Origin of the sequence: Micromonospora sp. NPDC005254, assembly GCF_042872525.1 — a bacterium.
In the GTDB taxonomy this organism is placed as follows: Bacteria; Actinomycetota; Actinomycetes; order Mycobacteriales; family Micromonosporaceae; genus Micromonospora.
Genome location: NZ_JBIAKM010000007.1, coordinates 307,698 through 418,864, shown reverse-complemented (window position 1 = coordinate 418,864; position 111,167 = coordinate 307,698). Strand labels below are relative to the sequence as shown.

General features: G+C 73.3%; 109 protein-coding genes and 1 riboswitch (2 of these 110 cut by a window edge). Of the genes, 33 read left to right on the top strand and 76 right to left on the bottom strand.

Annotation, left to right across the window (positions count from 1 at the left end):
- Positions 1-1,049: the 5' portion of a polysaccharide biosynthesis tyrosine autokinase gene (locus tag ACFYPR_RS23315; RefSeq protein ID WP_355137154.1), read on the bottom strand. The gene continues 412 nt to the left of window position 1, outside the view; the window shows 1,049 of its 1,461 coding nt (coding positions 1-1,049); its start codon is at positions 1,047-1,049; its stop codon lies off the left edge, out of view.
- Between the two features lie 376 nt (positions 1,050-1,425).
- On the opposite strand from ACFYPR_RS23315, the gene ACFYPR_RS23310 reads away from it, so the two are divergent.
- The gene (locus tag ACFYPR_RS23310; RefSeq protein ID WP_387262474.1) at positions 1,426-1,788 is read left to right on the top strand and encodes a Na+/H+ antiporter NhaA; all 363 of its coding nucleotides are present in this window, start codon (positions 1,426-1,428) and stop codon (positions 1,786-1,788) included.
- A gap of 10 nt (positions 1,789-1,798) precedes the next feature.
- Here ACFYPR_RS23310 and ACFYPR_RS23305 read toward each other — a convergent pair whose 3' ends face one another.
- The 10 genes from ACFYPR_RS23305 to ACFYPR_RS23260 all read right to left on the bottom strand — a co-directional run bounded on the left by ACFYPR_RS23305 (position 1,799) and on the right by ACFYPR_RS23260 (position 10,024).
- Positions 1,799-1,996 (bottom strand): hypothetical protein, encoded by a 198-nt coding sequence (locus ACFYPR_RS23305; RefSeq protein ID WP_355137156.1) that lies wholly within the window; start codon positions 1,994-1,996, stop codon positions 1,799-1,801.
- Positions 1,997-2,000: 4 nt separating this feature from the next.
- Entirely contained in the window at positions 2,001-2,324 is a 324-nt protein-coding gene (locus ACFYPR_RS23300) for a hypothetical protein (RefSeq protein ID WP_387262435.1), read from the bottom strand.
- Positions 2,321-2,683 (bottom strand): DUF1622 domain-containing protein, encoded by a 363-nt coding sequence (locus ACFYPR_RS23295; protein WP_354862934.1) that lies wholly within the window; start codon positions 2,681-2,683, stop codon positions 2,321-2,323. The genes ACFYPR_RS23300 and ACFYPR_RS23295 overlap by 4 nt, the downstream gene beginning before the upstream one ends.
- 39 nt (positions 2,684-2,722) lie before the next feature.
- Positions 2,723-3,310 (bottom strand): TMEM165/GDT1 family protein, encoded by a 588-nt coding sequence (locus tag ACFYPR_RS23290; RefSeq protein ID WP_354862932.1) that lies wholly within the window; start codon positions 3,308-3,310, stop codon positions 2,723-2,725.
- Between the two features lie 250 nt (positions 3,311-3,560).
- Positions 3,561-4,526 (bottom strand): L-histidine N(alpha)-methyltransferase, encoded by a 966-nt coding sequence (gene egtD, locus ACFYPR_RS23285; protein ID WP_387262432.1) that lies wholly within the window; start codon positions 4,524-4,526, stop codon positions 3,561-3,563.
- 52 nt (positions 4,527-4,578) lie between these two features.
- Positions 4,579-5,325 carry an ergothioneine biosynthesis protein EgtC gene (egtC, locus tag ACFYPR_RS23280; protein WP_387262429.1) on the bottom strand — a complete coding sequence of 249 codons (747 nt, stop codon included), beginning with the start codon at positions 5,323-5,325 and terminating at the stop codon, positions 4,579-4,581.
- Between the two features lie 40 nt (positions 5,326-5,365).
- Positions 5,366-6,718, bottom strand: coding sequence for an ergothioneine biosynthesis protein EgtB (egtB, locus tag ACFYPR_RS23275; RefSeq protein ID WP_355069114.1), 1,353 nt, complete (start codon positions 6,716-6,718; stop codon positions 5,366-5,368).
- A 115-nt stretch (positions 6,719-6,833) separates the two neighbouring features.
- A complete protein-coding gene (gene egtA / locus ACFYPR_RS23270; RefSeq protein ID WP_354862924.1) occupies positions 6,834-8,069 on the bottom strand; it encodes an ergothioneine biosynthesis glutamate--cysteine ligase EgtA in 1,236 nt (411 codons plus the stop codon).
- Positions 8,070-8,223: 154 nt separating this feature from the next.
- Positions 8,224-9,144, bottom strand: coding sequence for a hypothetical protein (locus ACFYPR_RS23265; RefSeq protein WP_387262426.1), 921 nt, complete (start codon positions 9,142-9,144; stop codon positions 8,224-8,226).
- 16 nt (positions 9,145-9,160) lie between these two features.
- Complete coding sequence (locus tag ACFYPR_RS23260; protein ID WP_387262424.1) at positions 9,161-10,024, bottom strand: sigma-70 family RNA polymerase sigma factor; 864 nt, start codon at positions 10,022-10,024, stop codon at positions 9,161-9,163.
- Between the two features lie 525 nt (positions 10,025-10,549).
- Between ACFYPR_RS23260 and ACFYPR_RS23255 the strand changes: the two genes are divergently transcribed.
- Both ACFYPR_RS23255 and ACFYPR_RS23250 read left to right on the top strand, forming a co-directional pair.
- A complete protein-coding gene (locus ACFYPR_RS23255) occupies positions 10,550-11,926 on the top strand; it encodes a serine/threonine-protein kinase (RefSeq protein ID WP_387262421.1) in 1,377 nt (458 codons plus the stop codon).
- Positions 11,927-12,030: 104 nt separating this feature from the next.
- Positions 12,031-13,293, top strand: coding sequence for a nucleotide sugar dehydrogenase (locus tag ACFYPR_RS23250; protein ID WP_387262418.1), 1,263 nt, complete (start codon positions 12,031-12,033; stop codon positions 13,291-13,293).
- Between the two features lie 96 nt (positions 13,294-13,389).
- On the opposite strand, the gene ACFYPR_RS23245 is transcribed toward ACFYPR_RS23250, so the two are convergent.
- From ACFYPR_RS23245 to ACFYPR_RS23230, 4 genes are all read right to left on the bottom strand, one after another.
- Positions 13,390-15,876, bottom strand: coding sequence for an ABC transporter permease (locus ACFYPR_RS23245; protein ID WP_387262415.1), 2,487 nt, complete (start codon positions 15,874-15,876; stop codon positions 13,390-13,392).
- Between the two features lie 146 nt (positions 15,877-16,022).
- The gene (locus ACFYPR_RS23240; RefSeq protein WP_354858927.1) at positions 16,023-16,688 is read right to left on the bottom strand and encodes a response regulator transcription factor; all 666 of its coding nucleotides are present in this window, start codon (positions 16,686-16,688) and stop codon (positions 16,023-16,025) included.
- The gene (locus ACFYPR_RS23235) at positions 16,685-17,896 is read right to left on the bottom strand and encodes a histidine kinase (RefSeq protein ID WP_363941531.1); all 1,212 of its coding nucleotides are present in this window, start codon (positions 17,894-17,896) and stop codon (positions 16,685-16,687) included. The genes ACFYPR_RS23240 and ACFYPR_RS23235 overlap by 4 nt, the downstream gene beginning before the upstream one ends.
- Positions 17,897-17,939: 43 nt before the next feature.
- Positions 17,940-18,638, bottom strand: a complete 699-nt coding sequence (locus ACFYPR_RS23230) for a DUF305 domain-containing protein (protein WP_355068388.1) — start codon at positions 18,636-18,638, stop codon at positions 17,940-17,942.
- Between the two features lie 140 nt (positions 18,639-18,778).
- On the opposite strand from ACFYPR_RS23230, the gene ACFYPR_RS23225 reads away from it, so the two are divergent.
- Positions 18,779-20,233, top strand: coding sequence for an LVIVD repeat-containing protein (locus ACFYPR_RS23225; RefSeq protein WP_387186285.1), 1,455 nt, complete (start codon positions 18,779-18,781; stop codon positions 20,231-20,233).
- A gap of 182 nt (positions 20,234-20,415) precedes the next feature.
- A complete protein-coding gene (locus ACFYPR_RS23220; RefSeq protein WP_355068384.1) occupies positions 20,416-21,642 on the top strand; it encodes an SLC13 family permease in 1,227 nt (408 codons plus the stop codon).
- A gap of 6 nt (positions 21,643-21,648) precedes the next feature.
- Here the strand turns inward: ACFYPR_RS23220 and ACFYPR_RS23215 are convergent, their stop codons facing one another.
- The 7 genes from ACFYPR_RS23215 to ACFYPR_RS23185 all read right to left on the bottom strand — a co-directional run bounded on the left by ACFYPR_RS23215 (position 21,649) and on the right by ACFYPR_RS23185 (position 28,522).
- The gene (locus ACFYPR_RS23215; protein ID WP_355068382.1) at positions 21,649-22,128 is read right to left on the bottom strand and encodes a DUF1203 domain-containing protein; all 480 of its coding nucleotides are present in this window, start codon (positions 22,126-22,128) and stop codon (positions 21,649-21,651) included.
- 113 nt (positions 22,129-22,241) lie between these two features.
- The gene (locus ACFYPR_RS23210) at positions 22,242-23,072 is read right to left on the bottom strand and encodes a MerR family transcriptional regulator (protein ID WP_355068380.1); all 831 of its coding nucleotides are present in this window, start codon (positions 23,070-23,072) and stop codon (positions 22,242-22,244) included.
- 56 nt (positions 23,073-23,128) lie between these two features.
- On the bottom strand, positions 23,129-24,730 hold the full coding sequence (locus ACFYPR_RS23205; RefSeq protein ID WP_354858943.1) for an asparagine synthase-related protein: 1,602 nt from the start codon (positions 24,728-24,730) through the stop codon (positions 23,129-23,131).
- A gap of 4 nt (positions 24,731-24,734) precedes the next feature.
- Positions 24,735-25,703, bottom strand: coding sequence for a hypothetical protein (locus tag ACFYPR_RS23200; protein ID WP_354858945.1), 969 nt, complete (start codon positions 25,701-25,703; stop codon positions 24,735-24,737).
- 140 nt (positions 25,704-25,843) lie between these two features.
- Positions 25,844-26,635 carry an isocitrate lyase/phosphoenolpyruvate mutase family protein gene (locus ACFYPR_RS23195; protein ID WP_387262411.1) on the bottom strand — a complete coding sequence of 264 codons (792 nt, stop codon included), beginning with the start codon at positions 26,633-26,635 and terminating at the stop codon, positions 25,844-25,846.
- Positions 26,632-27,657, bottom strand: a complete 1,026-nt coding sequence (locus ACFYPR_RS23190; protein WP_387262408.1) for a cytochrome P450 — start codon at positions 27,655-27,657, stop codon at positions 26,632-26,634. The genes ACFYPR_RS23195 and ACFYPR_RS23190 overlap by 4 nt, the downstream gene beginning before the upstream one ends.
- Before the next feature lie 121 nt (positions 27,658-27,778).
- Positions 27,779-28,522: an ArsR/SmtB family transcription factor gene (locus ACFYPR_RS23185; protein ID WP_387262405.1), complete on the bottom strand. Its 744-nt coding sequence runs from the start codon at positions 28,520-28,522 to the stop codon at positions 27,779-27,781.
- 101 nt (positions 28,523-28,623) lie between these two features.
- Between ACFYPR_RS23185 and ACFYPR_RS23180 the strand changes: the two genes are divergently transcribed.
- Entirely contained in the window at positions 28,624-30,846 is a 2,223-nt protein-coding gene (locus ACFYPR_RS23180) for a family 43 glycosylhydrolase (RefSeq protein WP_387262402.1), read from the top strand.
- 104 nt (positions 30,847-30,950) lie between these two features.
- Here ACFYPR_RS23180 and ACFYPR_RS23175 read toward each other — a convergent pair whose 3' ends face one another.
- Genes ACFYPR_RS23175 through ACFYPR_RS23155 form a run of 5 tightly spaced genes read right to left on the bottom strand, consistent with a single transcriptional unit; the run spans position 30,951 to position 33,366 of the window.
- On the bottom strand, positions 30,951-31,460 hold the full coding sequence (locus ACFYPR_RS23175; RefSeq protein WP_355068370.1) for a 2'-5' RNA ligase family protein: 510 nt from the start codon (positions 31,458-31,460) through the stop codon (positions 30,951-30,953).
- A 23-nt stretch (positions 31,461-31,483) separates the two neighbouring features.
- Positions 31,484-32,140: a low temperature requirement protein A gene (locus ACFYPR_RS23170; protein WP_355068368.1), complete on the bottom strand. Its 657-nt coding sequence runs from the start codon at positions 32,138-32,140 to the stop codon at positions 31,484-31,486.
- A 52-nt stretch (positions 32,141-32,192) separates the two neighbouring features.
- Positions 32,193-32,378, bottom strand: a complete 186-nt coding sequence (locus ACFYPR_RS23165) for a DUF397 domain-containing protein (RefSeq protein WP_355068402.1) — start codon at positions 32,376-32,378, stop codon at positions 32,193-32,195.
- A 38-nt stretch (positions 32,379-32,416) separates the two neighbouring features.
- Positions 32,417-32,608, bottom strand: coding sequence for a DUF397 domain-containing protein (locus ACFYPR_RS23160; protein ID WP_355068366.1), 192 nt, complete (start codon positions 32,606-32,608; stop codon positions 32,417-32,419).
- Entirely contained in the window at positions 32,599-33,366 is a 768-nt protein-coding gene (locus tag ACFYPR_RS23155; RefSeq protein WP_354858962.1) for a DUF5753 domain-containing protein, read from the bottom strand. The genes ACFYPR_RS23160 and ACFYPR_RS23155 overlap by 10 nt, the downstream gene beginning before the upstream one ends.
- A 197-nt stretch (positions 33,367-33,563) precedes the next feature.
- On the opposite strand from ACFYPR_RS23155, the gene ACFYPR_RS23150 reads away from it, so the two are divergent.
- Complete coding sequence (locus ACFYPR_RS23150) at positions 33,564-33,860, top strand: hypothetical protein (protein ID WP_355068364.1); 297 nt, start codon at positions 33,564-33,566, stop codon at positions 33,858-33,860.
- Positions 33,861-34,154: 294 nt separating this feature from the next.
- Here the strand turns inward: ACFYPR_RS23150 and ACFYPR_RS23145 are convergent, their stop codons facing one another.
- The gene (locus tag ACFYPR_RS23145; RefSeq protein WP_355068362.1) at positions 34,155-34,760 is read right to left on the bottom strand and encodes a response regulator transcription factor; all 606 of its coding nucleotides are present in this window, start codon (positions 34,758-34,760) and stop codon (positions 34,155-34,157) included.
- Positions 34,757-35,911, bottom strand: coding sequence for a histidine kinase (locus ACFYPR_RS23140; RefSeq protein ID WP_354858970.1), 1,155 nt, complete (start codon positions 35,909-35,911; stop codon positions 34,757-34,759). The genes ACFYPR_RS23145 and ACFYPR_RS23140 overlap by 4 nt, the downstream gene beginning before the upstream one ends.
- 131 nt (positions 35,912-36,042) lie before the next feature.
- Between ACFYPR_RS23140 and ACFYPR_RS23135 the strand changes: the two genes are divergently transcribed.
- Together ACFYPR_RS23135 and ACFYPR_RS23130 are read left to right on the top strand one after the other, a co-directional pair.
- Positions 36,043-36,942 carry a hypothetical protein gene (locus tag ACFYPR_RS23135; protein WP_355068360.1) on the top strand — a complete coding sequence of 300 codons (900 nt, stop codon included), beginning with the start codon at positions 36,043-36,045 and terminating at the stop codon, positions 36,940-36,942.
- Positions 36,943-37,005: 63 nt separating this feature from the next.
- Positions 37,006-38,751: a DEAD/DEAH box helicase gene (locus ACFYPR_RS23130; protein ID WP_354858976.1), complete on the top strand. Its 1,746-nt coding sequence runs from the start codon at positions 37,006-37,008 to the stop codon at positions 38,749-38,751.
- 47 nt (positions 38,752-38,798) lie between these two features.
- On the opposite strand, the gene ACFYPR_RS23125 is transcribed toward ACFYPR_RS23130, so the two are convergent.
- The 4 genes from ACFYPR_RS23125 to ACFYPR_RS23110 all read right to left on the bottom strand — a co-directional run bounded on the left by ACFYPR_RS23125 (position 38,799) and on the right by ACFYPR_RS23110 (position 42,372).
- Complete coding sequence (locus ACFYPR_RS23125; protein WP_354858978.1) at positions 38,799-39,200, bottom strand: DoxX family protein; 402 nt, start codon at positions 39,198-39,200, stop codon at positions 38,799-38,801.
- A gap of 131 nt (positions 39,201-39,331) precedes the next feature.
- The gene (gene lon / locus ACFYPR_RS23120; protein WP_355068358.1) at positions 39,332-41,662 is read right to left on the bottom strand and encodes an endopeptidase La; all 2,331 of its coding nucleotides are present in this window, start codon (positions 41,660-41,662) and stop codon (positions 39,332-39,334) included.
- A 38-nt stretch (positions 41,663-41,700) separates the two neighbouring features.
- Entirely contained in the window at positions 41,701-41,982 is a 282-nt protein-coding gene (locus ACFYPR_RS23115; RefSeq protein WP_354858983.1) for a hypothetical protein, read from the bottom strand.
- A 72-nt stretch (positions 41,983-42,054) separates the two neighbouring features.
- Positions 42,055-42,372 (bottom strand): manganese catalase family protein, encoded by a 318-nt coding sequence (locus tag ACFYPR_RS23110; RefSeq protein ID WP_355068355.1) that lies wholly within the window; start codon positions 42,370-42,372, stop codon positions 42,055-42,057.
- Here ACFYPR_RS23110 and ACFYPR_RS23105 point away from each other — a divergent pair.
- Together ACFYPR_RS23105 and ACFYPR_RS23100 are read left to right on the top strand one after the other, a co-directional pair.
- Positions 42,371-42,517, top strand: coding sequence for a LuxR C-terminal-related transcriptional regulator (locus tag ACFYPR_RS23105; protein ID WP_354858985.1), 147 nt, complete (start codon positions 42,371-42,373; stop codon positions 42,515-42,517). The two genes, ACFYPR_RS23110 and ACFYPR_RS23105, sit on opposite strands and share 2 nt — an antisense overlap.
- A gap of 155 nt (positions 42,518-42,672) precedes the next feature.
- Complete coding sequence (locus tag ACFYPR_RS23100) at positions 42,673-43,020, top strand: Lsr2 family protein (RefSeq protein ID WP_007460530.1); 348 nt, start codon at positions 42,673-42,675, stop codon at positions 43,018-43,020.
- Between the two features lie 108 nt (positions 43,021-43,128).
- Here the strand turns inward: ACFYPR_RS23100 and ACFYPR_RS23095 are convergent, their stop codons facing one another.
- From ACFYPR_RS23095 to ACFYPR_RS23080, 4 genes are all read right to left on the bottom strand, one after another.
- Complete coding sequence (locus ACFYPR_RS23095; protein WP_354858988.1) at positions 43,129-44,448, bottom strand: hypothetical protein; 1,320 nt, start codon at positions 44,446-44,448, stop codon at positions 43,129-43,131.
- Between the two features lie 176 nt (positions 44,449-44,624).
- Positions 44,625-45,608: a hypothetical protein gene (locus ACFYPR_RS23090; RefSeq protein WP_387262396.1), complete on the bottom strand. Its 984-nt coding sequence runs from the start codon at positions 45,606-45,608 to the stop codon at positions 44,625-44,627.
- 106 nt (positions 45,609-45,714) lie between these two features.
- On the bottom strand, positions 45,715-47,091 hold the full coding sequence (locus tag ACFYPR_RS23085; protein ID WP_387262393.1) for an Ig-like domain-containing protein: 1,377 nt from the start codon (positions 47,089-47,091) through the stop codon (positions 45,715-45,717).
- Positions 47,092-47,121: 30 nt separating this feature from the next.
- Positions 47,122-47,331, bottom strand: coding sequence for a hypothetical protein (locus tag ACFYPR_RS23080; protein ID WP_387262390.1), 210 nt, complete (start codon positions 47,329-47,331; stop codon positions 47,122-47,124).
- Positions 47,332-47,581: 250 nt separating this feature from the next.
- Between ACFYPR_RS23080 and ACFYPR_RS23075 the strand changes: the two genes are divergently transcribed.
- From ACFYPR_RS23075 to ACFYPR_RS23060, 4 genes are all read left to right on the top strand, one after another.
- Complete coding sequence (locus ACFYPR_RS23075; RefSeq protein WP_387262387.1) at positions 47,582-48,664, top strand: Asp23/Gls24 family envelope stress response protein; 1,083 nt, start codon at positions 47,582-47,584, stop codon at positions 48,662-48,664.
- Positions 48,661-49,221 (top strand): hypothetical protein, encoded by a 561-nt coding sequence (locus tag ACFYPR_RS23070; protein WP_387262384.1) that lies wholly within the window; start codon positions 48,661-48,663, stop codon positions 49,219-49,221. Before ACFYPR_RS23075 ends, ACFYPR_RS23070 begins: the two co-directional genes overlap by 4 nt.
- 163 nt (positions 49,222-49,384) lie before the next feature.
- Complete coding sequence (locus ACFYPR_RS23065) at positions 49,385-49,942, top strand: hypothetical protein (protein WP_387262381.1); 558 nt, start codon at positions 49,385-49,387, stop codon at positions 49,940-49,942.
- 193 nt (positions 49,943-50,135) lie between these two features.
- A complete protein-coding gene (locus tag ACFYPR_RS23060) occupies positions 50,136-50,528 on the top strand; it encodes an FKBP-type peptidyl-prolyl cis-trans isomerase (protein ID WP_354859001.1) in 393 nt (130 codons plus the stop codon).
- A gap of 132 nt (positions 50,529-50,660) precedes the next feature.
- On the opposite strand, the gene ACFYPR_RS23055 is transcribed toward ACFYPR_RS23060, so the two are convergent.
- A complete protein-coding gene (locus ACFYPR_RS23055; RefSeq protein WP_387262377.1) occupies positions 50,661-51,083 on the bottom strand; it encodes an STAS domain-containing protein in 423 nt (140 codons plus the stop codon).
- 201 nt (positions 51,084-51,284) lie between these two features.
- On the opposite strand from ACFYPR_RS23055, the gene ACFYPR_RS23050 reads away from it, so the two are divergent.
- The gene (locus ACFYPR_RS23050; RefSeq protein ID WP_355068339.1) at positions 51,285-52,301 is read left to right on the top strand and encodes an SMP-30/gluconolactonase/LRE family protein; all 1,017 of its coding nucleotides are present in this window, start codon (positions 51,285-51,287) and stop codon (positions 52,299-52,301) included.
- A 108-nt stretch (positions 52,302-52,409) separates the two neighbouring features.
- On the opposite strand, the gene ACFYPR_RS23045 is transcribed toward ACFYPR_RS23050, so the two are convergent.
- Positions 52,410-53,669: an Ig-like domain-containing protein gene (locus ACFYPR_RS23045; RefSeq protein ID WP_387262374.1), complete on the bottom strand. Its 1,260-nt coding sequence runs from the start codon at positions 53,667-53,669 to the stop codon at positions 52,410-52,412.
- A gap of 701 nt (positions 53,670-54,370) precedes the next feature.
- Here ACFYPR_RS23045 and ACFYPR_RS23040 point away from each other — a divergent pair.
- Together ACFYPR_RS23040 and ACFYPR_RS23035 are read left to right on the top strand one after the other, a co-directional pair.
- Positions 54,371-55,345 (top strand): sugar phosphate isomerase/epimerase, encoded by a 975-nt coding sequence (locus tag ACFYPR_RS23040; protein WP_355137231.1) that lies wholly within the window; start codon positions 54,371-54,373, stop codon positions 55,343-55,345.
- Positions 55,346-55,365: 20 nt separating this feature from the next.
- Complete coding sequence (locus ACFYPR_RS23035; RefSeq protein ID WP_355068333.1) at positions 55,366-57,471, top strand: PQQ-dependent sugar dehydrogenase; 2,106 nt, start codon at positions 55,366-55,368, stop codon at positions 57,469-57,471.
- Between the two features lie 71 nt (positions 57,472-57,542).
- Here ACFYPR_RS23035 and ACFYPR_RS23030 read toward each other — a convergent pair whose 3' ends face one another.
- The 4 genes from ACFYPR_RS23030 to pdhA form a co-directional block, all read right to left on the bottom strand.
- Complete coding sequence (locus ACFYPR_RS23030) at positions 57,543-59,222, bottom strand: right-handed parallel beta-helix repeat-containing protein (RefSeq protein ID WP_387262472.1); 1,680 nt, start codon at positions 59,220-59,222, stop codon at positions 57,543-57,545.
- Positions 59,223-59,355: 133 nt separating this feature from the next.
- On the bottom strand, positions 59,356-60,756 hold the full coding sequence (locus tag ACFYPR_RS23025) for a dihydrolipoamide acetyltransferase family protein (RefSeq protein WP_387262371.1): 1,401 nt from the start codon (positions 60,754-60,756) through the stop codon (positions 59,356-59,358).
- Complete coding sequence (locus ACFYPR_RS23020; RefSeq protein ID WP_355067829.1) at positions 60,753-61,769, bottom strand: alpha-ketoacid dehydrogenase subunit beta; 1,017 nt, start codon at positions 61,767-61,769, stop codon at positions 60,753-60,755. Before ACFYPR_RS23020 ends, ACFYPR_RS23025 begins: the two co-directional genes overlap by 4 nt.
- Positions 61,766-62,932: a pyruvate dehydrogenase (acetyl-transferring) E1 component subunit alpha gene (gene pdhA / locus ACFYPR_RS23015; protein WP_387179900.1), complete on the bottom strand. Its 1,167-nt coding sequence runs from the start codon at positions 62,930-62,932 to the stop codon at positions 61,766-61,768. The genes ACFYPR_RS23020 and pdhA overlap by 4 nt, the downstream gene beginning before the upstream one ends.
- A 169-nt stretch (positions 62,933-63,101) precedes the next feature.
- On the opposite strand from pdhA, the gene ACFYPR_RS23010 reads away from it, so the two are divergent.
- Positions 63,102-63,545 (top strand): Lrp/AsnC family transcriptional regulator, encoded by a 444-nt coding sequence (locus ACFYPR_RS23010; RefSeq protein WP_234587152.1) that lies wholly within the window; start codon positions 63,102-63,104, stop codon positions 63,543-63,545.
- A gap of 15 nt (positions 63,546-63,560) precedes the next feature.
- On the opposite strand, the gene ACFYPR_RS23005 is transcribed toward ACFYPR_RS23010, so the two are convergent.
- The 4 genes from ACFYPR_RS23005 to ACFYPR_RS22990 are packed head-to-tail and all read right to left on the bottom strand — an operon-like array spanning position 63,561 to position 67,791.
- Positions 63,561-64,532, bottom strand: a complete 972-nt coding sequence (locus tag ACFYPR_RS23005) for a DNA primase small subunit domain-containing protein (protein ID WP_355137237.1) — start codon at positions 64,530-64,532, stop codon at positions 63,561-63,563.
- A gap of 37 nt (positions 64,533-64,569) precedes the next feature.
- Entirely contained in the window at positions 64,570-65,874 is a 1,305-nt protein-coding gene (locus ACFYPR_RS23000; RefSeq protein ID WP_355137239.1) for an acyltransferase, read from the bottom strand.
- A 22-nt stretch (positions 65,875-65,896) separates the two neighbouring features.
- A complete protein-coding gene (locus ACFYPR_RS22995; protein WP_355067815.1) occupies positions 65,897-66,871 on the bottom strand; it encodes an NAD(P)-dependent oxidoreductase in 975 nt (324 codons plus the stop codon).
- Between the two features lie 29 nt (positions 66,872-66,900).
- Positions 66,901-67,791 carry a glycosyltransferase family 2 protein gene (locus ACFYPR_RS22990; protein ID WP_387262368.1) on the bottom strand — a complete coding sequence of 297 codons (891 nt, stop codon included), beginning with the start codon at positions 67,789-67,791 and terminating at the stop codon, positions 66,901-66,903.
- 207 nt (positions 67,792-67,998) lie between these two features.
- On the opposite strand from ACFYPR_RS22990, the gene ACFYPR_RS22985 reads away from it, so the two are divergent.
- The 5 genes from ACFYPR_RS22985 to ACFYPR_RS22965 all read left to right on the top strand — a co-directional run bounded on the left by ACFYPR_RS22985 (position 67,999) and on the right by ACFYPR_RS22965 (position 73,490).
- Positions 67,999-69,558: a glycosyltransferase family 39 protein gene (locus ACFYPR_RS22985; RefSeq protein WP_387262365.1), complete on the top strand. Its 1,560-nt coding sequence runs from the start codon at positions 67,999-68,001 to the stop codon at positions 69,556-69,558.
- A gap of 72 nt (positions 69,559-69,630) precedes the next feature.
- Entirely contained in the window at positions 69,631-70,362 is a 732-nt protein-coding gene (locus tag ACFYPR_RS22980) for a histidine phosphatase family protein (RefSeq protein ID WP_355067811.1), read from the top strand.
- Positions 70,346-71,215, top strand: coding sequence for an NAD(P)H-hydrate dehydratase (locus tag ACFYPR_RS22975; protein ID WP_363940848.1), 870 nt, complete (start codon positions 70,346-70,348; stop codon positions 71,213-71,215). The genes ACFYPR_RS22980 and ACFYPR_RS22975 overlap by 17 nt, the downstream gene beginning before the upstream one ends.
- Before the next feature lie 91 nt (positions 71,216-71,306).
- Positions 71,307-71,807: a hemerythrin domain-containing protein gene (locus ACFYPR_RS22970; protein ID WP_354862600.1), complete on the top strand. Its 501-nt coding sequence runs from the start codon at positions 71,307-71,309 to the stop codon at positions 71,805-71,807.
- A 137-nt stretch (positions 71,808-71,944) separates the two neighbouring features.
- Positions 71,945-72,034: riboswitch (ZMP/ZTP riboswitch) on the top strand.
- Between the two features lie 19 nt (positions 72,035-72,053).
- The gene (locus ACFYPR_RS22965) at positions 72,054-73,490 is read left to right on the top strand and encodes a glycine hydroxymethyltransferase (protein WP_363941817.1); all 1,437 of its coding nucleotides are present in this window, start codon (positions 72,054-72,056) and stop codon (positions 73,488-73,490) included.
- Positions 73,491-73,633: 143 nt separating this feature from the next.
- Here the strand turns inward: ACFYPR_RS22965 and ACFYPR_RS22960 are convergent, their stop codons facing one another.
- The 6 genes from ACFYPR_RS22960 to ACFYPR_RS22935 form a co-directional block, all read right to left on the bottom strand.
- Positions 73,634-73,894 (bottom strand): hypothetical protein, encoded by a 261-nt coding sequence (locus ACFYPR_RS22960; protein ID WP_234587138.1) that lies wholly within the window; start codon positions 73,892-73,894, stop codon positions 73,634-73,636.
- Entirely contained in the window at positions 73,894-75,222 is a 1,329-nt protein-coding gene (locus ACFYPR_RS22955) for a PLP-dependent aminotransferase family protein (protein ID WP_355137245.1), read from the bottom strand. The genes ACFYPR_RS22960 and ACFYPR_RS22955 overlap by 1 nt, the downstream gene beginning before the upstream one ends.
- A gap of 3 nt (positions 75,223-75,225) precedes the next feature.
- Complete coding sequence (locus tag ACFYPR_RS22950; RefSeq protein ID WP_387262362.1) at positions 75,226-76,344, bottom strand: alpha-hydroxy acid oxidase; 1,119 nt, start codon at positions 76,342-76,344, stop codon at positions 75,226-75,228.
- The gene (locus ACFYPR_RS22945) at positions 76,337-77,353 is read right to left on the bottom strand and encodes an alpha/beta hydrolase (protein WP_387262360.1); all 1,017 of its coding nucleotides are present in this window, start codon (positions 77,351-77,353) and stop codon (positions 76,337-76,339) included. The genes ACFYPR_RS22950 and ACFYPR_RS22945 overlap by 8 nt, the downstream gene beginning before the upstream one ends.
- Before the next feature lie 9 nt (positions 77,354-77,362).
- On the bottom strand, positions 77,363-78,574 hold the full coding sequence (locus tag ACFYPR_RS22940; RefSeq protein ID WP_387262357.1) for a cytochrome P450: 1,212 nt from the start codon (positions 78,572-78,574) through the stop codon (positions 77,363-77,365).
- A gap of 67 nt (positions 78,575-78,641) precedes the next feature.
- The gene (locus ACFYPR_RS22935) at positions 78,642-79,919 is read right to left on the bottom strand and encodes an SGNH/GDSL hydrolase family protein (protein WP_387262470.1); all 1,278 of its coding nucleotides are present in this window, start codon (positions 79,917-79,919) and stop codon (positions 78,642-78,644) included.
- Between the two features lie 310 nt (positions 79,920-80,229).
- On the opposite strand from ACFYPR_RS22935, the gene ACFYPR_RS22930 reads away from it, so the two are divergent.
- The 3 genes from ACFYPR_RS22930 (at position 80,230) to ACFYPR_RS22920 (ending at position 84,173) form a co-directional block, all read left to right on the top strand.
- Positions 80,230-81,795 carry an AMP-binding protein gene (locus ACFYPR_RS22930; protein WP_387262355.1) on the top strand — a complete coding sequence of 522 codons (1,566 nt, stop codon included), beginning with the start codon at positions 80,230-80,232 and terminating at the stop codon, positions 81,793-81,795.
- Positions 81,792-83,015: an MFS transporter gene (locus ACFYPR_RS22925; RefSeq protein WP_355067801.1), complete on the top strand. Its 1,224-nt coding sequence runs from the start codon at positions 81,792-81,794 to the stop codon at positions 83,013-83,015. The genes ACFYPR_RS22930 and ACFYPR_RS22925 overlap by 4 nt, the downstream gene beginning before the upstream one ends.
- Positions 83,016-83,249: 234 nt before the next feature.
- Positions 83,250-84,173: an aminoglycoside phosphotransferase family protein gene (locus ACFYPR_RS22920; protein ID WP_387262352.1), complete on the top strand. Its 924-nt coding sequence runs from the start codon at positions 83,250-83,252 to the stop codon at positions 84,171-84,173.
- A gap of 34 nt (positions 84,174-84,207) precedes the next feature.
- On the opposite strand, the gene ACFYPR_RS22915 is transcribed toward ACFYPR_RS22920, so the two are convergent.
- A complete protein-coding gene (locus ACFYPR_RS22915; RefSeq protein WP_387262349.1) occupies positions 84,208-84,783 on the bottom strand; it encodes a hypothetical protein in 576 nt (191 codons plus the stop codon).
- A gap of 304 nt (positions 84,784-85,087) precedes the next feature.
- Between ACFYPR_RS22915 and ACFYPR_RS22910 the strand changes: the two genes are divergently transcribed.
- Positions 85,088-86,044, top strand: a complete 957-nt coding sequence (locus tag ACFYPR_RS22910; protein WP_354860697.1) for an exo-alpha-sialidase — start codon at positions 85,088-85,090, stop codon at positions 86,042-86,044.
- Between the two features lie 9 nt (positions 86,045-86,053).
- On the top strand, positions 86,054-86,725 hold the full coding sequence (locus ACFYPR_RS22905) for an SGNH/GDSL hydrolase family protein (RefSeq protein WP_355067797.1): 672 nt from the start codon (positions 86,054-86,056) through the stop codon (positions 86,723-86,725).
- 72 nt (positions 86,726-86,797) lie between these two features.
- Here ACFYPR_RS22905 and ACFYPR_RS22900 read toward each other — a convergent pair whose 3' ends face one another.
- The 12 genes from ACFYPR_RS22900 to ACFYPR_RS22845 all read right to left on the bottom strand — a co-directional run bounded on the left by ACFYPR_RS22900 (position 86,798) and on the right by ACFYPR_RS22845 (position 98,067).
- Entirely contained in the window at positions 86,798-88,156 is a 1,359-nt protein-coding gene (locus ACFYPR_RS22900) for a hypothetical protein (RefSeq protein WP_387262345.1), read from the bottom strand.
- Positions 88,156-89,121: an alpha-ketoacid dehydrogenase subunit beta gene (locus ACFYPR_RS22895; protein WP_387262342.1), complete on the bottom strand. Its 966-nt coding sequence runs from the start codon at positions 89,119-89,121 to the stop codon at positions 88,156-88,158. The genes ACFYPR_RS22900 and ACFYPR_RS22895 overlap by 1 nt, the downstream gene beginning before the upstream one ends.
- A gap of 28 nt (positions 89,122-89,149) precedes the next feature.
- Positions 89,150-90,121: a thiamine pyrophosphate-dependent dehydrogenase E1 component subunit alpha gene (locus ACFYPR_RS22890; RefSeq protein ID WP_387262340.1), complete on the bottom strand. Its 972-nt coding sequence runs from the start codon at positions 90,119-90,121 to the stop codon at positions 89,150-89,152.
- Positions 90,118-90,909: a DUF3050 domain-containing protein gene (locus tag ACFYPR_RS22885; RefSeq protein WP_355137265.1), complete on the bottom strand. Its 792-nt coding sequence runs from the start codon at positions 90,907-90,909 to the stop codon at positions 90,118-90,120. Before ACFYPR_RS22885 ends, ACFYPR_RS22890 begins: the two co-directional genes overlap by 4 nt.
- Position 90,910: 1 nt before the next feature.
- Complete coding sequence (locus ACFYPR_RS22880) at positions 90,911-91,840, bottom strand: phytanoyl-CoA dioxygenase family protein (protein ID WP_354860705.1); 930 nt, start codon at positions 91,838-91,840, stop codon at positions 90,911-90,913.
- A complete protein-coding gene (gene hppD, locus ACFYPR_RS22875) occupies positions 91,837-92,928 on the bottom strand; it encodes a 4-hydroxyphenylpyruvate dioxygenase (protein WP_355137267.1) in 1,092 nt (363 codons plus the stop codon). The genes ACFYPR_RS22880 and hppD overlap by 4 nt, the downstream gene beginning before the upstream one ends.
- Positions 92,929-92,998: 70 nt before the next feature.
- Complete coding sequence (locus ACFYPR_RS22870; RefSeq protein WP_387262336.1) at positions 92,999-94,237, bottom strand: beta-ketoacyl-[acyl-carrier-protein] synthase family protein; 1,239 nt, start codon at positions 94,235-94,237, stop codon at positions 92,999-93,001.
- A 22-nt stretch (positions 94,238-94,259) separates the two neighbouring features.
- Positions 94,260-95,876 carry a class I adenylate-forming enzyme family protein gene (locus ACFYPR_RS22865; RefSeq protein WP_387262333.1) on the bottom strand — a complete coding sequence of 539 codons (1,617 nt, stop codon included), beginning with the start codon at positions 95,874-95,876 and terminating at the stop codon, positions 94,260-94,262.
- A complete protein-coding gene (locus ACFYPR_RS22860; RefSeq protein WP_354860712.1) occupies positions 95,873-96,367 on the bottom strand; it encodes a beta-ketoacyl synthase chain length factor in 495 nt (164 codons plus the stop codon). Before ACFYPR_RS22860 ends, ACFYPR_RS22865 begins: the two co-directional genes overlap by 4 nt.
- Positions 96,368-96,465: 98 nt before the next feature.
- Complete coding sequence (locus tag ACFYPR_RS22855; protein WP_387262330.1) at positions 96,466-97,563, bottom strand: beta-ketoacyl-[acyl-carrier-protein] synthase family protein; 1,098 nt, start codon at positions 97,561-97,563, stop codon at positions 96,466-96,468.
- Positions 97,556-97,801, bottom strand: a complete 246-nt coding sequence (locus ACFYPR_RS22850; RefSeq protein WP_354862636.1) for an acyl carrier protein — start codon at positions 97,799-97,801, stop codon at positions 97,556-97,558. Before ACFYPR_RS22850 ends, ACFYPR_RS22855 begins: the two co-directional genes overlap by 8 nt.
- Positions 97,801-98,067: an acyl carrier protein gene (locus ACFYPR_RS22845; protein WP_354862635.1), complete on the bottom strand. Its 267-nt coding sequence runs from the start codon at positions 98,065-98,067 to the stop codon at positions 97,801-97,803. Before ACFYPR_RS22845 ends, ACFYPR_RS22850 begins: the two co-directional genes overlap by 1 nt.
- Before the next feature lie 30 nt (positions 98,068-98,097).
- Here ACFYPR_RS22845 and ACFYPR_RS22840 point away from each other — a divergent pair, with 30 nt between their 5' ends.
- A complete protein-coding gene (locus ACFYPR_RS22840; protein ID WP_387262467.1) occupies positions 98,098-98,820 on the top strand; it encodes a 4'-phosphopantetheinyl transferase family protein in 723 nt (240 codons plus the stop codon).
- Here ACFYPR_RS22840 and ACFYPR_RS22835 read toward each other — a convergent pair.
- A complete protein-coding gene (locus tag ACFYPR_RS22835; protein WP_387262328.1) occupies positions 98,718-100,109 on the bottom strand; it encodes a class I adenylate-forming enzyme family protein in 1,392 nt (463 codons plus the stop codon). The genes ACFYPR_RS22840 and ACFYPR_RS22835 overlap by 103 nt on opposite strands.
- A gap of 357 nt (positions 100,110-100,466) precedes the next feature.
- On the bottom strand, positions 100,467-100,913 hold the full coding sequence (locus ACFYPR_RS22830) for a hypothetical protein (protein ID WP_387262325.1): 447 nt from the start codon (positions 100,911-100,913) through the stop codon (positions 100,467-100,469).
- A 159-nt stretch (positions 100,914-101,072) separates the two neighbouring features.
- On the opposite strand from ACFYPR_RS22830, the gene ACFYPR_RS22825 reads away from it, so the two are divergent.
- Positions 101,073-101,729 (top strand): carboxymuconolactone decarboxylase family protein, encoded by a 657-nt coding sequence (locus tag ACFYPR_RS22825; RefSeq protein WP_387262323.1) that lies wholly within the window; start codon positions 101,073-101,075, stop codon positions 101,727-101,729.
- A complete protein-coding gene (locus tag ACFYPR_RS22820) occupies positions 101,726-102,118 on the top strand; it encodes a DoxX family protein (protein WP_387262321.1) in 393 nt (130 codons plus the stop codon). The genes ACFYPR_RS22825 and ACFYPR_RS22820 overlap by 4 nt, the downstream gene beginning before the upstream one ends.
- Positions 102,119-102,276: 158 nt before the next feature.
- Here ACFYPR_RS22820 and ACFYPR_RS22815 read toward each other — a convergent pair whose 3' ends face one another.
- Genes ACFYPR_RS22815 through ACFYPR_RS22780 form a run of 8 tightly spaced genes read right to left on the bottom strand, consistent with a single transcriptional unit; the run spans position 102,277 to position 110,217 of the window.
- Positions 102,277-103,527 carry a beta-ketoacyl synthase N-terminal-like domain-containing protein gene (locus tag ACFYPR_RS22815; protein WP_387179837.1) on the bottom strand — a complete coding sequence of 417 codons (1,251 nt, stop codon included), beginning with the start codon at positions 103,525-103,527 and terminating at the stop codon, positions 102,277-102,279.
- Positions 103,524-104,798, bottom strand: coding sequence for a beta-ketoacyl-[acyl-carrier-protein] synthase family protein (locus ACFYPR_RS22810; RefSeq protein WP_387179833.1), 1,275 nt, complete (start codon positions 104,796-104,798; stop codon positions 103,524-103,526). Before ACFYPR_RS22810 ends, ACFYPR_RS22815 begins: the two co-directional genes overlap by 4 nt.
- The gene (locus tag ACFYPR_RS22805) at positions 104,795-105,199 is read right to left on the bottom strand and encodes a cupin domain-containing protein (protein WP_354862623.1); all 405 of its coding nucleotides are present in this window, start codon (positions 105,197-105,199) and stop codon (positions 104,795-104,797) included. The genes ACFYPR_RS22810 and ACFYPR_RS22805 overlap by 4 nt, the downstream gene beginning before the upstream one ends.
- On the bottom strand, positions 105,192-105,974 hold the full coding sequence (locus ACFYPR_RS22800; RefSeq protein ID WP_354862621.1) for an SRPBCC family protein: 783 nt from the start codon (positions 105,972-105,974) through the stop codon (positions 105,192-105,194). The genes ACFYPR_RS22805 and ACFYPR_RS22800 overlap by 8 nt, the downstream gene beginning before the upstream one ends.
- Complete coding sequence (locus ACFYPR_RS22795) at positions 105,971-107,413, bottom strand: acetyl/propionyl/methylcrotonyl-CoA carboxylase subunit alpha (protein ID WP_387179827.1); 1,443 nt, start codon at positions 107,411-107,413, stop codon at positions 105,971-105,973. The genes ACFYPR_RS22800 and ACFYPR_RS22795 overlap by 4 nt, the downstream gene beginning before the upstream one ends.
- 19 nt (positions 107,414-107,432) lie before the next feature.
- Complete coding sequence (locus ACFYPR_RS22790) at positions 107,433-108,116, bottom strand: acetyl-CoA carboxylase biotin carboxyl carrier protein (protein ID WP_387262317.1); 684 nt, start codon at positions 108,114-108,116, stop codon at positions 107,433-107,435.
- Positions 108,113-109,882 carry an acetyl-CoA carboxylase carboxyltransferase subunit alpha gene (locus tag ACFYPR_RS22785; protein WP_363939723.1) on the bottom strand — a complete coding sequence of 590 codons (1,770 nt, stop codon included), beginning with the start codon at positions 109,880-109,882 and terminating at the stop codon, positions 108,113-108,115. The genes ACFYPR_RS22790 and ACFYPR_RS22785 overlap by 4 nt, the downstream gene beginning before the upstream one ends.
- Complete coding sequence (locus tag ACFYPR_RS22780) at positions 109,879-110,217, bottom strand: TcmI family type II polyketide cyclase (RefSeq protein WP_354862797.1); 339 nt, start codon at positions 110,215-110,217, stop codon at positions 109,879-109,881. Before ACFYPR_RS22780 ends, ACFYPR_RS22785 begins: the two co-directional genes overlap by 4 nt.
- A 446-nt stretch (positions 110,218-110,663) precedes the next feature.
- Here ACFYPR_RS22780 and ACFYPR_RS22775 point away from each other — a divergent pair, with 446 nt between their 5' ends.
- Positions 110,664-111,167 carry the 5' portion of a BTAD domain-containing putative transcriptional regulator gene (locus ACFYPR_RS22775; RefSeq protein ID WP_354862796.1) on the top strand. Its footprint extends 300 nt past the window's final position, so only the first 504 of its 804 coding nucleotides appear in the window; its start codon is at positions 110,664-110,666; its stop codon lies off the right edge, out of view.

The following is a 111,167-nucleotide window of genomic DNA, read 5'->3' as shown; positions in this document are numbered from 1 at the left end:
CTCGGGTTCGGCGGCGCGGAGCCGCTGGGCAGCACCAGCAGGGACTTGTCGCCCCAGCGCTGCACCACGTCACCGACCTGGACGTCGCCGACCAGCACGTCGGTGAGACCGACGCCCGCGTCCAGGCCCAGGTACTCGTCGACCTTCGGGCGGCGCAGGTCCGCGTCGACCAGCAGCACCCGCCAGCCCGCCTCGGCCAGGGCGATGGCCAGGTTGCAGGAGAGCGTCGTCTTACCCTCGCCCTGCAGGGCGCTGGTCACGGCGATGACCCGGGCCGGCTCGTGCACGTCCACGAAGCGCAGGTTGGTCCGCAGCTTGCGGACCGCCTCCGCGCGCGCCGACGTCGCGGCTTCGCCGACGATCAGCGGAGCGGTGCGGGCGGCGCTCTCGAACGGAATCTCACCGAGCAGTGGGCTTCCGGTGGCGCGTTGCAGGCCCGCGGCGTCGCGCAGGCGGACGTCGGCGACGCCGCGCAGGATCGCCAGGCCGACACCGAGCGCCAGACCGACCAGACCGCCGAGCGTGAGGTTGCGGACCGGCTGCGGCGAGACGGGGCTGGCGCTGACCCGTGGGCCGCTGACCACCTCGATCTTGATCGGCGCCTTGCCCTCGGGCGGCGTCTCGACCTTCTGCACGAGCTCGACGAACTTTGCCGCGAGGGTTTCGGTCACCCGCATCGCCCGCGCCTGGTCGGTGTCGGTGACGGAGGCGCGCAGCAGCACGGTGCCCGTCTCCGTGGAGGTGGTCACCCGGCGCTGCACCTCGTCCGCGGTGAGCCCGACCGGGGTCTCGGCCACCACGCTCTGCGCCAGGCGATCGCTGCTGAGCAGGTCGGCGTACGACTTGACCCGCTGCTGAAGGAACAGACCACCCTGGTAGGCGTCGCTGACGCCCTGGTTGGGGGTGGTGACGAAGAAGGTCACCGAAGCGACGTACCGGGGCTGGGCCCGTACGGTCAGAAACGCCGAGACGCCCAGGGCCACCATGACGGTGACCAGCACGACCCACCAGTGCCGACGCACGTGGCGCAATTGGCGGAGCAGGTCCATCAGGAGTGCCTCCGTGCGGGTCCGGTTACGCCAAAGAACTTCACGAAAACCCCCAAGGTCGTCTGCCAACTCGTGAAACCATTAAAGCCCCTCATAGGGCTTATGTCCGGAGTTATGCATTTTCGAGGCGAACAAGTGCGCCCACATGACCAACCCGACAAAGGGTCATTCGGCAGCGGCGACATCCGGGAAAAGTCCACGGCCGATCTCTGGCCGCCCCCGTCCCGGACGCCGAGTGATCGCCCGCACCCCACCATCGGAGGCGCACTGCTGCCCCTCGCGCTGACCTGGGCGAGGACGCCGTGGGGGTCGAGTCGTACACCCGGGGCGCCCTGGCCCGACGGCGAGCGCTGGTGCCTCGACCTGGGCCGCGCCAATCGGGGCTGCTGGCAGTCTTCGTTCTCGTGGCGGGCCTGGACCTCAAGCGCGAGTTCGTCGTCGGCGCGACCTGCGGGAGCCGCGCGGCGCGGCGCTTGCGGTGGTGGCCACCCTCGGCGGGATGGCGCTGCCCGCGCCGATCTCCGCGGCGGTGGTCCAGACAGCGGGCGGGGGGAGGTTGCGCGGTCGGGCCATCCCGATTGCCACCGACATCGCCCGCACGCTGGCCGCGCTCACGGTGGTCAGCTCACACCTGGCACCGGCCGGCAGGGGGGTCACGGACGAGCTGCCCGAACGGCGTCGGCGGTCGATCATGACCCGAACGGCGTCGGCGGTCGCCCGTGCGGGCGACCGCCGTTAGGCGTGACGCGTCAGCGGCGGCGCTCGCTGGGGCGACGCTCCTCGGTCTCGTCGGCCAGCGCGTCGGTCGTCGGCGCGGTGAGATCGTCGCCGGGCACCGCCACCTCCTCCGCGAGGTCCTGCTCGTCGGGCTTGCCGCCGGGCTGGGGCTCGGGAGCGGTGGCGCCGCCGGCGTAGCCGTACTCGTTCGGTTCGTCGTGCCGGCTCATGTGGTTATCCTCCCGCTTTTCCCTGTTTCGCTGCTACTGCCCACGGTAAGTGGTGATCGTCCTCGGCGCAGCGCGGCGGGGATTGTCGGCGCGACCACGGCGGCGCGAGACTCAACGCCGCCGCGAGCAGTTGGCGCAGCGCGACGATCGCCGCCGCGGCGGCCAGGCCACCCCACTGCGGATCATCGGCCAGGCGAAGCAGGCCGGCCGCCGTGAGCAGGTCCAACAGCACCCGGACCGCGACCCGGACGGCACCGGTGCACAGGGCCGTGACCACACCGGCGACCAGGGCCAGCGCGGTCACCACCTCGACCAGCGCACCGCTCACGGCCGCCGCTGCCCGTCGGTGACCTGCCGCTGCTCCTGCCGGATCTCCCGGCCCAGGAAGTAGTTCAGCGCCGTCCGGATCGTGGCGATCGCCGCCAGCTGGCCGATCTGGGTGAACGACGGTGACACCGCGGTGCGCAGGACGTCGGCGGCCAGCTGGAACTCCAGACCGAGGGTCAGAAACCGGCCCAGGGACAGTCGGATCGGAGTGAAGACGGCGGCGGTGCGGTGTCGCAGCCCTTCGACCGCGAACCGCACCGCCGCCCAGACGGCACCCACGAAGATCACCAGGGCCCCGGCCACCTCCACCACGGCGACCAGCACCTCGTCGCCGTGGCGCAGCAGCTCCGCCGGCTCCACCCGGAGCCGTTACCCGCCAGCGGGGCGGCTAGTCGGTGCTCAGGTCAGCTCGTTGACGGCCTCCAGGATCAGCCAGAGGCCACTGATGGCGAAGAGCACCGCGGCACCGTACCTGATGGTCTTCTCCGGCAGGCGGCGACCGAGCATCCGACCGACCAGGATGGCCAGCGCGTCCGCGGCGACCATGCCGATCGTGGAGCCGAGCCAGGTGCCGAACCAGCCGTACTTGGTGGCCAGGGTGATCGTCGCGAGCATCGTCTTGTCGCCCAGCTCGGCCAGGAAGAACGCCACCGACACCGCCACGATCGCGGTCTTGCTGGTCTTCTCGGCCTTGCGCTTCTCCTCCTCGGTGAGCGTGTCACCGCGCAGGGTCCACGCGCCGAAGCCGAGGAACGCCACACCGGCCACCAGGGAGATCCACTCGGTGGGCAGCACGGCGCCGAGGCCCGAACCGATGGCGACCGACGCCAGGTGCACCACCGCCGTGGCGACGGTGATGCCGATCAGCACCGGAATCGGTTTGAACCGCGTAGCGAACGTCAGCGCCATCAGCTGGGACTTGTCTCCCAGCTCGGCCACGAAAATGACACCGAAGCTGACGACCAGCGCGGCGAGGAATCCCTCCATGACATCCTTCCCGTTCACGCCGGGAGGAGGTACGGGGCGCCCTCGACCCGGCTGTAACAGCCTGAGTCGAAGGTCTCGCCCGCCCCGGAGACCGGGGCCGCGTGGCCGGGTGCGGAACGCACCAGTATGTCGACCACGACATTGAGGGCTACTCCCCTTCGCGCGACCAGCCTAACCGATCACCGAGCGGCTCGGACGCCGTGGGTGAACAGCCTCACCGTGCCCGGGCCGGAAGTCGTGGTGAACAGCCTCACCGCGCCCGGGCCAACGTCACCCCGAAGAGCCCGTCCGGGTCGGTCCAGAAGTTCGTCGCCGCGAAGCCCGCCTCGCGCAGCTCGGCGGCCACCCGCTCCGGGCGGAACTTCGCCGACACCTCCGTCCGCAGCTCCTCCCCTGCGGCGAACTGGACCGTCAGGTCCAGCACCCGGACCCGCATCGGGCGCGTCGCCCGCAGCCGCATCTCGATCCACTCGTGGTCGGCATCCCAGCGGGCGACGTGCTCGAACGCCTCCGGGTCGAAGTCGCCGCCCAACTCCCGGTTGATCACGTACAGCACGTTGCGGTTGAACTCGGCCGTGACCCCGGCCGCGTCGTCGTACGCGGGCACGATGATCGACGGGTCCTTCACGAGGTCGGTGCCGAGCAGCAGCCAGTCGCCGACCTCCAGCGCGGCGCGCATCGCGGCCAGGAAGTCGGCCCGCTCGGCCGGCAGCAGGTTGCCGATCGTGCCGCCCAGGAACACCACCAACCGCCGACCGCCGGTGGGCAGCCGGTCGAGTTGGCGGGTGAAGTCCCCCACGATGCCCCGGACCCGCAGCCCCGGATAGTCGGCGGCGATCTGCGCGGTCGACCCCAGCAGGGCACTGACCGACACGTCCAACGGGACGAACGTGCCCAGGCCGCCCCGACGGGTGAACGCGTCCAGCAGCAGCAGGGTCTTCTCCGACGAGCCGGAGCCCAGCTCGATCAGGGTCTTGGCACCGGTCAGCGCCGCCACGTCCGGTGCGTGCTCGGCCAGCACCGCCCGCTCCGCCCGCGTCGGGTAGTACTCGGGCAGCCGGGTGATCTCCTCGAACAGCTCGCTGCCCCGCGAGTCGTAGAACCACTTCGGCGGCAGCCACTTCGGCTCGGCGGTCAACCCGGCCCGGACGTCCTGACGCAGACCACGCTCCAGGTCCTGCGGCTCAAGGTAGATCTCCAACGGTTCCGCGGTCATCGGTCCTGCCTCTCTGCTCAGTCACACACCTCGCGTGCCCGACCGGTGCGGCTCACCGGGTCGGCAGTGGGCACATCCGCACCTCGTCCACGGTGGCCGTGACCAGGTGCCCCTCCGGCACCGGCCGCCATCCGGGGTCGTCATCGTGTGGCTCGGAGGCCAGCAGCACCGAGCCCGCCGCCGCACGCACCGACAGCGCGTGGCCGGACGTGGTGCCCACCACCCGCCGCCCGTCGGTGAGCAGCACGTTCAGCCGCGACCCCGGAGCGGCCACGGCGACCTCGGCCACCGTCCGGGCCACCGCCTCCGCCGGGTCGTCACCGGCGCGCAGCCGGTGCCGCACCAGCGCCCACAGCAGGGCCGAGTCGGTGGCCGCGTCCAGGGTCAGCAGGTCACGCACCGGCAGGCCGGCGGCGAGCGACACCATCGCGTCCGGCCAGCCCCGGACCAGACCGTTGTGGCTGAACAGCCACCGACCCTCGGCGAACGGCGCGGCGGCGCCGTCGAGCACCGCCATCCCGACGGTGGCCGAGCGGACCGCGGCCAGCACAGCGCCGGCGCGGGTCACCGCAGCCAGCTCGGCGATCGTCGGATCGCTCCAGATCGGCTGGGCACGCCGGTAACGCACCGGCTCGCCGTCGCTCGGATACCAGCCGACGCCGAACCCGTCGGCGTTGATCGTGCCGCCGCCGCGCATGTCGCGAGGCGCCCAGGACTGGCGTACGAGTGCGTGCGCCGGCTCGAAGAGCAACTCGGCCAGCGTGACCGGCGGCCCCAGATAGGCCAGGTGACGGCACATCAGCGCAATCCGGCCGCCGCAGTGCCGGCCCGGTGCGGCGTCACGGGCGCGACTCGTCCGGTGCGGCGTCCCGGGCGCAACGGAAGCCGCTGAAGATCTGCCGCCGGATCGGATAGTCCCAGTTGCGGAACGTACCCCGGCAGGCCGACCGGTCCGTGCCGAACGAGCCGCCGCGCAGCACCCGGTAGTCGTCGCCGAAGAAGACCTCCGAGTATTCGCGGTAGGGGAACGCGGTGAAGCCGGGATGCCCGCGGAAGGTGGTCGACGTCCACTCCCAGACGTCCCCGATGAGCTGGTGCACGCCCAGCGGCGACGCGCCGGCCGGGTACGCTCCCACCGGCGCCGGCCGCAGGTGACGTTGGTCGAGGTTCGCGTGCGCCTCGGTCGGGTCCCCGTCGCCCCACGGGTAGCGGCGCGACCGCCCGGTCGCCGGGTCCCACCGGGCGGCCTTCTCCCACTCCGCCTCGGTCGGCAGACGCTTACCGGCCCACGCGGCGTACGCCTGCGCCTCGTGGAAGCACACGTGCACCACCGGCTCGTCGGCGCGCACCGGATCCCACCGGCCGAAACGCCGGTACGCCCAGCCGTCGCCGTCGCGACGCCAGTGCATCGGCGCGACGAGCTGCTCCCGAACACGATGCTCCCAACCCGCCGCGCTCCACCAGCGCGGGTCGTCGTAGCCGCCGTCGGCGATGAACGCCTCGTACTCGCCGTTGGTGACCGGCGCGGCGTCGATGACGTACGCGGCCAGGTCGACGCGGTGCGCGGGACGTTCGTTGTCCAGGGCCCAGGGGTCGGTGTCGGTGCCCATCGTGAACTCCCCGGCCGGCACCAGCACCTCACCGCCGACGCGGGCGGTCGGCTCGGGTGGTGGCGGGGCGTGCAGGACCGCCGCGCCCGCGCGCAGCTGGTGGGTCGCGAGCATCGTCTCGTCGTGCTGCTGCTCGTGCTGGACGATCATGCCGAAGGCGAACCCGGCGGCGACCAACGGCCGATCGGTGAAGCTCACGGCGTCGAGCAGGTCGTGCACCTTGTCCCGGACCGTGCCCAGGTAGGCACGCGCCTCCGCCGGTGGCAGCAGCGGCAGCGCGGGCCGGTCGCGGCGGGGCTGCTTGAACGCGTCGTACAGCTCGTCGATGTCGCAGCGGACCGGCTCGCGGCCACCCACATCACGGACCAGCCAGAGTTCCTCCTGGTTGCCGACGTGCGCCAGATCCCAGACCAACGGCGACATCAACGGAGAGTGCTGGCGCATCAGGTCGGCGTCGTCGACCGCCTCGGTCAGCAGGGCGGTACGGGACCGGGCGCGCGCCAACTCCGCCGCGATCCGCCCCCGCAACCGCTCCCCCTCGGGATGGTCCGTCGTGCCCACACTCACCGTCTCGCCGTTCACCGGTCTCCCCTCCGTTCGCGACTGCGGGGCTCGCCACCCCGGCTCATTCCTCGCGCTCACCGGTCCGCCAACGTTCGCGACTGCGGGGCTCGCAACCCCGGCTCACTCCTCGCGCTCACCGGTCTCCCCTCTGTGCGGCGGCCAGCCGCCGTCGTACGCCTCGTTGGACCTCGTCGTGGGTGCCGGCCGGCAGCTCCAGCTGGGGCAGTGTGGCCAGGGCCAGGTCGAGCAGCGCGGCCGCGGCGGCGGCCAGCGTCGGGTCGGACAGGCCGTGCCGCGCGGCCGCCGACCAGCGGTGCGCCACCGGCGCGCCGATCGTGTACGCCGCGCGCACGGTGCCCGCGTCGGTGAACAGCGCGCTCAGCACCGCCAGCGGGAGACGCCAGTCCCGGTCGGGCTGGGCGTCGAGATAGCGCAGTTCCAGGTAGCCGCGCGGGCGCACGGGTGGAAAAAGGGTGCTGACGTGGTAGTCAAGATCGTCGGTGGTGGGCGGACGGGGCAGCGCGCCGTCGAGCCAGTCGGCGAAGGTGACACCCGGCGGCGGGGCCCAGTCCGGGCCGCGTCGGCGCAGGCAGAGCAGCGGCGCGGCAAGCACGTACCGGATCCAGGTGGTCGTCGGATCCTCGTCGGCGTTGCCGGGCACCCACACCGGGCGGGTGCGGGCCGGGTCGATGGCCAGCCAGGCGGCCATACGCGCGGACGCCCAACCGGTGCGCCGCCCGGCGTGCCGGCTGGCCGAGGCGAACGCCGCGAGCAACGGCGGCCCGACCGCGTGGGCCGTCGCCCAGCGCGCCGCGACCTGGTCCGGCTCGCCGATGTCGAGGCAGACCTGCAGACCGGCGGTGCTGTACATCATCGTCCGGCCGGCCGGACCCCGCCGGTCGAAGGCGCGACGCATGGCGCGGTAGCGGGGAGTGTCCACCACTGGGCGGGGCCGACGGTGCGGGTCGATTCCGCTGCGGCCGAGGGTCAGCCCGGCGGCGGCCAGCAGGCCGGTGACCTGGGCGATGTCGGCCTCGGTGGCCTGGATCAGCGCGCCGGTCGAAGAACGCGGCGGGGTGGAGATCTCCAACTGGCCGCCCGGTTCGAGGGTCACCGTGCCGCCGTGTCGCAGCGGCTCGGCGGGGCTCGTGGGGTCCAGCGTGACGGGGCTGTGGCGCCCCAGCGCCGCCCGCAGCCGCACCGGGTCGACCGGTCGGGCAGGGTCGGCGGCGTCGTGCACGGTCCATTCCAGTTCGACGCCGGTGTATGTCGGGGGGCCGGTCTTGAAGCAGATGCGCGCGAGATGTCGGCCTGCGGCCGCGGACTCACGCAGGATCGCGCTGCGATCCAGCTCGGGCGACGTCACCATTGGTGCAGCCTCCTTCGTCGTGCGCCAACTCCGGAACACTGTGCCACCGTAAACCAGGCCACCGACACTGTCGGCGGCGTCGACGGTGCCACCAACCCCTGTCTAACAGACGAATTTCCCGGTGCACGGCAGAACGAACGCGCCGGCCGGACGCTCAGTTCGCGGCCGACCCGGCCGGGTGGGAGGGCTTGGTCTTCGCCGATCCGGGCGGCGTCCCCGCCGAGGACGGTTCGGCGGGGGCAGACGACCGCGCCGGAGCCGACGGCTTCGCCTCGGGCACCAGTCGCTGGCAGTACTCCTCGACCGCGGCGACGCCACCGGCGGCCTCCACCAGCCGCTGGAAGGCCGGCGTCCGCAACTTCTTCTCCCGCTTCTCGGGCTTCCCTGCGCGCCAGGCCCGGCACAGCCCGTGCAGCTGACCGTTCGGCGCCGAACCGACGGTCGGAGTGCCGGTCGGGGACGGCGGGCCGGGCGACGCCGATCGGCTCGGCGCGGTCGGCGTGGTCGCCGCGGTCGCCGCGGGATCGCTGGCGGTCGGTGGCGCGCTGCTCGGCGCCGGCGGGACCGGGTCGGGTGCCCGGTCCAGGCCGGCCGCGGCGAACGCGGCGCCCGCGGTGGCGGTGGCGGCCAGCGCCCCGATCCAGGCCAACGCGCCGGTGGTGAGCCGACGGCTGCGTGGTCGTCGGGCCGCGGCGGGCTCCGGGGCGGCGGCCCGGGCGGCCCGGAACGCGGCCAGCGCGGCCTCCTCGCCCGCCAGCTCCCCCGGCCGGGCCGGGCCGGCGGCAGCGGCGAGCAGCCGCGCCAGCGGGTCGGCCGCCGCCTGCGAGGCGGCGGGCGCGCGGGACCGCTCGCCCGCGTCGAGGTCGAGGGCCGCGTCGACGTGAAGCGCCGCGTCGGAGTCGACGGCCGTGTCGACGTGGAGTGCCGCGTCGGAGTCGACGGCTGCGTCGAAGTCCGCAGACGTGCCAGCGCGGAGGGACGCCTCGGGGTGGGCGGCCGCGTCGATGCGGGTGGCGTCGAGCAGCCGTTCGGTCTCGGCACGGCCGGCGTGCCGGTCCGGCCGGTACGGGTTCATCCGGAATCCCCTCACGTCAGCCGTCCGCCTGCTCGGCGTGTGACGTCCGCCGGGATCGGCTGGTGCGTCCGCGAGGTGGCGGAACCGCCTCAGCGCCGACCGACGGTGCGACGCCGTCGGCGCCGAGGGCCGGCGCCGCAGTCGCGCCCGGCGCGTTCGGCACGGACACCCCGCCCGGCGCGTTCGGCACGGACACCCCGCCCGGCGCGGACACCCCGCGCGGCGCGTTCGGCACGGACACCCCGCGCGGCGCGGCAGGCGCAGGCCGCGTGGTCGGCGCGGACACCCGGCCCGGCGTGCCGGGCGCCCCGGTCGTGACGGCACCGTCGGATGGCGGTGCGGTCACCGTCTGCCGGTCCAGCAGGGTGGCCAGCCGCCGCAGCCCACGGTGGGCGGCGGTCCGGACGGCCCCGGCCCGACGCCCCAGCACCCGACCGGCCGACTCCGCGTCCAACCCGATCACGGCCCGCAACAGCACCGCCTCGGCCTCGCGCGGAGGCAGCGTGGCGATCAGCGCCAGGGCGGCCTCGGTGCTGATCGTCTCGCCGGCCCGCTCGGCGGTGTCGCCGTCGCCGGCCAACTCGGTGAGCGCCTGCACCGGGACCGGCAGCGACGGTCGTCGACGCAGCCGGCGCAGATGGTCCATGGCCCGGTTACGGGCGATGGTGACCGTCCAGGCGCGGAACTCACCGCCGGTGAAGTTGGGCAGGTCCCGGGAGATCTGCAACCACGTCTCCGACGCCACGTCTTCGGCGTCCGCCCCGACCAGGGCGGTCAGGTAGCGCAGCAGGCCCGGCTGCAGGCTGCGGTACAGGAAGCGGAAGGCGTCCTCGTCCCCGGCCTGCGCGGCGGTGACCGCCTCGGACAGCTCGCCGGTCATCCGCGGCTCACGGGTGGCTCGGGACGGCGGCCCGGCCCGACGCGCCACGCCTGCGTCCGCGCGCGAACCGTCGACCCCGCCGGCTCCCGCACGCGCACCGCCCTCCACCGAATTCGCTTCGCGCCCGCGTCCGGGCCGGCCGGGGCGTCCGCACCGGCGCGATGGCTCTCGGCTCTCGACGCACGGCCGGCCGGGCGGCCCCGAGCCGGGCTAACGGTAAAAGGGGACCATCCGAGCGACAAGTCGGGGTCGCGTCACGGAAGAGTGACAATTATCAAGCCGCCAGACCGGCGTGCCGCCGTAACAGGTGTGAACCGCAGGACGCTCCCCGGGCCGGTGGGCGGCCCGGGGCGGTGATCCGGCAAGCGTACGCCGGGATGTGTCGGGTTTTGTCACCCGCCGTCGTCGAGCCGTCACAGATCCGACCGCGTCCATAGAGGTCAGACCGGACGGACCGGCGGGTACGACCACGCGGCCGATCAACCGCAGCGCGCCGTTGCCCGCCACTCTGGGTACGGTAATGCTGTGTTGTCATCGGAGGTCGTGCTCAGCGGGCGGTACCGCCTGGACGAACGTGTCGCCACCGGCGGCATGGGCGACGTCTGGCGTGCCTCGGACCTGGTCCTCGGCCGACAGGTCGCGGTCAAGGTCCTGCTGCCGGCGCTGGTCTCCGATCCGGACTTCATCGCCCGTTTCCGGGCCGAGGCACGGATCATGGCGGCTCTGCGGCACCCCGGCATCGTGCAGGTGTACGACTGCGGCGAGGACGACCTGCCCGACGGCGGTCGGGCGGACTACCTGGTCATGGAGTTCGTCGAGGGTGAGCCGCTGTCCAAGCGGATCGAGGCGGCCGGCCGGCTCGACGTGGCCGAGACGATGTCGATCGTGGCCCAGGCGGCGCACGCGCTGAGCGCGGCGCACCGGGGCGGCATCGTGCACCGCGACGTCAAGCCCAGCAACCTGCTGGTCCAGGAGGACGGCACGGTCGTCCTCGTCGACTTCGGCGTCGCCCGTTCCACAAACGTGACCAGCATCACCAGCACCAACGCGGTGCCCGGCACCGCTCTCTACATGGCGCCCGAGCAGGCCGCCGGTCGTCCGGTCAGCGGTGCCACCGACATCTACGCGCTCGGCGCGGTCGCCTACTGCTGCCTCACCGGCGGTCCACCGTTCACCGGGGACAACCCCCTCCAGGTCGCCGTCCGGCACCTGGACGACGAGCCGCCGGAGCTGCCGCACGACATCCCGGAGGCGGTCCGCGCCCTGGTGTCGCGGGCCCTCGCCAAAGATCCGCTCGACCGCTTCAGCAGCGGCTCGGCCATGGCCGAGGCCGCCCGCACCGCGTTCACCGGCGGCGAGCCGCCGACGGCGATGGCGGCGTCGGTTCCGCTGCGCGAGGCCGGACCGGGCACCCGCACCGACGTGCCGGTCGGCGCGGCGGTGGCGAGCACGGCGGATGCCGGGCGTCAGCGACGTCGCGGGCCACTGGTCGGCGCGGCGGCCGCGATGCTGGTCGCCCTGATCAGCCTCGGGGCGGCACTGGGTGCGGCGCGCAACACCGGCGACGACGAGCCGGCCGTCAACCTGCCGACGACCTCCGTGACGCAGGGGCCGACCCAGCAGGCGGAGCTGCCGGCGGCGAACGAGCAGAGCACGGACGACCCGGAGCGCCCGAACCGGCCGACCGTCCCGGACGCGACCGCGTCGGCGTCGGTCACCGCCACGCCGAGCGTGCAGCCCTCCCAGTCGTCCAGCCCGCCGTCGGCGACGCCGAGCGCGACCACCGCGCCCCCGCCCAGCGACCCGCCGAAGACCGACCCGCCGCCGAGCAACCCGCCCCCGAGCGAGCCGGTCCCCACCACGGAGGCGCCGACCGGTCCGGGCGAACCGGCGGGCAACTGACCGGCCGTCGCACCAGCACCGATATCACCAAAACGGACTTACGTCGCCGAAGACCCCTCTAGGCTCTCCGCAGGTCATTTCCACCATCTGCCGCGGGAGCCCGGGTGAGCGCTGAGAAGCTGGTCGTGATCGGCCAGGGGTACGTCGGACTGCCGCTGGCCATGCGCGCCGTCGAGGCGGGCCTGGACGTCGTCGGCCTCGACGTCGACGCCGACCGGGTGAAGCGGCTCGCGTCCGGTGAGTCCTTCGTCGAGGACATCCCCACCGACCGGCTGGGCCGCGCGCTGGGCAGCGGTCGGTACCGCCCCAGCACGGAGTACACCGACGCCGACGGTTTCGACATCTGCGTGATCACCGTGCCCACCCCGCTGCGCGACGGCACCCCGGACCTGAGCTTCGTCGAGCAGGCCGGCGTCGGCATAGGCCCGTACGTGCGGCCGGGCTGCACGGTGATCCTGGAGTCCACCACCTATCCGGGCACCACCGAGGAGCTGCTCCGACCGCTGCTGGAGTCGGCCAGCGGGCTGACCAGCCCCGGTGACTTCCACCTCGGCTACAGCCCCGAGCGGATCGACCCGGGCAACCCGACCTGGCGACTGGAGAACACCCCGAAGGTGGTCTCCGGTGTCGACGCGGTGTCGTTGGCCCGGGTGCAGGGGTTCTACCAGCGCCTCGTGGAGCGCACCGTCGCGGTGGACTCCACGAGGGTCGCCGAGCTGACCAAGCTGATCGAGAACACGTTCCGCCAGGTCAACATCGCGCTGATCAACGAGCTGACCATGCTCTCGCACCACCTGGACATCGACGTCTGGCAGGCGATCGACGCCGCCGAGACCAAGCCGTTCGGGTTCCTGCCGTTCCGGCCCGGCCCCGGTGTCGGCGGGCACTGCCTGCCGATCGACCCGTGCTACCTGTCCTGGCAGGTCAAACGGCGCCTCGGCCGGCAGTTCCGGTTCATCGAGCTGGCCAACGACGTCAACCACGAGATGCCCGAGCACGTCGCGCAGCGGATCATGGCGGGGCTGAACCGGGCTGGCCGGGCGGTGAGCGGCGCCCGACTGCTGCTGCTCGGGCTCGCGTACAAGAAGAACACCGGCGACATGCGGGACTCCCCCGCCGTCGACGTGGCCCGCCGGTTGCAGGCCCTCGGCGCCGAGGTCTACGCGGTGGAGCCGTACGCGGAGGCCCACCACATTCCCGCCGGGGTCACCATCGTCGAGCTCACCGAGCGAGAGGTGCGGGCCGCGGACGCGGTGGTGGTCGTCACCGACCACGACAGCTTCGACTACGACCTGGTGGTCCGGCACGCCCGCTACGTCTTCGACACCCGCAACCGGTGCGTCGGCGAGATGGTCGAGCGCCTCTAGACCCGGCACCGCTGGCCGGTCCCGCCGCCGGGGAAGACGGCGGGACCGGCCGGCGGATGTCCCAGCCCGAAGGCCGCGAGGCGGAGACGGCCGAGATCACTGGTCGGCGAGCGCCTCGACGACGGGCCGCGACAGCGCCCGACGGGCCGGCAGCACCGACGCCAGCAGGGCGGCCAGCACTGCCACGCCGAGGATCAGCCCGAGCTGACCGAGCGGCAGCACCACGTGGAAGTCACCGCCGAGACGGGCCAGCAGCGCCATCGCGGCGGCGCTGACACCGGTGCCCAGCCCGATGCCGAGCACCGCGCCGACCAGCGCCATCAGGACCGCCTCCGCCGCGAGCATGGCCCGCATCCGGGCCCGGGTCAGCCCGACCGCCCGCAGCACCGCGTTCTCCCGGGTGCGCTCGACCACCGACAGGCTCAGCGTGTTCGCCACGCCGACCAGCGCGATCACCACGGCCAGGCCGAGCAGCGCGGTGACGAAGGCCAACAGCATGTCCACCGTGCCGGTGAGCATCTTCTTGTACGCGCCCTGGTCCATCAGGTTCACCGTCGGATAGCGGGCCAGCACCGCCTCGATCGCGTCGCGGGCCTCTTCGGCGCTCACGCCGCTGGCGGGGTCGATCTCGGCCAGGAAGCCCCGCTCGCGGGGAAAGAGCGCGGCGAAGTCCGCGTCGTCCACCTCGATGACGTGCCCCTCGGGCGCCGCGCTGGCGACCATGGCCGGCGCGTCGTCGGCGACCACCGCTGCCACCCGGAACGGCCGCCCCGCGATGGTGACGGCGGAGCCGACCTGCCAGCCGCGCGCCTGCGCCAACTCCCGGTGCACCAGGACCTGCCCCGGCCCGAGCCGCCCGACGTCGCCGGCCAGCACCCCGGTCAGCGTCCGCCCCACCAGCGCCGGGTGGGCGGCGCGGACCTCGATGTCGCCGGTGACGGTGCTGCGCTGCTCGTGCACCACGCCCAGCTCGGGGCGCGCGGCCAGCTCACCGGCGAGCGCGGCGGGCAGGTTCTGGCCGATGCCGCTGACCACGAAGTCCGTCCCGATCTCGGCGTCGACGCTGCGGTCGATGCCGTCCTTGGTGCTGCGCGCGCCGACCACGAACGCCGACACCAGTCCGATCCCGATCACCAGGGCGGTCGCCGTGGCGGCGATCCGGCGCGGATTGCGCACGGCGTTGGCCACCGCGAGGCCCACGGTCATGCCGAACAGCCGCCGGGCCGGCCAGCCGATCACCCGGATCAGCGCCGGGACGAGCACCGGCCCGAACAGGACGATCCCGAAGAACGCCAACACGCCGCCGACGGCCACGAGCAGCACCTGACCGGCGCTGGCGGCGCCAGCGAGGGCCGCGACGCCGGCACCGAGCACCACCGCGCCGAAGATCAGGCGCAGCCGACCGGCACCCCGACTGGGCTGCACCGCAGCGTCGGTGAGCGCGGCCACCGGGGCGACAGTGGTCCCCCGCCAGGCGGGCAGCAGGGCGGACGCCACGGTGAGCGCGGTGCCGAGCAGCAGACTGGTCAGCACGGTCGAGCCGGCGACGGTCAGCCCACCGGAGACCGGCACGTCCAGCCGGGTCATCAGCAGCCGCATACCGGCGGCGAGAGCCACCCCGAGCAGCACCCCGAGCACGGACGCGACGAAACCGACCAGCGCCGACTCCAGCAGGGCGGCCCGGAAGACCTGCCCCCGGGTCGCGCCCACCAGGCGCAGCAGCGCGGTCCGCCGGGTGCGCTGCGCCAGCACGATCGCGAAGGTGTTGGCGATCACGAAGCCGGCCACCACCACCGCGACCCCGACGAAGATGAGCAGCAGCATCATGAACTGGTTCAGGTCCCGAACCGCGTCGTCGACGGCCTCGTCGAGGATCTGCTGACGGCTCTTCACGCTGGCGTCGGCACCCCCGACGACCGCGCGCAGCCGGTCGGCCAGCACCGTCTCGGACGTTCCCGGCCGTGCCGCCACCATGATCCGGCCATAGCCGCGCGCACCGCTGACCGCGAGCGCGTCCGGGCCGACCAGGCCGATGAACGGCCCGCCGACGTCACGCACGCTGCCCGCCACATCGACGGTACCGACCAGGGTGTACGGGCGGGCCGCCCCGCCGGTGCCGCCGATCTGGACCGGGGCGCCGAGGGTGAAGCCCTCCTCGGCCACGGTGGGCGCGTCGAGCACCACCTCGCCCGCGCGGTCGGGCAGGCGGCCGGACACCACGTCGTACGAGCGCAGGGCGGCCTCGGTGGGGATGGCGGCGAGCACGGCGTAGCCCAGCACCGGCCGGCCGTCGGCGCCGAGAAGCCCTCCGGCGCCGGTCAGCTCCCCGGCCGCGGCGGCCACGCCGTCGACGGCGCGGACCCTGTCGACCAGGCTCGCCGGCAGCGCCTTGTCGCCGCTCGGGTAGACGCCGAGGTCGGTGTGCCGGTCGAAGGTCCCGGCCCGCTCGTACGCGCCGGCGCGCATCCCGTCGACGAAGATCAGCGTGCCGGCGATGAACGCGACGCCGAGCACGACGGCCAGCGCGGAGAGCAGCATGCGCAGCGCCTCGGCGCGCAGCGAGCGCAGGGTCAATCGGATCATGTGCGGGCTCCCGGTGCAGGCGCGGATCGGACCCCTCCGACGCTATGGCCGGTCCGATCCGATCGATCTCCACCTGCGCGCTCGACCCGCGTACGCCCGAGGTAGCGCTCGGCCCGCCGGCCGTACGACCCGGGTCGTACGGCGGGTCACCGGCCGGGCGTGACCAGGCCGCTCTCGTACGCCAGCACGACCGCCTGAACCCGGTCGCGCAGGTGCAGCTTCGCCAGGATCCGCCCGACGTGGGTCTTCACCGTGGCCTCGGCCACGTGCGCCTTGGCGGCGATCTCGGCGTTGGACAGGCCCTGCGCGACCAGCAGCAGCACCTCCCGCTCCCGCTCGGTGAGCTGGGCCAGCCGGGGGTCGGCGGTCGGGCCGGCGCCGAGCTGACCGGCGAAGCGGTCCAGCAGCCGCCGCGTGATCGACGGGGCGACCACCGAGTCGCCCCGCGCCACCACCCGGATCGCGTCCAGCAGCTCCTCCGGCGGGACGTTCTTGAGCAGGAAGCCGCTGGCCCCGGCCTGTAGCGCGGCGAACGCGTCCGCCTCGGTGTCGAAGGTGGTCAGCACCAGCACCCGGGGCGGGCCCGACGGCCGGTCGGCGCAGAGCCGGCGGGTCGCCTCCACCCCGTCCATGGTGGGCATCCGGATGTCCATCACCACCACGTCGGCCTCGGTGCGGGCCAGCACCCGCAGGGCGTCCGCGCCGTCGATGGCCTCCCCGACCACCTCCAGGTCGGGCTGGGAGCTCAGCACCATCCGGAACCCGGCGCGCACCAGCGCCTGGTCGTCCACGATCACCACCCGGACCGTCATGCCGCGATCACCTCCGCTGAGGGTTCCGACGGTAGCGGTAGCCGGACCTGGACCTGCCAACCCCCGGTCGGCTGGGCGCCGGCGGTGAGGCTGCCGTCGTACACCGCCACCCGCTCGCGCATGCCGAGCAGACCGTGACCGCCGGACGGCGCCGGGCTGACCACCGGGCGGCCCCGGCCGTCGTCGACGACCCGGACCACGACGGCCTCGGCGGTGTACGTCAGGGTGACGTCGACGGCGGCCCCGACGCCGGCGTGTTTGAGCGCGTTGGTCAGCGCCTCCTGCACCACGCGGTAGACGGTCAGTTCCAGACCCGGAGGCAGGGCCGGCGGCTGACCGGTGGCACCGTCGCGGATGCGCAGCCCGGCGTCGCGGAAGCGGGCCAGCAGGTCGGGCAGCTCGGCCAGGGCCAGCCGGCGGTGCTCCGGGTCGGCGGCCACCACCGACCCGCCCGCTCCGGACGGGCCCGCGTCGCGCAGGACCCCGACCAGCCGGCGCATCTCCTCCAGCGCCGAACGGCCGGTGTCGGCGACCACCTTCACGGCCGTGCGGGCCTGCTCGGGGTCACGGTCGAGCATGAACCGGGCCCCGTCCGCCTGGACGATCATCACCGCCATGCTGTGCGCCACCACGTCGTGCAACTCGCGGGCGATCCGGGTGCGCTCCTCGGCGACCGCCACCCGGGACTCGGCCTCCCGCTCGCGTTCCAGGGTGGCGGCCCGTTCCTCGAGGCTGAGCACGTAGAGGCGGCGGGTCCGCACGTTCAGCGCGACGAGCCAGACCGCGCCGGTGACCAGCGCGTACCACAGCGCGGTCACCCACCAGTCGATGACGCCGGGGGTCTGCGCGGCGGCGAGCAGCACGCCCACGGCGGCGACCGCGCCGGCCAGCACCCCGTCGCGCAGGCGCCTGCCGTACTTCACGACGCTGTAGAGCGCGATGAGGACGGCGACGTCGAAGGCGAGCGGACCCCACCGGGCGATCACCTGGACCAGGGCGAGCGCCGCCACGACGACGGTCACCGCGCCCGGGTGGGTGCGGCGGAACAGCAGCGCCACCGCCATGCCCACGCCGACGCCGGTGGCGGCCCAACCGCCGGGCTGGGCCACCGCCGAGGCGAGGCCGACGAACGCCACCACGGCGGAGACGGCCACGTCGAAGGCGACGCCGCGCAGGGGGCGGCCGAACAGCGTGCGTCTCACGGTCACCCAGCGTACGTGTCGTGGCTGGTGGCGGCCGGCCGGCAGCCGGTCAGGGCGGGGTCAGCTCGCGCAGGCGGGTGATCTCGATGGCCTGCTCGGTGGCGAGTGAGGTGGCCAGCTCGTTGAGGGTCGCATCGACGCCGACCGACAGCAGGTCGGTGGCCATGGTGACGGCGCCCTGGTGGTGGTCGGTCATCATCGCGATGAAGAGCCTGTCGAACTCGACGCCCCGGGCGGCGGTCAGCTGCCTCATCGCCTCGGGTGACTGCATTCCCCGCATGCCGGCGTGGTCGTGACCGGGCGCCGTCTCGGGCAGCCCGCGGGTGGCGAGCCAGCCGCGCAGGACCTTGATCTCCGGGCCCTGGCCGGCGCGGATCCGGTCGGCGTAGGCGCGGATCCGAGGATCGGCAGCCCGCTCCTGGGCCAGCGTGCTCATCTCCAGCGCCTGCTCGTGGTGCGGGATCATCATCTGGACGAAGACGGTGTCCAGGCCGTTGTAGCGGGGTGGGCTGTCGTCGCGCAGCTCCTGGGCGGACCGGGCGACGGCCGGCTCCCCCGGGCGGCCGGGCACGAGCACCGGCGGGGGTGGCGGACCGGTCGGGCTGGTCGTCGGTGACGGTGACGCCGAACCGCGTTCGGCGGTCGGACGGCCGGGGTCGCCGGCGGCGCGGACAGCCAGCACCGTCAGCACCACAATGATGGCCGCCGATATGACGACGGCCAGTAACCGAGCACGTCGGACGGTCATGCCACACCCCCCTCAGGTCGAGGTCGCAGCGATCCTATCCATTGACGAGTCGAGTTAGATGTGACCCAGATCACATCGATGATCTCCGTGTCTCGGTAAGGTACCGACAACGTCATCCCCCCTTTCGAAGGGCGCCGCCGATGATCAAGTTGGCCACCGCACGGCTCCGACAACTCCGCATCGTCAGCCTGGCCGCAACGGGCCTGCTGCTGACCAGCGTCGCCGTGGCGACGCCGAGCAGCGCCCAGGAGGCAGCACCGGCCGCGGCACCACAGGCCGCCGCCGCCGACATCCCGGGCGTCGACGAGATCCGCAGCAGCCCCAACCTGCGGCAGATCGCCAACATCCCCAAGCAGGCGCCGTTCGACACGACGGCCGCGCTCAACAGCGACATGGCGTTCCAGGGCAGGTACGCCTTCGCCGGCAACTACAACGGGTTCGTCGTCTACGACATCTCCCGGCCCAGCGCCCCCAAGATCACCGCTCAGGTGTCCTGCCCGGGCTCGCAGAACGACATCTCCGTCTACGGTGACCTGCTCTTCGTCTCCACCGACTCGTCGCGCAGCGACGACTCGTGCGCGAGCGTCGCCCAGCCCGCCTCCGTGAAGGAGTCGTGGGAGGGCATCAAGGTCTTCGACATCAGCGACAAGGCCAACCCGCGCTACATCAAGTCCGTGGAGACCGCCTGCGGGTCGCACACCCACACGCTGGTGCCGGGCAAGGACCGCAAGAACGTCTACCTGTACGTCTCGTCGTACAGCCCGCGGGCCGAGTTCCCCGACTGCCAGCCGCCGCACGACTCCATCTCCATCATCAAGGTGCCGGTGAAGAAGCCGACCCAGGCGGCCGTCATCTCGACGCCGAACCTCTTCCCGGACGGCGGTTTCCCGGGCAGCGAGACCGGCTCGGCGACCACCGGCTGCCACGACATCACCGCGTACCCGTCGAAGGACATCGCCGCCGGCGCCTGCATGGGTGACGGCATCCTGCTCGACATCAAGAACCGCGAAGCGCCCCGGGTGATCACCCAGGTCCGCGACACGGTCAACTTCGCCTTCTGGCACTCGGCCACCTTCAACAACGCCGGCACCAAGGTCGTCTTCACCGACGAGCTGGGCGGCGGCGGGGCGGCCACCTGCAACGAGACCGTCGGCCCCAACCGGGGGGCGGACGCCATCTACGACATCACCGGCCGCGGTGACGCTCGGACGCTGGCGTTCCGCAGCTACTACAAGATCCCCCGGACGAACGCCGAGACCGAGAACTGCGTGGCGCACAACGGCTCGCTGATCCCGGTGCTCGGGCGGGACATCATGGTGCAGGCGTGGTACCAGGGCGGCATCTCCGTCTGGGACTTCACCGACTCGCGCCACCCCAAGGAGATCGCGTACTGGGAGCGGGGCCCGCTGTCCGCCACCCAGGCCATCACGGGCGGCGCCTGGTCGACGTACTACTACAACGGCAACATCTACTCCAACGACATCCAGAAGGGCCTGGACGTCCTGGAGCTGAACGACTGGCGGACCTGGACGGCCAACCTGACCCGGTTCCAGGAGCTGAACGTGCAGACCCAGCCCGGTTACCTGAGCTGGTAGCACCGACCGCGCGACCCGGGCCCGGCCCTCTCGTCGAGGGGCCGGGCCCGGCCACGCCAGCCGCGTGGATCAGGCGCCTGCCCGGCAGGCCGGCGCCCCGATCGGGGGCAGCCCGGTGGGGCCCGTCACCTGGGCGGGGGCGGCCGGCCGGGCCGGCGGGTGATGTGCCAACGTGGTCAGCTGTGAAGTCTGCCGCCGGCGCGCCGCCCGCCCCGCCCGAGCCGACCGCGCGCTGGCGCCCCCACCCGCTCGACCTGGTGGCGGTCGTCCTCGCGGTGGCCGGTGCGGCCTGCGCGCTGAGCGGGCTGCTGCCCCGCGCCGAGACCACGGCGACCCTGCACCGCATCCTGCCGCTGCTGCTCTTCCTCGGCACCGTGATCGTGCTGGCCGAGCTGACCGCCGTGGCCGGCGTCTTCGACGTGCTGGCCAGCCGGCTGGCCATCGCCGCCCGCGGCCGCTGGGCGGCGCTGTTCCTGCTCTGCGGTGGCCTCGCCACGGTGACCACGCTCGTGCTCAACCTCGACACCACCGCCGTGCTGCTCACCCCGGTGCTGCTGGCGCTGGCGCGCACCCTGCGGGTCCCGGCCGCGCCGCTCGCGGTCACCACGGTCTGGCTGGCGAACACCGCCAGCCTGCTGCTGCCGGTGTCCAACCTGACGAACCTGCTGGCCGCCGACCGGGTCGGCCTCACACCACTGGCGTACGCCGAGCGGATGGCGCTGCCGCAGCTCGCCGCCGTGGCGGTCACGATGGTGCTGCTCTGGTACGGCTGGTGGCGGCGCGAACGGCCGGCCGGCGGACGCTTCGTCCCGCCGGAGCGGCACGTGCCGCCCGACCCGGTGCTGCACCGCACCGCGCTCGCCGGTTGCCTGCTCTTCGTCGCCGGCATCCTCGCCGGGGTGGAGATCGGGCTCGCCTCCAGCGTCGCGCTCGCGCTGGTGCTGGTGGGCTTCGTGGTCCGCTCCCCGGCGACGCTGCGCCCCGGGCTGGTGCCCGTACGGCTGCTGCTCTTCGTCGTCGGCCTGTTTTTGGTGGTGCAGACCCTCGGCCGGCACGGGCTGGACGACCTGGTGGCCGGCCTGGTCGGGGCCGACGGTGGAGCGGCCGGCGCGCTGCGTGCCGGCGGCACCGGGGCGCTGCTGGCCAACGCGGTGAACAACCTGCCGGCGTACCTGGCCGGTGAGTCGGTGCTGCCCGGCGCCGACCACACCCGCCTGCTGGCCCTGCTGATCGGCACGAACGTCGGCCCGCTGGCCGCGCCGTGGGCGTCGCTGGCCACCCTGCTGTGGTTCGAACGGTGTCGGGCGGCCGGTGTGGCGGTGCCGGTGAAGCGGTTCGTGCTGACCAGCACCCTGCTCGCCGTCGTGGGCACGCTCGCGGCGGTCGGCGCGCTGCTGCTGGTCAGCTGAGGACCGTCACCCGGCGGCCCGCTCCACCACGAACATGAAGCAGCCGTAGACCACGTTGCGGCTGTGCAGCTGGTGCACCTGCGGGTCGGCGAACAGCTCCGCGATCACCGCCTCCGGGTCCGTGCCGTCATGCAGCCGGCCGCCGCAGATCCGTCCCTGCCGGTCGTACGCCCGCAGGACCTGGGGACGTCTCCGCCAGGCCGACGGATGGCCGCCGCCGTGATCCGGACCGGAGCAGGCGGCGGCGTGCGCGAAGATCGGCCCGATCTCCCGGTATGCGACGGCGGCGATCGGCGGGGCGTAGCCGAAGAGCAGCAGCGCCTCCCCCGCCTCGGCGTCGCGCAGGCAACAGCGCAGCGGCTCCCCGCCGCCGGCCAGGCGCCCTTCGACGAGATGGCCGGCGGCGTCGCGGCCGGTCCGACGGACGAGGTCGAGCGCCGCGGCCGGCACGGCCTGGACGCGGAAGGTGGTGGTGGTGGTGGTCATGCGTCCAGCCTGGCCCGGCGGCGGCGCGGGTGCTGGCGGCGATCGGACCTGGCGCTGGGGACGGTCCGGGCTCCGGCCGCCGACGCGCCGCCGTCGGGACGGCAGCGCGACCGTCAGGCGCGGTAGACGGCGAGCTGAAGCTCGGTGACGCCCTGCTCCGGGGAGTCCTGGCAATAGTCCAGGTACACCTCACGGGCGAATCCGTCGGTGCGGTAGCCGTTCTCCTCGATCCACCGGGCAAGCACCTCGACGCTCTGCTCGACGTCGTCCATGGCGCCGTGATGGACGATCGTCGCGGCCGTGCCCACCGCGGGCAGATCACGTACCGCCAGGTCAGGACCTGCCGACACGCCGGCGCCGACGGTCACCCCGGCGTGCACGACGACCGCGTCGCCGTCGTCGTCGCCGGCGGGTTCGTACCAGGCGATGGCCGGGCCCGTCGGCGTGATCCCGGCCTCGGCCAGCCGGCGGAACAGCTCCGGGTAGAGCGGCTGGATCACCGGACCGATGTCCTGGCTCTCATAACTGGGCGCGACGGCGGTCAGCTCCGCGAGGCGAACCGGCGCGATGTCCTTGAGGACGACATCCTGGGCGGTCATTTGACCCTCCGACTCGATCATCCGGAGCCTCGCCTCGACGGCCGCGAGCCGGACGGTGTCGGCGGCCAGTTGCGCCGTCAGCTGGCCGCGACGCAACCGCAGCATGCCCCGCAGCTCGGCCACGTCGACGGCGTCGTCCAGGATCGCCCGCACCTGCTCGAGCGTGAGACCCAGGTCCTTGAGGGCGAGCACCCGGTTGAGCCGACGCAGCTGGTCCGCCCGGTAGAAGCGGTAGCCGGTGTGCGCGTCGACGCTGGCCGGGCGGAGCAGGCCGATGCTGTCGTAGTGGCGCAGCATCCGCACCGACACGCGGCCCAGTCGGGCGAAGTCTCCGATGGTGAACATGGTCCCCTCACGCTCGTCCCTGACACGGTGTCAGAGTCAAGCGTCGGGTGGGGTGCTCAGCCGACGGGTGAGCGGCGGGGCGGGCGGGGCCCGACCAGTCGGCGGACCATCGGCGCGGCGTTCCACCTCGCCGCCCCGACCAGGTCGCGGGCGTGTTCCAGGACCGTGTAGTCGGGCCGGTTCATCCCGTCGGCGATGGCCCGGTCCAGGTCGTTGCCGCAGCGGCTGAGCACGGTGTCGAAGTCACGGCGGACCGGTTCCAGCAGGTCGTAGCCGAACGACCGGTGCATCCGCGCGAACAGCGGCTTGTAGAGCCGGACCCGCTCGTGCAGCCCGGAGGAGTACGACATGGGGTTCTTCGGCCGCCGCAGGACGTAGTCGGGCAGCACGTCGGCGAACGCCCGCCGCACGATCCACTTCTCCTGGCCGTCGCGCACCTTCAGGTCCAGGGGCAGACGCATCGCCAACTCCACCACGCTGAGGTCGAGGAACGGCACCCGTGCCTCCACCGCGTGCCCCATGGCGGTCCGGTCGACCCGCTGCAACTCGGTACGGCACAGGTTACGGATGCGGTGCAGGAACAGCCGACGCGACGCGATCGGGTCGACCTGGCGGTACATCGGGTACCCGCCGAACAGCTCGTCGGAGCCGTCGCCGGTGAGCACCACCTTCACGCCGAGGTCGCGCAGCCGCCGGAAGATCGGCACCGAGACGACGGCGTTGATGATGTCGCCGTACTCGGTCAGCTCGGAGATCCGGATGGCCTCGCGGACGTCGGCCAGCCGGATGTCGCGTGGGCGCAGCTCGACCACCACGTGCGGCACGTCGAGGTCGGCGGCGAGCCGCCGGGCGTACGCCACGTCGGGGCTGTCCGGCACGCCGACCGTCACCGCCACGCAGTCCGGGTGGATGTCCCGCACCTGCCGCAGCGTCAACGAGCTGTCCAGCCCGCCGGAGAGCACCACCCCGACGGTCAGATCGGTCTCCACCCGCATCCGGATGGCGTCGGTCAGGGCAGCCCGGACGAGCAGGGTGGCCTCGTCCGGGTCGTCGATGACCGGCAGACCCGCGCCGATGGTGAGCAGGTCGACGTACGGGCGCAGCCGCACGGGCCCGTCCGGCTCGGCCCAGCCGTGGTGTCCGGGCGGCACCTCGGCGACCGGGGCGTGGTGCCCGACGAGCGCCTTCACCTCGGAGGCGAGGTGCAGGCAGCCGGGTCGCCGGGACCAGTACAGCGGTTTCACCCCGAGCGGGTCGCGGGCCAGGTACGCCCGACCGCTGGCGCGTTCGACGACCGCGAAGGCGTACTCGCCGCGCAGCCGCGTCACCGCGGATTCGCCCCACTGTTGGAACGCGGCCAGCAGCACCTCGGTGTCGCTGTCGGTGCGGAACACCTGCCCGAGCCGGGTGAGCTGCGCGCGCAACTCCCGGTGGTTGAAGATCTCGCCGTTGAAGCAGAGCAGCCAGCGCTCGTCGGTCGACGTCCAGGGCTGCACGGCCCGGTCGCGGTCGACGACGCGCAGTCGGCGGGTGCCGGCGAGCAGCCCGCGTTCCAATCGGGTCTCGGTGACCTCGCCGCGCGGGGCGAGGACGGCGAGCATCCGCCGGAAGGTCGCGGGGTCGGCCTCGGGGCCGAGGCTCAGCGCGATGCCACACACGGGCTCAGACCCCCATCTCGGCCTCGTACGCCCGGCGCAGACGACGCCGGGCGGAGGGTGCGAGACACAGGTGCCAGGCCTGTCCCTCGTCAATCACGTTCAGCTCGCCGGCGTCCTGGCGGGCCAACAGCAGCTCCGCGAGGGTGTCGCGTGCGCCGAACCGCTCGAACCAGGCCAGCTCGACGTCGGCCGAGTAGCCGAGGCAGTGCCCGCTGGGCAGCATGGCGGCGTAGCCCAGGCGACGCAGCCGGTACTGGTGCTCGGTACTGCGCACGAGGCTGGTCACCCACAGCGGCGGGGTGGCCGGCGGTGTGGCGGCGGCGAACTCCCGGCCGAGTTCGTTGAGCAGGGCCACCACCTCCCGGCGGGCCCGACGGAACAGCAGCCCGGCGGTGCGCGGGCTCGCGTCGGGTAGCAGTCGCCGACGCAGTCCGCGCGCGGCGCGGCCCAGGACGGTGGTGGGCTGCTCCTGGTACCGGAAGCGCAGCAGGTCCCGGCGGCGCAGCCACTCCAGGTCGACGAGGTCGGCGCTGCCGTTGACCTGGTCGTCGGTGACGAAGATCGGGGCGTCCTGCCACCACAGCACGTCGATGCGGGAGAGCAGGTAGATCCGGACCAGCGCGGTGAGGTCCCGCGCCGAGGTGCGTTCGTTCGGCTGGTAGCGGGCCATCTCCAGCAGCAACGTCTCACGCGCGCCGAGCAGACCCTGCGGGGTGGCGTCGAGCACGGCCGCCAGGGCCGGCTCGCGCAGCCGCTCGTCGATGAGCACCTGGCGGGCCCGGGTGCTGGTGGCGTCGGCCAGGGCGCCCACCTCGACCAGCAGGTCGGCCACCGCCGCCCGGTAGGCGGCGAGGTCGGGCGCGGCGGCGGGCAGCCGGCGGGCGGCGGCGCTGGGTGGCCGGCGGCGGGCGGGGGCGGCGGGCGACGCGGGCGGTCCGGGCTGCTGCCCCGGACTACGGCTGGGCACTCGCATGACGGGGTCCCTTTCTCCGGCCACGGCGCTGGGTAAATCACCCTGAAACACACCGTAATCATCGGGACCGGCAGAGACCGAACAATCCTCCGATTTACCCCTGAACGGACGCGACCACCACCGCCGGCCGGCGGTGCCCGTCAGTCGCCCGGCACCAGGTCCTGCACTTCGGCGTACGACGGCAGCCCCGGCGGTGCGGTGAACCCTCCGGCGCGGACGGCGTCGGCGGCGGTGACCGCGGCACCCAGCGCGGCCCGGAACAGCAGGGAGCCGGTGCTGACCCGGGCCACGCCGGCCCGGCCAAGCTCGGTCAGTCCGGGCCCGCCCGGCTGGTACAGCGCGTTGACCGGCGCGTCGAGCCGCTCGGTGAGCAGGCGCAGCGCCGCCTCGTCGACGACGCCCGGCACGAAGATGCCGTCCGCGCCGGCCGCCCGGTAGGCGCGAGCGCGGGCGAGGGCCTGCGGCAGCGGGTCGGCCACGTTCAGCCACCACGGGTCGGTGCGCGCGTTCACGAACAGGTCCGGCACCGCCGCCTTCACCGCCGCGATCTTCTCCGCGACGCACTCGGGATCGGCAAGCGTGCCGTCGGAGCGCCCGTCCTCCAGGTTGATCCCGACCACACCGAGGCCGGCCAACTCCGCCACGTACCCGGCGACCTGGGCCGGGTCGTCGCTGAACCCGGCCTCCACGTCGACGCTGAGCAGCACCGGCAACCGGGCCAGCCGGCGAGCCAGGGCCAGGGTCTCCTCGGCGGTGGCCGCCACGCCGTCGGGAAGGCCCGCGGTCGCGGCGACCCCGAGGCTGGTGGTGCCGACCGCCGGATGGCCACGCGCGGCGAGCGCCGCCGCCGAAGCGTGGTCCCAGGCGTTGGGCAACAGCAGGGGACGGCCGGTGTGGTGCAGGGCATGGAACGCGGCACGGCGCTCGATCATCGGACGCTCACCTCCACGCTGGTCGGGACGCGCAGGGTCGGGTGCGGCTCGTGGCGCAGCGGAGTCGGGGTGCGCCGACAGCGTTCCCGCAGCACATCGAGCACCCCGCCGGCCAGCGCGAGGGCATGCCGGTCACCGGGGCAGCCGCGCTCCCCCGCGCCGAAGGTGAGCAGACCGGCGCCCGGCCGGCCGGGTCGGAACGTCTCCGGCTCGGCGAACGCCCGCGGGTCACGGTTGGCCGCGTCGAAGCGCAGCAGCACCGCGCTGCCGGCCGGCAGGTCGCGTCCGCCCAGTCGTACCGCGCCGACGGTGACCCGTCGGGTGGCCCGGACCGGGGGGTCGAGGCGCAGCACCTCGGTCAGCAGGTCGGCGGTCCTCGCCGTGATCGGGACGGCCGGGCTCAGCAGGTGGTGGGCGGCGGCGCCGATCAGGCCGGCGGTCGCGTCGCACGCCTGGACCAGCAGACCGATGAGGTTCGCCCGTACCTCCAGCGGGGCCGGCGGGCAGAGCGCCAGCAGCGCCGCCACCCCTCGGTCGGCCCGCTCGGCCAGCGCCGGATCAACCCCCGGGTGGTACGCCGCGGCGACGACCGCGACCGCCGTCCCGGCGGCTGCCGGATCGACGAGACCGAGCTGGTCGGCCAGCACCCGCAGTGGCACCGGCCGGGCCAGTTCACGCATCACGTCAAGGTGGTCACCCGCCCGGTCGAGGAGGGCGACGGTCAGCCGGGCCGCCTCGTGCCGCAGCTCGTCCGGGTTCAGCTCGGCCAGCGCGGTCACCCCGATCGCGCGGCGCTCGGCGTGCCGCTGAGGCGGGCTGAACCTGCTCACCGAGGCGCGCAGCCAGGCGAGCGTGCCGGGCGGACCGCTGTCGACGGCTGGCACCCGGAACGCCGGGTCGGTCAGCGCCGCCCAAATGTCGGCGTGCCGGGTCACCCACCACCCCTTGCCCGGCTCGAAGGCGGGCGGGCCGCACGCCGGCGTTCCCGCAACGGGCGCGATGTCAGGCCAGATGTCGATCACCGCCCGACCGTAGAGCCCGAACCGTTCGCTCCCCACCGAACCGTCCCGCACCGCATCACACCGAACAGAATCGTGCGTGATCCGGGATGTCGTGCCGCGCCGGAGCGCGGCGGCCGGCGGGTCAGGCTCGGCCGCTGGACGGCGCCGGGGGCGTGCCGGGAACGAGGGTGCTGACGGGCACGCCCAGGCTCTCGGCCAGGGCTGCGCGGCCGATCGGGGTGAGGCGTACTGCCCGGCCGGCGCCCTGGGTGATCCAGCCCAGATCGGAGAACTGGCGGCAGAGTGCCGCGCCGAGCGCTCCGGCGAGGTGTGGCCGACGCTCCGTCCAGTCCAGGCAGTCGCGGACCACCGGTCGGCGGGCGGCGCGCAACACGTCCACCGGTACGCCCAACTCGCTCACCCAGGCCCACCCGTCACGCGTCAGCGCCAACCCACTGGACCGGTCCAGCCGGCCGGCGGCCAGCAGTGCGTCGTACATCAGCACGCCCAGCCGCCCGGCGAGGTGGTCGTAGCAGGTCCGGGCGTACGCCAGGGCGGCGGTGGCACGCGCCGCGCGCAGGGACGTGGTCGGCGCGGGCGGGGTCGACGCGTGCCCGGCAAGGTCCTCGATCAGCTGGGCCACCGACGGCCCGGCCAGGCGCAGGTAGCGGTGCCGGCCCTGCCGTTCCTCGACGAGCAGCCCACCCCGGACCAGGCGGGTGAGGTGGTCGCTGGCTGTCGACGGGGCGACGCCGGCACGTCGGGCCAGCTCGCCGGCCGTCCAGGCCCGGCCGTCGAGCAGCGCCACGCAGATGCCCGCTCGGGTGCCGTCGGCCAACAGGGCGGCCAGCTCGGCCATTCCCCGGCCGTCGGTGCCAGTACTCATCGACCCAGTCTAGGGAGACGCCACCGCAGACTCTTTACAACGTTGTATCCAACGTTGTAAGAACGGAGGGCACACCGCCCACTCCCCCGAGGCAGGTCCACATGCGACATCTCCGCCGCGGCGGCGCGCTCGCCGCCGTGCTCGGTCTGCTCCTGGCCGTGTCCCCGTCCACGTCGGCCGCCGGATCCGACGGCCCGTCCCGCTACCGCAATCCGATCTCCGCCGACGTCGGAGACACCTTCGCCGACCCCGTGATCGTCCGCGGCGACGACGGCTTCTGGTACGCCTACGGCACCACCGACCCGTTGCGCGAGGGCGAGGGCGTCTTCCACCGGGTGCCCACCGCCCGCTCGGCCGACCTGGTCGACTGGACGTACGTCGGTGACGCGTTCGGCCCCGACCAGCGCCCGCCCTACGCGGCGCCCGGCGCGGCGTACTGGGCGCCGGACGTCCGCCGCCTCGGCGACCGCTGGGTCATGTACGTGACGGTCACCGACACCACCGTCTCCACCGAGGGCAGCGACTACGCGATCGGGGCGGCCACCGCCCCCACCCCCGCCGGGCCGTGGACGTTCGCCGACCAGCCCGTCGTCGCCCCGCGCCCCGGCGGCGGTGGCGGCTGGCTGTGGACCATCGACCCGAGCCAGTTCACCGACGTCGACGGCCGCAGCTACCTCTACTACGGCAGCTACTACGGCGGCATCTCGGTCACCGAACTCAGCCCGGACGGCCTGCGCGCGGTCGGCGCACCGACGCTGGTGGCGATCGACAACAAGTTCGAGGGCAGCTACGTGCTGCGCCACGACGGCTGGTACTACCTGTTCGCCTCCACCGCGAACTGCTGCGCCGGCCCGGCCACCGGCTACTCCGTCCAGGTCGGACGCGCACGCAGCCCGCGCGGCCCGTTCACCGACCGCGACGGCGTCGCCCTGACCGCGTCCCGGGCCGGTGGCACGCCGGTGCTCACCCAGAACGGCAACCGCTGGATCGGCACCGGGCACAACGGGTTCCTCACCGACCTGTCCGGCCAGGACTGGATCGTCTACCACGCCATCGACCGGGCCGACCCGTACCTCGACGAGCCCTTCGGCATCAACGAGCGACCCATGCTGCTCGACCGGCTGGACTGGATCGACGGCTGGCCGACGGTCAACGCCGGCGCGGGCCCGTCCGAGGGCACCCGACCCGCACCGGTCACCACCGGCCGCGTCGACGAACGCTTCGACACCGCGAGCCTCACCGGCTGGCAGCGCGCCGGCCAGTGGCGGGTCACCGACGGCCGGCTCAGCGGCAGCGGCGCGCTCACCAGCCGTACCACAGTCGACGGGGACGTGCGCGCCGAGGCCGACCTGCGGCTCACCGGCGTGACCAGCGCCGGGGTCACCCTCGGCGATCGGGTCGAGGTCCGGGTGGACGCCGCCGCCGGCCGGCTGGTCGCCCGCGACGGCCGCCGCCAGGCCAGCGCGCCGCTGCCCGCCGGGCTCGACCTGGGTGATCGACACAACCTGGCCATCGAGGTACGCGGACAGCAGCTCACGGCCGAGCTGAGCCCTGCCCGCCTCGGTGACCAGCTCGCCGTGGTGTCCCTGCGGCTGGACCGCCCGGTCGCCGGCCGACCCGGGCTGACGGCCACCGGCGGCACGGCCGAGTTCGACAACGTCAGCGTGGCGCGGCTGTACCAGCCGGCCAGGCGGGCCGTGCCCGAGCCCCGGGTCGGTGCGCCGCTGCCGGTGTACTCCGACGAGTTCGGCGGCGGGCTCGACGACGACTGGCAGTGGGTACGCGCGGACCCGGCGGCCACCGTCGCCGACGGGGCGCTGCGCTGGCCCGTGCAGGCCGCCGACCTGACCGGCACCGGCAACACGGCCGGCGTGCTGCTGCGCGACGCTCCGCAGGGTGACTACGTCGCCGAGACGAAGGTGACGCTGGACCTGGGCGAGGAGACGGTCCGCAACTACCAGCAGGCCGGGCTGGTCGCCTACGTCGACGACGACCGGTTCGCCCGGCTGACCCAGGTGGCGATCTGGAACACCCGGCAGGTCGAGTACGGCTACGAGCTGCCCTTCGCCGGCCAGCCGGTGTACGGCGGCAGCATCGTCGGCACACCGGCCACCACCACCTGGCTACGCCTCGCACACCACGTCGACCGGGCCACCGGGGAGCACGAGTTCCGGGCCGGCTCCAGCTCAGACGGGCGTACCTGGACGTGGGGCGCGGTGTGGACGTTCCCGGCCGACACCACCCCCCGGATCGGGCTGGTCGCGCACGGCGGCGCCGAGCCGGCCGTCACCGCCGAATTCGACTACCTGCGCTTCTACCGCTGACGCGACGGCCTGGTCGGCCGCACGCGGGACAGCCGCGGCGATCGGTGGCAGTTCAGCAGTGCGACCCTCGGCGTGTCGTACTGCTCAGCTGCCACCGATCGCGCTCATCCGAGCGATGTCACCGTCCGGTCCGTACCGTCGTAGCTGCGGGCGGCGACGAACGCGCCCGTCGGGCGCTGCCCACCGGTCACGGCGCGGGCCATCCGCAGGTCCGCGTCGCGGAACCGCAGCGCCAGGCTGAGGTGCGGCACCCACGCTCCCGGGGCGTGCCAGGGGCGGTGCCCGTCGGCCTGGTCGAGGACGTCCCAGACGGCGGCGTGCAGCGCGGTCAACGCCGGCGTGGGCCGTACGAGCCAGACCAGCGGGGCGCTGCCGTCGAGGACGACGACCCGGTCGAGCGTCACCGGCACCGGCAGCGCGGCGTCGAACAACTCGGCCAGGCGGTGCTCGACACCGGGCGGGAACTCGTCCACGGCCGCCATGGTCAGATGCGGCCGGTTCGTCGGATGGATGTTGCGGGCCAGGCTGGGCAACCCGGCGGCCGCCAACCGCACCCAGACCGTCCGGATCGCGGCGTCCAACCCGGGCGAGCAGACCAATTCCACCGTACGCACGCAGACACGCTAGCCCGAACGCGTCACCGGCCCCGGCCGTACAGGTGACTGGCCCCGCCGGCGGCCGTCGGGTTGACCGCGCCCGTGAGCCGCGCTCGGATCGTCAGGTCGAACGCGGCGACGGCGGTGATGGTCGCCGCGCCCAGCAGACCCACCGCCAGTGGCGGGAGTTGTGCCGCCACCGGGCTCAGGATCAGGCAGCCCACCACGGCCGTGAGGCAGTACTTGGTCAGCTGGCCAAACACCCATGCCTCGAAGATCAGCCGCCCGACGAGGAAGAGCACCGGACCGACCAGGATCGCGACCACGTCACCGGCCGACATCTTCCCGCCGGGCGCCTTCAGCATCAACTCCCCGCCGATGCCGGTGAGCAGGATGCCCGCCACCATCAGCAGGTGGGTGTAGCCGGCCCGCAGGTTGACCCGGTACGGGTCGGCGGAATCGTTGATCTTCACGGCGAGGTTGCTCGTCGTTCGATAGAAGTAGGTCCACCAGAGGAAGACGACCGTCCAGAAGGCGAGCAGGAAGATCACGGCCTGCGCGGCGGCAACCCAGCTGGGCTCCTCGGCCAGGGTCGACGGCAGACGGCCGAGGGTGAAGATGAAGACGAGGTCGAAGAACAGTTCGACGGCGCTTGCCCGGACCGGGTTGACCAGGCCCGCCGCGACCTTCCTGGGCATCAAGCCATCATTGCATCCAATTCGGACACGAGGGCCTGACTTGTCCCATCGGTCAGCGCTGGGCCCGCGCGAAGGCCACGAAGCCCCGCCACACCTCCGGCGCGAAGGTCAACGTCCCACCGTCACGGTCCTTCGTATCCCGAACGAGAACGACCCCCGGCAGATTGTCGGCGACCTCCACGCATGAGCCGCCGTTGTTGCCGCTCTTGGTGCTCTTGCGCCACTGCGCACCGGTCAGGTCCATGATTCCGCCGTTCTGAGGCTCGACTCTGCGGACTAACGCTCTTGCCGCGCGAAGGCCACGAAGCCCCGCCACGCCTCCGGCGCGAAGGTCAACGTCCCACCGTCACGGTCCTTCGTATCCCGAACGAGAACGACCCCCGGCAGATTGTCGGCGACCTCCACGCAGGCCCCGCCGTTGTTGCCGCTCTTGGTGCTCTTACGCCACTGCGCACCGATCAGGTCCATGAGGATGCCGCTTCCCTGAGCAGGTCTAGGGACTGTCCGCGAGAGAGAGCCTCCCCACGAATGCGTTCCCATCGTCGGTCAAGGGTAGCAATTTCTGCCTGCTGCTCAGATATTTGCGCCTGCGCCTGTCCGTCGATGTGGGCGACGCGTCCGCCGCCTTCCAACTCGGCGAGGATGAACGGACCACCCAGGCCCGGGTACATGCCGACCACTGTCGGCACCACATAGACCTGCACCGACGGGAGTTGAGCGCACGCCACGAGATGCTCACACTGGTCGCGCATCAGATCCCGGTCGCCGTACGCCGACCGCCGCACAATGGCCTCGTCCAGCACTGCGATCAGAAGGGGTGGCCGGTCGCGGTGGAGGACGCCCTGTCGTCCGAGACGGGCCTGCACAAGATGATCGACGTCCTCGGTAGACAACGATTCTCCGGCCAGTGTCGCCCGTGCGTATGCCTCCGTCTGCAAGAGGCCGGGCACCCAGGCTAGCTCGTACCAGCGCAGAGCGACGGCCTCACGTTCAATGTCGGCCCATGGCCGGAACCAGGCTGGTTCGCGGCGCTTCAGGATGTCCGGCCACAGCTCGGTTACCTCTCGGCCGAGGATCGCCGCGACCTGGGCGCGGTGTCGGGTCTGCGGGATCCGTCCAGGGTTTGCCCAGCGGGCGGCGGTCTTCGGGTCGACGCCCGTTTGAGCGGCGAGGGAGTCGGCCGTCTCACCGCACTGGGTCATGGCCTCCACGACGGCGTGGTTCATCCGCTGTCCTCCCAGGATATCCCGAACGTCCTACCGCCATAGTGCAACGCAGTGTAGTTGGGCCGCAACAGTCGGCAGGGTGTTGGTGGAACGGCGCGGCCGGCAGGGACCCGAGACCCGGCGGACGCGTTCGCAACGGAGCCGTCCCTGGGGATGACGCTCAGGGGCGGCTCCCTCCACCTCGGAAGGAGCGCGACGTGTCAGAGGATGTCGCGGCGAATGCCCGCACGATCAGGGTCGGAGACGTTCTGTACCTGACCCGTGCCGCCAGTCCGCAGTTCGTCCGCCCGCTCACCCTGCGGGTCGTACGCGAGTTGACCGACCGCCACACCTATCACGGGTGGACGTGGGTCGAGGGGTACGAGCTGGGTCGCGGCGGCCTGGCCGTGGCGAAGCGGGAGGTGTTCGTCCTCCGCGACGGGCTGCGGTGGCTGTCCGTGGGGCCCGAGCGCCGCCCGGCTCGGCGGCCGGCACGGACGGGAGCGTCCGGGTGAGGCGGCGCGGTCTCCCCCACCTGCCGACCCGTCCCACCTGGCGGTGCCAGTCGTGCGGGATCGCCTGGCCCTGCTCGGCGGCGAAGCTGAGTCTCCTCGGCGAGTACCGCGAGAACCGAGCGGCCCTGCTGGTCCACCTGACAGCCCTGAGGGACGAGGCCGCCGAGCATCATTCCGGCATGTCCACGCCAGACCTCGACGATCGGTTCGTCGCCTGGGCGCGTTGCCGGTAGCCGAGCCTTTCGAAGGCCCGGTGTTGCGTGGGGTGAAGCAGAGCAAAGGGGTGACGACAGGTCAGAGCCAGCCGTTGTCCCGGGCGGTCCGCACCGCCTCGGCACGGTCGGTCGCGCCGAGCTTCTGCACGGCGGCGGAGAGATGGTTGCGCACGGTGCCGGTGGACAGGTGCACCCGGCGGGCGATCACGGCGACCGGTGCGCCGAACTCGGCCAGCCGCAGCGTCTCCAGTTCGCGGGGTGTCAGCGGGCAGGCCGGCAGCGTCAACGCGTCGGCGGCCAGGGACGGGTCGACGTACCGGCCGCCGGCATGCACCCGGCGGATCACGTCGGCGAGCGCGCCACCGGGCGAGCCCTTGGGCAGGAAGCCTCGGGCGCCGGCGGTCAGCGCCTGCCGCAGGTGACCCGGCCGGCCGTGCCCGGTGAGGACCACCACCGCACACTCGGGCCGCGCTCGGGCCAGTTCGGCGGCCACCGCGATGCCGTCCAGGCCGGGCATCTCCAGGTCCACGACGGCCACGTCCGGGCGGTGCGCGAGCGTCGCCGTGACCGCCGTCGGCCCGTCGGCGGCGTCTGCCACCACCTCGATGTCCGGCTCCAGACCGAGCAGCGCGCCGACGGCGACCCGGATCAGGTCCTCGTCGTCGGCGAGCAGGACGCGGATCACGTCACCACCGGCACGGTGGCCTCGAGCGTGAACACGGCGTCCTCCCGGCGTACCCGCAGATCGCCGCCGGCGGCGGCGAGCCGGTCGGCCAGGCCGCGCAGGCCGTGGCTGTGCGCGTCCGGGCCCCGGTCGTCGGCGCCGTCGTTGACCACAGTCATCCTGGCCACGTCGTCCTCCCGGTCGATGTGGATCCGGCACCAGTCGGCCCGGCTGTGCCGCAGCACGTTCGTGCCGGCCTCGCGCAGCACCGCCGCCAGTTCGGTGGCGGCGGACTGCGGCAGGTCCGCCGGCGGCGGCCCGACCGTGCACCGTACGCCGCAGGACCGCAGCACCCCCACGATCGCGGTGAGCTGTTCGTCGAGGTCGACGACGCGGTAGCCGTGCACGGTCTCGCGTACCTCGGTCAGCGCCGACGCGGCGAGTCGCTGCACCTCGGCGGCCTCCCGGCCGGCCCGTTGTGGGTCGACCGGGGCGAGCCGGGCGGCGAGTTCGGCCTTCAGGGCGATCACCGTGAGGCGGTGGCCCAGCACGTCGTGCACGTCGCGGGCGAAGCGCAGCCGCTCCTCGGCGGCGGCCAGCCGGGCCTGCGCCGCCTGGCCCTGCCGGGCGTCCACCAGGAGGTCCCAGAACCAGACCTGCAAGCCGTTGACTGCCGCGACGGCCACCCCGATCCCGCCGGTCACCGCCAGGTGGCGGGCGACGGAACCACCGGTCCACCCGGCGACGGCCACCGACACCAGCAGGACGGCTGCCGCCACCGCGAGCGCGGCCGGTGGCCGGACGAGCAGCGGCGCCATGCCGATCAGCGCCGCCCCGAGCCAGGCCCAGGTCGGCCAGGCGCCGGCCGCCACCGGCCCCACCAGCGGAACGGTCAGCACCGCCGCCCCGGCCAGACCCAGGTGGGCGCGGCGACGCCAGCGCCTGTCGAGCCACGGCGTCACGGCCGCGTACAGCACGGCGGTCTGGGCGATCACGAAGGCGAGAACGCCTACCGCGCCGAGCACCGCCCTGCCCGCATCGGGCTCGCGGGCCAGGCCGACCGCGGGCAGCAGAACACTCGCCCAGACGCCGGTGACGAGCGACAGCAGCGTCGCCTGGCGGGCCCGGCGCAACCGGCGGTCCGCCCGGGGAGTCCCCGCCTCGCTCAGCACGCACCGATCCTAGGACCGCCCCGCGCACGGTCCACCCCTGCGAGATGTCACGGTCGAACCGTGCGGCCCGCACGATCTTCCGATGACGGACGCATCTGCCCTTGCCGCCGCGCCGCCGGCAGGGTCGAGGCATGAACAAGACACAGATGTACGCGGACACCGCACCCGTCGTACCGTCGGCCGCGCCCGTGCCGACCGGTCAGCCGGCGCCCCCGGTCCCGGCGGCGACCGGCGGCAGGCGGGGGTGGTGGTGGCACCTCGGCGAGATGGCGATCGCGATGCTCGTCGGGATGCTGCTGCTCGGCCCGTTGTGGGACGCGGCCGGCACGCTGCTCGGGGTGAACGCGACGTTGGCTCGCCCGGAGGTGGCCGCGCTGGTGATGGCCACGAACATGACCGTCGGCATGACCGTGTGGATGCGTCACCGGGGGCACCACTGGCGTGGGGTCGGCGAGATGGCGGCCGCGATGTACGTTCCGTTCCTGCTGCTGCTCGTGCCGTTTCGGGCCGGTCTGGTGGACGGCGACGCCCTGCTGCTCGGCGGGCACCTGCTGATGGTGCCGGCCATGGTGCTGGTGGCGGTCCGCCACCGGCACCACACACCGACGGCGGTACGCCGGCACCCGGCCGTGGTGGCGCTCGCCCGTCGCTGGCCGACCGGGCTCGCGCTGCTGATGACAGTCGACATGTGGGTCGACCCGGGGGTGCTCAGCCCGTGGACGATGCTGGTGCTGCCCGGCGGCTACCTGGTGATCGGCGTGGCCCGGCGGACGCTGCGCGGGCCGGGCGTGCTCGCCACTCAACTCGCCGGTCTGGCGGCCTGGGTCGCCCTGACGCTGGTCGCCGTCGCGGCGGGCGGACGGACCGCCGCGTGGCTGGTGGCGTTCGGGTGGCTGACGCACGCAGGCTGGGACCTGGTGCACCACCGCACCGGCCGGGTGGTGCCACGCGCCTACGCCGAGTGGTGCGGGGTGCTCGACGCGGCCCTCGCGGCGGTGATGGTGCTGGCGATCCTGACCGCCGCCGGCTGACCCGGGTGCGCTCTTGTGCCGGTCGGCGCAGCGGCCCGGACGGCGGAATGAAAGGCTTGGCACATGAGTTCCGCACCTGCACAGCACGATGCACCGACTGACGCACCGACTGACGCCACCCCCGCCGGCACCGAAGAGGTGTACGCCTTCACCGAGCTGGGGCTGCGACCCGAGCTGCTGGGCGCGTTGGCCGCCCTCGGCTACGAGGAGCCGACCCCCATCCAGCGGGAGGCTATCCCACCGCTGCTGGAGGGTCGGGATCTGCTGGGTCAGGCCGCCACCGGCACCGGCAAGACGGCGGCGTTCGCGCTGCCACTGTTGAACCTCATGACGGCCCACCGCGACGGCGGGGACCCGGTGGCGCTGGTGCTGGTGCCGACGCGGGAGCTGGCGGTGCAGGTGTCCGAGGCGTTCCACCGCTACGGCAAGGACCTGGGCGCGCGAGTGCTGCCGATCTACGGTGGGCAGCCAATCGGGCGGCAGCTACGGGCCCTGGACATGGGCGTCGACGTGGTGGTGGCCACCCCGGGTCGTGCCCTCGACCACATCGCCCGGGGCACCCTGCGCCTCGGTGGCCTGGCCACCGTCGTGCTCGACGAGGCCGACGAGATGCTCGACATGGGCTTCGCCGAGGACATCGAGGCGATCCTGGAACACGCCCCCGCGCAGCGCCAGACGGTGCTGTTCTCGGCCACCATGCCGTCCCGGATCGACGGGATGGCCCGCCAGCACCTGCGCGAGCCGGTCCGCATCGAGATCGGCCGGGAGCCGACGGTGGCCGGCGAGGCGCCCCGGGTGCGGCAGAGCGCGTACATCGTGACGCGCGCGCACAAGCCGGCCGCGCTGGGCCGGGTCCTGGACGTCGAGTCGCCCACGGCGGCGATCGTGTTCTGCCGCAGCCGCGAGGAGGTGGACCGGCTGACCGAGACGATGAACGGCCGGGGCTACCGCTCCGAGGCGCTGCACGGCGGGATGAGCCAGGAGCAGCGCGACCGGGTGATGGGCCGGCTGCGGGCCGGCACCGCCGACCTGCTGGTCGCCACCGACGTGGCCGCCCGTGGGCTGGACGTCGAGCAGCTCACCCACGTGGTCAACTACGACGTGCCGTCGGCGCCGGAGTCGTACGTGCACCGGATCGGTCGGGTGGGCCGGGCCGGTCGGGAGGGCGTGGCGATCACCCTCGCCGAGCCGCGTGAGCACCGGATGCTCAAGACCATCGAGCGGGTGACCGGCCAGCGGATCACCATCGACAAGATCCCCACCGTGGCCGACATGCGGACCCGCCGGCTGGAGCTGACCCAGGCGGCGCTGCGGGAGAGCCTGCTGGAGGACGACCTGGACCCGTTCCGGGTGATCGTGGAGACGCTGACCGACGAGTTCGACCTGATGGAGGTCGCGCTCGCCGCGGTGAAACTGGCGCACGAGGTGACGTCCCCCGGCTCCGACGACGAGGAGGAGATCCCGCAGGCGCCGGTGCGCGGCCCGCGCGAGGGTCGGCCGGAGGCCGGTGGCCGGGGCGGCGACCGGCGCGGCGGGGGTCGGCCCCGCTCAGGCGGTGGCAACACCGTCCAGGTCTTCGTCGGCCTGGGCCGGCGCGCGGGCGTGCGCCCGCAGGATCTGGTCGGCGCGATCACCGGCGAGACCGGGATCCGCGGCCGGGACATCGGCTCGATCGAGATCGCCGACCGTTTCTCCCTGGTGGAGGTGCCGCAGGGGGTGGCCGACGAGGTGATCTCCGGGCTGCGCTCCAGCACCATCAAGGGCCGCAAGGCCACGGTTCGTCGCGACCGCGGCGGCGAGGGGCGCTGAGCGCGCCGCCGGCGACCGCCGGGGTACGACGGTCGCCGGCGAAAGGCTCAGAAGGAGTACGGCCCGAATCGGCCCCACGCCACCAGGGCGGCGAGGACGAGCAGCACGACGCAGGTGATCGCGCCCTGGATCTCCAGCTTGCGTCGGTCGCCGGTGCGCGTCTTCATGTCGCGCAGGTGCACCAGGATGCCGCCGACCATGACGATGACCAGCCCGACGGCGGCGAGCGGGGTGAGCACGGTGGCGATGCCGGTGAGGGCGGGCAGCACGAGCCCGATGGCGGCCAGCAGCTCGACGGCGCCGAGGGCCTTGACCTGGGTCGGCGGGACCGGGTCGACCCAGCCCATCCGGTCGCGCAGCTTCTCCTTGGGTTGGGTCAGCTTGGCCAGGCCGGCGCCGGCGAAGACGACGGCGAGCAGGATCTGGATGATCCAGAGCACCAGGTTCACGGGGTTTCCTCCGGGGGAACCGCCTCGCGGCGGAGAGGTGATTGAGGGTTCAAGCGAGACAGTAGACCCCTGTGCGCGTACATCAATGGCCCCCGCCGTCAGAAGACGGCGGGGGCCATTGGTTCGGAGCGTCAGACCTTGAAGAGCGCCGGACCGTCCAACGCCTCGACGTCGGCCGGGCGCAGCGCCAGGGCGAGCACGTCGGCCACGTCGGCCAGGGTGTGCACGGTCAGCGCCTCGCGCACCTCGGTCGGCAGGTCGTCCAGGTCCGGCTCGTTGCGCGCCGGGATGATCACCTCGGTGAGGCCGGCCCGGTGCGCGGCGAGCAGCTTCTGCTTCACCCCGCCGATCGGCAGCACCCGACCGGAGAGCGTCACCTCACCGGTCATCCCGAACTCAGGGCGGACCGGGCGGCCGGTGACCAGCGACGCCAGGGCCGTGACCATGGTGATGCCGGCGCTCGGACCGTCCTTGGGCACCGCGCCCGCCGGGAAGTGGACGTGGATCCGGCGCCCGGCCAGGACGTTCGGGTCGATGCCGAACCGCCGCCCGTTGGAGCGCAGGTAGGAGAGCGCGATGTGCGCCGACTCCTTCATCACGTCACCGAGCTGGCCGGTCAGGGTCAGCCCCGGCTCGCCCTCCATGCTCGTCGCCTCGATGAAGAGCACGTCCCCGCCGGCGCCCGTGACGGCGAGGCCGGTGGCCACGCCGGGCACCGCGGTGCGCTCGGCCGACTCCGGGGTGAACTTCGGCCGCCCCAGGTAGCCGGTGAGGTTGTCGGTGTCGACGCGTACCGGCGACGGGTCGGTCGCCAGCGTCACCGCCACCTTGCGCAGGATCTTGGCCAGCGCCCGTTCGAGCTGCCGGACGCCCGCCTCCCGGGTGTACTCCCCCGCGATCAGCGCCAACGCCTCGTCGGCGACGCTGACCTCGTCGGCGGTCAGACCGGCCCGCTCCCGCTGCCGGGGCAGCAGGTGGTCGCGGGCGATGGCGACCTTCTCGTCCTCGGTGTAGCCGTCCAGGGTGACCAGCTCCATCCGGTCCAGCAGGGGGCCGGGGATGGACTCCACCACGTTGGCGGTGGCCAGGAACAGCACGTCGGACAGGTCCAGGTCGACCTCCAGGTAGTGATCCCGGAAGGTGTGGTTCTGCGCCGGGTCGAGCACCTCCAGCAGGGCGGCGGCCGGGTCGCCGGCGTAGCCGGCGGCCAGCTTGTCCACCTCGTCGAGAAGCACGACCGGGTTCATCGAGCCGGCCTCGCGCAGCGCGCGCACGATCCGGCCGGGCAGCGCGCCCACGTAGGTACGCCGGTGACCGCGGATCTCCGCCTCGTCGCGGACGCCGCCGAGCGACACCCGGACGAAGTTGCGCCCGAGCGCCCGGGCCACGGACTCGCCGAGGCTGGTCTTGCCGACCCCGGGAGGACCGGCGAGGGCGAGCACCGCGCCGGAGCCGCGACCGCCGACCACGCCGAGGTTGCGCTCGGCCCGGCGGTTGCGCACCGCGAGGTACTCCAGGATGCGGTCCTTCACGTCGGCCAGGCCGGCGTGGTCGGCGTCGAGCACCGCCCGGGCCGCGGCCAGGTCGGTGTTGTCCTGGGTACGCGTACCCCACGGCATTTCCAGCACGGTGTCCAGCCAGGTGCGGATCCAGCCCGCCTCCGGGGAGGCGTCACTGGCCCGCTCCAGCTTGCCGACCTCGCGCATCGCCGCCTCGCGGACCTTGTCCGGCAGGTCGGCGCTCTCCACCCGGGAGCGGTAGTCGGCCGAGCCGTCGGGCTCGTCCTCGCCCAGCTCCTTGCGGATCGCGGCGAGCTGCTGGCGCAGCAGGAACTCCCGCTGCGACTTCTCCAGGCCCTCGCGGACGTCGCTGTTGATCTGCTCGGTGACCTCCTGCTCGGCCAGGTACGCCTTGACCCAGCCGACCAGCAGCTCCAGCCGGGCGGTGACGTCCGGCGCGGCGAGCAGCTCGGTCTTCTGGTCCAGCGTCAACCAGGGCGCGTAGCCGGCCGAGTCGGCCAGCTCGGACAGGTCGGTCATCCGCTCCACCGCGTCGATGACCTGCCAGGCGCCTCGCTGCTGGAGCACGGAGGTCACCAGGGCGCGGTACTCGCGGGCGAGTTCCCGGGCACGGCCGGCGGGAGCGGGTTCGTCGAGTTCGGTCGCCTCGACCCAGAGGGCCGCGCCGGGGCCGGGCACGCCGGAGCCGATCCGGGCCCGGGACAGGCCACGGACCACGGCGGCAGGCTCACCGTCGGGCAGCCGGCCGACCTTCTCGATGGTGGCGACCACGCCGACCGGGCCGTACTCGCCGTCGATACGCGGCACGGCCAGCAGCTTGCGGTCGCCGGTCGTCCGGGCCGCGTCGATGGCGGCCTGGGTGGTCGGGTCGAGGGTCACCGGGATGACCATGCCGGGCAGCAGCACGGCGTCGGTCAGGGGAAGTACCGGAAGAGTTGCCATCGAACACCTGCTATCGCGTTGAGTTGAGCGTGTCTCACTCAAGTAACAAAGCGTTCCCCTTGTTCCGAGGTGTGACCCAGACCACTGCCCGGTGCCGGCGGGCGAATCGGCAGCACCAGCTCCCGGACCGCCCGGATGCCGCCGGCCAGCGCCACGGCGACGGGAATGGCCAGGCTGGTCAACGACAGGGCGAGCACCACCCGGGCGGGCAGCCCGACACCGACGGCGAGCGCGGTCAACACCGTGCAGACCGCCAGCTTCACCCGGGTACGCGACAGCGGGACCACGGCGGTGTCCCGGACGGGCGCGACGACGGACATGCGCTTCTCCCTCTCGTTTCCTGGGTGGGCCGGTCCCGTCCCGTGCGGGGCGGGCGACCCGACGAGACGATCTCAGGTGAGCTTGCTCGTGACGGTGTCCACGGCGCTGCCGGCCATGCCCGGGTTGGTGCCGTACAGCCGCGGGTCACCGGGCGGCAGCACCGGCTCGGGGGCGTTCGCGCGCGGATTGTCGTCGTAGCGGAACTCGCCCCTGCCGTCCGGCGCGGGCCCGGACGCCCAGCGCCCCTGGGCGGCGTCGGTGCCGGAGGAGAAGCCCAGGTAGGTGTAGCCGAACTCGTCGGTGAACTCCCCGGAATCCGGGAAGGCGTCGGGCACCGGCATGTCCTCCAGGCCGTCCTCCTTGAGCTGCTCGATGGCGGCCAGCCACATGAGCACCGTCGACGTCGCCGAGGAACTGCACGTCTCGGAACGGACGGTGAAACGGATGACCGCCGCGCTGCTGCGCAAGCTGCGGGTCTCCAACCGCGCGCAGGCGGCGGCCATCGCCGGCCACGCCGGCCTGCTTACCGATTGACGCGGCGGCAACGCCCGCGATTCCGCGTCGGTTCGCGGTTTTGTGCGCCACTCAATCGCGACGCGCCGAATGAATGGGACGCATATTGTTGCGGATTCCCCGGGTGGTAGGTCAGACTTTGGACACATCCCGCCACACACAGGGAGTAATCGGCAATGGCGAGAAAAGTAATCACGGTCCTGACCGACGACCTCGACGGCGGGAAGGCCGACCGGACGGTCGAGTTCAGTCTCGACGGCGTGGCCTACACGATCGACGTCTCGGACGAGAATGCCGGCGTCCTGCGTAAGGCGCTGGACCCGTACATCAATGCGGGTCGGCGGATCGGTCGGGGCCCGGCGGAGAACACACGGACAGTTCGGCGGCCGGGGCGACCCAGCGGCGCCGGAATGGACCGCGAGCAGAACCGGGCGATCCGGGAATGGGCCGTCAAGAACGGCTACAAGATTTCCGAGCGGGGCCGGATCCCGGTCGAGGTCGTCGAGGCGTACAAGAGCCGCTGACACACGGCAACAGCGACGGGGTCCCGCCGGAAACGGCAGGACCCCGTCGCTGTGTGCGTGGCCGGCCACCCGGGGCTGTCCACCCCGACTGGCCGGCCGACTGTCGAATCAGTTCACGTTGATGCGGATCGAGTCGAAGGCGGGGGTCTGGTTCGCCCGCTCCATCATCGGCAGACGGTGCGAGCCGTCACCGGCCCAGACCGAGCACTGCGCCGTACCCGATTCCGGCAGGCCCGGAATCTGAATGGTCACGTCGTCCGGCTGGGCGCCACCGCGACCGTCCTCGGTCGCGACGAAGAACGCCGGCACCTCCTGCGGCTCCGGCGGCGCGGTCAGGCTGTCCAGCATCCGGCAGGCGGTGTGGAAGTGACCCCGGACCAGGCCCTGGGCGTTGAGCAGCGAGCTCTCCACGTAGTAGCCGCCCTGACCGGCCGCGAGGAAGCGGTCACGGACCAGGTTCTTGGTGCTGACCCGCAGGGTGAAAGGCTGGTTGCGGCCGACCTGCTGCGGGAACTGGGTGATCAGCAGCGACGGGTTGTTGGCGGCGGCGCCGACCTCACCGAACTCGGTGCTCACGCACCGGTTGCCGTTCTGGAAACCGTTGTGCGGCTGCAACTGGCTCTCGTCGCAGTTGTTGGCCAGCACGCCGAGCCCCGCGCCCGGGGCGGTGCCGCCATTGTTCCCGCCGTTGTTGTTGCCGCCGCCGGTGTTTCCGCCACCGCCGGTGTTTCCGCCACCGGTGTTCCCACCGTTGTTGTTGCCACCGCCGGTGTTCCCACCGTTGTTGTTCCCGCCACCGGTGCTGCCGCCGTTGTTGTTACCGGTCGGCTGCACCTGGCACTCGGCGAGCTGCGCCAAACCCTGCGGACGCGGTCCGACCCGGTCGATAGCGGTCGTGATCCGGTCCAGCACCGCCTTACGCTTTCCGGCCAGCGGCTGCAGGATCGCACTGCGGATGAAATCGGCGCCCTTGTTGCCCTCGGCGGCCAGCCGTCGATCGGCCTCGGCGATCTGGGTCTGCAACTGTGCGAGATTACGGTCGACCTCGGCTCGCGCCCGATCCGGCACCTGCGGCAGCTTGGCCGCCACATCGGGACAGGCGACGGCCGAGCCGGTGCCCACCGTGCCGTCCTTGGCGTCCTCGCACTCCGCCACCGACTCCTGACCGTCACCCCAGTGGTTACGCACCCACCGACCGTTCTGCCAGGTGCGGCTGGTCGAGGCGCCACTCGGCGCGGTCGAGCCCGGGCTCGGCTCCACGCACTGCCCGGCGGCTGGCCGGGGCTTGTTCGTCCGCCGGTCCTGGGCCGACGAGATCTGGGTGACGGCGACTACTCCGCCGAAGACCACGAGCGTGCCGACAACGGCCAGCAGACGCTTGCTCCGCGCGATGCCGGGTGACCGGCGCGCCCGAGTGGACCTGCGCATCGAATTGCTCTCCTTCTCGATCCGGTAGTGGATTCCTGCCCTCGGCGGACCGACGGATGTGAGATGGCACGCCACGGCGGCGACCACCGCGACCTACCCGGTAACGTGTCGATGGCCGACGATGCCCTTTCCGCACCGTCTCCCGCGTCCGGTCGACGCGGTTGGGGAGATCCTCTTCATTCGCGCAGGAGTACGGGACGGCGACGGGGAAGGTTCAACCCGCGCACAGGAAAATTTGCTCCGCCCCCCGAGCGGATCGGGTGCGGAGCAGGGTTCAGCAGGGAAAGTGGCCGGTCAGTCCGCGCAGAGGTGGTCGAACGCGAAACCGCCCACCAGCTCGTCCGCCGCCGGCTCAACGCGACGATCTCCGTGGTGAGGTCCGCGCGCGCCAGCAGGTCCGGGCCGTCCGGCCGCACGGCGCGCAGCCGTTCGCCGACCGCGACGGTCGCCAGGTCCTCGGCCAGCCGGGCCGCGTCGACGCCGCAGGAGAAGCGCTGCGCGGTCACCGAGACCCGCTCGACCAGGCAGGCGTCCGGGCGCACCTGGACCCAGCTCCAGCCCTCCGCCGGGCCCTCGGCCCAGTGCACGTGCAGCCCGCGCACGATCGGGTCGGCCAGGCGCCCGGCCACGTACGCCTCGACCGCCGCCGCGCGGGTCAACGTGCCGAGGTCGTTCACCGGGCCGGTCCGGCCGTCCGGAAGCCGTCCGAGGATGTCGCGGAAGCCCACCGGAGCGGGCTCGTCCCCGGTGCCGCCCGCCGCGTAGGCGCGCGCGTCGACCACGTACTCGACGAGGCGCCGGCCGTGCTCGGCGGCCCGCAGCGTCGGTGACCCGATGCGCAGCACGGGCAGTCCGACGGCCGCGCTCACGGCGTCGGTGAGGCGCTCGACGCGCTGCTCGGTCGACCCGGCAGGCGGGACCGGACCGATCGCCACGGCGACGACCGACCGCCCGGTGTCGGCGGCGCTGACCACGAGGTCGAACGCCGCCCGGCTGGCCGAACCCCACTGGCTGCCCGTGACGCCGGGCGGACGCCCCTGCACCAGCTCGCTGAGCCGGCACGTCCCGTACACCCGGTGGCCGGCGCGGTCGAACAGCGCGTCGCGTCCACCATCGGCGGGCATCGCCCGCAGCCAGCCGCGATCACCGCTGCTCGTCATCTGCCTGATCCATCCGCCGGTCGGTCGAACCGCGCCGAGTCTAGGCGGTCGATCACCCGTCCCGGTGGAGCGGCCCGGCCGGCTGCGGAGCGCCGAGCCCGCTGCCCTAGCGGCAGACCGCCGTGACGACGACGGGGGCCTGCGGCAGGGTCGGCGGACGGCAGTTCCCCGGCGCTGCCGGCCGCCAGGCCGCCGCGACGTTGTGGACCGGATCCTCCGGCCGGTACGCGGCCCACCGGGACAGGTCGTTGCCGCCGTTCAGGCCACTGGCCAGCAGCACACTGGGGGAACCAATCCGGAGCGCGGCCAGCAGCAGCCGCATGCCGACCGTCGGATAGCCGAGCGCGGAGCATGCCTCGTCACCCTCACGCCAGCACGTCCAGGCGAGGGTCGGGTCGGCGATCGCCCGATCCGGGTACGGCGCCGAGAAGAGGTCGAATACCACCGTCTCGCCGAAGATGGTCCGACCGACGCTCTCCCAGAAGTCCATGGCGTACGCGGCGTCGGGCATCGGCTTGGCGCAGACGGCACGTTCGTCCCGGCAGGTCGCCTCCGGCCCGGTGTAACGGCCGTGGCTCCAGCCGAGAGCGACGATGGGCGTGATGCCGGCGGCCGTCAAGCGTTGCGTGTACGCGACGATCTCCTGTCGGTACGGCTGAGCGCCGTAGCGGGGGTCCACGTACGACAGGCCGAGCCAGCAGGCCTCGTTGAGCGGGACGTACGCCGCCTGGACGCCGCGTGCGACGAGCCCGGCCACGGCGGTGGCGTCGACCGGGCCGTCCCAGATGCCGCGCCCCTGCACGCAGCGGGCCTCCGCACCGGTGCGGACGAGCGGCGTCAGGCGTCGAGGGGCGGCCGCGTCAATGACCGGGGAGATGCCCCAGAGCTGGTCGCGCACCACGCTGACGTACGGCGCCTGCCGCTCCTCGCCCGGTGTCAACACGCGGACGAGCGACATCCCGTTGATCTGCGTAGCGCCCTGGTCGTCGTACGCTCGGGCGTAAAAGCTGTAGTAGCCGGCCGGCAGGTCACGCCACCGGGCGGTGTACGGCGCGGTCGTGTCGGTGCCGAGCGGGGCGAGATCCGCCTGGCTGCTCGAGCCGAAGAACTCGACGCGGGTGATCCGCCGGCCGGGCGCGGGCGTGGCGGCGGCTTCCACGGTGATGGTGGCCGGGGCGAAGAAGTGGTCCCCGCCTTCCGGCCTCGTGATCTGGACGGACGGCCGGTTCGGGTCGGGGCCGGGGCTGGGTGATCCGCTCGGCTGCGGACTCGGCGAGACCGGCGGCGGGCTCGACGGGGGCGTCGGCGTGGGCCTGGGCAGCACGGTCGTGCAGGTGACGCCGTTGAGCCTAAAGGTCTGCGGCCCGCCGATCCGCACCCCGTGCGTCATGACGAATGGAAAGGACACCTGCTGGTCCGCCGGCAACGTGACACCGGGCAGGTTGCGGATCGTGACCTGCCCGCCGTGCTGTTCCCAGCGCACACCGTCGACGTTCTTGATCTGCTCGGTCGGCTAGCGCAGCGGGAAGCTCAACGTCCACTTCGTGAGTGGCTGACCGACGCTCAGCACCGTGAGGTCGCCGCGCAGCATCGACGGGTACTGGTAGCGAACCTGGAGCTGCGCCGCACACCCGCTGGCGGCGGACGCCGGGAGGACCACGGCGAGAACACCCGAGGCGGCAGCGAGCGCGGCGACGGCCAGACAGACGACCCGGTGCCTCATCAACGACCCCCGTCATCGACATTCGTCACTAGGATCGTCGTCCTGACCGGCGCCGGACGTCAAGGCCGGCGCCGCCGCGCGCCCAGGCGGCACGCGGAGCGGGGTCGCCGGTCCGCCTACTCGGCGGCGCCCATGACCAGGCCCTCGACAGGCTCCTGTGACCTGGATCACATGCGGGTCGTGTTCCAGGACGCCCGGCGAGGTGTATCCAGCGAGGTCGCCCGTAGCGGACCGGCTGGGAGGTCAGCGCATGTCGCGTCAGCAGTTCGGCACCCTCGCCGCGCGCGGGCCGGGTCCTCGCCGACCCCGGGGGGAGCGCCCGCGTCGACCTCGCCAGCCGCGCCCCGCCGGTGATCCGACCATCCGCCGCCGACCGAACGCCGACCGAGCGGGACGACACCACAGACTTCCCCCGCGCCCCACCCCCACCCGTTCCACCCCGAGCGCCGACCGGACCGGCGGCGGGCCGCGCCTCGCCGCGCAGCCGCCGGCCGGCGAAACCGGCGCGGCCCAGGTCGGGCGGATCGCGGCCGACGCGGCCGGACGGGTGCCGGGCGTGTCCGACGTCCGCCCGGCAACCGTCCGCGTGGGCGACCGGTCCGTGGGCCTCGACCTGAACCTCATCATCGAGTACGGCCACCGCGTGCCCGCCGTCGCCGACGCGGTCCGCCGGGCGGTCGCCGAGCAGGTGCTCGCCGGCACCGGCCGCGCGGTGGCAGCGGTGACGATCACGGTGCGGGACCTGGTGGTGACCGGCTCGGCCGACGACGTCCCGCCGCACCGACCGGTCGCACGCCCCGAGCTGACCACGGCGACCGCCAACCGGGTGGCGTCCGCGCTGCTGGCCGTCGCCCTGCTCGCCGGCGGCGTCCTGCTGGCCGCGCAGGCGCTGCTGGTCACGCTGGGTCGCCCGACGCCGCTGCTCATCCGCCCCGGGTGGTACGGCGCGCTGACCACCACCCGGTGGCACGATCCCGGCGTACGGGCAGCGGCCGGCGCCGCCGCACTGCTGGGCCTGCTCGTCCTGACCGCCCAACTGCGCCGGTGGACGCCGGTCCGACTGCGAGTCGACCCGCGCGACGGCTGGCACCTGCACCGGCGGTGCGTGGAACGCCGGCTGACCGACGCGGCGGACACCGTGCCGGGCGTACGCGGAACCCGGGTGCGGGTCCGGCGCCACGGCGACCGGTGGCGACCCCGGTTGCGCGCCACCGGCGACCCGGCGGCCCACGCCGAGGTCGAGTTCGCCGTGCGCCAGGAGCTGCGTCAGCTCGCCTCGCCGCGCGCCGACCGCGTCGACGTCCGGCTGCTGCCCCGCCGGCGGCCGGCATGACCGATGCCGCGCACCGCCTGCTGTGGACGATCGTCGCGCTGCTGCTGGTCGCCGGCGGTGCGACCGCGCTGGCAGCCAGTTCCGGCACGCTGCCGTTCGGCGACCCCGACGCGGTCCTGCTCGGCGGCGGGCTGGTGGACGCGTGGCGGCTCGCGACGCCCTGGAGCACCCTGGCCGCGGCGGTCGGCGGGCTGCTGACCGCCGTCGCCGGCCAGCGCCTGCTGCACCGGGCGCTACGCCGACCCGACCAGGCCCTGCGGGGCACGCTGAGCCGCCCCGGACGCCTGCCCGGTCGCACCCGGCTGGCCAGCGAGGTGCTCGTACGCGCGCTGGAAAGGGACCTGCTGCGCGCGCCCGGGGTGCACCGGGCCCGGGTGGTGCTCACCGGCACGCCACCGCGCCCCGACGTGTGGGTCCGGGTGGACCTGACCAGCGACGCCCGCGCCGCCGGAGTCCGCGAGCACGTCCACGAGTCGGTCCGCCGATTCGCCACGACGGCCGGCTGCCAACCCGCACACCTCGACGTGACGGCCCGGATCGCGCCGGCCCGCCCCTGAGCCGGTCGCCGCCGAGGCCCCACCAGACGACCACCCCGAACAGCAGGGCCGTTGGGGGTCCAAGGTCCCGGGCCGGTGCGGTCCGTCGGCCCTGCCGAGGGCGCCGCCGCGAGCGTCTGATGGAGATGCCACCGGGAAGCGCGGTGCGAGGCAGAGAAGGGACGTGGACACCATGACCGCGACGATCGAGCGGACCACCGCCGAGACCACCGCTCCGGCGACCGGCATCACCCGAGAGAAGGCCACCCGGTACGTCCTGGCCGGCACCCGGATGGCGCTCGGCTGGATCTTCCTCTGGGCCTTCCTCGACAAGCTGTTCGGCCTCGGCCACGAGACCGGGTCGAAGAACGCCTGGATCAACGGGGGCAGCCCCACCAAGGGCTTCCTCACCTTCGGGGTCGCCGGCCCGTTCAAGGACGTCTACACCGGCATCGCCGGCGCCGCCTGGGCCGACTGGCTGTTCATGGCCGGCCTCGCCGGGATCGGCATCGCGCTCCTGCTCGGCGTCGGCATGCGGGTCGCGGCCGTGGCCGGTGGGCTGCTGCTGGTCCTCATGTGGACCGCCGTCCTGCCTCCGGAGAACAACCTCTTCATGGACGACCACCTGATCTACGCCGCGGTGCTCGCGGTCCTGGCGCTGGTCGACGCCGGCGACACCTGGGGCCTCGGGAAGCTCTGGGCGAGGCTGCCGATCGTCGCGCGGGCGCCCTGGCTGCGGTGAGCACCACCGCACCGTCGCACGGCGGGCGTCACCACCGGTGACGCCCGCCGAGACGCGTACCCCAGTTCGGTGATCCGGGGTCGGGTCCGGGCGCGTCGGGGCAGGTGGCGGGTCCGCCGCACATCGGTGACGCGCTATCCGGCAGGATCGACGGTGACCGGACACATCACCCAACACGGCAGGAGATCCCCGCATGAACCAGGCAGCAGGCGCCCGATCGGGCAAGCCCGAGGTGGGTCCGATCGAGGGTGCGCCGCCGGCCGACCTCGTGATCGAGGACATCACCGTGGGCGACGGCCCGCAGGCCGAGCCGGGTCAGTTGGTCAGCGTTCACTACGTCGGCGTGTCCCACTCCACCGGCGGCGAGTTCGACTCGTCCTGGAACCGGGGCGAGGCGTTCGAGTTCCCGCTCGGCGGCGGTCAGGTCATCGCCGGCTGGGACCAGGGCGTGGCGGGGATGCGCGTCGGCGGCCGTCGCCGCCTCACCATCCCGCCGCACCTGGGGTACGGCGACCGCGGCGCTGCCGGCGTCATCAAGCCGGGCGAGACGCTGATCTTCGTCGTCGACCTGCTCGGCGTGGGCTGATCGAACGTGGCAGGGGTCGTTCGGCTCGATGCCGGGCGGCCCCTGAGCGCGCCCGCTGCCGGCGTCGGACCGCTGGTCGGCGTGCGCACGTCCGCGTTTCGGACGGGGCCCCTGCTCACACCGCGGTCAGCGTCAGGCGGCCAGCACCAGGCCGCCGGCCGCGGCCGGCGGACGACGGGCGGCCTCGACCAGATCGGCTGGCACCGGACGACGGGCGGCCTCGACCACCCGGCCGGGCTCGAGGATCGGCATCACCCGGTGCAGGCCGGTGGCGCGCAGCACCCGGGCCACCACCGGGGTGGGATCGACCAGGACCAGCTCGCCGCCCCGGGCCCGGACGCGCAGGTGCGCGGCGAGCAACGCGCGCACCCCGGCCGCGGAGAGCAGGCGCAGCCCGGACATCTCCAGCTGCACGACCGGCCGTGCCGGCGGGGACCACAGAGCGGACCGGAAGGCGGCAACGGTGGCGATGTCGACCTCGCCGGCCACCCGCACCTGGACCACCTGGTCACCGACGCTGACCTGCACGTCGATCCGGTCGCTGCGCTCTTCCATGAGGTGAAATCTAGCCCCCACCACCGACAGTTTCGCCCCTCCGCGGAGTGATCCCGGGTACGCCCAGGGTCATCCCCCGATGTGCCCCTCATCCCGCTAGGGGTGGAGGCCAGGGCCCTCGCGGTCGGCCGAACGGCCAGGTGCCGCGCCGCGTGCACGGCGCTCCAGGCCGACAGGGCATCGGCGGTGGAGAATGACCCGATGGTGATCCCCCGGCCCCGGCCGCCACGGCTGATCCGTCCCGTCCGCGAACCGGCCACCGTCCCGCCTCCGCTCAACGGCGTGTGGGCGGCCACGGACCGCCGGCTCGACCAGGTCGACCTCCTGCCCCTCCCCCCGGGGGCCGTCGGGCCGGAGGACGTGCTTGTCGACCCGAGCGGCCGGGTCATCAGCGGCGACGAGGACGGCAACATCTGGTGGTGGCCGGCCGACGCGCCGGCCGGCACCCGACCCCGGCTGCTGGCCGAGACCGGCGGCCGGCCGCTCGGCATCGAGGCGGATCCGTCCGGGGAGGCGCTCATCGTGTGCGACGCGTACCGCGGGTTGCTGCGGGTCACGCCGGACGGGGCGGTCCGCGAGCTGACCGGCACGGCGCCGCCGGTGCACCTGGCCAACAACGCGACGGTGGCCCGCGACGGCACCGTCTACTTCACCGACTCGTCGGACCGGTTCCCGGTCTCGCACTGGAAGCGGGACCTGCTGGAGCACCGCCCCAACGGCCGTGTGCTGGCCCACCACCCGGGCAGTGGACGCACCGAGGTGGTGGCCGACGGCCTGTACTTCCCCAACGGGATCGCGCTGACCCCCGACGAGTCGGCGCTGATGCTGGTCGAGACCACCACCCACCGGCTGCTCCGCGTGGAGTTGCGCGGCGGGGTGCGGGTGCTCGCCGACCTGCCCGCGTACCCGGACAATCTCTCCGCGGTGGGCGACGGGACGTACTGGATCGCCCTGCCCAGCCCCCGGGTGCCCATCGCCGAACGGCTGCTGCCGCACCCGCGGCTGCGCCAGCTCGCCGCTCTGCTGCCCGACGCGATGCAGCCGCAGCCGCGCCGCTACGGGCTGGTCGCGCTGGTCGACGGCGAGGGCACGGTCCGTCGTACGCTGCACGGCCCGGCCGGGAACTACTGGATGATCACCGGGGTACGACAGCACGGCGACCAGCTCTGGCTGGGCAGCCTCATCGGGCCCGGCGTGGCCCGCGTACCCCTGGGATGACCGCCTGGCTCGCGCCCGGCGTCTCGGGCGGTGGCCGACCCGGACGCGGCCGGGGTGCCTGCACGGCGAACGGGCCGACCCACCGCGACGGTGGGTCGGCCCGGTGCCTCAGCGCCCGCTGATCGAGGGCGCCGGCGCGGGTGACCCGCCGGCCACCGCGCCCGGGTGCGCCGGGGCGACCGGCGCGGGCTTGAGCCCGGACGGCACCGGCAGGGCGCTGCCCTTGACGAACTCGTCCCAACTCACGTTCCACGCCGTCCAGCCGTTGCCGGGTTGCAGGTCGACCTCGGTGCCCTTGACGGTGACCAGGTCGCCGACCTGGGTCACCCCCATCAGCCAGTCCGCGGCCGTGGCGGAGACGTTCGCGCAGCCGTGCGAGGTGTTGGTGTAGCCCTGCTCGCCCTCCGACCAGGGGGCCGAGTGGATGAACTCACCACCCCAGGTGAGCCGCTGGGCGTCGTCGACGTCGACCACGTAGCCGCCGTTCGGCTCACCCCGGGTGTCGAAGGTGGTCCGCTCGTGCTTCTCCATGATCACCATCTTGCCGCTGGAACTGGGCGTGCTCGGCTTGCCCAGGCTCACCGGGATGCGGCGCACCAGCTTGCCGTCGCGCAGCACCGTCATCTGCTTCGTGGCGTTGTCGATCTCCAGCGAGACCTGTTTCCCGATCTTCGAGGTCGCGGTCCGCTCGGCGTCCCCGACCAGGTTCTTGCCGATCGGCAAGCCCTCCAGCCCCGCACGGACACTGATCGTCGTCCCCGGCCGCCAGAAATCGGGCGCCCGGTAATAGACCTGACTTCCGTCGTCCAGCCACGACCAGGTACCCGGCTGCGGCGGATTCGTCTTCACGAACAACCGGCGCTGCACATCCGCCCTGGCCTCTTTCGGAATTCCCGGGTCGAACGCCACGGTTACCGGCATTGCCGTGCCGTACGTCCGGTTGCCGACGAAATAGAGGGTGCTGGTGATCTGCGGCTTCGTGGACTTGGCCATCGTGGTGAACGTGGTCGTCCGCGTCGTGGTCGCACCCGAGTCACCGGTCGCGGTCACCTCCGCGGTGTACGTACGCCGAGCTGCCAGCGGCGCGCTCGGCACCCAACCGGAGCCGTCCTCGCGCGGCTCCGCCTTGACCTGCGCGCCCTTGTCGTCGGTGAGCCGGACAGCGGTGACCCGTCCACCCTTGACCACCGCGCCGACCTCGGCGCTGATCGGAACGTCCCGGGTCTTGTCCCCCGGTGTCACGGTGAGCTCCGGCGCCGCGACGTGTCCCTTGGCCGGCCCGTCCCGGTCGGCGGTACATCCGGCCAGCACGAGCGGTGCGGCCGCGATAGCTACCGCCAACAGCGTCAATCGCCGCCTAGGTGTCATGTTCAGTCCCCCCGTTTTCGACTGCCCTCCGCCACATTCTGTCGGCCCCGACAGGAGTATCCAGGGCCTTCGGAAATAATCGGCGGCGCATTTATTGGCGCATTTTCCGACACTGCGCCGGTTGGCGAGAAAAACGCACGAGTGCCGCCTTGAGGCACGTCCGCACTCCCGCACGTCACCCGACCCGCAACGTCCGGTCCCACCCCGACCCCGCCACGCCCGCACCTATCGCCGTCGTTGCACGACTCGCGCCCCGCGCCCCGCGCCCCGCGCCATCGGGGATGGATCTCCGCGACGGACCGACCAATCGGCGAGCGGGGCTTCGGACGGTGCGCCCCTCAGGTCGCGCTCGGCCCGGAGAGCGTGCGAGGCGGGCATGACGGGTCGGGGCGGCTGCCGCACCTGCTGGGAGGACTTTTGTCATTTGAAGCGAAACTTCTGCTCGTCGAGACGAAGCTTTGCCTTTGTCCGGAGGCAAGGGTAGGGTCGGCTTTCAGATAGAAGGTTGCCCATTCGTCAATCAGCCTGCCTGCCTCCCTTGCCGGGTCGGCCGCGGTCCCCCTCAGGGGCGCCGACCGCCCCGAAGCGTCGTCCTCACCGTCCAGCCGGAGCGCGCCTCCGGCCGGTTCGGCGCGCCCCGGCAAAGGCAGCCGGTCGACAGCTGCCGACGGCACACCAGCCGTCAGGAAGGGACCACCACCATGGATCACCAGACCAACCGCTCGGAGCCGACAGCGACCTCCGAGTCGGTCAGTCGGCGCGGACTGCTGCGCGCCGCGACCGTCTCCGCCGCCGCCGTCGGCGCCGCCGGGCTCCTCGCCGGCCCGGCGAACGCCGCGCCGGCAGGCGACACCGCCGCCCGGGGCCAGTCCCACGGCCGGCGTCGGGTGCCGGTGGACCGCATCAGCATCCAGCTCTACACCGTGCGTGACCAGCTCGCCGCCGATCTGCCGGGCACCCTGACCGCCCTGCGGCGCATCGGTTACCGGCGGGTGGAGCACGCCGGCTTCGTGGGGCGTACGGCGGCGGAGTTCCGGGCCGCGCTCGACGCGGCCGGGCTGCGCGCCACGTCCGGGCACACCGGCATCCCGCAGCCGTTCGACGCCGCCACCTGGGAACGTGCCCTCGCGGACGCCAACACGGTGGGCTGCAAGAAGATCGTCCACCCGTACTTCGGTCGGGACGCCCAGGGGCGTCCGTACCGGGACCCCGCCGTCTACCGTGCCCTGGCCCGGGATCTCAACCAGGCGGGCCGGCTGGCCGAGCGCGCCGGGCTCGATTTCGGCTACCACAACCACCAGTTGGAGTTCGTGCCGCTGACCGACGGCTCGACCGGCTTCGAGATCCTCACCGGGCAGACCGATCCCCGGCTGGTCCACTTCGAACTCGACCTGTACTGGACCTGGCGGGGCGCACACGACCCGGTCGACGTGATCCGGGCCAACCGCGGCCGGATCCGCCAGGTGCACGTCAAGGACCTGGACGTCGAGGGCGGCTTCGCGGACCTGGGCGACGGCGTCATCGACTTCGGCCGGATCTTCGACCACGAGCGGGAGGCGGGCATCGAGGAGTACATCGTGGAGCGCGACGACGCGGGCACCCCGCCGCGCGCCCCCGCCGACGCCCTTGACACCGCCCGGGTCGGCTTCGACTACCTCGCCGCCCTCCGGTACTGACCACCTCGGGGGACTACCTGATGATGAACCGGACCGCTTTCCTGTCCGCCCTGCTCCTGGTGTCGGCCGGCCTGGTCGCGCCGACGACGGCGGCAGCCGCCGCGCCGGCGGCCCCGCCGCCGGACAGCAGCTTCCAGAAGGTGACGCTCAACGACTTCCCCGGCGAGCCGATGAGCCTCGCCGTCCTGCCCGACCTGCGGGTGCTGCACACCTCCCGGACCGGCGAGGTCCGCATCCACGACCCGCGCACCGGGCTGAACACCATCGCCGCCGACATCCCGGTTTACGAGCACGACGAGGAGGGGTTGCAGGGCGTCGCCATCGACCCGAACTTCGCCCAGAACAAGTGGGTGTACCTCTACTACTCGCCGCCGCTGGACACGCCGGTGGACGACCCGGCGACCCCCGACGTCAACGAGGGGGACGCGCCGGCGGTCGGCACCGAGGCCGACTGGCAGCGGTTCCGGGGCGCGCTGCGGCTGTCCCGGTTCAAGCTGGACGGGATGAAGCTGAACCTCGCCAGCGAGCAGCAGATCATCGACGTGCCGACCGATCGGGGCATCTGCTGCCACGTCGGCGGCCAGATCGACTTCGACAGCAAGGGCAACCTGTACCTGTCGACCGGTGACGACACCAACCCGTTCGCCTCCGACGGCTACGTCCCGATCGACGAGCGGGCCGACCGCAACCCGGCGTACGACGCCCAGCGCACCGCGGCCAACACCAACGACCTGCGCGGCAAGCTGCTGCGCATCAAGGTGAAGGCCGGTGGCGGTTACACGGTGCCGGCCGGCAACCTGTTCAAGCCGGGCACGGCGCAGACCCGCCCGGAGATCTACGCGATGGGGCTGCGCAACGCGTTCCGGTTCGCCGTCGACCGGCGTACGGACAACGTGTACCTGGGCGACTACTCCCCCGACGCCTCCACCGCGAACCCGGCGCGCGGGCCGGCCGGACACGGCCGGTGGATGCTGATCGACAAGCCGGCGAACTACGGCTGGCCGTACTGCGTGACGCCGACGATCGCCTACCGCGACTACGACTTCGCCACCGGCGAGTCCGGTCCGAAGTTCAACTGCAAGCGACCGGTCAACGACTCACCGCACAACACCGGCAAGCGGCAACTGCCGCCGGTCCAGGCCCCGCAGGTCTGGTACGCGGCCGCCGCCTCGGCCGAGTTCCCGCAGCTGGGCACCGGCGGCATCGCCCCGATGGGCGGCCCAGCGTACGACTACGACGGGACCAGCACGTCGCGTACCCGGTGGCCGGCCTACTACGACGGGGTGCCGCTGTTCTACGAGTGGACCCGGGACTACATCAAGGAGTTCCGCCTCGACTCCGACGGGGACGTGCAGGACATCCGGCCGGTGGCGCCGTCGCTGGTGGTGGACAACCCGATGGACATGGAGTTCGGTCCGGACGGCGCGCTCTACGTGCTGGAGTACGGAGACGGCTACTTCGCCGAGAACCCGGACGCCCAGCTGTCCCGGATCGACTTCGTCCGCGGCAACCGGACGCCGATCCCGAAGATCAGCGGTACCCCGACCGTCGGGCAGGCCCCGCTGACCGTCGCGTTCTCCAGCGCCGGCACCACCGACCCGGACGGTGACAAGCTGAGCTACGCGTGGGACTTCAACGCGGACGGCTCGGTGGACAGCACCGACGCCAACCCGACCTGGACGTTCCAGGAGAACGGCTCGTACACGCCGACGCTGAAGGTGACCGACCGCACCGGGCGGTCCGCCTCGGCGACCCTGCCGCTGCTGGTCGGACCGACCGCGCCGATCATCGAGTTCGTCGCCCCGGTGGCCGGGCAGCCGTTTGAGTTCGGGCAGACCGTCGCGTACGAGGTGAAGGTCACCGACGACCTGCCGGTGGACTGCTCCCGGGTGAAGGTCACCTACGTGCTCGGGCACGACCAGCACGGGCACCCGCTCTCCACGGCGACGGGGTGCTCCGGGACGATCCCCACCTTCGTGGACGGTGGGCACAGCGGCGCGGACAATCTCACCGCGGTCTTCGTCGCCGAGTACACCGACGCGCCGACGGAGCCCGGTGTGCCGCCGCAGACCGCCACGGCGACGGTCGTGCTGGATCCCACCCCGGTGGCCGGCCTGGCCGGCTGACCCACGCACGACGAGCGGCGGCGGCCGGAGAGCTCTCCGGCCGCCGCCGCTTCGCGTTCCGGCCCGGCTGGTCAGCCCCAGTCGCTGTCGACGTGGTTGTCGAACCAGCGTCCGCCCACCGGCGGGGTGTCCAGGCGCATCCCGCCATTGGCGTTGCCGGCGAGGTCGTTGTCCTCGACCCGGCAGTCCACACAGCTGCCCCGTTCGGTGATCCACAGACCGTGGGTCTGGGTGCTGTTCTCGTGGTTGTCCCAGACCCGGTTGCCGCGGATGGTGGCCGAGTCGAACGCCGCGTCGATGGTGATGCCGGCCCGCCGCTCGGGTGCCGCGGACAGCTCGTACCCGCAGCCCGGGGGCGGTACGTCCCCACTCCACGCGGTGATGCCGTCGGGCCGGACCGGCGCCAGGACGAGTTCTTCGCCGGTGTTCGCGGCGACCATGGCCACGGCCCGTCCCACCCGCAGGACCTTGCCCCGGTGCCCGTCGTGCGGCCAGGTCGCCGACCGGTCCACCACGGACCGCTCGGCGTAGCGAACGGTCTCGCCACCGCCGCTGGCGGCCTGCGCGTACTGTCGCCCGTTGTTGCGGATCCGGTTGTTCAGCAGCACCGCGTCGGTCATCTGGTGGTCGATCCGGACGGCGTCCAGCCCGTTGCCCCAGAACTCGTTGCTCTCGATCACCACGTCCCGTACCGGGCCCTGGTAGCCCCGCCCGAGGTCCTGCCCGTGGTAGCCGTACTGGCCGTTCCCGCTGATCCGGTTGCCCCGGATGGTGTACGGGCCCGGGCTGTTGCCGACAATGACCCCGTCGCGGATGTTGCCGTCGATGACGCAGTCGGTGAGCAGCCCACCCCGTCCAGCCACCGCCGCGGTGCCCTGGGCGGAGATGTCGAACCCGGCCTCCAGGTTGCCGGTCATCGTGCAGGCGGAGACGATGAGACCGTCGGCACCCCAGTCGGAGATGCCGAACCGGTTGCCCTGGCTGTGACAGCCGATGATGCGGTAGCCGCGGGGCGGCGGCCAGTAGTCCTTCTGCAGCTCCAGGAAGATGCCGTTGGTGCCGTTGGCGAGCGTGGTGCAGTTGGCGATGGTCAACCGCTCCACCGCGCCCCAACCGCCGATGCCCACGCCGATGCCGGCGCCGCCGATCTGCTCGCCGTTGTCCAGTCGCCCGCAGCCGACGACCACCACGCCGTCGATCAGCGAGTCCTGGAGGAAGTCGCAGCCCAGCCCGGTGGCCGCGGTGTGGTGGATGTAGAGGTTGCGGAACACGCCGCGCACGACGTATTGCAGGCCCAGGCCCTTGGCGAGGTAGTTGTACTCGGCCATCGCCACGCCGGAGCCGTCGATCTGGAAGTCGGCGAAGGTGCAGTCGGCGATGTGCCGGTCCCGGTCGGCCCCGTGCTGCACGGTGGTCCAAAAGGCCAGCGGGGTCGGGTCGGCCCGGTTGCCCTCGTTGCTGAGCATGAACCGGGTCGCCGCCGGGCCGGCGCCGACCAGCGAGACCCCACTACGCCACACCGTGCCGGAATCGCGGATCGAGTAGATGCCCGGCGGGCAGTAGATGACGCGGGCCCGCCCGTCCGAGGCGTACCCGGCGCCGAGGCGGTCCACGAGGGCGGCCAACGCCGGCTGGTCGTTGGTCGCGCCGTCGCCGGTCAGCCCGTACTCCAGCGCGTCGCAGTAGAGCGGTGCGCCGGCCGCGGCGGGCCGCCGCACCCGTACCGAATTCAGTAGCAGCTCGTTCGCCACGACCACGGGTCGGCTCCCTTCGACGCCTCCGGTGCGTACCGGCGGGGCCGACTTCCCGATGACGCGACCGCGAAACCACTGACGCACGCCGGCCCCGGCGCCGCGCGGGCGGTGCCAGGGCCGGGGGTACGCGTCAGACGGCGGCGATCAGCAGCGCCGGGCGCTCCACGCAGTCGGCGACGTGCCGCAGGAAGCCACCGGCCACCCCACCGTCGCAGACCCGGTGGTCGAACGTGAGGCTCAGCTGGGTCACCTTGCGCACGGCCAACTGCCCGTCGACCACCCACGGCTTGTCCACGATCCGGCCCACGCCGAGCAGGGCCGCCTCGGGGTGGTTGATGATCGGGGTGGAGCCGTCCACGCCGAACACCCCGTAGTTGTTCAGCGTGAAGGTGCCGCCGGTGAGCCGGGCCGGCGGAAGCGTCCCGGCCCGCGCCGCGGCGGTGGTCGCCGCCAGCTCGGCGGCCAGCTCGGCCGTGGTGAGTCGCTGGGCGTCGCGCAGCACCGGCACCAGCAGGCCCCGGTCGGTCTGCGCGGCGATGCCCAGGTGCACCCCGGCGGACTGGACGATCCGCTGACCCTCGGTGTCGACGCGGGAGTTGAGCTGCGGGAACCGGCGCAGACCGCTGAGGCAGATCCGGGCCAGCAGGGCCAGGATGCTCACCGGCGCGTCGGGCGTCGCCGCGTTGATCGCCGCGCGGGTCTCCAGTAGCCCGGTGGCGTCGACGTCGACCCAGATGGTCACCTCGGGGATCTCCCGCCGGCTGCGGGAGAGCTTGTCGGCGATCACCTTGCGCACGCCGGTGAGCGGGACGATCAGGTCGCCGTCGCCCTCCGGGGTCGGCGCGACGTGCGGGTCCGGCACGGCGGCGAGCCGGGCGACGGGGACGGCCAGCGCCGCCTCGACGTCGGCGCGGCGGATCACCCCGCCGGGCCCGCTGCCACGGACCGTACCCAGGTCGACGCCGCGCTCCCGGGCCAGCCGACGGACGATCGGCGAGATGACCAGGGCGCTCGCCGACCGCGTTTCGACGGGGGCGCTGCCACCGACCGGGGCCGCTTCGTCCGCCGCCGGGCCGGCGCCGGCTGCCGGGACCGCGTCGGGCCGGACAGCGCCGGCCGGGGCGGCGTCGGCCGGTTCGGGCGCCAGCGCAAGCCGGGGCCGACGCCGACGGCGGGTCGCGCCGCCATGCCCGGTGCCGTACCCGATCAGCACGTTGCCGGAGCCGGCACGCTCCTCCTCGCGGTAGGTGGCGTGCCCGGCGGGCTCGTCGCCGCCGTCCAGCGGCGCGATGGTGATCAGGGGCTGGCCGACCGGGCGGACCTCACCCGCCGCGCCGTGCAGGGTCACGACCCGTCCGGCGTACGGGCAGGGCACGTCCACGATCGCCTTGGCGGTCTCCACCTCGACCACGCTCTGGTCCACCGTGACGATGTCGCCCACGGCGACCCGCCACTCGACGATCTCGGCCTCGCTCAGCCCCTCGCCCAGGTCGGGCAGGAGGAAGACCTGCGTCCGCTCGACGGTGGTCATGCCGCGCTGCCCTGCGCCGCCCAGCGCGGGTCCGGCTGGTCGTCCCACTGCAACCGGGCCACCGCGTCGAGCACCCGGTCCACGCCGGGCAGGTGGGTGTGCTCCAGCATCGGCGCCGGGTACGGGATGTCCAGCCCGGCCACCCGCAGCACCGGAGCGTGCAGCGCGTGGAAGCAGCGCTCCTGCACCCGGGCGGCGATCTCCGCGCCGACACCCGCGAACCCGGGCGCCTCCTGGATCACCACGCACCGGCCGGTCCGCCGGACCGACGCGGTGATGGTGGCGTCGTCGAACGGCACGATGGTCCGCACGTCGACCACCTCCAGGTCCCAGCCCTCCTCGCGGGCGGCCTCGGCGGCCTCCAGCGCGACCGGCACCGCCGGCCCGTACGCCACCAGGGTGGCGTCGCGGCCGGGCCGGCGCACGACGGCCCGGCCGAACGGCTCGGTACGCGCCGGCAGCTCGGCGTCGGCGCTGCCGAAGTAGAGCTTCTTGGGCTCCATGAAGACCACCGGGTCGGGATCGTCGATCGCCTCACGCAGCAGCGAGTACGCGTCCTCGACGGTCGCCGGGGTGACGACCTTCAGGCCGGGGGTGTGCGCGTAGTACGCCTCGGACGAGTCGCAGTGGTGCTCCACCCCGCCGATGCCGCCGGCGTACGGCACCCGGATGACGATCGGCACGCTGAGCTTGCCCCGGGTGCGGTTGCGCAGCTTCGCCACGTGCGAGGCGATCTGCTCGAACGCCGGGTACGCGAACGCGTCGAACTGCATCTCGACCACCGGCCGCAGCCCGGACATGGCCAGGCCGACGGCGAAGCCGACGATGCCGGCCTCCGCGAGCGGGGTGTCGAAGCAGCGCTTCTCGCCGAAGCGGGCCTGCAGCCCGTCGGTGATCCGGAAGACGCCGCCGAGCTGGCCGACGTCCTCGCCGAATACGACGACTCGCTCGTCGGCCGCGAGGGCGTCGGCGAGCGCGGTGTTGAGCGCCTTCGCCATGGTGGTGGCCATCAGTCGTCACTTTCCTCGTCGCGCGCGGCGGCCAGCTCGGCGCGGACCTGCTCGCGCTGCTCGACGAGCTGCGGGGTGGGCTCGGCGTAGACGTGGTCGAAGAGGCTCAGCGGGTCGACAGTGGGCTGGGTGTTCATCCGGGTACGCAGGTCCGCCGCGTACGCCTCGGCCTGCTCGGCGACCTCGGCGACCGCCGCGTCGTCGAGCACGCCACGGGCGCGCAGGTACGTCTCCAGGCGGGCGAGCGGGTCGCGGTCGCGCCAGGCGTCGACCTCGGCGCCGTCGCGGTAGCGGCTGGCGTCGTCGGCGTTGGTGTGCGGCTCCATCCGGTAGGTGTGCGCCTCCACCAGGAACGGCCCGTTGCCGGCGCGGGCGTGCGCGACCGCGCGGGTCAGAACGGCGAGCACCGCGACCGGGTCGTTGCCGTCGACCTGCTCGCTGGGCACCCCGTAGCCGACGCCCTTGTACGCCAGCGACGGCGCGGCGGTCTGCCGCGACAGCGGGACGCTGATGGCGTACCGGTTGTTCTGGACGAAGTAGACGACCGGCGCTTTGAACACGGCGGCGAAGTTGATGCCCTCGTGGAAGTCGCCCTCGCTGGTCGCGCCGTCGCCGATGAAGGCCAGCGCCACGGTGTCGCGCCCCTGGTACGCCTCGCCGTACGCGAGACCGGCGGCGTGCACGCACTGGGTGGCGAGCGGGGTGCACTGCGGCGCGGTGCGTACCTCGGTGGGGTCGTAGCCGCAGTGCCAGTCGCCGCGCAGCAGGGTGAGCACCTCGACCGGGTCGATGCCCCGGGCAACCAGCGCCATCGATTCACGGTAGGTGGGGAACACCCAGTCGGTGTCGCGGACGGCGAGCACGGCGGCGACCTGGCACGCCTCCTGGCCCCGCGACGACGGGTAGACGGCGAGGCGGCCCTGCTTGGTCAGCGCGGTCGCCTGGGTGTCGAACCGGCGGCCGAGCACCATCCGGCGGTACAGCTCGCGCAGCGCCTCGACGGGCGGCTCCGGGTAGTCGGTACGGGCCGGCAGCGGCGTACCGGTCGGATCGAGCAGGCGGACCGGTTCGGCGTCCGGCAGCAGCGGGCGCGCCGGGTCGGGCGGGGTGACCGTCCGACGGGCGCGCGGGGATGCCCTGCGGACCGCCTGGGGTGTGGTCGTCACGGCGGGACCTCCTGGGACGTGTGGTGAGCCTATGCTTCCGCCTGACGGATGATTGACTCAAGATCCACGCAGAAGGCGGGACGTCTGGCATGTGGGAGGCGCGTCGGTGAGCCAGGAGAACGGAGACGGAGCGAGCCGGGGAACCGGATCGGGACGATCGGCCCGAGCGATGGACGAGGTCGACCGGCGGATCCTGGACGAGCTGGTCCGCGACGGGCGCACGTCGGTGCGCACCCTGGCCGAGCGGATCCACATCTCGCGCACCAACGCGTACGCCCGGGTGGAACGCCTGCTGCGCGAAGGCGTGATCACGGGCTTCCGGGCGCAGGTGGCGCCCGAGGCCGCCGGGTTGGGCACGTCGGCGTACATGGCGTTGACGATCGAGCAGAACACCTGGCGGGAGGTGTCGGCCGAGCTGGCCCAGGTGCGCTACGTCGAGCACGTCGCGCTGCTCAGCGGCGAGCACGACGTGCTGGCCCTCGTTCGGGCGCCGGACAACGCCGCCCTGCGCGACGTGGTGCTCGACCGGGTGCAGCGCATCGCCGGGGTGCTGTCGACGCGGTCGTGGCTGGTCTTCGAGGAGTTCGACGGCACGCAGAGCCCGTGGCAGTAGCGCGAGCCTCGCCGGTCACCGCTCCGGCGGGGCCTCCAGACCCTCGGAGTCGGCCAGCTCCAGCAGGGGCGCCAGCGAGTGCCGATCCCCGTCCAGGCCGGCGTGCGGATCGCCGCGCTCGGCGAACCGGGCCGGCACGGTGAGCACGTCGAAGTCCTCCGGACGGGCGTCGTCCAGCTCCGCCCAGTCCAACGGCGCCGACACGAGCGCCCGAGGCGTCGGCCGGATCGAGTACGCCGACGCCATCGTGTGGTCCCGCGACATCTGGTTGTAGTCGACGAAGACCGGCCGGTCCCGCTGCTCCCGCCACCAGGTGGTGGTGACCAGCTCCGGCAGCCGGCGCTGCATCTGGAGGCCCAGCGCGAGCACCGCCCGGCGGCACTCGCCGAAACTCCACCTCGGCTCGATCGACAGGTAGACGTGCAGGCCCCGCCCGCCGGTGGTCTTCGGATAGCCGGTCATGCCCAGCTCGGCGAGGAACGCCCGCACCTCCCGGGCCACCGGCACCACCTGCTCGAAGCCCACGCCGGGCATCGGGTCCAGGTCGATGCGCAGCTGATCGGGGCGCTCCACGTCGGCGGCGGACACCGGCCACGGGTGGAAGCGCAGGGTGCCCAGGTTGGCGGCCCAGATCACCACGGCCAGCTCGCTCGGCGCGACCTCGTCGGCGGTCCGGCCGCTGGGGAAGGTGATGTGCGCCGTGCGCACCCACGCGGGCGCGCCCGCCGGCAGCCGCTTCTGGTAGAACGCGTCACCGCGGTTGGTCTGCCGGGTGGCGATCGTCGCGCCCTCGAAGACGCCGCGCGGCCAGCGTTCCAGCATGGTCGGCCGGTCGCGCAGCGCCCGCAGGATGCCGTCGCCGACCGCCAGGAAGTAGCGGACCACGTCCAGCTTGGTCAGTCCGCGTTCCGGGAAGTACGGCTTGTCGGGGCTGGAGACGCGGACCAGCCGCTCCCCCACCTGGATCTCCTCCGCCGCCGTGGCCACGCCCCCGAGGGTACGACGTGGAGGCGGGCCCGGTGGGCTACCGGCCGGGGACCAGCGTGGCGGGCTGCTGCGGCAGTTCCTCCGTCGGGCCGCCGACCGACACCGGCTGCGTCCCGGGTGGCTCCTCGGCCACCGCGGTCTGCTGCTCGACCGGCACCGTCCGCGCCGTGCGGCGGGCCACGAAGCCCGGCGTCCAGTCCTTCAACCGCAGAGCCGGCCGCTCGACGAGCTTCCACGACACGAACGCGGCGGCGAAGGCGACCGCGACCGACATCGCCGCGAACGGCACGTACCCCCAGCGGCTCCAGCCCAGGCTCGCCATCACCTGCTGGAAGGCGAACCCGTAGATGTAGATACCGTACGAGTAGTCGTTCTTGCGGCCCACCCAGTGCAGCTGGCGCGGCATCCGCACCGACAGCCACACCAGCAGGTACGCGAACGCCGGCAGCCCGATGACGAAGAAGCCGCCGAAGAGCAGGGACAGCCCCAGCGCCACGGCCGAGCCGATGCCCAGCGCGTCGTTGATCGGCACCCGCTCCCGGTAGAGATCCAGCGTCGCGCCGAACGCGAACAGGAAGCCCAGGTAGACGATGTAGTGGAAGCTCATCACGCCCACCAGGGGCGAGTCGAACGACCAGCTCGCCGTGGACGCCGGCCCGCTGAACTGCCCGGAGCTCACCCAGTCCTGCAGGATGCTCAGGTAGAGCGCGACGGTCAGGAACAGCACGAACCGGCGGGCGTTGCGCAGCACCGCGGTGATCGCCAGGACGCCCACCACGACGTAGCAGAACATCTCGTACTTGAGCGACCACAGGGCGCCGTTGAAGACGCTGGAGCCGCTCTTCTCACCCCACGGGGTGGTCGGCTTGAGCAGGTCCTGAATGCCGTACTGACGGACACCGGTCCACCAGTTGGCCTGCAGGTAGGCCAACGGGCCGCCGCGGTCCCAGGGGTTGTCGAAGAGGCCGGCGGTGGTGCCGTGCTCGCGCAGCGCCACCAGCGGGGCCACCACCAGCGCGGTGATCAGCAGGCAGACCCAGAGCCCGGGGAAGATGCGCAGGGCCCGGTGCCAGGCGTAGCGGATGATGCCGGTACGCCTGGCGCTGCGGGTGATGAGCAGGCCGGAGAGCACGAAGAAGCCGTACACGGCCATGGTGCCGACGTTGGTCTGCCGACCGGTGATGTGGTAGCCGAGGTCGTTGGCCCCGAAGCCGAGCGGCTTGGAGTGCGACAACACGACGCCCACGGCGAGGCAGAGCCGGATCAGCCCGATGCCGTTGCTGCGGCCGGAGAGCAGATCGGCGAGCGTGCCACGGGAGCGGACGAGGGCGGGGGTAGTCATGCGGTCAGGAACCTCTCGACCATCAGGCGGGCACCTCGGCGCCGGCGTGCTCCCACAACTGCTTCATCTCGGTGTGCAGATCTTCGCTCGGCGACCAGCCGAGCACCTCGGCGGCCAGCCCGACGTCCAGCCGCTGCCAGTTCGTCTCGGCCGGGCCGGTGCGTTCCGCCTCGACCAGGTCGGTCGGCACCTCACTCACGTCGATGAGGAGCTGGACCATATCACGCGCGCTGGCGGCCACCCCCCGACCGATGTTGATCACGTGGCCGGCCGCCCCGGGGCGGGTCGCGGCCAGCAGCACGGCGGCGACGACGTCGCTGAGGCCGACGAAGTCACGCCGCGAACCCAGCGGAGCCAGCTCCAGCCGGGCCCGCTCACCGGCGCGCTGGGCGTCGCGCAGCCGACCCGCGACCACCCCGAGCAGGCTGTGCCCGGGCTGGCCGGCGCCGATGACGTTGCCGACCCGCAGCGTGACGCCCTCGATCAGGCCCTGCCGGTCGGCCTCGGCGACCGCCGTGGTGCAGCGCAGCTTGAACTCGCCGTACGGCATCACCGGCGCGGGCGGCAGCCCCTCGGGCATCGAGGTGTCGACCGGGACCAGCCCGTACTCGTGCACGCTGCCCAGCTGGATCACCCGGACCCGCCCGGGCAACCGGCCGGCGGCCTCGATCAGCCGCTCGACCAGCGTGACGTTGACCGCGAGCATCTGCGCGTCGGTGAGCCCCCACATGCCGCCCGCGGCGTTGATCACCACGTCCGGATCGAGCTCGCGCAGCACCGCGGTGATCTCGTCGACGTCGGCGGCGGCCAGGTCCAGCGCGCGGACCTCGACACCCGGCCCGACGTCGCGCGCGGTGCGGGCCACGGCGACCACGGTGTGCCCCTGGTCGGCCAGCGCCCGGCAGATGGGGCGGCCGAGGAAGCCGGTGCCACCGAGCACGGCCACCCTCCGCCGCTGTCCGGCGGCCTCCGCCGAGTGCCGTGGTTCGACGATCATGGCGCTGGCGTCTCCCTGGCTGCGGTCGCTCATCGGCCCGGCCCGAACGCGTGCCGCGACAGGCTCTTGACGCCGGTCATCCGGCCGGCGAGGACCGCCGTCGGCAGCAGCGTGATGGCGTGCAGCCGGGACGACATGTAGCGGCGGGCGGCCCGCGCCGCCCGGGGCCAGCCCTGCTCGTCCATGCGCCGGGCGACGTCGACGAAGAACGCCCGCGCCTCGGTGAACCGGGTGCCGGTGACCGCGTCGGCGGCGGACTTGCTGACCGCGTGCCGCCGGTACTGGAAGCACAGGGTGGTGTCGACGGCCATCTGCTCGCCGCGCTGGATCAGGTCGATCACCAGGGCCAGGTCCTGGATGACCTGGAACTCGTCGCGGAAGTCCACGGCCTTGAGCGCGTCGGTCCGCCAGCAGATCGACGGGAAGTAGAACCAGCAGCCGCGCAGCAGGCTGGCCGCCAGATCCTCGCCGCCCATCAGCTCCCGGGACTCGACCCGCGGGGCGTAGAGCCGCCGCTTGGCCTCGTCGACCATGGTGTTGACCACCGCGCCGGTGGCGTCGATGATCTCGACCCCCGGCTGGACCATGCCGACGCCCGGGTACTGCTCGATCACCGATCGCACGGTGGCGACGTAGTTGGGGTGCATGATGTCGTCCGTGCCCATCATCACCAGGTACTCGTGCTCGGCGAGGCCGACGCACTTGCGGTAGTTGCCGGTGACCCCGAGGTTGCGCTCGTTGCGCTGGTAGCGGACCCGCTCGTCGGTGACCTGAGCGAACCACTCCGGCACGCCCGGCTCGGTGCCGTCGTCGACCACGGTCAGGCGCCAACCCGGGTCACTCTGCGCCATCACGCTGCGGACGGCCGCCTGCATGAGGGGCACGCTCCCGTAGTACGGCAGCATGATGTCGACAATCATCGGTTCCGCGGGCCTTACTGTGCGTGGTGGAAGTGCTCGACGGGCGCGGCCACATTATCAGGCATCCCGTCCGGATCCAGTACCGGCGAGCCGGCCTGACGGCCGTCGCGAGGCCACCGCCGGTGACCGCGCGACGGGGCCGACGGCGACCGCGGCGGGGGCTATCATCGTCGCGCCCGCACCGCACGCCCCCCCGATCGGACGCCGATGCCAGACCGCGCCGTCACCACGGACGCGCCTCCCGCGCAGACCGACGCGGGGCCGACCCCGCCAGCCACCGAGCCGGCCCGACGGCGACTCCCCCTCGTCCGCCGACTCGCGCTCAGCGTCTGGTTCTGGCCCACGGCCTTCGCCGCGCTCGCGGTCGGCTGGCGTCTCGGCAGCCCGGAGATGTGGCACGACGAGCTGGTGACCGTCGACGTGGCGACCCGCTCCACCGGGCAGATTCTGGGCATGCTGGCGAACGTCGATGCCGTGCACGGGGCGTACTACCTCTTCATGCACGGCTGGACGACCCTGTTCGGCACCGGCCCGGCCGTCGTGCGGCTCCCGTCGGCCCTGGCCATGGTCCTGGCCACCGCGTGCGTGGCGCTGGTCGGGCGACGGGTGTTCGGCCAGACGGCAGGGATCGCCGCCGGGTTCGTCTTCGCCCTCGTGCCCACGGTCACCCGCTTCGGGCAGGAGACCCGGTCGTACGCCTTCGTCGTCCTCGCCGCGGCCGCGGCAACCCTGTTCCTGCTGCGTGCGTTGCAGCGGCCGGGGTGGCTGCGCTGGATCGCGTACGTGCTCGCCGTGGCCGCCATCGGCCTGGTGAACGTGGTGGCGCTCACGCTGCTGCTCGGGCACGGCGTGGCCGTGTTGATCCACTGCTGGCGGGAGCGCCGGTGGTGGTCGCTGGCCTGGTTCGTGCTCGCCGCCGCCGCCGGGGTGGGGATCGCCGCGCCGGTGATCCTGCGCGGTATGAAGCAGGCGGGGCGGCAGATCAGCTGGATCCCGGACAGCGCGCCCTGGACGGTCTGGGAGCAGGCCTTCGGCTCGGTGCTGCTCGCCGCCGCGATCACCGCGCTGGCCGTGGTGGGCGTGCTGACCCACCTGCGCCGCGACGCCGCCGCGCGGACCGCCGTGGCGGCGGTGATCGCCGCCCTGCCGCTGCCGGTGATCCTGCTGGCCTCCACCGGCGACATCAACTACTTCTTCTCCAAGTACCTGCTGTTCCTCGTGCCGGCCTGGGCGGTGCTCGCCGGCGCGGGCGTCGCCGCGGTGCGCCGCGCCCCGCTGGTCGCGGTGGGGCTGGTGGTGCTCGCCGCCCTGAGCGTGCCCGGTCAGCTCGCGCTGCGCGGGGAGTACTCGCACGGCTGGTACACGTATCCGCAGGGGCGGGCGTTCAAGCCGCTGTCGTACTCGGAGGCGGCGCGGGTCATCGAGGCCGGCTACCAGCCCGGTGACGGCCTCGTGGCGGGCGGCCCCTGGTGGTGGATGCACGAGCCGGGGGTGCGCTACTACCTCCCTGCGGACGTGTCGCCGCGCAACGTCTTCCAACAGCAGTCGGCGGCCCAGCGCAACGAGCTGTTCGGCGCGGACTGCGCCGACCCGGCCCGCTGCCTGCGCGACGAGCCCCGGCTGTGGGTGCTGCTGCCGACGGTCACCGACGCGCCGCTGACCGGCCTGCCGAAGAAGCAGTCCGCCGTGCTCGCCCAGCGCTACGACGTGGTCCGCGTCACGCACGTGACCGGGCTGACCGTGGCCCTGCTGCAACGGCGCGGCTGAGCCGACGCACCGGCCGCCCGGTGGCGACCCGGGCGCGGTTACTGCGCGCGGCGCCCGGGTAGGGGGGTCGGCATGGCGGAACTGTCGACGCTCTGGATCATCCGGCACGGGGAGAGCACCGCGAACGTGGCGGCCACCCGGGCCGAGGAGAACGGCGCGGACGTGATCGGGCTCAGCCACCGCGACGCCGACGTGCCGCTCTCCCCCACCGGCGAGGAGCAGGCGCGGGCGACCGGCCGCTGGCTCGCCGGGCTGCCCGAGGATCGGCGCCCCAACGTGGCGGTGGTCTCGCCGTACCTGCGGGCGGTGTCCACGGCCGAGCTGGCGCTGCACGGCACCGGGGTGCCGGTGAGCCGGGACGAGCGGCTGCGCGACCGGGAGCTGGGCATCCTCGACGGCCTGACCGGGCACGGGGTACGCCGCCGGTTTCCCGACGAGGCCGAGCGCCGCGCCCGGCTGGGCAAGTTCTACTACCGGCCGCCCGGCGGTGAGGCCTGGACCGACGTGGCGCTGCGGCTGCGGACGCTCCTCGGCGACCTGCGCCGCGACCACGAGGGCCAGCGGGTGCTGCTCTTCGGCCACGACGCGCTGGTCTTCCTCCTGCGGTACCTGGTGGAGGGGCTGACCGAGCCGGAGCTGATGGCGTTGACCCGCGAACACGTCATCGCCAACTGCTCGATCACCGACTGGTCTGCCGACGACCAGGGCAGGCTGACGCTGGGCGGTTTCAACGAGGTCGGCCACCTGCACCGGCAGGGCGCCGAGTCGACGAGGGAGGACGAGATCCATGCCGAACCGGTCTGAGGTGCAGGTGATCACGCCGGGGCTGCTGCGCGACTGGGCGCTGCCGGTGCCGGCCGGCGGCAAGGAGAGCCGGGGCACCGTCCTGGTGATCGGCGGCTCCCGCTTCACGCCCGGGGCGGTCCTGCTCGCCGGGGTGGCCGCGCTGCGCGCCGGCGCCGGGGTGCTCCAGCTCGCCGCCGCCGAGTCCACCGCGGCCACGCTGAGCATCCAGGTGCCCGAGGCGCTGGTGGTCGGGCTGCCGGAGACGTCCGACGGCGCGGTCGCCGCCGACCGGGCCGGCCAGCTCGGTGAACTGGTCGGCGTGGCCGACGTGGTGGCCCTCGGCCCGGGGTTGAAGGGCATCGACGAGACCGCCGAGCTGCTGAGTCTCGTCCTGGAGGCGGCGGGGCCGCGCACCCCGCTGGTCCTCGACGCGTACGCCCTGGGCGCGCTCAGCCACGAGCCGAAGCTGCTGGTCGGCTCGGGCCGCCCGGTGGTGCTCACCCCCAACGTGACCGAGGCCGGGCACCTGCTCGGCCGGGAGCCGGGCGACGACCTGGACGCCGAGGCCGCCGAGCTGGCGCAACGCTACGAGGCAGTCGTCTCGCTCTACGGCCACGTGGCCGCCCCGGACGGGCGCGGGTGGCGGGAGGAGAGCGGCGACGCGGGCCTCGGCACGTCCGGCAGCGGAGACGTGCTCGCCGGCCTGCTCGCCGGGCTGCTCGCCCGGGGCGCCGACCCGGCGCAGGCCGCCTGCTGGGGAGCGTTCGCGCACGCCGTGAGCGGCCAACGGCTGATCCCCCGGTACGGCCGGATCGGCTTCCTGGCGCGGGAACTGCTCGACGAGATCCCGCGCACCCTGGCCACCGTTTGAACAGGCGAGATCGGCCACATTCGCCCGTTTCGCCGCTCGGCCTCGGGGTACCGGATCGACACCCAGCCGAGCTACGAAAGGGGGCACGCCGGTGTCGACCGATGCCATCGTCCTGCTCAAAGAGGACCACAAGGAGATGCGTCGCCTGTTCAAGGCCTTCCAGGACGCCGAGGAGGGGCCGGCGAGCCAGCGGCAGAAGCTGGTGAACCAGATCCTCGAGGCCCTGACGGTGCACACCTACCTGGAGAACGAGGTGATGTACCCGGAGGTCCGCCGGCTCCTGCCCGACCTGGAGGACGACATCCTCGAGTCGTACGAGGAGCACCACGTGGCCGACGTGCTCTGCGCCGAACTGGCCAGCATGGACGCCGGCGACGAGCGCTTCACCGCCAAGACCACGGTGCTGATCGAGAACGTCACGCACCACGTCGAGGAGGAAGAGGAGGAGTGGTTCCCCAAGGTCCGCGAGGCGCTCGGCCGTAAGCAACTCCAGGAGATCGGCGAGAAGATGATCGCGTTGCGCGCGGACGCGCCGCGTACCCCCACCCAGCCGAAGGCGATCAAGAAGGCGCTCGACGCGGTGACCGCCTGAGCCAACCACCGTTCGACGCGGGGCCCGGCCTGGCCGGGCCCCGCGTCGTGCCCGGCCGGTAGCAGCGCGGTCCAACCACCTCGGCGCGCTCGCGTCGGGAGGTCGGCCGGGTCGCCCGGGGCGGGCCCGGTAGGATCGGCGCGGGCCGTTACTGGCGCGTGGGGATGGAGAACCATCGGGGAGCGGCCCCGTCATGAGGACGTCTGCCGAGCGCCTGGGCCTTCCCGCACGTCTGTTGGAGGTCGCATGTCGCACAACGCCGAGTCCACCGCATTCCGGAGCGCCCTTGAGGTGATCCGGGCTGTCGAGCCGCGGGTGGCCGACGCCATCGGCGCCGAGCTGACCGACCAGCGGGAGTCCCTCAAGCTCATCGCCAGCGAGAACTACGCCTCCCCGGCGACCCTGCTGGCCATGGGCAACTGGTTCAGCGACAAGTACGCCGAGGGCACCGTGGGGCGTCGCTTCTACGCCGGCTGCCAGAACGTCGACACCGTCGAGGCGCTCGCCGCCGAGCACGCCCGGGAGCTGTTCGGGGCCGCGCACGCGTACGTGCAGCCGCACTCGGGCATCGACGCCAATCTGGTCGCGTTCTGGGCGGTGCTCGCCGACCGGGTGGAGTCCCCCGCGCTGAAGAAGGCCCAGGTCCGCCAGGTCAACGACCTCACCGAGGCGGACTGGTTCGCGCTGCGCCGCGAGCTGGGCAACCAGCGGATGCTCGGCATGTCGCTGGACGCCGGCGGTCACCTCACCCACGGGTTCCGGCCGAACATCTCCGGCAAGATGTTCGACCAGCGCAGCTACGGCACCGACCCGGCGACCGGGCTGATCGACTACGACCGGGTCGCCGAGGCGGCCCGCGAGTTCAAGCCGCTGATCCTGGTCGGCGGCTACTCGGCGTACCCCCGGAAAGTGAACTTCCGGATCCTGCGGGAGATCGCCGACTCGGTCGGCGCCACCTTCATGGTCGACATGGCGCACTTCGCGGGCCTGGTGGCCGGCAAGGTCTTCACCGGCGACTTCGACCCGGTGCCGCACGCGCACATCGTCACCACCACCACCCACAAGTCGCTGCGCGGCCCGCGCGGCGGCATGGTGCTCTGCGGCCCGGAGCTGGCCGACCAGGTGGACCGGGGTTGCCCGATGGTGCTCGGCGGCCCGCTGCCGCACGTGATGGCCGCCAAGGCCGTCGCCCTGGCCGAGGCCCGCCGCCCCGACTTCGCCGACTACGCCCAGCGGATCGTGGACAACGCGCAGGCGCTCGCCGACGGGCTGCTGCGCCGGGGCGCGACGCTGGTCACCGGCGGCACCGACAACCACCTGGTGCTGATCGACGTGTCCGGCTACGGGCTCACCGGCCGGCAGGCCGAGCAGGCCCTGCTCGACTCCGGCATCGTCACCAACCGCAACTCGGTCCCGCAGGACCCGAACGGCGCCTGGTACACGTCCGGCATCCGGATCGGCACCCCGGCGCTGACCACCCGCGGGCTGGGCACCGCCGAGATGGACCAGACCGCCGAGCTGATCCACACCGTGCTGACCCAGACCACGGCCGGCGCCAACGCCGACGGCACCCCGTCCAAGGCGAAGTACACGCTCGACGCCGACCTGGCCGACAAGATCGCCCGCCAGGCCACCGACCTGCTGGCCCCCCACCCGCTCTACCCGGCCATCGACCTGGGCTGACGGTCGTCGTCGACCGGGTCCGACGGCACCCGGGCCGGGCTGTCGGTGGCAGTCACCGAAACGAGCGGTATACCTCAGAGTCATGAATATGACGCTGAGGTATACCGCTCAACTGTGTGACCGCCCCGGCGGGCGGCGGGCAGTCAGTTCAGGGGACGCTTGAGGTGGTAGCGGTGAACCTCGGTGCTGCCCTGGACGTTGTTGACGTCCTCGGCGGCCGAGACCAGCTCCCAGCCCTCCCGGCCGGCGCGGTTGAGGTGCGCGATGGCCGTGTCGCCATAGGGGGTGATGTCCTTGCGCGACCCGTCCGGGCCGTACCAGACGAACGAGACGGTGAAATTGCGGCCCTGTCCCTGATAGCGGCGGACGAGCAAGGCGTACTCCCAGGCAACCATGCGGCCCATTATGACCGTCCACGCAGGAGCTCGTCGGTGATGAGGGCGGCGAGCCGGTCCAACCCCAGGTCGATCTGCTCGGGTGTCACCGCGCTGACCGACAACCGCAGCGCGCACACCGGCGCCGTGTCGTCGTAGAAGTGCGCCATCGGCGTCCAGAGCACCCCGTAGTCACGCGCCGAGGTGTCCAGCAACGCGTCGTCGACCGCGAACGGCACGGTCACCACCACGAAGAACCCGCCGGCCGGCACCGTCCACCGCACCACCGCCGGCCGGTCCGGCCGATCCGGGAAACGCCGGGCCAGCCCGGCGACCAGGTGACGCAGATTGCGGGCGTACGCGGCCCGCTCCCGGGTGTTCGCGGGCACCAGGCTGCACCCGTGCTCCAGCAGCCGCCCACCGATCACCGCCTGCGCGATCGGCGAGGTGTTCACGGTGACCATGCTCTTGATCATCGCGAGCTGGTCGGCGAGCGGGCCGACCCGGCCGTCCGACCCGGCCACCCGCTGGTCGGCGACCACGTAGCCGACCCGCGCTCCGGGCAGCACGGTCTTGGCGAACGAGCCGAGGTAGACCACCCGCCGGTCGGTGTCCAGCGCCTTCAGGGTGGGCGGGCGCGGCCCGTCCTCGACGGGGAACAGCCCGTACGGGTTGTCCTCCAGCAGGAGCAGGTCCTCCTCGGCGGCCAGCGCCAACAGCCGCTGCCGGTCCGGGACGTTCATGCTGACCCCGGACGGGTTGGCGAAGTCCGGCAGCACGTAGCAGGCGCGCGGCCGGCGCCCCGACGCCCGGGCCCGACGCGCCTGTGCCCGCAGGTCGGCCAGGTCCACTCCGGACGGTCCACCGGCGACCGGCCACACCGGCAGGTCCACCAGCCGCGCCGCCCCGGTCAGCCCGACGTAGGTCGGGGCGACCGCCAGCAGCACGTCCGCCGGATCGGCCCGCAACGCCCGCAGCACCAGGAACATCGCCTCCTGGCAGCCGACGGTCACCACGACGGCCTCCGGGTCGACCGTGATCCCCTCGTCGACCGCGAGGTTGCGGGCGATGAGGTGGTGCACGATGCCCTTGGTCCGGCCGTACTGCAACAGCAGCCGTCGGGCCTGCTCGGGCGCGTGACCCAGCTCGTCGACGAGGTGCCGGTGGAACGTGTCCAGGTGCCGGTGCACCGCCGCGACGTCGAAGAACTCCTCGTACGGGCGCCCGGCCGCGAGCGACACCGCCGCCGGATAGCGTTCGGACACCTCGTTGAGGAAGTTCATCGAGGTCAGCGCCGGATCACCCAGCGCGGGGTGCAGGTCGGCGACGCTCAGGTCGGCCGACTCCGTCGGGGCCACCGCTCAGCCCGCCGCGAGCGTACGCAGCTCGGCCACCGCCGCCGGATCGGCGCAGCCGGCCAGGGTGAACGCGTCACGCACCTCCGCGGCGAGCAACGCCAACGCGTCCTGCGCGCCGCGCCGCCCTCCGACGGCCAGCGCCCAGAGCAGGGGACGACCGACCAGGACGCCCGCCGCGCCCAACGCCAGCGCCCGCAGCACGTCGGTGCCTCCACGGATGCCGCTGTCCAGCAGCACCTGCCCACCGTCGCCGACGGCGTCCACGACCTCCGGCAGCATGGTGACGCTGGCCGGCGCCCCGTCCAACTGACGCCCGCCGTGGTTGGACACCACCACCGCGTCCGCCCCGATCCGCACCGCCTCGACCGCGTCGCGGGGATCCAGCACCCCCTTGACGACCAGCGGCAGGTCGATGTGCTCACGCAGCCAGGCCAGATCCGCCCAGCGCAGGGCGGACTCGAACGACGCGTCGGTGTGCGCGGCGATCGCGGACACACCGGGGGCGCCGGCGTGCGCCAGGGCGTCCCGGCCGTGCGGCAGGTTCGCGGCGACCACGTCGGCCGGGAGGCGGAACGCGTTGCGCAGGTCGCGTGGGCGTCGACCGAGCACCGGAACGTCCACGGTGACCACCAGCGCGTGGCAGCCCGCCGCCACGACCCGGTCCAGGAGATCGCGGACCAGCGCCCGGTCGCGCAGCCAGTAGAGCTGGAACCAGACCTCCGCACCGGCTCCGGTGATCTCCTCGATCGGCGTGCTGCTCAACGTGCTCGCCAGATACGGCACGCCGGCCGCGCCGGCCGCCGCCGCGAGGCCCAGTTCCCCGTCCGGGTGCACGAGCCGCTGGTACGCCATCGGCGCGACCCCGACCGGCATCGCGTACGGCCGGCCGAGCAGCCGGGCGCCGAGGTCCACGGCGTGGCTGCCGCGCAGCACCCGGGGCAGCACGGCCACCCGGTCCAGCGCGGCCCGGTTGGCGGCCAGGGTCACCTCGGCCGCGCTGCCGCCGGCGATGTAGTCCCACACGTCCGGGGCCAGCACCGCCCTCGCCCGCGGTCCGTAGTCGGCGAACGTCACCGCCGCCGGCACCCCGGTCGGCAGGTCGGGCAGTACCGGCTCAGCCACCCCGCACCCCCGCGTCGGCCGCAGCGGCGGCGGCCGGGTCATCGTCAGCCTGGCCAGCGGCCGGGTCGTCCCGCAGCGGCGGCAGCCCGAACCGTTCCCGCAGGAACGCGGCCGCGCGGTGCTGCGCCCGCTGGCCGTCGGTGAAGGCGCCGGGCATGGCGAAGAACCCGTGGATCATCTGCGGATAGTGGTCGAGGCGGGTGGGCACACCGCAGGCGCGCAGCCGCTGCGCGTAGCGCTGCCCCTCGGCGCACAGCGGGTCCAGCTCGGCGGTGACCACCAGCGCCGGAGGCAGGCCGGACAGGTCGTCGGCGAGCAGCGGCGACGCCAGCGGATCCCGGGAGTGCTCCGGGTCGGCCAGGTAGTGCGTCCGGTACCAGGCCACCGACCGGCGGTTGAACAACGCCGGGTCGTCGTCGATCGGGCCGGACGGCTCGGCGCTGACGTCGGTGTTCGGATAGACCAACAGCTGCGCGGCGAGCGGAGGCCCGTCCGTGCGGCAGAGCAGCGTCACCGCAGCCGCCAGGTTCCCGCCCGCGCTGTCCCCGCCCACCGCCAGCCGGGTCGGATCAACGCCGAACCGGTCGGCGTTCGCGGCGATCCACACGGTCACGGCGTGGCAGTCGTGCACCGCGGCCGGAAAGGGGTGCTCCGGGGCCAGTCGGTAGCCGACGGTCACCACCTGGCATCCCGCCGCGTTGGCCAGTCGTCGGCAGATGCCGTCGGCGGTGTCCACGCTGCCGAGCGTCCACCCGCCACCGAAGAAGTACAGCAGGGTGGGCAGCGGCCCGTGCCCGCCCGGCCGGTACACCCGGATCGGCAGGTCACCGCCCGGCCCGGGGATCCGCTCGTCGCGTACCTCGGCGACCTGCTCGACCGCGCCGCCGCCGGCGCGGATCGCGGCCAGGTCGGCGGCGCGCGCCTCGCCGAGGGTCTGCGTGTAGAGCGGCGGCGTGCCGGCGGCGACGCGGGCGGCGCGGTAGGCCGCCACCTCCGGGTGCAGGGCCATGCGGGTCTCCTATCCGCCGGTGCTGACCAGCAGCTTGTCGATGCCGCGCAGGAAGAGGCTGCCGCTGTACGTCGGGGTCTCGGTGACCGCGAGCCGGGGGAACCGGGCGAACAGGCGGGGCAGGGCGAGGCGTCCCTCCAGCCGGGACACCGCCGCGCCGAGGCAGAAGTGCAGGCCCACACCGAAGGCCAGCGACGGCGGGCCGGGGCGGGTGGGGTCGAAGACGTCCGGGTCGGGAAACCGCGCCGGGTCCCGGTTGGCGGCCCCGATGATGATGAGCACGTTGTCGTCGCGGGCGACCGGCACGCCGGCCAGCACGGAGTCCTGCGGCGCGGCCCGGGCGAGGAAGTGCACCGGGCTCTGCAGGCGCAGCACCTCGTCGACGCAGCCCCGGGCGAGGTCGTCGTCGGTGGGCAGCGCGGTGACCGCCCCCGGGTGGGCCAGCAGCAGCGGCAGGCCGTTGCTGAACATGTAGACGGTGGTGACGAAGCTGGCGTTGAACAGGACGATCAGGTTGCTGATCAACTCCTCCTCGGTCAGCTCCACCTCGCCCGCGCCGACGGCCTCGACCAGAGCGCTGATCAGATCCTCGCCGGGCGTGCGGCGGCGGTGGGCCAGCAACTCCCGGTAGAACGCCCGCAGCTCCTGCGCCGCCGTGTTCGCGGCGGCCAGCCGCTGCGGGGTCTTCCCGGCCACGTCCAGGAACTCGTCGATGCGCTCCACCCGGTCCCGGTACCAGGGCAGCTCCCCCGCCGGGATGCCGATGAACTCCGCCATCACCAGGGCGGGGATCGGGTACGCGAAGTCGGCCACGAAGTCGACGACGCCGCCACCGGCGTCGGCCATCCTGTCCAGCAGCTCGTCGACGACCCGCAGGATCACCGGCTCCAGCGCGCCGAGGCGGCGCGGCGTGAAGGTACGGGAGAAGACGTGCCGCATCCGGGTGTGGTCGGGCGGGTTGATGAACATCATCGAGGTCTGGAAGGTGCGCAGGATCTCGTGCTCCTCCCAGCCCGGCGGCGGCTGTTTGGTCCACTGCGGATCGCGCAGCAGCCCGTCGATCAGGTCGTACCCGACCGCCACCGCCGCCACCGTGCGGTGCTCGGCGCGGGGCGGCACCGCGCTGACCGGCCCGAGCCGGTGCAGCTCGGCGTACCACGGGTACGGGTTCTGGCGGCCTTCTTCGCTGTAGAGGCCGGTGAGCAGGTCCTGCACCGTCACGACGTTCTCCTCCCCAGGATGTCGGCGCCCCGGGGCGGCGGGATCGGCCGCCGCCCCCGGGCCGGTGTCACAGGTTGAACAGCCGCAACGGGACGGCGTCGGCCATCGCCTGGTTGCCGGCGTCGTTCGGGTGGATGTGGTCCCCCGAGTCGTACGCGGGCAGCAACTGGCTGGGCCGGGCCGGGTCACGCAGCACCCGGTCGAAGTCGAGCAGCCCGTCGAACTCCCGGCTGCCGCGCAGGTACGCGTTCACTGCCTGCCGGGTGGCCTCCTTCTCCGGCGTCCACACACCCGGGGCGCCGTGCCCCTCGTACGGGGTCAGCGTGGCCACCAGGCTGGTCAGCCCGCGCTGCTGGAGCTGCTGGTTGATCTGCCGGAGGGTGGCGATGATCGCCTCCGGCGGGTCGTTGGACATCCAGATGTCGTTGATGCCCAGGTGCGTGACGACCGTACGGACCCCGGTCTGGGGAAAGACGTCCTCGTTGAGGCGGGCCGCCGCGTTCGGGCCGAGCTGGAAGTAGCCGGGGTAGTCGCCGGCGCCCGGCTCGGTGCCCTCGTGGTTGAGGCGGTTGCCGGCCAGGCTCAGGTTGAGCACGCCCGGGGTGCGCCGATCCGGACGGTCGGCGAGCAGCCGGTCGGAGAGCAGGTCGGGCCAGCGCCGGTTGGCGTTGACCGTGCTGCCGTTGCCGTCGCCGATGGAGTCGCTGAGCACGACCAGCGCCCCCGGACTGCCCTTGCGCTGCACGTCGATGCCGGACAGGAAGAACCAGCAGCAGGTGGGTCGGATGGTGAACCCGCCGCCGTCGGCGGCCCCGGTCAGGTCGCCGGCGCCGATGAAGTTGGTCTGCTGGGACTGCCCGTGGAAGGTGGTCGGCCCGGTCGGCGTCGGGAAGTGCAGGGTGACCACCAGGTCGCTGTCGTCCGCGACGGTGAAGGTCAGGGGGTCGCTGAGCAGCTCGGCGCCCCGGTTCATGGTGGCCGAGGCGGCGCCGGTGAACGTCAGCGCGCGCAGCGAGGCCGGGTCGATGTCGGAGACGTCGTCGACGGTCGCGGTGTTCGGCCGGGCGACGGTGGCGCGGCCCACCCGGACCGCCTGCTCGCCGTAGAGGTTGCTCAGCCGTACGCGCAGGGCCGGGCCACCCACGGAGACGTGTACGACCATCCGGACGCTCTGGTTGTTCAGGCCGGTGTTGGTCAGGCCGACCGAGTTGCCCCGGGTGACCGCGGCGGCCCAACTGCCCGCCCACTCGCCCCGGTCCGGCCGGGCCGCGGCGGTCGGGGATCCGCCGGCGCTGGCGACGACGGCGGGTGTTGCCGTGACCAGCAGCGCCGCGGCCGCGGCGATGACATGCCATCTCTTCGGGGTCGACATTGAACCTCCATCGTGTGGCAGCCCAGGGCCGTCCGCTGACGGCTCCCGCCTGGACGATGGTCCAGAAACCTAGCCGCCGCCGATGACGGGCGTCAATCAACCTGATCGACGCGATCAAATGTCCACCGGGCCTGCCGGATCGCCCTTCGGCCCGGTCCTGCCGCGCCCTCGCCGGCCTAGGCTCGCAGGCGGCGGCGGTGCGGTCGCCGAACGCGCGCCCACCGCCCGCGACGTCACCGGGAGCTGCCCGGAGACCGCCGCTTCTCGGATGGGGGTTTGCCGGATGACTGACGGACCCGGGCACGCGACCTACGTGGACAGGGCACTGGATCTCTTCGCCGACTTCGGCGACCGGGAGGCGCTGGTCGGCGGTGGCCGCCGCTTCACGTACACCGAGGCCGCCGCGCTGGTGCGTGCGATGGCTGTGGCGCTGACCCGGCACGGCGTACGGCCCGGCTCGGCGGTGCTGGTGACCGTCGCGAACGCCGTGGAGGGGCCGCTGCTCCAGCTCGCCCTGCACCTGATCGGCTGCCGGACGATGTGGGTCGCCCCGGTCACCGCCCGCCGGGAGGTCGACGAGTTCATCCGGCTGGCCCGCCCCGACGCCCTGGTCTACGACGCCCGCGACCCGGCCAGCCTGGGGCCGGAGCTGGCCGCCGCGCTGCCCGGCGTACCGGTGTGCTGCCTGGGCCCCGGCGGCGCCGGCCCGGACCTCACGGCCGACGCCGAACCGAACCCGGCGCTGGCGCTGCCGGCGGCCGTCCGCGCGCCGGAGTCGTTCCTGCAGACCAGCGGCACCACCGGCACCCCCAAGCTGGTGCACCACACCGAGAGCTTCTACGCCCAGATCCGCACCCTCGCGGCCGACTTCCGCGCCGCCGGGTTCCCCGTGCTGCGGCACCTGTCGCACTCGCCGATGTGGCTGGCCAGCGGGCAGATCACCACCCTGTTCAACCTGTTCACCGGCGGGGTGCTGTACCTGCGCGACGACTGGGACCCGGCGGCGTTCGTGGCCACCGTGCAACGGGAGCGGATCAACTCGACCTTCGTCACCCCGCCGATGCTCTACGAGCTGCTGGACCATCCGGCGCTGGTGGGCGCCGACTTCTCGGCCATGTTCATGTTCAACGTGGGCGCCGGGCCCGCCGCGCCCGCCCGGCTGCGCCAGGCCATCGCGCGCTTCGGCCCGGTACTGCGCATCGTGTACGGCCTCAGCGAGGCCGTGGTCATCACCGCTCTGCCCGGACTGACCGACGATCCGGAGCACCCGGAGCGGCTGCGCTCCTGCGGGCGGCCCTACGGCGACGTGCGCATCGAGATCCGCGACGACGACGGCACGGTGCTGCCGCCGGGCCGCGACGGCGAGGTGTGGGTGCGTACGAAGCTGGGCTTCGCCGGCTACCACGGCCAGCCCGAGTTGACCGCGCAGACGCTCGTCGACGGGTGGGTCCGCACCCGCGACATTGGCCATCTCGACGGCGACGGCTTCCTCTATCTGGTCGACCGGGCGCACGACATGATCGTCACGCACCGGCGGAACTGGGCGATCTTCTGCCGCCCCATCGAGGACGTCCTGGCCGGGCACCCGCAGGTGCGGGCCGCCGCGGTGATCGGCGTGCCGGACGAGACGGTGGGCGAGGTGCCGTACGCGTACGTGGTGACCGCGCCCGGCGCGACGGTCACCGGGGCGGAGCTGATCGACCTGGTGACCGCCGAGCTCAACGAGATGTGGGCGCCGGCCGGGGTGGAGTTCGTCGACCGGTTGCCGGTGAACCGGTCGGTGAAGGTGGACAAGCGGGCGCTGCGCGCGCAGTACGCCGCGCGCCGGGCGGCGGCGGTCGGGACGTGACCCCCCGCCGGCAGCTGGTCGTCCTGGTCAGCGCGGACCTGGTCTCCAACCTGGGCACCCGCATCTCGGTGGTGACCATCCCCTGGCTGGTGCTGGTCACCACCGGCAGCCCGACCAAGATGGGTCTGGTCGCGTTCGCCGAGACGCTGCCGTACCTGCTGTCCAGTGCCCTGGGCACGCCCTGGGCGGACCGGATCGGCCTGCGCCGGACGTCGATCCTGTGCGACGCGGGCAGCGCGGTGGCCATGGTGGTCGTCGCGTTGACCCCGTGGCTGGGCTTCGCCCCCCTGGTGGCGCTGGTCGCGGTGGCCGGCGCGCTACGAGGCATCGGGGACCGGGTCAAGCACGTCATGTTCCGGCCGGTCGCCGAGGCCGCCGGGGTGCCGCTGATCCGCCTGACCTCGGCGTACGACGGGTTGAGCCGGGTGGTGACGCTGTTCGGCGCCGCCGTGGGCGGCCTGTTGATCGCCGCGTTCGGGGTGAGCCAGGCGATCCTCATCGACGCGGTCAGCTTCGCGATCTGCGCCCTGCTGATCGGCCTCCTGGTCCGACCCCCGGCCGCCCCGGCGCAGCCCACCGCCCCGGTCGGCTACCTGCGCGCGCTGCGCGACGGGTTCGGCTACCTCGGTCGGGACCGGCCGCTGCTGGGCATGCTGGTCGTCGTCTCGGCGCTGAACATGGTCGCCAACGCCAGCGTGGCCGTCTACATCCCGTTCTGGGTCGCCCGAGAGCTGCACGGCCCCAGCGGGCTCGGCCTGGTGCTGGCGGCGTTCTCGGCGGGCGCGCTGCTGGGCAACGTGCTGTTCACCGCGCTCGGTCCCCGGCTGCCCGGCCGGCTGACGTTCCTGCTCGGGGCGACGGTCGCCGGCACGCCTCGACTGGTCGCCCTGGCGATCAGCGACGAGTTGCCGGTCGTGCTCGTGGTGACGTTCCTGTCCGGCATCGGCATCGCGGCGGTCAACCCGCTGCTCGGGGTGGCGCTCTACGAGCGGGTGCCGGCGGATCTGCAGACCCGGGTGCTCGGCATCGCCGGATCGCTGGCCTTCGTCGGCCTGCCGGTCGGCGCGTTGCTCGGCGGCTGGTCGGTGGACGCGCTCGGGCTCACCCCGGCGCTGCTGGCCATGGCCGTGGCGTGCCTGCTCGTCACCGCATTCCCGCTGGTGGCGAGGGCGTCCAACCCGAAGGCGCCGACGCGGCCCACACCTGCCGCCACCGCCTGATGCCCTGCTGCCCAGCGGCTCGCAACCGTCTCGTGCGCCCCCTTTGCTCTGCTTACACCCACGCAACACTTTCGGGGCGTCGGTGTTGCGGCGGTTGAAGCAGAGCAAAGGAGGCAGTTGAGGTACGGCCAGGCCCGCACCTCCCGGACACCTGTCCCGAGCGCTGGCCCGGCCGGTTCCACTGTCGGCGCAAATCGGTTGCGGGCGGCCGGCGGAGCCCGCAGGCTCGGGCGGATGAGCGCACAGCCCGCACCCGACGTGCCGGACGTTGACGAGACGACGGCCCGGCGCATCGACGTGGGCCTGGTCCGCCGACTGGTCGCCGAGCAGTTCCCCCGGTGGGCCGAGCTGCCGGTACGCCCGGTCGAGGTCGGCGGCTGGGACAACCGGACCTTCCACCTGGGTACGGAGATGACCGTGCGGCTGCCCAGCGGGGAGGGCTACGCGTTGCAGGTCCCCAAGGAGCAGCGCTGGCTGCCGGTACTCGGCGGGCAGCTGCCGCTGGAGATCCCTACCCCGCTGGCCCACGGGCGACCCGGCGCCGGCTACCCGTACCCGTGGTCGGTCTACGGCTGGATCGACGGCCGGACCGCGCGACCCGAACGGATCGACGACCCGACCCGGTTCGCCACCGACCTCGCCGCCTTCCTGTGCGCCCTGCGCGCCGTCGACACCACCGACGCCCCGGCGGCCGGCCCGCACAGCGCCTGGCGCGGCGGTCCGCTGTCCACGTACGACCCGGAGACCTGGGCGGCGATCGAGACGCACCGCGACCGGCTGCCCGTCGACGTGGTCACCGACATCTGGCAGGCCGCTCTCGATGCCACCTGGTCCGGGCCGCCGGTCTGGTTCCACGGCGACGTCGCGGAGGGCAACCTGCTGGTTCGCGACGGTCGGCTCGCCGCCGTCATCGACTTCGGCTGCTGCGGTGTCGGCGACCCCGCCTGCGACACGGTGATCGCCTGGACCCTGCTGCGCGGCGCCGCCCGGGCGGCGTTCCTCGACGCGCTCGACGTCGACACGGCCACCTGGGCGCGCGGGCGCGGGTGGGCGCTGTGGAAGGCGCTCATCACGCTGGACGCCCCGGAGCCGGCCACGGCGGCCTGGGCTCGGCGGGTGCTCGCCGAACTGCTCGCCGAACACGCCGTGTCCCGCTGATCCCCTCCGCACCGGGCCCGGCCGGGGCGACTCGTCAGGGACCGGTTCGGACCGGGGTGGAGTGTTCGGTCCGGCAGCGCGGGCAGCGCAGCTTCGCCCCGGCGGCGACTGTCGGCACGCGCAGCCGCTGCCCGCAGCCGCAGGTGAACTCCCGGGCCGAGCGCAGGTACTCGGCGCGGTCGCGGCGTGGCCAGCGGCCGTGGCAGCGGGCACACCACTTCGGCGGGTAGCTGTGATACCAGGCCAGCCCGAACGCTCCCCCGACCATCAGGCTGCCGGGAACCAGCAGGCCCAGCGGCGCGAGCAGGGCAGGCCACAGGGCGCCGACGCCGTCGGACAGCACCGCGCCGACCACGACCAGCACGACCAGCGGCACACCGAGCAGGGTGAACCCGAAGCCCCACGCGAAGGCCAGCAGCGACAGCAGGAACACCGCCCACATGCCGCCGGGCGCCCACCGCCGGACGCCGTACCCGCCGCAGCGTGGACAGTTCGGCGAGGCACGGTGCGGTACGGCCCGCAGCGCCTTCGGCGCGAGCCACTCGGTCAGTTTGCCGAGGATCGCCTCGACCAGCTTGCTCGCCAGGGCCTGCAGAAAGGCGCTGAGCATCGGCACCTCCCTCCGACCGGCACGCCAGCCCAGGTCGGCTGGCCCACCGCCATCGTGGCGGACCCGTGCCAGCGCACCGCCCCACCGCGCCGACGCCACCGCCTCGATGACGCCGATCCGACAGGGTCAACGGACCTCGTCGTTCGTCGTCCGTTCTTCTGCTGGCCGCGCGGGCGTCGGCCGGGGCGGCTAGCGTCGGCCCGTCGCGGCCGCGCCGGAGCCCGTCGGGCCGGAGAACGGCCGACCCGGCCGCGCGTCGGCCCCGGGATTTACCGCTCTTTCCGCAGCCAGGAGGCCGCCGCGCATGACGTCGTCGTCACCCACCCACCGCCGCACCGCCGAGGTCACCGCCGTGCGGCGGATCGGCGACAGCGCGCCGCACAGCGCGTTCACCGACCTCGTCCGGTACGCCGGCATGTGGTTCTGCGCCTTCCGCGAGGCGCGGACGCACCTCTCCGGTGACGGCGTGATCCGGGTGCTGACCTCGGCGGACGGTCGGGCGTGGAACTCCGCGGCGGTCATCCGGCAGGACGGCGTCGACCTGCGCGATCCGCGGTTCGTCGTCCGGCCCGACGGACGCCTGCAACTGTTCGCGGCGGCGGCGACCGGAGAGACGAGCAAGACGTTCGACACGGTGACCTGGCTCTCCGGGGACGGGCGCAGCTGGGGCGACCCGGTTTCCGTCGGCGAACCGGGCGTCTGGGTGTGGCGGGCCGCCTGGCACCACGACGCGATGTACGCCGTCGGCTACGCCACCCGGGGGCCACGGTTCGCCCGGCTCTACCGCAGCGTCGACGGCGTCGACCTGCGCCAGTGGGTGCCGACGCTGTTCGAGGGCGGCTACCCCAACGAGTCGGGTCTGGCCTTCGCCCCGGACGGCACCGCCCACTGCCTGCTGCGCCGCGACGGCGACAGCGCCACCGCGCAGCTCGGCCGGGCCCGACCGCCGTACCGGGAGTGGACCTGGACCGACCTGGGGGTGCAGGTGGGCGGGCCGGCGCTGCTCCGGCTGCCCGACGGACGGCTGCTGGCCGGCGTACGGCTGCTCGACGGCGACGTCCGCACCGCGATCTGCGCCGTCGACCCGGAGCGCGGCGCGCTGACCGAACTGGTCGCGTTGCCCTCCGGCGGCGACACCAGCTACCCGGGCCTGGTCTGGCACGACGATCTGCTCTGGGTCAGCTACTACTCCTCCCACGAGGGGCGTACGTGCGTCTACCTGGCCGAGGTCAGCCTGGCCGAGGAGGCGGCGGTCGGTTAGCGTGCCGGCATGCCATCGACGCTCGACGAAGCGACCGATCCGTACTGCCTTCGCCCCGGTGAGGCCGGCGAACTGCTGCGCGGGCACCCGTGGCGGCGGTTCGTGGCGATCGGCGACAGCGTGGTGGAGGGCATGTGCGAGCCGACCCCGGGCTACCCGGACGTGCAGTGGGTCGACCGGGTCGCCGCCGAGCTGGCCGCCGTCCGCCCCGAGCTGGCGTACCGGAATCTGGGTCGGCGCGGGCTGCGCGCGCACCAGGTGCGGGCCGCGCAGCTCGCCCCGGCGCTGGCCTTCGAGCCGGACCTGGCGCTGGTGGTCTGCGGCGGCAACGACGCCTTTCATCCGGCGTACGACGCGGACGCGGTGGACGCCGAGCTGACCGCGATGATCAGCGCGCTACGGGACACCGGCGCGGACGTGATCACGGTGGGCATGTTCGACGTGTCGCACAGCCCGGCCGTGCCCGAGCACGTGCGCGCCGGCCTGGGGGAACGGATGCGACGCCTCTCCGCGCACACGGCGCGGCTGGCCGAACGCCTGGGAACGGTCCACGTGCACCTCACGGACCACCCACTGACGGCCGACCCCACCCTCTACAGCACCGACGGCCGCCACGGCAGCGCCCGCAGCGACGCGGTAGCGACAGCCGAAACCCTCCGCGCCCTCCGACCGCGACGGTGATCATGAAGTTATTGCCGTCCGGCACGGCGTGTCGGGGCAATAACTTCATGATCAACCGGTTGGGGGTCGGGGTCAGTCGGACAGGAGGATTCCCGTCAGGAGGACTCCGTGGGCCAGGTTGAGGATTCCGTCGCCGCCGGGAAAACCGACCCTCGCCAGGCCGCCGGAGGCGTGGCGGCCGAACAGGTAGGGGGCCAGGGAGTACGGGACGTGGGCCGTCACCGTCTCGCCGGTCTCGATCTGCACGAAGTCCATCGGCACCCGGTCGGCCGGCAGATACCGCTGCAGGATGTTGCCGCCCCGGTCGACGGCCGCGCGCAGGCCGTCGGCCCAGTCCGTCGGGCTCAGCTCGGGGCCGATCAGCACACCGTGCCCGGCTGAGCCGTCCGCCGGTTTCGCCACCAGCTCGGCCTGCTCGGCGATCGCCCGGTCGAGCACCGCGACGGTCAACGGCACCGTGTACGGCACGTGCCGGCGGATCAGCGTCTGGTCGTCGGCGGGCAGGGCGTCCACGTCCTCCCACAGCCAGGCGAAGGTGGTCTTGTTGCCGAGCAGCCAGGCCGCCGCCGACACGAACATCGGCAGCGTGCCGGCGGCCAGCGCGCCGGCCACCGCGTCCAGGCCGGCGGTCGGGGTGACCCGGTTGGGCACGAAGAGGCGGAACAGCGCGTCGACCGGCGCGCCGTCGACCACGAGCCGGTCGTCGGCGGCCAGGGTGGCGGTGGACAGGGGCGCGATGACCAGGTCGATGCCGAAGTCCCGGGCCCGTACGGCGAGCGGGCTGAGGATGCGGATGAACGTCTCCGGGTCGTCCAGGCCCGGATAGTCGGCGTCGAAGTCCATCAGCAGCGCCAGCCGGGCGCCGTCGGGCAACCCCAGCTCCTCGCGGATCGCCACGAAACGCTGGTCCAGCAGCGACGGCGCGGCGCGTACCGGCAGCTCGTCGAGGATGCCGTGCTCGGCGTAGAGCTGCGCGAACCGCTGGATGACGGTGTCGGCGTCGAATCCTCCCCCGAGGCTGCTGTCGATGTTGTACTCGACGAACTTCGGCACGCCCTCGGTGAAGATCACATCGGGCCGGTACGCGGCCAGCAGCGCCTCGGTCAGCGGCTCCGACTCGTCCAGCAGTCGGGTCTCCCCCGCCGGGACGCCGAGCAGCCGGCGCAGCTCACCGGCGGTGTCCACCCGCCGCCGGCAGGCGTTCAGGATGAGTTGGGCCAGCCGGTCGCAGACCTCGTTCAACTCCCGCCAGGCGTCGGCGGTCAGGACCGGGGGGCGGGCCAGCCGCCACTCTTTGTTGTAGGTCGCCCGCCCGTGGAAGACGCGTTCCCAGGCGGCCGCGCCGCTGGCCACCATGGCCCGGCGGGCCGGCTCCGGCAGGTCGGTCCAGGCCCCGTCGGCCGACGGCCACGAGTAGTTCGGGTCGATCATTATGAGTCCTTCATGGTCAGGTGGATGGCGGTGGCGAGCTGCTCCCGGGACGGCTGCACGGCGCGGTCCAGGGCGGGGGCGAACGGCAGCACCGCGCCGTCCGGGCGGGTGACCCGGCGCGGCGGGGCGAGCAGCCGGACCCGCTCCACCACCGAGGCGATGATCTCGGCGGCCATGCCGCAGGAGCGGTTGGCGTCGTCGAGCACCACGAGACGCCCGGTGCGGGCCACCGACTCGGTCAACCCGTCGATGTCGAAGGGGTACAGGGTGCGCGGGTCGAACACCTCCACCGAGACCTGGTCGGCCACCTCCTCGGCGACCGCGAGCGCGTCGTGCACCAGGTGCCCTACCGCGACGACCGTCACGTCGTCGCCGAAGCGGTGGATGCGGCCCCGGCCCAGCGGCACCGGCTCCAGATCGGACACGTCGTCGCGCCTGTCCATCGCCCCGGCCGGGGCGAACACCACCACCGGGTCGTCGTGCCGGATCGCGCTGACCAGCAGCCCGTACGCGTCGGCCGGGGTGGCCGGCACGACGGTGACCACGCCGACGTGGGCGAAGAGGCTGTACGGGTGGTCGGAGTGCTGCCCCGCCCAGCCGGTACGCGAACCGGAGCCGGGCACCAGGTAGGTGACCGGCACCGCGCACTGCCCGCCGGTCATCAGCGGGAACTTGTGCGCGTGGTTGACGATCTGCTCGAAGACCAGGAACAGCAACGACGGGATCTGGAACTCGATCACCGGTCGCAGCCCGGCCAGCGCCGCCCCGGTGGCGAAGCTGGTGAACGCCTGCTCGGACAGCGGGGTGTCGCGGACCCGGTCGACGCCGAACCGTTTGGCCAGCCCGGTGGTCACCAGCGACGCGCCGACCTGGATGTCCTCGCCGAGCAGGAACACCGCCTCGTCGCGGGTCAGCTCGTCGGCCAGCGCCCGGGTCAACGCCCGGCGGTACGACAGTCGGGGCACCTCAGCCACCTCCGGTGCGCACGGTCATTCAGCCACCTCCGGTGCGGGCGGTCAGGCCGCTGGCGTACAGGTAGGTCAACGCGTCGGCCGGGTCGGGGTGCGGGCTGTCCAGGGCGAAGCGCACCGCCGCGTCGAGGGTCGCCTCGACCTCGGCGTCCACGGCCGCGCGCTCGGCGTCGGAGAGCCGTTCGCCCTGGATGCGCACCGGGTCCCGGGCCCTGCCCCGGCTCACCTCGTCGGGCGGGCGGTAGTCGAGGCGTACCGCGTGTTCGAAGGTGTGGTGGGCGTCGAAGCGGTAGGTCCGGGCCTCGATCAGCTCGGGGCCGCCGCCGGCGCGCATCCGGTCGACAGCGGCGGCCGACGCGTCGCGTACCGCCTCCGGGTCCTGGCCGTCGACCTCGACGGCCCGGATGCCGAAGGCGGCGGCGCGGCCGGCGATGCTGCCGGCCACCGCGCCGGCGACCGGCATGGTGGTGGCGTAGCCGTTGTTCTCGCAGACGAACAGCACCGGCACCCGCCACAGCGCGGCCAGGTTGAACGCCTCCAGCAGCATCCCCTCGTTGACCGCGCCGTCGCCGAAGAAGCTCACCCCGACGGTGTCGCGGCCCTGCCGTCGGCGGGCCCACACCGCGCCCGTGATGATTCCGCCGGAGGCGCCGACGATGGCGTTCGCGCCGAGCACGCCGATGCTGAGGTCGGCGGCGTGCATCGAGCCGCCCCGCCCGGCGTTGAGGCCGGTCAGCCGGCCGCACAGCTCGGCGAGCATCCGGGCCGGGTCGGCGCCGCGGGCCAGCACGTGCCCGTGCCCACGGTGGGTGCCGGCGAGCACGTCGTCGGCCCCGAGCGCGGCGCAGACGCCGGCGGCGATCCCCTCCTGACCGAGGTACGGGTGGATGCCGCCGACGATCTGCCCGCCGTGGACCAGCTCCACCGCACGCTGTTCGAACCGGCGGATCAGCCGGACCGTGCGGTAGAGCCGGACCGGGTCGGCGTCGGTCACGCCGGCCCCTTGACCGCTGCGAGGATGTCGTCCCAGAGCCGGGCGCGGGCGGCCAGGGCGGTGTTGACCGTGTCGGCGCACTCCTGCCACTTCGTGTCGTCGTCGCCGCACAGGTCGGCGAGCATCTGCATGGCCATCGGGGTGTGCTGCTCGCCGTCGACCTCGATGTGCCGTTCCAGGTAGTCGACGAAGGTGTGCAGCCGGTTGCTGCGCTCGTTGACCGCGACGACCTGCGTGAACATGTCCGGGATCAGGTCCTCCCGGCCGAACGCGAAGGCCGCCGCCTGACAGTGCACCGGGGTGGACTCGATGATGTGCCAGGTGGTCGCGGCGAACCGCGCGGACGCGGCCGGCGCCCCCGCCTCGGCGAGCGCGTCGGTCACCGGCCGGCCGGCGCGCAGCAGGTCGACGAGGGCGTTCATGGCGGTGGTGTCCGCGCCGGCCTCGGCCATTCCCCGCACGTACAGCTCGAAGTGACTGATGTAGCCCTCGCCCAGCTCGTCGCTCTCCTCCACCATGACGATGTCGTTGATGAGGCGGCGGCTGCCGGTCGGGCCGGTCGGAATCCAGGGGACGGTCACGCAGGTCAACTGCCGCTGCAACGACTTGAGCAGCGACATGAAGTCCCAGACCGCGAAGACGTGGTGCTCCATGAAGGTGACCAGCGCCTCGTGGGTGTCGAGGTTGGCGTAGAGCGGGTGCTTGACCACGGCGTCGCGTCGCTCGGTCACCGCCTGTTCCAGCCGTTCGATGCCCGGGTGCGTCCTACCCCAGTCGTACCGTGACATGTCAGCCTCCCTGCTGGGCGCGGTGGCGCCAGATGACCGGGCAGTAGTCGGGGTCCGCGTAGTCCGGCCGCCCGTCGTGGGTGCGGCGGACCAGCACGTCGTGGTTGTACGCGGCGAGCGAGCCGTCGGAGAGCGGGTACGCCCGCCAGGCGTTGTCGCCGTCCTGCAGGTGCAGCGAGATCGCCTGTCGGGGGCGACCGCTGACGTTGGGGCCACTGCCGTGGTAGGTGCGGCAGTGGTGGAAGCTCACGTGTCCCTTGGGGATCACCATCGGGATCTTGCGGATCTCGGCGCCGTTGTGTGCGGCGTTCTCGGCCAGCATCTCCTCCAGCTGGCCGCGGTCGCGGTCGGCGAAGTGCCGCACGACTGTGTCGTCGGCGCCGATCTCGGACCACCGGTGCGAGCCGTCGACCATGGTGATGGTGCCCATCTCCTGGCCGCAGTCGTGGAAGGGGATGAACGCGGTGAGCATCTTCTCCGACGACGACGACGCCCAGTAGTGCTTGTCGAAGTGCCACGGCACGATGTTGCTCGGCTCGCCGGAGATCGGCGGCTTGTAGATCAGCGTGGACTGGAAGACGCGGATCTCGTCGGCCTCGGCGAGCCGGGCGGCGACCGCGCCGATCAGCGGTTTACGCAGGATCGCGCCGAGGCCGTCGTGCTCGTGGTGGACGTAGTCGTTGTGCCGCTGCACCGGCCCCTTGGCGGGCTCCCAGTAGGCGAGCTTCGGTGGGCGCACCGGCAGCCGGCGGTCGCGTTCGCCGTCGTAGTAGCGCTGCGCGGCGGCGGCGAGCGCGTCCACCTCGTCGTCGGTGAACAGCTTCTTCGACAGGTACCAGCCGTGCTCGGCGTAGTGCCGCACGTCGTCGTCGGAGGGCAGCAGCGCCCTCTCCTGGGCGGTCAGCGTCGGTTCGTACTCGGTCGCGGTCATGCCCCCACCCCCTGTGGTGTCGCCGCCGCGGCGGCCAGTTCCCGCTCCTTGGCCTCGTACAGCGCCTTGATGTTGCCGCTGCCGAAGCCGCTCGCGCCCCGCCGCTCGATCAGCTCCAGGAACAGCGTGCGGCGCACGTGCATCGACTCGGCGAAGATCTGCAACAGCTGCCCGCCGTGATCGGAGTCGACCAGCACTCCCAGCTCGCGCAGTCGTTCCAGCGGGGCGTCCACCCGACCGACCCGCGCCTCCAGGGCGTCGTAGTAGCTGGCGGGGGTGCCGGCGAAGCGGACCCCGCGCCGGCCCAGCGACTCCACGGCGGCGACGATGTCGTCGGTACGCAGCCCCAGGTGCTGCACTCCCCCACCGGCGTGCTGGTCGAGGAACGCGTCGATCTGCCCCGGCCGGCGGGCCCGGTCGGGCTCCAGCAGCACCACGGTGACCTGCCCGGACGGGCTCTGCACCACCTTGGAGTTCATCCCCTGCCCGTCGACCTCGATGTGCTCCTCGAAGATCTGCGCGAAGTCGAACAGCCCCTCGAAGTGCCGGACCGTCTCGTCCAGCTCGCCGGACGGCACGCAGACCGCCAGGTGGTCGACCTCGGCGAGGACCGGCTTTCCCTCCTCCGCCGTGAACGGCGTCGGCGTGATCACGCCGGGCAGGAAGTCGGCCCGGCTCCCCCGGCGCTGCACCAGGCGGTGCCGCACGTCGGCGAAGCCCTCCACCTCGGCGGTCACCACCTCGGCGTCCGCGCCGGTCAGCGTGGTCGGTGGGGTCACGCCGGTCGCGCCCCGGCCCACCAGCTCGGCGTACGCCTCGGCGACGTCGCCGACCTCGACCGCGACGACCGCGATGCCGTCGCCGTGGCGCTGCACGTACCGGGCCGCCGGATGCTCGGCGCTCAGCCCGGAGGTGAGCAGCAGGCGGATGTCGCCGTGGCAGAGCAGCAGTGAGCGCTGCCCGGCCAGGCCGGTCTCCGGGCCACCCTGGCCGCAGATCTGAAAACCGACGGCGGTGCTGAAGTAGAAGGCCGCCTGCCGGGCGTCACCTACGTAGAGTTCGATGTGGTCGATCCCACGGATGTCCATGTTCAGTGCCCTTCCCCATGCTTCCCCCCGCGTTGCCGTCCGGACGCCCCCGTCCGGGATGCCGCGTCGCTCACCTCCTCGGCTCGGCGACCCGCGCGAGCAGCAGGCTCACGTTCTGGCCGCCGAACCCGAACGAGTTGGTCAGCGCGTACTCCGGGTCGGCCTTGCGGGGGGTGCCACGGATGTGGTCCGCCGGGCAGGCCGGGTCCGGGTCGTCGAGGTGGTACGTCGGTGGCAGCAGCCCCCGACCGAGCGCCAGCGCGGTCGCCGCGGCCTCCAGCACCCCGGAGGCGCCGAGCAGGTGGCCGGTGAGCGCCTTGGTGGAGCTGACCGGCACGCCGCCGTCGCCGAAGACGTCCGCGAGGGCGGTGGCCTCGGCGATGTCGCCGAGCTTCGTGCCGGTGCCGTGCGCGTTGACGTAGCCGACCGCGGCAGCGGGCACGCCCGAGCTGCGCAGCGCGCCACGGATGCACGCGGCCGCGCCGGCGCCGTCGGGGCGCGGGGCGGTCGGGTGGTACGCGTCGGTGGTCGCGCCGTAGCCGGCCACCTCGGCGTACCCGGTGGCGCCGCGTGCGGCGGCGTGCTCGGCACGTTCGAGCACCAGCAGCGCCGCGCCCTCGGCCAGCACGAACCCGGAGCGGGACGTGTCGAACGGCCGGCTCGCCCGGGACGGGTCGTCCCCGGCGCGGGCCAGCGCCCGCGCGTTGCCGAAGGTGTCGGCGAAGGTGGGGAAGAGCGGCGCCTCGCTGGCCCCGCAGACCACCACGTCGGCCTCCCCCGCCCGGATCAACCGGACCGCGTCGGCGACCGCCTGCGCGCCGGACGCGCAGGCCGTGCCGACCGACGAGCTGTAGCCCCGGATGCCGTGCGCGATGGCGATCCGCGCCGCCGGCATGTTCGGCAGGATGCCGGTGAGCAGGTACGGGCTGACCGCCGCGCGGCCCCGGGCGGCGCGGGCGAGCACCTGGGTCTCCAGGGTGGCCATCCCGCCGACCCCGCCGACGATCACGCCGATCCGGGACTCATCGACGTCGCGGCCCACCTCGATGCCGGCGTCGGCGAGCGCGTCGGCGGCGGCGAGCAGGGCGAGCACCACGATCCGGTCCAGCACGCGGCTCTCCGGCCCGGACACGACGCTGCGCGGGTCGATGTCCGGCAGCAGACCGGCGACGTCCAGCGACCCCCGCGCCGGATGACCGTCGGGCGGCCGGGTCAGCCCGGAACGGCCGGTGGTCAGCGCGTCGAAGGTCTCCTCGACGCCCCGCCCGACCGGGGTGAACAGACCCATCCCGGTGATCAAGGCCGTCACGACGGCGCTCCGGATCGCCCGCTCACGACGACGCCTCGCTCAGGTAGCGCTCGCGCAGGGCCACCTTGCGGACCTTGCCGGTCACGGTGACCGGGATGTCGTCCGAGCGCACCGGCACCACCCGGCGCAGCGTGGCGCCGACGTCCGCGCCGAGCGCGGCGCGGACCCGTTCGGTGCGGTCCTCGGCCTCGTCGGCCCCGGCCGCCAACTCCAGCAGCACGTCGGTGGCCACACCGCCGGCCTCTGCGACGATCACCACAGTGCAGTCGGTGACGTCCGGGCAGGTGGCGAGGATCTTCTCCTCGGACAGGGCGGTGAAGAACCGCCGGCCGTCTCCGGCGTCGACCGAGTCGACGGCCCGGTCCAGGTGGTAGTAGCGGCCGTCGGCGTCGGCCCGGACCAGGTCACCGGTGAGGTACCAGCCGCGCTGGCGGAACCGGTAGGTGGTGACCGAGTCGTTCCAGTAGCCCCGGAACAGCGACGGCGAGTCGACGCCCAGGAAACCCACCTCGCCGACCGGCGCCGGCTCGCCCTCGGCGTCGAGCACCGCGACCCGGGCGAACTCGTACGGCCGGCCGATGCAGCGGCCGTACCGGTCGGTGTCGGCGCGGTGGGTGACGTGGAACATGGAGTGCCCCATCTCGCTGGAGCCCAACCCGTCGATGAAGACCGAGCCGGGCACCCGGGCCACGCCGTCGCGGGTGACGGTGTCCCGCCAGCCGGTCGCGACCAGCCGGCGGATGTGCGGCTCGTGCGAGCAGTCGCCGGTGTTGAACCACAGCCGCACCGAGTCCAGGTCGTACCCGGACAGGTCGAAGCGGGCCAGCTCGGCCCAGGTGACCGAGAAACCGAACACCCCGTCGGGGCGCCAGCGCTGGATGGCGTCGAGCACCCGCTCGCCGCCCTGCTCGGACAGGAGGAACATCTCCGCGCGGTTGCCCAGCGCCTGGTTGACCATCAGCACGGTGGCGGTGTGCGGTGCGGGCAGCGCGTTGAGGATCCGGCGGGTGCCCTGCGCCTGCGGCATGGTGAGCAGGTGCCGGGTGGCGGCGAAGAGGCTGGCGTGCGAGTGCAGCACCGCCTTGGGCACCCCGGTCGTCCCGGAGGTGTGGGTGATCACGATCGGGTCGTCGGGGTGGTGCCGGTAGTGCGCCGGGGCCGCGGCCGGGTCGCCCGCGCCTGCCTGCGCGGGCGTGCCCAGCAGCGGTACGCCCAGGTCGTGCCCGGCCAGCAGCGCGGTGTGCGCGTCGTCGGCGAGCACACCGACGCCGCGCAGCCGGCGGATGTACTCGGCGGCGATCTCCGGGCGGAGCTTGCCGTTCATCAGCGCCGGGATCGCCCCGAGCCGGGCCAGTGCCAGGAAGCTCAGCACCATGTCGGCGGCGGCGGTGGCCCAGACGGCGACCGGGTCGCGGGGGCGTACCCCGCGCTCGTGCAGCCAGGCGGCGCGGGCGGCGACCCGCTCGTCGAGCTGGCCCAGCGTGAGCGGCGCCTGCGCCGGGTGCCCGTCGACGGCGGTGTCGAAGGTCAGGCCGGGCCCGTCCGGGTCGGCGCCGTGCGCCAGCACCCGGGCCAGCATGTTGCCCGCGCCCAGCTCGGTGTCGGCGGCCAACGCGCCGCGCAGTCCCGGTGTCCTCATGGTCGTGCTCCTCCCCCCAGCAGCACCGCGACCGCCTCGGTGGACGTGTCGGGCGCCTGTTCGATCAGGACCAGCAACACCTCGTCGGCGTCGCCGTCGTCGCGCAGCAGGGTCGCCTCGGCGGTGCCGTCGGCGTACGGGTCGCCGGTCGGGCTGAGGCAGACCACCGGGCCGCGCAGCCCCCAGCGGGCCGCGAGGTGCCCGGCGACGCTGTTGGGCACGGACTGGTAGAAGAACAGCGGGCCGACCCGTCCTCCGGCCTCGACCGTGGCCCGCACATGCTCCGCGCTGGCCCGGTCGCCGCTGGCGGTGACCAGCACGATCGCCGTCCGCGTCCCGGTGGGCACCGGCCCCGTCCCGTACCGTCGGCGCAGGCACCGCTCGGCAACGGCCACCACCACCGGCGCGAACCCCGAGAACACGAACCCCGGAACTCCCGGCACGTCCCCGTCCCCGTCCTCGGGCCAGCGAGCCCGGGCGAGCTCCCGCACCCCCGCCTGCCGCGATCGTGCGATTTCGGTAGTCGTTTCGCGTGCTTCCTGGGATTCGTCGGGACGGAAGGTGCACGATCGCGGGGAGGTCGGGGTGGTCACGGGGTGCCGACCAGGAGGGCGGTGTTGGCGCCACCGAAGGCGGCGTTGAGGGTCAGGGCGTGGGTCGCGGTTGTCCTGCGTGGACGGTCCGTGATGACATCCAGGGGGCACGCCTCGTCCGGGCCGCGCCAGCCGGCGTTGACGGGCAGTTCGCCGTGGCGCAGCGCCAGCGCGGTGACCACCAGTTCGAGCAGCCCGGACGCCTCCAACGCGTGCCCGTGCAGCGCCTTGGTGGAGCTGACCGGCACCTGCCCGGCGTACCCGTCGAGGGCCCGGCGCAGCGCTGCCGCCTCGGCGGCGTCGCTCTGCGCGGTGCCGGTGGCGTTGGCGTTGACGTAGCCGACGGCCTGCGGTGGCAGCCCGGCCCGGCGCAGCGCGGCGCGTACCGCGTGCGCCAGCCCGGTGCCGGACGGGTCCGGCTGGCAGGGGTGGAACGCGTCCCCGGCCCGCCCCCAACCGACCACGGTGGCCACCGGCTCACCGTCGCGTCGACGGGCCACCGCGCTGGACTCGAGCACCACCGCGGCCACCCCGTCGCCGAGCAGCAACCCACGTCGGCCGGCGCTGAACGGGCGTACCGCCCCGTCGTCGGAGAGAGCCCGGCCGGCGTCGAAGAGCGCGAACTGGTCCGGTTCGACGAGGTAGCCGGCGGCCACGACCGCCCGGTCCAGGTCGCCCCGGGCGATCAGCGTGGCGGCGTCGGCCACCGCCGTGCTCGCCGACACGCAGGCGCTGGTGTAGACGCGGGTCGGACCGGACAGTCCGCCGCCCTCGGCGAGCCGAGCCGCCAGCGCGGACGGGCCGGGCGGGCCGCCGTGCACGGCGAGCAGCAACGCGCACCCCGCCCGTCGTACGTCGGTCAGGCCGGCCGCCGCGCAGGCCGCGTCGATCGCCGCGGCCAGCTCGTCGGCGAGGGTGCCGACGTCGGGCAGGGTGGCGGCCACGGCGACCCGGCGGGCGGTGGTGTCGAAGCGGCGTACCGGGCCGAACGCCGGCTCGCCGGCCAGGACGCCGGCGAGCTGCGCGTCGGCGCCCCGACCGAGGGCGCTGACCGCGTGCACACCGGTGAGCTGGGCGACGGGTGGCTCAGCCATCTGCGGTAGCGGCCAGCGACGCCCGGAAGACCACCAGGGCGTCGTCGACGGTACGGATGCCGGCCAGGTCGTCGTCGGTGAGATCGAGCCGACGCTCGTAGCGCTGCTCGATGAGGTGCACGAGCCAGGCGAGTTCCATCGAGCCGATCCGGTCGGGGACCTCGGCGGCGGGTTTCGCGGTGAGTTCGGCGAGCATGGTCAGCAGGTCAGCTCGCCCCAGGTCGGGCTGACCGGACATCAGGCGTTGTCGCTCGTCGCCTCGGCGACACGGTCGGCGACCATTGTGGTGAACTCGCCGACCGTCATGAGGGCCAGCTTCTCCGACTCGTCGTCGGCGAACGTCACGCCGTAGCGGTCCTCGACGCGGACGGACAGGTCGGCCAGGGCCAGCGACTCCAGGTCGACGCCGGACGGGCCGAGCGTGGTGTCGTCGTCGAGCCCCTCGACGTCGTAGTTCATGTCGGCGAGCTGCTCGACGACGAAGGCACGGACCTCGGCTCTCATGGATACCCTCTCTGCGTGGGCCAACTGACGGTGTCCGATCGGGACACCGCGTACGTGTGGGTCGGTCGGGACACCGGCGGTCGGCCGGGTCCCGCCGTGCGGTTGCTGCGGCGGGCGGGCGCGGCGCTGCTCGGCCGCGCCGAGGCGGAGGTGGTGCTGGCACACGGCCCCGCCGGCAACCCGGTCGTACGGGTCGCCGCTCTGGCGGACCCGGGGCCCGTCGAGCTGCCGGTCAGCGTCAGCCGGGCCGGTCAGGTCGTGGTGGTCGCGGCCCGTGCGGCCGGCCCGGTCGGCGTGGACGTGGAGGAGATCCGTCCGCTGCCCGCGCTCGCGCTGGCCCGCCGCTGGTTCTCGGCGGACGAGCTGGCCTGGCTGGCCGGTCGACCCGAGGTCGGCCGGGCGGCGGAGTTCCTGCGGCTGTGGACCGCCAAGGAGGCGGTCGGCAAGGCGCTCGGCCTGGGGCTGCGCGCCGGCGGACTGCTCCGGGAGATGCCCCCACCGGTCGGGCCCGGGCTGCCGCTGCGCCCGGTGCCCGGCCGCGAACCCCTGCGGGTCGGTCATCCGGAGCTGGGTGGCGGTCTCGTCCTGGCCGTCGCGGTACGCGCCGAGGCGGGCGTCGACGTCGACGTCGAGGTGGTGCAGCGGGCCGGTCACGACGTCGCCGACCGCAGCGCGCCGGTCGAACGGACCAGCTTGCCGGTGGTGGTGCGGGGCAACGCATCGAGCAGACGCAGCACCCGGGGCCGCTTGTAGCCGGCCAACCGCTCGGCGAGGAGCTTGTCGAGCATCTCCTCCGACAGCGGGCCGTCCGGCTGGACGTACGCGGTGATGCCGTCGTCCCACACCACCACGGCGGCGGCCACGCCGGGCAGCTCGGCGACGGTGGCCTCGACCTCGGTGAGGTCGACCTTCATTCCGCCCACCGAGACCTGCGAGTCGAGCCGGCCGCGCACGGTGACCAGGCCGGATTCGGCGTCGACGGTGCCGGCGTCGCGGGTGTGCAGCCAGCCGTCGGCCCAGCGGGTCGGGTCGCTCAGCCCGACGTACGGCGACGCCGGGCAGGACACCCACAGCTCGCCGCCGGACTCGCGGACCTCGATGCCGGGCGCCGGGGCGATCGACGGCCGGTGCGCTCCGTGCAGGTCGGTGCCGATCACCCCGACCTCGGTCATCCCGTACATGTTGCCCAGCGGCACCCCGTACCGGTCGGTGAACGCCTGGGCCACGGCGGCCGGCACGAGTTCGCCGCCGGTGGTCATCCGCCGCAACTGCGGCAGGGGGTCGGACGGCCGCGTGGAGGCGAGCAGACCGATGTGGAACGGCACACCCAGCACGGTGGCCGGTGTCGGGTCGGCGGCGATCGCGGCCAGCACGGCGTCGCCGCTGAGCCGCTGTGGCGGCACCAGCTCGACCCCGGCGTGCAGGCCGTAGAGCAGGCCGCCGACGAGCCCGAGCACGTGCACCATGGAGGGCAGCAGGATGATGCGCTCGCCGGGCAGCGGCACGCCGTCGATGCGCGTGTAGCGACCCACCTCGGCGACCAGGTCGGTGGCCGTACGGCCGATCACCTTGGACGGTCCTGTGGAACCGGAGCTGAGCTGGATCACGGCGTGCCCGCTGACCGCCGGCCGGTCGGCGTAGCGGGTGATGCTCTCGGTGACGTCGACGAAGACCTTCAGCGCGCCGCCGGAGGTCCGCAGCGGCGCGATCACCACCTGCGGGGTGAGCCGGGCCAGGGCCCGATCCACCTCGTGGTCGGTCAGCCGGTGGTCGAGCAGGATCGCCTGTGCGCCAGTGCGCCAGGTGGCCAGCAGGTTCACCACGTACGCCAGCGACGGCGGCAGTCGTAGCGCAGCGGCGCCACCGGGGCGCAGGCCGGCAGCGATGAGCCGGTCCTGCGCGGCGGTCACCAGCCGGTGCAGGGTGACCCGGTCGATCGATTCCGGCAGGCGGAGACAAACATCGGTCGGATGGCCGGAGAACAGGATGTCGTCCACCCATCCGGGGTCTTCAGCCGTAAGGTTTCCTGTCGATTGATCCATCGCCCTCGCCGTTCAACCCGCAGCACAAATTAGGGCATAGCTACCGTTTGTGAACAACTTTCGGGGTGCTGACGGAACCCTACGACAGCCGCGCGGAGCATCGCTAGATGCAAATGGCTAGATCAAACAGAGCGCCCGGACCGATTGCCACATACCGGTGCCCACCGTCACTCGGACCACCATCACGGCCCACCATCCATGATCGACTCGGGTTCCGTGAAGCCGGGGCGTCCGGCTGAGCGGGATACCGCGGCCTCCGGGAACCCGAGTCGATGTGGACCGCCGCGCGGCAGTAGACATGAGTGCCGCGTTGCAGGCCGGCGTGAATCGGCAGCCGGTGGGTGTGGGCGAGTTCGGTCAGTCGACGGTGCTGGGTGCGGTCGACGTGTCCGCCGGCGCAGGTAGCAGTTGGCCGATGAGGATTTCCGTCAGCCATTGTTCGTACCGCTGCGGAGACCAGCCTCGGTCGCTGACGAGCAGGCGGTAGACCTCCGGGGACGTGAGCGCGTTGATGATGTCGTCGGCGTCGCGTTCGCGCAGTGTCGGCTGTAGGGCGCCGGTGCGCGCGAGGGACCGCGCGAACTGCGCGTGGCCGTGTTGCCTCTGCCGCGTCAGCTCGGCGAGCAGTGCGGCGGCATCGGGATCGGTGCCCGCCGCACTGACGAGAATCCGGTGAACAGGCTCGGCCCTGGACATGATGCCGCGGACGAGGCCGGCCAAACCTGACAGCTGTTTCCTGGGGTCGCGGTCGGCGAGAAGCGCACGGACCATGGGCCGGTCGGGCAACGCTACGAGCGGGTTCATCTCGCCCGCCTCGCGCCGGCCCGGGGTGATCGGGCGGGATCGCTGAGCGGCGGATCACCGGACCGTCGTGGTCAATACCAATCGGACCAGTCCCGGCCGTTTCAGGCCATGCCCGCCGTCGCGTCGGCAGAGGTGGATTGACGTCAGAGGAGGCCAGCAATGGCACCGTACCTGCCCCCGATCGACAAGCCGCGGGGCCCGATCATGAAGATGGTGTATGCCGTCAGCCGCCGCCAGTTCGGCAAGGTGATGACCCCGATCAAGGTGCTGCCCCCTCGCATGCCCCTCGCGTTCGGGTCCTTCTACGGCAAGCTACCGAGACTGGACCGGAAACTCCGGCTTGCGTCGCAGACCGCGCTGCTCATCCGCGAGCAGGTGGCGAGTACCAACATGTGCATGTTCTGCATGGACGCGGCCAGGTGGTACGTCATGACCAAGACGCCCGACGACCTGGCGCGGCTGGACGCGCTGCCGGAGTACCAGACCAGCCCGCTGTTCACCGATGCCCAGCGCGCGGCCCTGGACTACGCAACCGAGCTCACCCGCGACAAGAAGGTCGAGCCCACCACGTTCGCCCGGCTCACCCGCCACTACACCGAGCGCGAGGTCTGCGACATCGTCTGGCTGGTGGCCAGCGAGCACCTCAACAACATGACCAACATCGGCCTGGGCATCGGATCAGACGGCTTCTGCGAGCTGGCCCAGCGGGCCGGGACGAAGGGCCGGGTCCGCGCCCTGCCCGCCCCGCCGTCAGACGTGGCCCGCCGGACCGACGACGACGCTGCCGCCGGCACTGCCCGGGAGCAGCAGTCATGACCACGGCACCCACCACCGCCCGAGGTCTTGGCCGGGCCAGCGCCTATTGGGTCACCACCGCAGCCATCGTCGCCGAGTGTGCCATCGGCGGCACGATGGACCTGCTCCACATGCCGCCGTTCTACCCGGCGATGATCGACCTCGGGTATCCCGGCTACCTGGCCACCATCCTGGGAACCGCGAAGCTCATCGCCGGGGTGGTGGTGCTCGCGCCCCGCCTGCCACGGCTGAAGGAATGGGCCTACGCTGGCATCCTGATCAACATGATCGGTGCTGCCGCCTCAAACGTCGCCACGCGTCAATCGGCCACCGCTCTCATCCCACCTGCCATGGTCGCCGGGCTGGCGCTGCTGTCCTGGACGCTGCGCCCACCAACCCGACGGCTCTAGTACGGCATCCGTGTGCTCCTCGGATCGACTCGAGGTCGCCGATGTGGGGGCATCCGGACGCTCGGATACCCCCACAGCGCCGATCTGGAGTGGATCACCGCCGCTGGATGGGGTCTACCGGGCCCGGACCAGGAAGACCACTCAGGCCCGCTGCTCGCTCATGGCGTCTCTCCCCTCGCCGGCGCGGCCCCCCGCAGGACCAGCGCGCTGTTGAACCCGTCGAAGCCCCGCGCGCAGACCAGCGCGAGCCGACTGCGCGGCCGGCGATGCTCGCGCAGGAAGTCCAGCTCGCACCCGTCGGCCACCTCGTCCGGGGCGGCGGACGCGGGCAGCGTGTCGTGCGCGAACGCGAGCAGCGCGGTGGCCACGTCCAGCGCCGAGCCGCCCTGGTGTGCCCGGCCGGTCAACGGCTTCTGGGTGGTGACCGGGGGCGGCCGATCGGCGAACACGGCGCGCAACGCCTCGGCCTCGCTGCGGTCGTAGCGGAGCACACCGAGAGCGTCCGGCAGCACCACGTCGATCCCGGCCGCCGCGACACCCGCCCGGTCCAGGGCCAGCCGCATCGCGCGGGCGTACTGGCCCGGATCGCCGGCGCTGTCGGCCGTGGTGTGCGCGGCGTCGTGGGTGGCGCCCCAGCCGCTCACCTCGCCGTAGATCCGGGCGCCCCGCGACAGGGCGTGCCCCAGCTCCTCCACCACGAACACCGCGCCGCCCTCGGCCGGCAGGTAGCCGCTGGCCGCCGCGTCGAACGGCCGGTACGCCCGCTCCGGGTCGGCGACGTCGCTGAGCAGCCCGGAGCGCAGCTGGCAGGCCAGCGCGTACGGACTCAGTGGACACTCGGTCGCCCCGGCGATCACCACGGGCGTGCCCCGGCGTACGGCGCGGGCGGCGTGCGCGAGGCTGTCCAGCCCGCCGGCCGTCTCCGCGACCAGCACCCCGCTCGGCCCCTTGAACTGGTGGTGGATGGAGAGCTGCCCGACGCTGGCCGCGTAGAACCAGGCGATCGACTGGTACGCGCCGACGGTGCGCGACGTCCCGCCCCACAACCGTTGCAGCTCCCGCTGGCCGAACAGGTTGCCCCCGGACGAGCTGGCCAGGGCCACCGCGTAGCCGTACGGGTCGGGTGCCCGCTCGGGCAGGCCGGCGTCGGTAAGCGCCAGCCGGGTGGCGGCGAAGCCGAGGTGCGTCCACCGGTCGGTCTGCACCAGTTGCCGGCTGTCGGCGTAGGAGTCGGCAGTGAAGTCGGGGACCTCGCCGCCGAAGCGGGTCGGGTAGCCGGCCGGGTCGAACAGGGTGATCGGCCCGGTGCGCCGGGTGCCGGCCAGCACGGTGCGCCAGTGCGCGTCCACGCCGACGCCGCTCGGCGCGACCACCCCGATGCCGGTGACGACCGCCCGGCGGGCGCTCACGCCGGCACCGTCGGAGGCAGTCGAGAGAACACCATCGCCGACTGGAAGCCGCCGAACCCGCTGCCCACCGACAGGGCCACGTTGACGGGCACCTCCCGCGCCTCGTTGGGTACGTAGTCCAGGTCGCACTCCGGGTCGCGGGTGCTCCAGTTGGCCGTCGGCGGCACGACGCCGAACTCGATCGCGAGGGCGCAGGCGGCCATCTCGATCGACCCGATCGCGCCGAGCGAGTGCCCCACCATCGACTTGATCGAGCTGATCGGCACCCGGTACGCGGCCTGGCCCAGCGCCCGCTTGAACGCGGCCGTCTCGTGCCTGTCGTTCTGGCGGGTCCCGGAGCCGTGGGCGCTGATGTAGGAGACCTGCTCGGGGATGATCCCGCCCTGCCGCAGCGCGTCGGTGACGGCGAGGCCCATCTCCAGCCCGTCCGGGCGCAGCCCGGTCATGTGGTAGCCGTTGCTGCGGCTGGCGTAGCCGGCGACCTCGCAGTAGATGTGGGCGCCGCGCCTGCGGGCGTGCCCCGCCTCCTCCAGCACCAGCACCGCCGCGCCCTCGGCCAGCACGAACCCGTGCCGGTCGGCGTCGAAGGGACGGGAGGCGTGCGCGGGGTCGTCGTTGTCGGGGCTGGTCGCCTTGATCGCGTCGAACGAGGCGACGGTCACCGGTGAGATCGGCGAGTCGGCCGCGCCGGCCAGCACGATGTCCGCCTCGCCGTCCACGATCAGCTGGTGGGCGTAGCCGATGGCGTCGATGCCCGACGTGCAGCCGGTGGAGACCACCTGCGCCGGGCCGTGCAGCCCGTGCCGGCAGGCCACGTCGGCGGCCAGGCTGCTGGGCACCAGCGCCTGGTAGAGGTACGGGCCGCCGAGCGCCGCGTCGACCAGCCAACGCCGGCCATGGTCGCTGACCCGCACGTACTCCTGTTCCAGGGCCATCGTGCCGCCCACGGCGGTGCCGAGCACCACCCCGGCGCGGTCCCGCTCGGCGTCGCTGAGCACCAGGCCGGCGTCGGCGATCGCCTCGGTGGAGCAGGCCAGCGCGAACTGCACGTACCGGTCGGCGCGGCTCCGTTCGGCGTCGGTGAGCCCCGCGGCGATCGGGTCGAAGTCGCACTCGGCGGCGATCTGGGAGCGGAACGGCGACGGGTCGAAGAAGCTGATCCGCCGGGTGGCCGTACGTCCCTCGGTGATGGTCTTCCAGAAGCGGTCCCGGCTGGCGCCGCCGGGAGCGACCACCCCGATGCCGGTCACCACCGTGCGACGCCCGCTCACGACCCGCCCCGTTGCTCGACCAGCTCCGTGTCGACGTGTCCCAGCTCCGGACGCGGGGCCAGCGGGCCCAGGTGGAAGACCACCTCGGCCGGCTCGGACCCGGTGTTGCGCAGCCGGTGCCGCACGTTGACCGGCACGAACAGCGCCTCCCCGGCCGCGACCTCGGTGGGCTGGTCGTCCAGGTCGACCGTGATCGCGCCACGCGCCACGTACAGGAACTCCTCGCTGTACGGGTGGTAGTGCTCGGCGATCCGCTCCCCCGGCGCGAGGGTGGCCACCCCGAGGAAGCCCGAGGTGCTGCCGACGGTGCGGGGCCCGAGCAGCACCCGCAGTTCGCCGCCGCGCCGCCGGTCGGCCGGTACGTCCGCCGCGCCGATCGGCCGGGTGCCCAGGTCACTCATCGCCGGCCCCCGTCGACTCGCCGGCGGCAACCGGGCTGTCCTGCGCGGCGCCGGCCGCCGGGCTGTTCTGCTCCTCGCGCTGCCGGGCGATCCGCTCCACCCGGTCCTTGATCACCGCGAGTTGGATGACGCTGTTGGTGTTGATCCGCTCGGTCATCCCGGCGTTGTCGACAGGCGCGGTGGGCTTCATGGCGAAGTCCTGCGTCCAGGTCATCCGGGTGCCGCCGGCCTCCTCGGTGTAGCGCCAGTGGATCCGCATGTACTCGAACGGCCCGGTCTCCACCCGGTGCGCCCGCACCTGTCGGCTGACCGGGTCGGCGGTGCGTTCGCTGACCCAGCTCCACGCCACCCCGGCCTCGTCGGGGTGCATGGTGAGCCGGAACCGCACGGTGTGCCCGTCGCGGTGCAGGATCTCCACCACGGCGTACTCGGTGAACAGCTCGGTCCAGTTCGCCACGTCGTTGGTGACGTCCCAGACCAGCGCGAGCGGCGCGTCGATGACCACCGAGTTCTCGGTGTGCCCGGGCGGGTCGGTGCGCCGGGCGACCAGGTCGGCCACCGCCGGGATGCTCAGCTGCCCGGCCTGCTCGGGGATGCTCACCTGCCACCGGTCGGCGACGACCGCGGAGAGTTCCAGCAGGGCGAGCGAGTCCATGCCCAGCTCTTCAAGTGACGCGGCGGGCGCCCGCGCGGCGGCGTCGGCGTCCAGTCCGCAGTGCGCCACCAGGATGTCGGTGATCTCGGCGGTCATCGGGCGACCATGGGTGACGGTCATCGGGTCCTCCGGTTGGATACGTCGGGCTCCGCGGCGGGCGCGGCGCGGGGTGTGGGGGTGGCCGTCGGCCGCTGCGCGGGCACCGGCGGCGAAGCAGCGAGCAGGCGGTCGACCAGGCCAGTGGTGTAGCGGCCCTTGCGGAACGCGGCGTCGTCGAGCACCCGCCGGACGAACCCGATGGTCGTGTGCATGCCCGGCCCGGCGATGTCGAACTCCTCCAGGGCACGCTCCAGCCGGTTGAGCGCCAGCTCCCGGTCGGGCGCCCAGACGATCACCTTGGCCAGCAGCGAGTCGTACCAGGGGCCGACCAGGTAGCCGGCGCTGGCGTGGGTGTCCACGCGGGTGAACGGGCCGCCGGGCGGGGTGAACCGCTCCAGGCGGCCGGGCGTGGGCGCGAAGCCCCGCTCCGGGTCCTCGGTGTTGACGCGGCACTCCACGGCGACGCCGTGCAGCTGGATCTCCTCCTGCCGCCACCGCAGCGGCACCCCGGCCGCGATGTGCAGCTGCTCGTGCACCAGGTCGATCCCGGTGACCATCTCGGTGACGGGATGTTCCACCTGGATCCGACAGTTGATCTCCAGGAAGTGGAAGCGTTCCTCGGCGTCCACCAGGAACTCCAGCGTGCCCGCGCCGACGAAGCCGACCTCCAGGGCACCCCGCAGCGCGGTCTCGGCGATGGCGTCGAGCGCCGCGGCGGACAGCGCCGGAGCAGGCGCCTCCTCGATGAGTTTCTGGTGCCGGCGCTGCACCGAGCAGTCCCGGGTGCCCAGGTGCACGCCGTTGCCGTGGGAGTCGCAGAGCACCTGCACCTCGACGTGCCGGGCCTCGGTGAGGTACCGCTCGACGTACACCCGGTCGTCGCCGAAGGCGGCCTGCGCGGCGGCCCGTGTCCGCGCGTACGCCCGGGCCAGCTCGGCCGGACGGCGCACCACGGTCATCCCCCGGCCCCCGCCCCCGGCGGCGGCCTTCACGATCACCGGGTAGCCGACGGCGTCGGCGACCTCGGCCGCCGCGGCGGCGGTCGCCACCGGCGCGACGCTGCCCGCCGGCAGCGGCAGCCCGGCCCGGCTCATGAGGGCCCGGGCCGAGGACTTGTCGGCCAGCGCCGCCATCACCGCCGGCGGCGGGCCGATGAACGTCAGGCCGTTGTCCACGCAGATCTCGGCGAAGTCGGCGTCCTCGGAGAGGAAGCCGTACCCGGGATGCACGGCCTGCGCGCCCACCTGCCGGGCCGCCTCCACGATCGCGGCGGCGTTGAGGTAGCTGCGTCGGCTCGACGCCGGCCCGATGCGGACGGCCTGGTCGGCGAGGCGCACGGCCGCCGAGTCGGCGTCGGCGGCGGAGTAGACCACCGCCGTGCGCACACCCAGCTCCCGACACGCCCGCAGCACCCGCAGCGCGATCTCACCCCGGTTGGCGATCAGCACGGTCTCGAACATGGTTCACCCATCCCCGCCGTCAGGCCGGATCCAGCTCGACCAGTGGCTGGTCGTACTCCACCGGCTGGCCGTCCTCGACGAGGATCGCGGCCACCCGCCCGGCCCGGTCGGCGGTCACCTCGTTCATCAGCTTCATCGCCTCGACGATCGCGACCGGCTGCCCGGGGCTGACCAGGTCGCCCACCGCGACGAACGGCCTCGCGCCGGGCTCCGGCGCGCGGTAGAACGTGCCGACGATCGGCGCCCGGACCGCCGCGCGCCCGGGGACCGGCGGCCGGATCAGCGCGCCCGGCGGGCCGGGCACGCCCGCGCCCGCCGACGGTGTGGCGCCGGCCGGCGGCAGTGCCCCGGGTACGTCCGGCCGGGCAGCCGCCTCGGCCGGGTGCCACTGGACCTCCAGCACCGTCGTCCCGCTGCACAACCGGATCCGACGCACCGGACCGGGGAGTTCGGCAAGCAGGTGTTGCGCCTGTCGACGCAGCCCGACCAGCACCTCCTCGCCGTCCGCGTCGGTCCTCGGGTGCCCGTCCGCCGGCTGACGTCCGTCCGGGCGGACACCGTCGCGGGCGTCGGCCGGCTCGGGGCCGCTCTGCGCCGCGCTCGGGCTCTCGGCGTCGGCGCGGCCCTCGGCGTCGGTTCGGCCGTCCACGTCGGGTCGGCCGTTCGGACCGTCCACGGTGGAGACCGTGGGCGCGGCGGTCATCGGGCACCCGCCCGGGCACCGGCGCGAGGGGCGCCGAACCGGCGGAACCGCTGCCGCCGCAGGCGGACCAGCATGGCGGGCGGCACGTCCAGCAGCGGCAGCAGGTTCGCCAGCAGCGCGGCGCGCAGCCGTCGGGCGGTCTCCGCGGGGTCGTCGTGGGCGGCCGTCGCCGGTTCGGGGACGATCTCGTCGACGACGCCGAGGCGACACAGGTCGGGTGCGGTCAGCCGGAGCGCGCGGGCGGCCTGCGGCGCGGCGGAGCGGTCCGGCCAGAGGATGGCGGCGCAGCCCTCCGGGCTGATCACCGAATAGACGGCGTGTTGGAGCATCAGCACCCGGTCGGCGACGGCGAGGGCCAGCGCGCCACCGCTGCCGCCCTCACCGGTGATCACCGCGAGGACGGGGGTGGGCAGCACGGTGAGGGTGAGGATGTTCTCCGCGATGGCTGCCGCCTGGCCCTGCTCCTCGGCGCTGATTCCCGGGTCGGCGCCGGGGGTGTCGACGAGAGTGACCACCGGCAGGCCGAGGCGGGCGGCGAGACGCATCAGTCGCAGCGCCTTGCGGTGCCCGGCGGGGCTGGCCATCCCGAAGTTGCGGGCGACCAGGTCGGCGGTGGTGTGCCCCTTCTGGTGGCCGATGACCATGACGTGCCGGCCGGCCAGCCGGGCGACACCGCCGACGATGGCGGGGCAGTCCCCGCCGAGCCGGTCGCCGTGCAGCTCGACGAACCCGTCGAAGACCGAGTCGAGATAGTCCAGGGTGGTGGGTCGACCCGGGTGACGGGCCGTGCGCACGGTGTCCCACGCGTCGCGTACCGCAGGTGTCGGGCCGTCGTCGGCCGGCCGCTCCCCGACCGGGCGGTGGCCGTCGGCCTCCGCCGGCGGGACCGTCGGGGCCGCGCCGGCCAGGCGCTCGTGGTGTCGCGCCGGCTCCTGACGGGGTACGGGCGCACGCGCCGGACGGCCGGCGCGGGCCGCGGCCAGCAACGCCGCCAGTCGACCCCGCAGCGACCGGCGTTGCACCACCATGTCCACCTGACCGTGGCGCAGCAGAAAGTCGGCGGTCTGGAAGCCCTCCGGCAGCGCCCGGCCGGTGACCTGGCGGATCACCCGTGGTCCGGCGAAACCCATCCGGGCGCCACTCTCGGCGAGCACCAGGTCGGTGTTGGTGGCGAACGACGCCGCCACCCCTCCGTAGGTCGGGTCGGTGAGCACGCTGACGGTGAGCAGACCCGCCTCGCGCAGCGCGGCGATGGCCTGGCTGACCGTGGCCATCTGCATCAGCGACAGGGCGCCCTCCTGCATCCGTGCCCCACCGGACGCGGTGACCAGGATGAGCGGCACGCGGTCGTCCAGCGCCCGCTCGGCGGTTCGGGTGATGAGCTCACCCACCGCGCAGCCGAGGCTGCCGCCGAGGAAGCGGAAGTCCATCACGGCCAGAGCGGTCGGCTGTCCGCCGATGGTGGCGGTCCCGCAGAGGACCGCCTCGGCCAGGCCCGTGCTGGCCCGCGCGGCGCTGAGCCGGTGCGGGTACGGCAGCACGTCGACGAAGTCGAGCGGGTCCGCCTCGGGCAGCCGGTCGGGCAGGAGGCGCAGGGACCCCGGGTCCACGAGCTGCCGCAGGCGTTCCGGGGCGCCGAGCCGGGTGTGCTCACCGCACTCCGGGCAGACGTCCAGGTTGCGTCGCAGCCGCTTGCGGTAGAGCAGACTCGCACAGCCGGCGCAGCGGGACCAGAGTTGCTCCGCGTGCCCGGCGGGGGCGGTCACGAACGCCCCCCGGCGTCCGGGGCGTCGAACCGGTAGAAGCAGTGCGCCATCGCGTCGCGCGGCGAGCGCCAGGTCGGCAGGTACGGCGAGACGTACGGCCGCAGGCGGTCGCTGACCCGGACGAACTCGGGGTGACCACGGGCGGCCTCCACCGCCTCCTGCGCCGGATGCTCGGTGTCGAGCAGGTGCACGTAGAGGTCGTGCAGTCGGTACAGCGAGCGGTGCCGGACGCCGACCAGGCGCGGCAGCTCGGTCGCGTCCGACTCGGCGAAGATGTCGGCGACCTGTTCCTCGGCGGTCGGTACGACCTTCGCGACGATCAGCGATCGGTCCATGGCTGGGCCTCCCCCCAACGGCGTCCGGGCCGGCCGGTGAACCTCCGGACGTGCTGGACGACTGCCGCCACGATGCGGCAGTCGTCGTCACGGCGGCGTCACCGCGGCGGACCGACCGGCAGCGCTGCACGGTGACGCTGCGTTGACGCAACCTGTGTATGAGCTATGCGTCCCATGTGTGCGGCCCCGACCCGAGAGATCGATGTTCTAGCAGTTCAGAACGGATCTCACGGTTGAGCACGGCTGAGGGAAGGCCAACATCGGCGTTGACTCACCGTGACCACTATTGATAATCTTCACGGTGGTCAACCCGGCGGCTCCGGCGGGCGATGCCGCGCCTTCACAGCCGTGGTCGCATTCCGTCGACGGGGTCGACGGCGGCGAGGTGGCAGCCGATCCGGGACACAGCAGACAGTCGGGACGAGCGTTCCGCAGGGGGTGCCGCCGTGGCCGCTGAGCCGTCCGTGCCGACCGCCGCAGGTCCCGACGAGGCCGACCTCGCACTGCACCTGCTCGGCGGTTTCCGGCTCCTGCGCGCCACCGCGCACATCGTGGTGCCGCGCGGTCTGCAACGGGTGATCGCGCTGATCGGGCTGCGTCCCGGCGCGACCCGCAGCCAGCTGGCCGGGCTGCTCTGGCCCGACGTGTCGGAGGACCGGGCGCTGTCGTCGCTGCGTACCGCGCTGTGGCGGCTGCGGCAGGATCCGTGCTGCCCGATGGTCGTGGCCGGCGACACGGTCCGACTGGCACCGGCGGTACGGGTCGACGTGGACGACCTCGTGCAGACGGCCGCGCGCGTCCGCAACGGTGACGACCCGCGGACCACCGCCGGGGCGCTCGCCGCCGGCCGGCACGACCTGCTGCCCGGCTGGTACGACGACTGGGTGCTGCTGGACCGGGAACGGCTGCGACAACTGCGCCTGCACATGCTGGAGCAGGTGGCCGCGCAG

Excerpts from the sequence above, each read along its gene's own strand:
- ACFYPR_RS23090 (WP_387262396.1), bottom strand. The coding sequence starts at position 45,608 with ATGACGAGCAGCGGTGATCGCGGCTGGCTGCGGGCGATGCCCGCCGAT.
- ACFYPR_RS23095 (WP_354858988.1), bottom strand. The coding sequence starts at position 44,448 with ATGCGCAGGTCCACTCGGGCGCGCCGGTCACCCGGCATCGCGCGGAGC.
- ACFYPR_RS23110 (WP_355068355.1), bottom strand. The coding sequence starts at position 42,372 with ATGTGGCTGGCCGCCATCGAGCAGCTCAAGGAGGACGGCCTGGAGGAC.
- ACFYPR_RS23035 (WP_355068333.1), top strand. The coding sequence starts at position 55,366 with ATGATGAACCGGACCGCTTTCCTGTCCGCCCTGCTCCTGGTGTCGGCC.
- ACFYPR_RS22780 (WP_354862797.1), bottom strand. The coding sequence starts at position 110,217 with ATGGACCGATCGCTGATCGTCGCGAAGGTCGTACCGACCGCCGAGGAA.
- ACFYPR_RS23155 (WP_354858962.1), bottom strand. The coding sequence starts at position 33,366 with ATGAACCACGCCGTCGTGGAGGCCATGACCCAGTGCGGTGAGACGGCC.
- ACFYPR_RS23135 (WP_355068360.1), top strand. The coding sequence starts at position 36,043 with ATGAACAAGACACAGATGTACGCGGACACCGCACCCGTCGTACCGTCG.
- ACFYPR_RS22790 (WP_387262317.1), bottom strand. The coding sequence starts at position 108,116 with ATGACCGCCGCGCCCACGGTCTCCACCGTGGACGGTCCGAACGGCCGA.
- ACFYPR_RS22830 (WP_387262325.1), bottom strand. The coding sequence starts at position 100,913 with ATGAACCCGCTCGTAGCGTTGCCCGACCGGCCCATGGTCCGTGCGCTT.
- ACFYPR_RS22990 (WP_387262368.1), bottom strand. The coding sequence starts at position 67,791 with ATGATTGTCGACATCATGCTGCCGTACTACGGGAGCGTGCCCCTCATG.
- ACFYPR_RS23070 (WP_387262384.1), top strand. The coding sequence starts at position 48,661 with ATGACCGATGCCGCGCACCGCCTGCTGTGGACGATCGTCGCGCTGCTG.
- ACFYPR_RS23040 (WP_355137231.1), top strand. The coding sequence starts at position 54,371 with ATGGATCACCAGACCAACCGCTCGGAGCCGACAGCGACCTCCGAGTCG.
- ACFYPR_RS22850 (WP_354862636.1), bottom strand. The coding sequence starts at position 97,801 with ATGTCCGGTCAGCCCGACCTGGGGCGAGCTGACCTGCTGACCATGCTC.
- ACFYPR_RS22980 (WP_355067811.1), top strand. The coding sequence starts at position 69,631 with ATGGCGGAACTGTCGACGCTCTGGATCATCCGGCACGGGGAGAGCACC.
- ACFYPR_RS23050 (WP_355068339.1), top strand. The coding sequence starts at position 51,285 with ATGGTGATCCCCCGGCCCCGGCCGCCACGGCTGATCCGTCCCGTCCGC.
- ACFYPR_RS23225 (WP_387186285.1), top strand. The coding sequence starts at position 18,779 with ATGATCAAGTTGGCCACCGCACGGCTCCGACAACTCCGCATCGTCAGC.
- ACFYPR_RS23260 (WP_387262424.1), bottom strand. The coding sequence starts at position 10,024 with ATGACCGGCGAGCTGTCCGAGGCGGTCACCGCCGCGCAGGCCGGGGAC.
- ACFYPR_RS22820 (WP_387262321.1), top strand. The coding sequence starts at position 101,726 with ATGACCACGGCACCCACCACCGCCCGAGGTCTTGGCCGGGCCAGCGCC.
- ACFYPR_RS22915 (WP_387262349.1), bottom strand. The coding sequence starts at position 84,783 with ATGCTCAGCGCCTTTCTGCAGGCCCTGGCGAGCAAGCTGGTCGAGGCG.
- ACFYPR_RS23000 (WP_355137239.1), bottom strand. The coding sequence starts at position 65,874 with ATGACTACCCCCGCCCTCGTCCGCTCCCGTGGCACGCTCGCCGATCTG.
- ACFYPR_RS22905 (WP_355067797.1), top strand. The coding sequence starts at position 86,054 with ATGCCATCGACGCTCGACGAAGCGACCGATCCGTACTGCCTTCGCCCC.
- ACFYPR_RS22855 (WP_387262330.1), bottom strand. The coding sequence starts at position 97,563 with ATGGCTGAGCCACCCGTCGCCCAGCTCACCGGTGTGCACGCGGTCAGC.
- ACFYPR_RS23185 (WP_387262405.1), bottom strand. The coding sequence starts at position 28,522 with ATGAGTACTGGCACCGACGGCCGGGGAATGGCCGAGCTGGCCGCCCTG.
- ACFYPR_RS23080 (WP_387262390.1), bottom strand. The coding sequence starts at position 47,331 with ATGAGGCACCGGGTCGTCTGTCTGGCCGTCGCCGCGCTCGCTGCCGCC.
- ACFYPR_RS23130 (WP_354858976.1), top strand. The coding sequence starts at position 37,006 with ATGAGTTCCGCACCTGCACAGCACGATGCACCGACTGACGCACCGACT.
- ACFYPR_RS23240 (WP_354858927.1), bottom strand. The coding sequence starts at position 16,688 with ATGACGGTCCGGGTGGTGATCGTGGACGACCAGGCGCTGGTGCGCGCC.
- egtC (WP_387262429.1), bottom strand. The coding sequence starts at position 5,325 with ATGTGCCGTCACCTGGCCTATCTGGGGCCGCCGGTCACGCTGGCCGAG.
- ACFYPR_RS22910 (WP_354860697.1), top strand. The coding sequence starts at position 85,088 with ATGACGTCGTCGTCACCCACCCACCGCCGCACCGCCGAGGTCACCGCC.
- ACFYPR_RS23210 (WP_355068380.1), bottom strand. The coding sequence starts at position 23,072 with ATGTTCACCATCGGAGACTTCGCCCGACTGGGCCGCGTGTCGGTGCGG.
- ACFYPR_RS23305 (WP_355137156.1), bottom strand. The coding sequence starts at position 1,996 with ATGAGCCGGCACGACGAACCGAACGAGTACGGCTACGCCGGCGGCGCC.
- ACFYPR_RS23230 (WP_355068388.1), bottom strand. The coding sequence starts at position 18,638 with ATGACCGTCCGACGTGCTCGGTTACTGGCCGTCGTCATATCGGCGGCC.
- ACFYPR_RS22805 (WP_354862623.1), bottom strand. The coding sequence starts at position 105,199 with ATGAGTGACCTGGGCACCCGGCCGATCGGCGCGGCGGACGTACCGGCC.
- ACFYPR_RS22930 (WP_387262355.1), top strand. The coding sequence starts at position 80,230 with ATGACTGACGGACCCGGGCACGCGACCTACGTGGACAGGGCACTGGAT.
- ACFYPR_RS23100 (WP_007460530.1), top strand. The coding sequence starts at position 42,673 with ATGGCGAGAAAAGTAATCACGGTCCTGACCGACGACCTCGACGGCGGG.
- ACFYPR_RS22880 (WP_354860705.1), bottom strand. The coding sequence starts at position 91,840 with ATGACCGCGACCGAGTACGAACCGACGCTGACCGCCCAGGAGAGGGCG.
- ACFYPR_RS22800 (WP_354862621.1), bottom strand. The coding sequence starts at position 105,974 with ATGACCGTCACCCATGGTCGCCCGATGACCGCCGAGATCACCGACATC.
- ACFYPR_RS23215 (WP_355068382.1), bottom strand. The coding sequence starts at position 22,128 with ATGACCACCACCACCACCACCTTCCGCGTCCAGGCCGTGCCGGCCGCG.
- ACFYPR_RS22900 (WP_387262345.1), bottom strand. The coding sequence starts at position 88,156 with ATGATCGACCCGAACTACTCGTGGCCGTCGGCCGACGGGGCCTGGACC.
- ACFYPR_RS23025 (WP_387262371.1), bottom strand. The coding sequence starts at position 60,756 with ATGACCACCGTCGAGCGGACGCAGGTCTTCCTCCTGCCCGACCTGGGC.
- ACFYPR_RS23170 (WP_355068368.1), bottom strand. The coding sequence starts at position 32,140 with ATGCCCAGGAAGGTCGCGGCGGGCCTGGTCAACCCGGTCCGGGCAAGC.
- ACFYPR_RS23180 (WP_387262402.1), top strand. The coding sequence starts at position 28,624 with ATGCGACATCTCCGCCGCGGCGGCGCGCTCGCCGCCGTGCTCGGTCTG.
- hppD (WP_355137267.1), bottom strand. The coding sequence starts at position 92,928 with ATGGACATCCGTGGGATCGACCACATCGAACTCTACGTAGGTGACGCC.
- ACFYPR_RS23115 (WP_354858983.1), bottom strand. The coding sequence starts at position 41,982 with ATGTCCGTCGTCGCGCCCGTCCGGGACACCGCCGTGGTCCCGCTGTCG.
- egtA (WP_354862924.1), bottom strand. The coding sequence starts at position 8,069 with ATGGTGACGTCGCCCGAGCTGGATCGCAGCGCGATCCTGCGTGAGTCC.
- ACFYPR_RS23055 (WP_387262377.1), bottom strand. The coding sequence starts at position 51,083 with ATGGAAGAGCGCAGCGACCGGATCGACGTGCAGGTCAGCGTCGGTGAC.
- egtD (WP_387262432.1), bottom strand. The coding sequence starts at position 4,526 with ATGACCGCGGAACCGTTGGAGATCTACCTTGAGCCGCAGGACCTGGAG.
- ACFYPR_RS23105 (WP_354858985.1), top strand. The coding sequence starts at position 42,371 with ATGAGCACCGTCGACGTCGCCGAGGAACTGCACGTCTCGGAACGGACG.
- ACFYPR_RS23195 (WP_387262411.1), bottom strand. The coding sequence starts at position 26,635 with ATGATCGAGCGCCGTGCCGCGTTCCATGCCCTGCACCACACCGGCCGT.
- ACFYPR_RS22960 (WP_234587138.1), bottom strand. The coding sequence starts at position 73,894 with ATGGGCCGCATGGTTGCCTGGGAGTACGCCTTGCTCGTCCGCCGCTAT.
- ACFYPR_RS22835 (WP_387262328.1), bottom strand. The coding sequence starts at position 100,109 with ATGGATCAATCGACAGGAAACCTTACGGCTGAAGACCCCGGATGGGTG.
- ACFYPR_RS22965 (WP_363941817.1), top strand. The coding sequence starts at position 72,054 with ATGTCGCACAACGCCGAGTCCACCGCATTCCGGAGCGCCCTTGAGGTG.
- ACFYPR_RS22885 (WP_355137265.1), bottom strand. The coding sequence starts at position 90,909 with ATGTCACGGTACGACTGGGGTAGGACGCACCCGGGCATCGAACGGCTG.
- ACFYPR_RS23245 (WP_387262415.1), bottom strand. The coding sequence starts at position 15,876 with ATGATCCGATTGACCCTGCGCTCGCTGCGCGCCGAGGCGCTGCGCATG.
- ACFYPR_RS22985 (WP_387262365.1), top strand. The coding sequence starts at position 67,999 with ATGCCAGACCGCGCCGTCACCACGGACGCGCCTCCCGCGCAGACCGAC.
- ACFYPR_RS23060 (WP_354859001.1), top strand. The coding sequence starts at position 50,136 with ATGAACCAGGCAGCAGGCGCCCGATCGGGCAAGCCCGAGGTGGGTCCG.
- ACFYPR_RS22825 (WP_387262323.1), top strand. The coding sequence starts at position 101,073 with ATGGCACCGTACCTGCCCCCGATCGACAAGCCGCGGGGCCCGATCATG.
- ACFYPR_RS23160 (WP_355068366.1), bottom strand. The coding sequence starts at position 32,608 with ATGGACCTGATCGGTGCGCAGTGGCGTAAGAGCACCAAGAGCGGCAAC.
- lon (WP_355068358.1), bottom strand. The coding sequence starts at position 41,662 with ATGGCAACTCTTCCGGTACTTCCCCTGACCGACGCCGTGCTGCTGCCC.
- ACFYPR_RS23200 (WP_354858945.1), bottom strand. The coding sequence starts at position 25,703 with ATGCGAGTGCCCAGCCGTAGTCCGGGGCAGCAGCCCGGACCGCCCGCG.
- ACFYPR_RS22920 (WP_387262352.1), top strand. The coding sequence starts at position 83,250 with ATGAGCGCACAGCCCGCACCCGACGTGCCGGACGTTGACGAGACGACG.
- ACFYPR_RS23290 (WP_354862932.1), bottom strand. The coding sequence starts at position 3,310 with ATGGAGGGATTCCTCGCCGCGCTGGTCGTCAGCTTCGGTGTCATTTTC.
- ACFYPR_RS22845 (WP_354862635.1), bottom strand. The coding sequence starts at position 98,067 with ATGAGAGCCGAGGTCCGTGCCTTCGTCGTCGAGCAGCTCGCCGACATG.
- ACFYPR_RS23045 (WP_387262374.1), bottom strand. The coding sequence starts at position 53,669 with ATGACACCTAGGCGGCGATTGACGCTGTTGGCGGTAGCTATCGCGGCC.
- ACFYPR_RS22995 (WP_355067815.1), bottom strand. The coding sequence starts at position 66,871 with ATGATCGTCGAACCACGGCACTCGGCGGAGGCCGCCGGACAGCGGCGG.
- ACFYPR_RS22865 (WP_387262333.1), bottom strand. The coding sequence starts at position 95,876 with ATGAGGACACCGGGACTGCGCGGCGCGTTGGCCGCCGACACCGAGCTG.
- ACFYPR_RS23010 (WP_234587152.1), top strand. The coding sequence starts at position 63,102 with ATGGACGAGGTCGACCGGCGGATCCTGGACGAGCTGGTCCGCGACGGG.
- ACFYPR_RS22945 (WP_387262360.1), bottom strand. The coding sequence starts at position 77,353 with ATGGCCCTGCACCCGGAGGTGGCGGCCTACCGCGCCGCCCGCGTCGCC.
- ACFYPR_RS23265 (WP_387262426.1), bottom strand. The coding sequence starts at position 9,144 with ATGAACCCGTACCGGCCGGACCGGCACGCCGGCCGTGCCGAGACCGAA.
- ACFYPR_RS22795 (WP_387179827.1), bottom strand. The coding sequence starts at position 107,413 with ATGTTCGAGACCGTGCTGATCGCCAACCGGGGTGAGATCGCGCTGCGG.
- ACFYPR_RS23075 (WP_387262387.1), top strand. The coding sequence starts at position 47,582 with ATGTCGCGTCAGCAGTTCGGCACCCTCGCCGCGCGCGGGCCGGGTCCT.
- ACFYPR_RS22975 (WP_363940848.1), top strand. The coding sequence starts at position 70,346 with ATGCCGAACCGGTCTGAGGTGCAGGTGATCACGCCGGGGCTGCTGCGC.